113 protein-coding genes, 2 tRNA genes and 2 pseudogenes (2 of these 117 only partly in view) are annotated in these 110901 nt (G+C 64.0%); 72 read left to right on the top strand and 45 right to left on the bottom strand.

The window, feature by feature from the left end:
• The 3 genes in view from purH to rpe are tightly spaced (at most 12 nt apart) and all read right to left on the bottom strand, a layout consistent with a single transcriptional unit that may run on beyond the window.
• Window positions 1–423: the beginning of a bifunctional phosphoribosylaminoimidazolecarboxamide formyltransferase/IMP cyclohydrolase gene (gene purH, locus J3454_RS08845; RefSeq protein WP_349513403.1), read on the bottom strand. 1179 nt of this gene lie to the left of the window's left edge; only the first 423 of its 1602 coding nucleotides appear in the window; the start codon lies at window positions 421–423; its stop codon lies beyond the left edge, outside the window.
• A 12-nt stretch (window positions 424–435) separates the two neighbouring features.
• Entirely contained in the window at window positions 436–2325 is a 1890-nt protein-coding gene (locus J3454_RS08840) for a heparinase II/III family protein (RefSeq protein WP_349513402.1), read from the bottom strand.
• Window positions 2325–2987, bottom strand: coding sequence for a ribulose-phosphate 3-epimerase (rpe, locus tag J3454_RS08835; RefSeq protein WP_349513401.1), 663 nt, complete (start codon window positions 2985–2987; stop codon window positions 2325–2327). Before rpe ends, J3454_RS08840 begins: the two co-directional genes overlap by 1 nt.
• Window positions 2988–3007: 20 nt before the next feature.
• On the opposite strand from rpe, the gene J3454_RS08830 reads away from it, so the two are divergent.
• Entirely contained in the window at window positions 3008–3775 is a 768-nt protein-coding gene (locus J3454_RS08830; protein WP_349513400.1) for a DUF2141 domain-containing protein, read from the top strand.
• Window positions 3776–3782: 7 nt separating this feature from the next.
• Here J3454_RS08830 and J3454_RS08825 read toward each other — a convergent pair whose 3' ends face one another.
• Entirely contained in the window at window positions 3783–4697 is a 915-nt protein-coding gene (locus J3454_RS08825; protein WP_349513399.1) for a hypothetical protein, read from the bottom strand.
• Window positions 4694–5743: a diacylglycerol kinase family protein gene (locus J3454_RS08820; protein ID WP_349513398.1), complete on the bottom strand. Its 1050-nt coding sequence runs from the start codon at window positions 5741–5743 to the stop codon at window positions 4694–4696. Before J3454_RS08820 ends, J3454_RS08825 begins: the two co-directional genes overlap by 4 nt.
• A gap of 303 nt (window positions 5744–6046) precedes the next feature.
• Between J3454_RS08820 and J3454_RS08815 the strand changes: the two genes are divergently transcribed.
• The gene (locus J3454_RS08815) at window positions 6047–7048 is read left to right on the top strand and encodes a LacI family DNA-binding transcriptional regulator (RefSeq protein WP_349513397.1); all 1002 of its coding nucleotides are present in this window, start codon (window positions 6047–6049) and stop codon (window positions 7046–7048) included.
• A 50-nt stretch (window positions 7049–7098) separates the two neighbouring features.
• Here J3454_RS08815 and J3454_RS08810 read toward each other — a convergent pair whose 3' ends face one another.
• Window positions 7099–8277, bottom strand: coding sequence for a nucleotidyltransferase family protein (locus J3454_RS08810; protein ID WP_349513396.1), 1179 nt, complete (start codon window positions 8275–8277; stop codon window positions 7099–7101).
• Between the two features lie 207 nt (window positions 8278–8484).
• Here J3454_RS08810 and J3454_RS08805 point away from each other — a divergent pair, with 207 nt between their 5' ends.
• From J3454_RS08805 to J3454_RS08770, 8 genes are all read left to right on the top strand, one after another.
• A complete protein-coding gene (locus tag J3454_RS08805) occupies window positions 8485–8640 on the top strand; it encodes a lasso RiPP family leader peptide-containing protein (RefSeq protein WP_349513395.1) in 156 nt (51 codons plus the stop codon).
• A gap of 116 nt (window positions 8641–8756) precedes the next feature.
• Window positions 8757–9044, top strand: coding sequence for a PqqD family protein (locus J3454_RS08800; RefSeq protein ID WP_349513394.1), 288 nt, complete (start codon window positions 8757–8759; stop codon window positions 9042–9044).
• Entirely contained in the window at window positions 9041–9496 is a 456-nt protein-coding gene (locus J3454_RS08795) for a lasso peptide biosynthesis B2 protein (RefSeq protein WP_349513393.1), read from the top strand. Before J3454_RS08800 ends, J3454_RS08795 begins: the two co-directional genes overlap by 4 nt.
• Window positions 9496–10389, top strand: coding sequence for an asparagine synthase-related protein (locus J3454_RS08790; RefSeq protein WP_349513392.1), 894 nt, complete (start codon window positions 9496–9498; stop codon window positions 10387–10389). The genes J3454_RS08795 and J3454_RS08790 overlap by 1 nt, the downstream gene beginning before the upstream one ends.
• Window positions 10335–11411, top strand: a complete 1077-nt coding sequence (locus J3454_RS08785; RefSeq protein WP_349513919.1) for an asparagine synthase-related protein — start codon at window positions 10335–10337, stop codon at window positions 11409–11411. The genes J3454_RS08790 and J3454_RS08785 overlap by 55 nt, the downstream gene beginning before the upstream one ends.
• The gene (locus J3454_RS08780; RefSeq protein ID WP_349513391.1) at window positions 11408–12370 is read left to right on the top strand and encodes a serine kinase; all 963 of its coding nucleotides are present in this window, start codon (window positions 11408–11410) and stop codon (window positions 12368–12370) included. The genes J3454_RS08785 and J3454_RS08780 overlap by 4 nt, the downstream gene beginning before the upstream one ends.
• Window positions 12367–14196, top strand: coding sequence for an ABC transporter ATP-binding protein (locus tag J3454_RS08775; protein WP_349513390.1), 1830 nt, complete (start codon window positions 12367–12369; stop codon window positions 14194–14196). The genes J3454_RS08780 and J3454_RS08775 overlap by 4 nt, the downstream gene beginning before the upstream one ends.
• Before the next feature lie 70 nt (window positions 14197–14266).
• A complete protein-coding gene (locus J3454_RS08770; protein WP_349513389.1) occupies window positions 14267–15544 on the top strand; it encodes an outer membrane beta-barrel protein in 1278 nt (425 codons plus the stop codon).
• Window positions 15545–15565: 21 nt separating this feature from the next.
• Here the strand turns inward: J3454_RS08770 and J3454_RS08765 are convergent, their stop codons facing one another.
• A complete protein-coding gene (locus tag J3454_RS08765) occupies window positions 15566–17839 on the bottom strand; it encodes a GumC family protein (RefSeq protein ID WP_349513388.1) in 2274 nt (757 codons plus the stop codon).
• A gap of 168 nt (window positions 17840–18007) precedes the next feature.
• On the opposite strand from J3454_RS08765, the gene J3454_RS08760 reads away from it, so the two are divergent.
• Window positions 18008–19114: a glycosyltransferase family protein gene (locus tag J3454_RS08760; RefSeq protein ID WP_349513387.1), complete on the top strand. Its 1107-nt coding sequence runs from the start codon at window positions 18008–18010 to the stop codon at window positions 19112–19114.
• Entirely contained in the window at window positions 19111–20139 is a 1029-nt protein-coding gene (locus J3454_RS08755) for a glycosyltransferase family 2 protein (protein ID WP_349513386.1), read from the top strand. The genes J3454_RS08760 and J3454_RS08755 overlap by 4 nt, the downstream gene beginning before the upstream one ends.
• Here J3454_RS08755 and J3454_RS08750 read toward each other — a convergent pair.
• Together J3454_RS08750 and J3454_RS08745 are read right to left on the bottom strand one after the other, a co-directional pair.
• Window positions 20058–21359 carry a glycosyltransferase gene (locus J3454_RS08750; RefSeq protein ID WP_349513385.1) on the bottom strand — a complete coding sequence of 434 codons (1302 nt, stop codon included), beginning with the start codon at window positions 21357–21359 and terminating at the stop codon, window positions 20058–20060. The two genes, J3454_RS08755 and J3454_RS08750, sit on opposite strands and share 82 nt — an antisense overlap.
• Window positions 21356–22681, bottom strand: a complete 1326-nt coding sequence (locus tag J3454_RS08745; RefSeq protein ID WP_349513384.1) for a glycosyltransferase family 2 protein — start codon at window positions 22679–22681, stop codon at window positions 21356–21358. The genes J3454_RS08750 and J3454_RS08745 overlap by 4 nt, the downstream gene beginning before the upstream one ends.
• 173 nt (window positions 22682–22854) lie before the next feature.
• Between J3454_RS08745 and J3454_RS08740 the strand changes: the two genes are divergently transcribed.
• The 11 genes from J3454_RS08740 (at window position 22855) to J3454_RS08690 (ending at window position 35687) form a co-directional block, all read left to right on the top strand.
• The gene (locus J3454_RS08740; protein ID WP_349513383.1) at window positions 22855–23841 is read left to right on the top strand and encodes a glycosyltransferase family 2 protein; all 987 of its coding nucleotides are present in this window, start codon (window positions 22855–22857) and stop codon (window positions 23839–23841) included.
• Window positions 23838–24818: a glycosyltransferase family 2 protein gene (locus J3454_RS08735; protein WP_349513382.1), complete on the top strand. Its 981-nt coding sequence runs from the start codon at window positions 23838–23840 to the stop codon at window positions 24816–24818. The genes J3454_RS08740 and J3454_RS08735 overlap by 4 nt, the downstream gene beginning before the upstream one ends.
• 69 nt (window positions 24819–24887) lie before the next feature.
• On the top strand, window positions 24888–26198 hold the full coding sequence (locus tag J3454_RS08730) for an O-antigen ligase family protein (protein WP_349513381.1): 1311 nt from the start codon (window positions 24888–24890) through the stop codon (window positions 26196–26198).
• Entirely contained in the window at window positions 26195–26764 is a 570-nt protein-coding gene (locus J3454_RS08725; protein WP_349513380.1) for a polysaccharide biosynthesis/export family protein, read from the top strand. Before J3454_RS08730 ends, J3454_RS08725 begins: the two co-directional genes overlap by 4 nt.
• Window positions 26765–26774: 10 nt before the next feature.
• On the top strand, window positions 26775–27923 hold the full coding sequence (locus tag J3454_RS08720) for a glycosyltransferase family 4 protein (protein ID WP_349513379.1): 1149 nt from the start codon (window positions 26775–26777) through the stop codon (window positions 27921–27923).
• Window positions 27924–28043: 120 nt separating this feature from the next.
• Window positions 28044–29234, top strand: a complete 1191-nt coding sequence (locus J3454_RS08715) for a glycosyltransferase family protein (RefSeq protein WP_349513378.1) — start codon at window positions 28044–28046, stop codon at window positions 29232–29234.
• The gene (locus tag J3454_RS08710) at window positions 29231–31114 is read left to right on the top strand and encodes an ABC transporter ATP-binding protein (protein WP_349513377.1); all 1884 of its coding nucleotides are present in this window, start codon (window positions 29231–29233) and stop codon (window positions 31112–31114) included. The genes J3454_RS08715 and J3454_RS08710 overlap by 4 nt, the downstream gene beginning before the upstream one ends.
• 28 nt (window positions 31115–31142) lie before the next feature.
• Window positions 31143–32330 (top strand): glycosyltransferase family 61 protein, encoded by a 1188-nt coding sequence (locus J3454_RS08705; protein WP_349513376.1) that lies wholly within the window; start codon window positions 31143–31145, stop codon window positions 32328–32330.
• Window positions 32327–34192, top strand: coding sequence for a glycosyltransferase family 2 protein (locus tag J3454_RS08700; RefSeq protein ID WP_349513375.1), 1866 nt, complete (start codon window positions 32327–32329; stop codon window positions 34190–34192). The genes J3454_RS08705 and J3454_RS08700 overlap by 4 nt, the downstream gene beginning before the upstream one ends.
• Window positions 34193–34326: 134 nt before the next feature.
• Complete coding sequence (locus J3454_RS08695) at window positions 34327–35265, top strand: cell wall hydrolase (RefSeq protein ID WP_349513374.1); 939 nt, start codon at window positions 34327–34329, stop codon at window positions 35263–35265.
• A 59-nt stretch (window positions 35266–35324) separates the two neighbouring features.
• Window positions 35325–35687 carry a Rap1a/Tai family immunity protein gene (locus J3454_RS08690; RefSeq protein WP_349513373.1) on the top strand — a complete coding sequence of 121 codons (363 nt, stop codon included), beginning with the start codon at window positions 35325–35327 and terminating at the stop codon, window positions 35685–35687.
• Window positions 35688–35704: 17 nt separating this feature from the next.
• Here J3454_RS08690 and J3454_RS08685 read toward each other — a convergent pair whose 3' ends face one another.
• Window positions 35705–35878, bottom strand: a complete 174-nt coding sequence (locus J3454_RS08685; protein ID WP_349513372.1) for a hypothetical protein — start codon at window positions 35876–35878, stop codon at window positions 35705–35707.
• 311 nt (window positions 35879–36189) lie between these two features.
• Between J3454_RS08685 and J3454_RS08680 the strand changes: the two genes are divergently transcribed.
• Window positions 36190–36864 carry a sugar transferase gene (locus J3454_RS08680; protein WP_349513371.1) on the top strand — a complete coding sequence of 225 codons (675 nt, stop codon included), beginning with the start codon at window positions 36190–36192 and terminating at the stop codon, window positions 36862–36864.
• A gap of 12 nt (window positions 36865–36876) precedes the next feature.
• Here J3454_RS08680 and J3454_RS08675 read toward each other — a convergent pair whose 3' ends face one another.
• Window positions 36877–38043: a L,D-transpeptidase family protein gene (locus tag J3454_RS08675; protein WP_349513370.1), complete on the bottom strand. Its 1167-nt coding sequence runs from the start codon at window positions 38041–38043 to the stop codon at window positions 36877–36879.
• A gap of 361 nt (window positions 38044–38404) precedes the next feature.
• Between J3454_RS08675 and J3454_RS08670 the strand changes: the two genes are divergently transcribed.
• Both J3454_RS08670 and J3454_RS08665 read left to right on the top strand, forming a co-directional pair.
• The gene (locus J3454_RS08670; RefSeq protein ID WP_349513369.1) at window positions 38405–38725 is read left to right on the top strand and encodes a DUF6481 family protein; all 321 of its coding nucleotides are present in this window, start codon (window positions 38405–38407) and stop codon (window positions 38723–38725) included.
• A gap of 175 nt (window positions 38726–38900) precedes the next feature.
• A complete protein-coding gene (locus J3454_RS08665) occupies window positions 38901–39299 on the top strand; it encodes a hypothetical protein (protein WP_349513368.1) in 399 nt (132 codons plus the stop codon).
• On the opposite strand, the gene J3454_RS08660 is transcribed toward J3454_RS08665, so the two are convergent.
• The 4 genes from J3454_RS08660 to J3454_RS08645 all read right to left on the bottom strand — a co-directional run bounded on the left by J3454_RS08660 (window position 39296) and on the right by J3454_RS08645 (window position 44138).
• On the bottom strand, window positions 39296–40216 hold the full coding sequence (locus J3454_RS08660) for a hypothetical protein (RefSeq protein WP_349513367.1): 921 nt from the start codon (window positions 40214–40216) through the stop codon (window positions 39296–39298). The genes J3454_RS08665 and J3454_RS08660 overlap by 4 nt on opposite strands.
• Window positions 40213–42660, bottom strand: a complete 2448-nt coding sequence (locus J3454_RS08655) for a fimbria/pilus outer membrane usher protein (protein WP_349513366.1) — start codon at window positions 42658–42660, stop codon at window positions 40213–40215. Before J3454_RS08655 ends, J3454_RS08660 begins: the two co-directional genes overlap by 4 nt.
• The gene (locus tag J3454_RS08650; protein ID WP_349513365.1) at window positions 42647–43399 is read right to left on the bottom strand and encodes a fimbrial biogenesis chaperone; all 753 of its coding nucleotides are present in this window, start codon (window positions 43397–43399) and stop codon (window positions 42647–42649) included. The genes J3454_RS08655 and J3454_RS08650 overlap by 14 nt, the downstream gene beginning before the upstream one ends.
• Before the next feature lie 142 nt (window positions 43400–43541).
• On the bottom strand, window positions 43542–44138 hold the full coding sequence (locus J3454_RS08645; protein ID WP_349513364.1) for a hypothetical protein: 597 nt from the start codon (window positions 44136–44138) through the stop codon (window positions 43542–43544).
• 317 nt (window positions 44139–44455) lie between these two features.
• On the opposite strand from J3454_RS08645, the gene J3454_RS08640 reads away from it, so the two are divergent.
• On the top strand, window positions 44456–45004 hold the full coding sequence (locus J3454_RS08640; protein WP_349513363.1) for a pseudouridine synthase: 549 nt from the start codon (window positions 44456–44458) through the stop codon (window positions 45002–45004).
• Here the strand turns inward: J3454_RS08640 and J3454_RS08635 are convergent.
• Window positions 45001–46146 carry a JmjC domain-containing protein gene (locus J3454_RS08635; protein WP_349513918.1) on the bottom strand — a complete coding sequence of 382 codons (1146 nt, stop codon included), beginning with the start codon at window positions 46144–46146 and terminating at the stop codon, window positions 45001–45003. The two genes, J3454_RS08640 and J3454_RS08635, sit on opposite strands and share 4 nt — an antisense overlap.
• A 252-nt stretch (window positions 46147–46398) precedes the next feature.
• Here J3454_RS08635 and J3454_RS16190 point away from each other — a divergent pair.
• The 5 genes and pseudogenes from J3454_RS16190 to J3454_RS08615 form a co-directional block, all read left to right on the top strand.
• Window positions 46399–46881, top strand: a pseudogene (locus tag J3454_RS16190) (TolC family protein); the annotation flags it as partial.
• A gap of 22 nt (window positions 46882–46903) precedes the next feature.
• Window positions 46904–47401, top strand: coding sequence for a TolC family protein (locus tag J3454_RS08630; RefSeq protein ID WP_349513362.1), 498 nt, complete (start codon window positions 46904–46906; stop codon window positions 47399–47401).
• Between the two features lie 92 nt (window positions 47402–47493).
• Window positions 47494–48426 (top strand): TolC family protein, encoded by a 933-nt coding sequence (locus J3454_RS08625; protein ID WP_349513917.1) that lies wholly within the window; start codon window positions 47494–47496, stop codon window positions 48424–48426.
• Between the two features lie 6 nt (window positions 48427–48432).
• The gene (locus J3454_RS08620) at window positions 48433–49173 is read left to right on the top strand and encodes an efflux RND transporter periplasmic adaptor subunit (RefSeq protein WP_349513361.1); all 741 of its coding nucleotides are present in this window, start codon (window positions 48433–48435) and stop codon (window positions 49171–49173) included.
• A pseudogene (locus tag J3454_RS08615) lies at window positions 49166–51283 on the top strand (efflux RND transporter permease subunit). The gene J3454_RS08620 and the pseudogene J3454_RS08615 overlap by 8 nt, the downstream one beginning before the upstream one ends.
• On the opposite strand, the gene J3454_RS08610 reads toward J3454_RS08615, so the two are convergent.
• Window positions 51214–51756 (bottom strand): CC0125/CC1285 family lipoprotein, encoded by a 543-nt coding sequence (locus J3454_RS08610; RefSeq protein WP_349513360.1) that lies wholly within the window; start codon window positions 51754–51756, stop codon window positions 51214–51216. The pseudogene J3454_RS08615 and the gene J3454_RS08610 overlap by 70 nt on opposite strands.
• Window positions 51757–52021: 265 nt before the next feature.
• Between J3454_RS08610 and J3454_RS08605 the strand changes: the two genes are divergently transcribed.
• Entirely contained in the window at window positions 52022–52318 is a 297-nt protein-coding gene (locus J3454_RS08605; protein WP_349513359.1) for a hypothetical protein, read from the top strand.
• An 83-nt stretch (window positions 52319–52401) separates the two neighbouring features.
• On the opposite strand, the gene J3454_RS08600 is transcribed toward J3454_RS08605, so the two are convergent.
• The 9 genes from J3454_RS08600 to J3454_RS08560 form a co-directional block, all read right to left on the bottom strand.
• Window positions 52402–53046 (bottom strand): NrsF family protein, encoded by a 645-nt coding sequence (locus tag J3454_RS08600; RefSeq protein ID WP_349513358.1) that lies wholly within the window; start codon window positions 53044–53046, stop codon window positions 52402–52404.
• Window positions 53047–53049: 3 nt separating this feature from the next.
• Complete coding sequence (locus tag J3454_RS08595) at window positions 53050–53574, bottom strand: sigma-70 family RNA polymerase sigma factor (RefSeq protein WP_349513357.1); 525 nt, start codon at window positions 53572–53574, stop codon at window positions 53050–53052.
• Window positions 53571–54032 carry a DoxX family protein gene (locus J3454_RS08590; RefSeq protein WP_349513356.1) on the bottom strand — a complete coding sequence of 154 codons (462 nt, stop codon included), beginning with the start codon at window positions 54030–54032 and terminating at the stop codon, window positions 53571–53573. The genes J3454_RS08595 and J3454_RS08590 overlap by 4 nt, the downstream gene beginning before the upstream one ends.
• A gap of 31 nt (window positions 54033–54063) precedes the next feature.
• Window positions 54064–54807, bottom strand: a complete 744-nt coding sequence (locus tag J3454_RS08585) for an HvfC/BufC family peptide modification chaperone (RefSeq protein WP_349513355.1) — start codon at window positions 54805–54807, stop codon at window positions 54064–54066.
• Window positions 54794–55690, bottom strand: coding sequence for an MNIO family bufferin maturase (gene bufB / locus J3454_RS08580; protein WP_349513354.1), 897 nt, complete (start codon window positions 55688–55690; stop codon window positions 54794–54796). Before bufB ends, J3454_RS08585 begins: the two co-directional genes overlap by 14 nt.
• A gap of 30 nt (window positions 55691–55720) precedes the next feature.
• Window positions 55721–56008, bottom strand: a complete 288-nt coding sequence (locus J3454_RS08575; RefSeq protein WP_349513353.1) for a BufA1 family periplasmic bufferin-type metallophore — start codon at window positions 56006–56008, stop codon at window positions 55721–55723.
• A 148-nt stretch (window positions 56009–56156) separates the two neighbouring features.
• Window positions 56157–57287 carry a pyridoxal phosphate-dependent aminotransferase gene (locus J3454_RS08570; RefSeq protein WP_349513352.1) on the bottom strand — a complete coding sequence of 377 codons (1131 nt, stop codon included), beginning with the start codon at window positions 57285–57287 and terminating at the stop codon, window positions 56157–56159.
• A gap of 31 nt (window positions 57288–57318) precedes the next feature.
• Window positions 57319–58137: a sulfite exporter TauE/SafE family protein gene (locus J3454_RS08565; protein WP_349513351.1), complete on the bottom strand. Its 819-nt coding sequence runs from the start codon at window positions 58135–58137 to the stop codon at window positions 57319–57321.
• 177 nt (window positions 58138–58314) lie between these two features.
• Window positions 58315–59100, bottom strand: coding sequence for a citryl-CoA lyase (locus J3454_RS08560; protein ID WP_349513350.1), 786 nt, complete (start codon window positions 59098–59100; stop codon window positions 58315–58317).
• A gap of 93 nt (window positions 59101–59193) precedes the next feature.
• Between J3454_RS08560 and J3454_RS08555 the strand changes: the two genes are divergently transcribed.
• The 7 genes from J3454_RS08555 (at window position 59194) to J3454_RS08525 (ending at window position 66651) form a co-directional block, all read left to right on the top strand.
• On the top strand, window positions 59194–60354 hold the full coding sequence (locus J3454_RS08555) for a CaiB/BaiF CoA transferase family protein (RefSeq protein ID WP_349513349.1): 1161 nt from the start codon (window positions 59194–59196) through the stop codon (window positions 60352–60354).
• Window positions 60335–61165 carry an IclR family transcriptional regulator domain-containing protein gene (locus J3454_RS08550; RefSeq protein ID WP_349513348.1) on the top strand — a complete coding sequence of 277 codons (831 nt, stop codon included), beginning with the start codon at window positions 60335–60337 and terminating at the stop codon, window positions 61163–61165. The genes J3454_RS08555 and J3454_RS08550 overlap by 20 nt, the downstream gene beginning before the upstream one ends.
• A 107-nt stretch (window positions 61166–61272) precedes the next feature.
• Window positions 61273–63477 carry a TonB-dependent receptor gene (locus J3454_RS08545; RefSeq protein WP_349513347.1) on the top strand — a complete coding sequence of 735 codons (2205 nt, stop codon included), beginning with the start codon at window positions 61273–61275 and terminating at the stop codon, window positions 63475–63477.
• A 12-nt stretch (window positions 63478–63489) separates the two neighbouring features.
• Entirely contained in the window at window positions 63490–64092 is a 603-nt protein-coding gene (gene wrbA / locus J3454_RS08540; protein ID WP_349513346.1) for an NAD(P)H:quinone oxidoreductase, read from the top strand.
• Window positions 64093–64118: 26 nt separating this feature from the next.
• Window positions 64119–64667, top strand: coding sequence for a VOC family protein (locus J3454_RS08535; protein WP_349513345.1), 549 nt, complete (start codon window positions 64119–64121; stop codon window positions 64665–64667).
• 23 nt (window positions 64668–64690) lie between these two features.
• Window positions 64691–65530, top strand: coding sequence for an alpha/beta fold hydrolase (locus J3454_RS08530; RefSeq protein ID WP_349513344.1), 840 nt, complete (start codon window positions 64691–64693; stop codon window positions 65528–65530).
• Window positions 65527–66651: a cobalamin-independent methionine synthase II family protein gene (locus tag J3454_RS08525; RefSeq protein WP_349513343.1), complete on the top strand. Its 1125-nt coding sequence runs from the start codon at window positions 65527–65529 to the stop codon at window positions 66649–66651. The genes J3454_RS08530 and J3454_RS08525 overlap by 4 nt, the downstream gene beginning before the upstream one ends.
• 30 nt (window positions 66652–66681) lie before the next feature.
• Here J3454_RS08525 and J3454_RS08520 read toward each other — a convergent pair.
• A tRNA-Arg gene (locus tag J3454_RS08520) sits at window positions 66682–66758 on the bottom strand.
• A gap of 171 nt (window positions 66759–66929) precedes the next feature.
• Between J3454_RS08520 and J3454_RS08515 the strand changes: the two genes are divergently transcribed.
• From J3454_RS08515 to J3454_RS08455, 13 genes are all read left to right on the top strand, one after another.
• Complete coding sequence (locus J3454_RS08515) at window positions 66930–67310, top strand: hypothetical protein (RefSeq protein ID WP_349513342.1); 381 nt, start codon at window positions 66930–66932, stop codon at window positions 67308–67310.
• 61 nt (window positions 67311–67371) lie between these two features.
• Entirely contained in the window at window positions 67372–67875 is a 504-nt protein-coding gene (locus J3454_RS08510; protein WP_349513341.1) for an MmcB family DNA repair protein, read from the top strand.
• A gap of 56 nt (window positions 67876–67931) precedes the next feature.
• Window positions 67932–68705 carry a sterol desaturase family protein gene (locus tag J3454_RS08505; RefSeq protein ID WP_349513340.1) on the top strand — a complete coding sequence of 258 codons (774 nt, stop codon included), beginning with the start codon at window positions 67932–67934 and terminating at the stop codon, window positions 68703–68705.
• Window positions 68702–69136: a DUF2141 domain-containing protein gene (locus J3454_RS08500; RefSeq protein WP_349513339.1), complete on the top strand. Its 435-nt coding sequence runs from the start codon at window positions 68702–68704 to the stop codon at window positions 69134–69136. The genes J3454_RS08505 and J3454_RS08500 overlap by 4 nt, the downstream gene beginning before the upstream one ends.
• A gap of 111 nt (window positions 69137–69247) precedes the next feature.
• Complete coding sequence (locus tag J3454_RS08495) at window positions 69248–70912, top strand: PAS domain-containing protein (RefSeq protein WP_349513338.1); 1665 nt, start codon at window positions 69248–69250, stop codon at window positions 70910–70912.
• Window positions 70913–70967: 55 nt separating this feature from the next.
• On the top strand, window positions 70968–72335 hold the full coding sequence (locus J3454_RS08490) for a M48 family metalloprotease (protein ID WP_349513337.1): 1368 nt from the start codon (window positions 70968–70970) through the stop codon (window positions 72333–72335).
• Window positions 72336–72370: 35 nt separating this feature from the next.
• Window positions 72371–73063, top strand: a complete 693-nt coding sequence (locus J3454_RS08485) for a DsbA family protein (protein ID WP_349513336.1) — start codon at window positions 72371–72373, stop codon at window positions 73061–73063.
• Complete coding sequence (locus tag J3454_RS08480) at window positions 73060–74097, top strand: M48 family metalloprotease (protein ID WP_349513335.1); 1038 nt, start codon at window positions 73060–73062, stop codon at window positions 74095–74097. The genes J3454_RS08485 and J3454_RS08480 overlap by 4 nt, the downstream gene beginning before the upstream one ends.
• A gap of 85 nt (window positions 74098–74182) precedes the next feature.
• A complete protein-coding gene (locus tag J3454_RS08475; protein ID WP_349513334.1) occupies window positions 74183–75448 on the top strand; it encodes a sensor histidine kinase in 1266 nt (421 codons plus the stop codon).
• Window positions 75445–76251, top strand: a complete 807-nt coding sequence (locus J3454_RS08470) for a LytR/AlgR family response regulator transcription factor (RefSeq protein ID WP_349513333.1) — start codon at window positions 75445–75447, stop codon at window positions 76249–76251. The genes J3454_RS08475 and J3454_RS08470 overlap by 4 nt, the downstream gene beginning before the upstream one ends.
• Before the next feature lie 154 nt (window positions 76252–76405).
• Entirely contained in the window at window positions 76406–77281 is an 876-nt protein-coding gene (gene nadC / locus J3454_RS08465) for a carboxylating nicotinate-nucleotide diphosphorylase (protein WP_349513332.1), read from the top strand.
• The gene (locus J3454_RS08460) at window positions 77278–77724 is read left to right on the top strand and encodes a hypothetical protein (protein WP_349513331.1); all 447 of its coding nucleotides are present in this window, start codon (window positions 77278–77280) and stop codon (window positions 77722–77724) included. The genes nadC and J3454_RS08460 overlap by 4 nt, the downstream gene beginning before the upstream one ends.
• Window positions 77725–77806: 82 nt before the next feature.
• On the top strand, window positions 77807–78412 hold the full coding sequence (locus J3454_RS08455; RefSeq protein ID WP_349513330.1) for a ribonuclease T2 family protein: 606 nt from the start codon (window positions 77807–77809) through the stop codon (window positions 78410–78412).
• Window positions 78413–78418: 6 nt separating this feature from the next.
• On the opposite strand, the gene J3454_RS08450 is transcribed toward J3454_RS08455, so the two are convergent.
• Together J3454_RS08450 and J3454_RS08445 are read right to left on the bottom strand one after the other, a co-directional pair.
• Window positions 78419–78652, bottom strand: coding sequence for a ribbon-helix-helix domain-containing protein (locus J3454_RS08450; protein ID WP_349513329.1), 234 nt, complete (start codon window positions 78650–78652; stop codon window positions 78419–78421).
• Window positions 78653–78721: 69 nt separating this feature from the next.
• Complete coding sequence (locus J3454_RS08445) at window positions 78722–78892, bottom strand: hypothetical protein (RefSeq protein ID WP_349513328.1); 171 nt, start codon at window positions 78890–78892, stop codon at window positions 78722–78724.
• A 405-nt stretch (window positions 78893–79297) separates the two neighbouring features.
• Here J3454_RS08445 and dcd point away from each other — a divergent pair, with 405 nt between their 5' ends.
• From dcd to J3454_RS08430, 3 genes are all read left to right on the top strand, one after another.
• On the top strand, window positions 79298–79852 hold the full coding sequence (gene dcd, locus J3454_RS08440) for a dCTP deaminase (protein ID WP_349513327.1): 555 nt from the start codon (window positions 79298–79300) through the stop codon (window positions 79850–79852).
• 61 nt (window positions 79853–79913) lie between these two features.
• Window positions 79914–81089 carry a saccharopine dehydrogenase family protein gene (locus J3454_RS08435; protein WP_349513326.1) on the top strand — a complete coding sequence of 392 codons (1176 nt, stop codon included), beginning with the start codon at window positions 79914–79916 and terminating at the stop codon, window positions 81087–81089.
• A gap of 89 nt (window positions 81090–81178) precedes the next feature.
• Window positions 81179–81433, top strand: a complete 255-nt coding sequence (locus tag J3454_RS08430) for a hypothetical protein (RefSeq protein WP_349513325.1) — start codon at window positions 81179–81181, stop codon at window positions 81431–81433.
• A 78-nt stretch (window positions 81434–81511) separates the two neighbouring features.
• Here J3454_RS08430 and J3454_RS08425 read toward each other — a convergent pair whose 3' ends face one another.
• Entirely contained in the window at window positions 81512–83707 is a 2196-nt protein-coding gene (locus J3454_RS08425) for a TonB-dependent receptor (RefSeq protein ID WP_349513324.1), read from the bottom strand.
• A 290-nt stretch (window positions 83708–83997) separates the two neighbouring features.
• Between J3454_RS08425 and J3454_RS08420 the strand changes: the two genes are divergently transcribed.
• Together J3454_RS08420 and J3454_RS08415 are read left to right on the top strand one after the other, a co-directional pair.
• Complete coding sequence (locus J3454_RS08420) at window positions 83998–84180, top strand: DUF3008 family protein (protein ID WP_296719151.1); 183 nt, start codon at window positions 83998–84000, stop codon at window positions 84178–84180.
• Between the two features lie 64 nt (window positions 84181–84244).
• Window positions 84245–84697 (top strand): ferritin-like domain-containing protein, encoded by a 453-nt coding sequence (locus tag J3454_RS08415; protein WP_349513323.1) that lies wholly within the window; start codon window positions 84245–84247, stop codon window positions 84695–84697.
• A 2-nt stretch (window positions 84698–84699) separates the two neighbouring features.
• Here J3454_RS08415 and J3454_RS08410 read toward each other — a convergent pair whose 3' ends face one another.
• Window positions 84700–85191: a YidH family protein gene (locus J3454_RS08410; protein ID WP_349513322.1), complete on the bottom strand. Its 492-nt coding sequence runs from the start codon at window positions 85189–85191 to the stop codon at window positions 84700–84702.
• A gap of 120 nt (window positions 85192–85311) precedes the next feature.
• Between J3454_RS08410 and J3454_RS08405 the strand changes: the two genes are divergently transcribed.
• Entirely contained in the window at window positions 85312–85671 is a 360-nt protein-coding gene (locus tag J3454_RS08405; RefSeq protein ID WP_349513321.1) for a PRC-barrel domain-containing protein, read from the top strand.
• Window positions 85672–85737: 66 nt separating this feature from the next.
• On the opposite strand, the gene J3454_RS08400 is transcribed toward J3454_RS08405, so the two are convergent.
• Together J3454_RS08400 and J3454_RS08395 are read right to left on the bottom strand one after the other, a co-directional pair.
• The gene (locus J3454_RS08400) at window positions 85738–86829 is read right to left on the bottom strand and encodes a mechanosensitive ion channel family protein (protein ID WP_349513320.1); all 1092 of its coding nucleotides are present in this window, start codon (window positions 86827–86829) and stop codon (window positions 85738–85740) included.
• Window positions 86830–86871: 42 nt separating this feature from the next.
• Window positions 86872–87738 carry a glucose 1-dehydrogenase gene (locus J3454_RS08395; RefSeq protein ID WP_349513319.1) on the bottom strand — a complete coding sequence of 289 codons (867 nt, stop codon included), beginning with the start codon at window positions 87736–87738 and terminating at the stop codon, window positions 86872–86874.
• A gap of 257 nt (window positions 87739–87995) precedes the next feature.
• Between J3454_RS08395 and glf the strand changes: the two genes are divergently transcribed.
• Window positions 87996–90335, top strand: a complete 2340-nt coding sequence (gene glf, locus J3454_RS08390; protein ID WP_349513318.1) for a UDP-galactopyranose mutase — start codon at window positions 87996–87998, stop codon at window positions 90333–90335.
• Window positions 90332–91768 carry a glycoside hydrolase 5 family protein gene (locus J3454_RS08385; RefSeq protein WP_349513317.1) on the top strand — a complete coding sequence of 479 codons (1437 nt, stop codon included), beginning with the start codon at window positions 90332–90334 and terminating at the stop codon, window positions 91766–91768. The genes glf and J3454_RS08385 overlap by 4 nt, the downstream gene beginning before the upstream one ends.
• On the opposite strand, the gene J3454_RS08380 is transcribed toward J3454_RS08385, so the two are convergent.
• Window positions 91765–92310, bottom strand: coding sequence for a CinA family protein (locus J3454_RS08380; protein WP_349513316.1), 546 nt, complete (start codon window positions 92308–92310; stop codon window positions 91765–91767). The genes J3454_RS08385 and J3454_RS08380 overlap by 4 nt on opposite strands.
• Window positions 92311–92322: 12 nt before the next feature.
• On the bottom strand, window positions 92323–92829 hold the full coding sequence (locus tag J3454_RS08375; RefSeq protein ID WP_349513315.1) for a hemerythrin domain-containing protein: 507 nt from the start codon (window positions 92827–92829) through the stop codon (window positions 92323–92325).
• A 179-nt stretch (window positions 92830–93008) separates the two neighbouring features.
• Here J3454_RS08375 and ku point away from each other — a divergent pair, with 179 nt between their 5' ends.
• The 3 genes from ku to ligD are packed head-to-tail and all read left to right on the top strand — an operon-like array spanning window position 93009 to window position 96863.
• Window positions 93009–93872, top strand: coding sequence for a non-homologous end joining protein Ku (gene ku, locus J3454_RS08370; RefSeq protein WP_349513314.1), 864 nt, complete (start codon window positions 93009–93011; stop codon window positions 93870–93872).
• Complete coding sequence (locus J3454_RS08365; RefSeq protein WP_349513313.1) at window positions 93872–94360, top strand: MgtC/SapB family protein; 489 nt, start codon at window positions 93872–93874, stop codon at window positions 94358–94360. The genes ku and J3454_RS08365 overlap by 1 nt, the downstream gene beginning before the upstream one ends.
• Window positions 94344–96863, top strand: coding sequence for a DNA ligase D (gene ligD, locus J3454_RS08360; RefSeq protein WP_349513312.1), 2520 nt, complete (start codon window positions 94344–94346; stop codon window positions 96861–96863). Before J3454_RS08365 ends, ligD begins: the two co-directional genes overlap by 17 nt.
• 32 nt (window positions 96864–96895) lie before the next feature.
• Here ligD and J3454_RS08355 read toward each other — a convergent pair whose 3' ends face one another.
• Together J3454_RS08355 and J3454_RS08350 are read right to left on the bottom strand one after the other, a co-directional pair.
• Window positions 96896–97633 carry a Crp/Fnr family transcriptional regulator gene (locus J3454_RS08355; protein ID WP_349513311.1) on the bottom strand — a complete coding sequence of 246 codons (738 nt, stop codon included), beginning with the start codon at window positions 97631–97633 and terminating at the stop codon, window positions 96896–96898.
• A 144-nt stretch (window positions 97634–97777) separates the two neighbouring features.
• Window positions 97778–98008 carry a hypothetical protein gene (locus J3454_RS08350; RefSeq protein WP_349513310.1) on the bottom strand — a complete coding sequence of 77 codons (231 nt, stop codon included), beginning with the start codon at window positions 98006–98008 and terminating at the stop codon, window positions 97778–97780.
• Window positions 98009–98318: 310 nt separating this feature from the next.
• Here J3454_RS08350 and J3454_RS08345 point away from each other — a divergent pair, with 310 nt between their 5' ends.
• Together J3454_RS08345 and J3454_RS08340 are read left to right on the top strand one after the other, a co-directional pair.
• Window positions 98319–100493: a PAS domain-containing sensor histidine kinase gene (locus tag J3454_RS08345; protein ID WP_349513309.1), complete on the top strand. Its 2175-nt coding sequence runs from the start codon at window positions 98319–98321 to the stop codon at window positions 100491–100493.
• The gene (locus tag J3454_RS08340) at window positions 100490–100867 is read left to right on the top strand and encodes a response regulator (RefSeq protein WP_349513308.1); all 378 of its coding nucleotides are present in this window, start codon (window positions 100490–100492) and stop codon (window positions 100865–100867) included. Before J3454_RS08345 ends, J3454_RS08340 begins: the two co-directional genes overlap by 4 nt.
• Before the next feature lie 100 nt (window positions 100868–100967).
• Here J3454_RS08340 and J3454_RS08335 read toward each other — a convergent pair whose 3' ends face one another.
• Both J3454_RS08335 and J3454_RS08330 read right to left on the bottom strand, forming a co-directional pair.
• A complete protein-coding gene (locus tag J3454_RS08335) occupies window positions 100968–101720 on the bottom strand; it encodes a Crp/Fnr family transcriptional regulator (protein WP_349513307.1) in 753 nt (250 codons plus the stop codon).
• 289 nt (window positions 101721–102009) lie between these two features.
• Window positions 102010–102486 carry a hypothetical protein gene (locus tag J3454_RS08330; RefSeq protein ID WP_349513306.1) on the bottom strand — a complete coding sequence of 159 codons (477 nt, stop codon included), beginning with the start codon at window positions 102484–102486 and terminating at the stop codon, window positions 102010–102012.
• Between the two features lie 168 nt (window positions 102487–102654).
• Between J3454_RS08330 and J3454_RS08325 the strand changes: the two genes are divergently transcribed.
• Complete coding sequence (locus J3454_RS08325; protein WP_349513305.1) at window positions 102655–103332, top strand: SRPBCC family protein; 678 nt, start codon at window positions 102655–102657, stop codon at window positions 103330–103332.
• Complete coding sequence (locus J3454_RS08320) at window positions 103332–104534, top strand: zinc-dependent alcohol dehydrogenase (protein WP_349513304.1); 1203 nt, start codon at window positions 103332–103334, stop codon at window positions 104532–104534. Before J3454_RS08325 ends, J3454_RS08320 begins: the two co-directional genes overlap by 1 nt.
• Before the next feature lie 412 nt (window positions 104535–104946).
• Here J3454_RS08320 and J3454_RS08315 read toward each other — a convergent pair whose 3' ends face one another.
• Window positions 104947–105477: a hemerythrin domain-containing protein gene (locus tag J3454_RS08315; RefSeq protein WP_349513303.1), complete on the bottom strand. Its 531-nt coding sequence runs from the start codon at window positions 105475–105477 to the stop codon at window positions 104947–104949.
• Window positions 105478–105820: 343 nt separating this feature from the next.
• Between J3454_RS08315 and J3454_RS08310 the strand changes: the two genes are divergently transcribed.
• On the top strand, window positions 105821–107239 hold the full coding sequence (locus J3454_RS08310) for an alpha,alpha-trehalose-phosphate synthase (UDP-forming) (protein ID WP_349513302.1): 1419 nt from the start codon (window positions 105821–105823) through the stop codon (window positions 107237–107239).
• A gap of 85 nt (window positions 107240–107324) precedes the next feature.
• Here the strand turns inward: J3454_RS08310 and J3454_RS08305 are convergent, their stop codons facing one another.
• Together J3454_RS08305 and J3454_RS08300 are read right to left on the bottom strand one after the other, a co-directional pair.
• Window positions 107325–107966: a DUF4142 domain-containing protein gene (locus tag J3454_RS08305; protein WP_349513301.1), complete on the bottom strand. Its 642-nt coding sequence runs from the start codon at window positions 107964–107966 to the stop codon at window positions 107325–107327.
• Between the two features lie 50 nt (window positions 107967–108016).
• Window positions 108017–108322 (bottom strand): hypothetical protein, encoded by a 306-nt coding sequence (locus J3454_RS08300; RefSeq protein WP_349513300.1) that lies wholly within the window; start codon window positions 108320–108322, stop codon window positions 108017–108019.
• A 193-nt stretch (window positions 108323–108515) separates the two neighbouring features.
• Here J3454_RS08300 and J3454_RS08295 point away from each other — a divergent pair, with 193 nt between their 5' ends.
• Window positions 108516–108737, top strand: coding sequence for a hypothetical protein (locus J3454_RS08295; protein WP_349513299.1), 222 nt, complete (start codon window positions 108516–108518; stop codon window positions 108735–108737).
• Window positions 108694–109233 (top strand): sigma-70 family RNA polymerase sigma factor, encoded by a 540-nt coding sequence (locus tag J3454_RS08290; protein WP_349513298.1) that lies wholly within the window; start codon window positions 108694–108696, stop codon window positions 109231–109233. Before J3454_RS08295 ends, J3454_RS08290 begins: the two co-directional genes overlap by 44 nt.
• An 84-nt stretch (window positions 109234–109317) precedes the next feature.
• On the opposite strand, the gene J3454_RS08285 is transcribed toward J3454_RS08290, so the two are convergent.
• The 3 genes from J3454_RS08285 to J3454_RS08275 form a co-directional block, all read right to left on the bottom strand.
• Window positions 109318–109596, bottom strand: a complete 279-nt coding sequence (locus tag J3454_RS08285) for a hypothetical protein (protein ID WP_349513297.1) — start codon at window positions 109594–109596, stop codon at window positions 109318–109320.
• 15 nt (window positions 109597–109611) lie between these two features.
• On the bottom strand, window positions 109612–109881 hold the full coding sequence (locus tag J3454_RS08280; RefSeq protein ID WP_349513296.1) for a GlsB/YeaQ/YmgE family stress response membrane protein: 270 nt from the start codon (window positions 109879–109881) through the stop codon (window positions 109612–109614).
• Between the two features lie 225 nt (window positions 109882–110106).
• Window positions 110107–110181, bottom strand: a tRNA-Gly gene (locus J3454_RS08275).
• Window positions 110182–110399: 218 nt separating this feature from the next.
• On the opposite strand from J3454_RS08275, the gene J3454_RS08270 reads away from it, so the two are divergent.
• A protein-coding gene (locus J3454_RS08270; RefSeq protein WP_349513295.1) for a tetratricopeptide repeat protein crosses the window boundary here: on the top strand, window positions 110400–110901 show its 5' portion. Its footprint extends 434 nt past the window's final position; only the first 502 of its 936 coding nucleotides appear in the window; its start codon is at window positions 110400–110402; the stop codon falls past the right edge of the window.

The following is a 110901-nucleotide window of genomic DNA, read 5'->3' as shown; positions in this document are numbered from 1 at the left end:
GTGGTTCTTGGCTGCCGAACGCACCATCGAAGGCCCGCCGATGTCGATATTTTCGATCACCTCGGCGCGGTCGGCCCCCTTCGCCACCGTCGCTTCGAACGGGTAGAGATTGACCACCACCAGATCGATTGCGCCGATATCATGCGCTTCCATCGCCGCCACATGCTCGGGATTGTCTCGCAGCGCCAGCAGCCCGCCATGCACCTTGGGGTGGAGCGTCTTGACCCGCCCGTCCATCATCTCGGGAAAGCCGGTGAGGTCGGACACGTCGCGCACCTCCAGCCCAGCTTCGCGCAATGCCTTGGCGGTGCCCCCGGTGCTGACCAGTTCGACACCGCGCGCGGCGAGCGATGCGCCCAGATCAGCCAAACCGGTCTTGTCGGACACTGACAGCAGCGCCCGGGTGATTGCCTTGTCGCTCATTGCGAGGAACCTCTATCCTGTCTTTCTCAGCAGCCAGGAGAATTGCCCCCCGGCGCGCAATGCCAGTCCTTCGATCACCAGTTGCTCGGTTGCGTGCGGGCGGCCTTCACCGTCGACCCACAAGCTGTCCTCGGCAGACAAGGTGACTTCATCCGCGCCCGCCCTATCGCCGCGCAGGCGGAATTGCCAGAGCCGACCGTCGGGCAGCAGCAGGCTTGCGCCGCGTTTGTCGCCCGAAAGCTGCACCTCGACCCCGCGCCCCAGATGGAAGCGGATTGCAAAGCCGATCTTGCCGCGCTTGCCCTTCTTCGAGGTGGGCACCAGGATGTCCTCGCCCGCCAATTCGGTGCCGTCGCCGCTCAAGGTAAGGACGCGCTGATGAGTCAGGCCGAAGCGCTGGGCATAGCCATCATGCGCCGCCTCGATCCGCGTCGCATCGCGGCCGCGTGCAGCCACCATGCGGCGTTCGATCTCGACCGTTTCGACCCCTTTGCCGAGCTGGCCGTGGAGCATGACGGCGGTGGAATTGGCGTTGTCGAGCACCAGCGTCGAGAACGCCGCCGTGGCGCGCAGGCCCTGTCCGACACGCGCCGGCAGCTGCCCGCCGGTGAGGCCTGCGCCGCCGCAATTGACGATGACCCGCGCCGGACCGTCGGAAAGTTCGAACGCCAAAGTCGACGCGCAGCCGATCCGGGCATGGCGCGCGCGCGGCGGCGGAGCTGTGTCGAACTGCACCAGCGTGTCACCTGCCCGAATCCGCTGGTAGCCCCAGCCCTGCACTGCGCCAAGCGGTCGGGTGCGTACGCCCGATGCCTCGATCACTGCTGCCACCCGCTCGGCAGGAAGTGCGCCTTGGCCCTGCCAGTTGCCAAGCGCCCCATCGCCATGCCGCAGCGCCAGCAGCGGCGGCACCAGCAGTTCGCGCATCACGGGAAGCGCCGGAGGAGCAGGTGTGCCGACCGCATCGTAGCAGGCGATGAGATCGGTCAGCAGTCCGATCGCGTCCAATTGGGCGGCAGGGCAGCGTGACAGCACGCCGCCATCTTCGCCCACCATGTCGCCGAGCGCGCGGACCAGCCCTGCCTCGCCATACAGGCGGCGCGGTTTGCCGTTCGGCAGCAGCAGCCCGGCGGCGACTATGCCGGCCCAACCGGCGACTTGCCCCAGGCCGGCCCCTTCGCGTACCGCCCTGCGATCGAGCCAGCCTGCGGTTTCGGCGATCGCGGCAAGCAGCCGCGCCTTCAGCCCCTTGCCCTGTTCGGCGCCCTGCCCTGTCAGAACCAGCGGTGCATGCACCAGCCATGCTACCAGCCGCAGCCCGGCATGTTCGACGTCCCATGCGGGGCCTTTGCCCGGCTCGGGATGGGCGTGCAGCCACATCGTCGTGATTCGCTCGGCCACCGGAATGCAGTCGGCGCGCGGCGCGCTGGCAGCAAGGTCCGCGAGCCACGAGAACGAGTGCAGCACCCGCTCGACCACGGGGGCAGGCCGAGCCGACCCGGCGAAATCGAGGCTCGTAATCGGCAGGCGCGCGCCGTGGACGAGAAAATGCCCGGCACGCAGGGCGGTGCCCGCTGCCCGGTCGCCGCGATTGGGGCTTTCGACCGTCGCCAACACGCGCAGCGGTTGCGGACGGCGGAACGGCGCGGCAAGCGCATGGCCCGGCACCCCCAGCCGATAAGCCATCCGGATCAACGCCTCGCCCGGCCCCGCGGGCGCGGCAATTACATCGCTCAGCGCCAGCGCACGGCTCGGTTCCTCGGGCTTCGGGGCAAGCGGCGCATTGGTAACAGCGACATTTGGTTCGGCCCCATCAGCCAGCGCCAGCATCGGCCCGTCGCCCACCCGCTCCACCAGCGCATCGGCCCTGCGGCCAGCCGGGGTGCGCAGCAGGGTCGCCATCAGGCTTGACCCTTCAGGGCGGCGATATTGGCTGCGTATCGTTCAGGCCCGCCCTTGAAGGTGGCGGAACCCGCCACCAGGACATCGGCCCCCGCCTCCACACACAAGCGAGCCGTTTCGGCATTCACCCCGCCATCCACCTCAAGACGGATGTCCCGTCCGGTCCGGTCGATCATGGCACGGATGCGCGCGACCTTGTCGAGCTGCGAAGGGATGAAGCTTTGACCACCGAAGCCGGGATTGACACTCATCACCAGGATCAGGTCGACCATGTCCATGAGATTGTCGAGCACCTCGATCGGCGTGCCCGGATTGATCACCGCGCCCGCTTTCTTGCCGAGCGCGCGGATCGCCTGCAGCGTGCGGTGGATATGCGGCCCGGCTTCTGGGTGGACGGTAATGATATCGGCGCCGGCCGCAGCGAAGGCTTCGAGGTAGGAATCGACCGGGGAAATCATCAGGTGGACGTCGAACGGCTTGGCGCTATGCGGGCGCAGGGCCTTGATCACGTCCGGCCCCATGGTGATGTTGGGCACGAAATGCCCGTCCATCACGTCGATATGGATCCAGTCCGCGCCCGCCGCATCGATGGCGCGCACTTCCTCACCCAGCCGGGCGAAATCGGCAGAAAGGATCGAAGGCGAAATCAGCGGCGCGGGCATGGTGTGGCGCAAGGCCCCTTATGAAGCTGCATGATCGGCAATACGGGAGGCGCGAATCGGGCGACAAGCACCTGGCGCAGCGTTTTCCACTGTGGCGGGGCCGAAATCGGGCTAAACTGCGCCTTATTTACATGATTAAGCGCAAATTCAGCCCGAGCCTGTCATTGCGGTCCTTCAACTGCGGCACGCCATGCGTCGCAACCGGACCGATCCGGCATCTCTCCCTCTCCTTCCAACCACCAGGAACTTCGCCGATGACCTTCGACGCACCTGCCCGCCTGTCGCTTGCTGCGGTGCTTGCCGCGGTGCCCGCCGCTGCCGGGTTGGGCGCGCTCGGCCTGGCCGCGCCGGTTGCGGCGCAAACGCTGGGCGTGAAGATCGACAATGACATGAGCCGCTGCGCACCGGGTAAGGGGCCGGCGGTTCGGCTAGAGATCAGCGGGCTGAAATCGTCGAGCGGAAATCTGTTCGTGCGCACCTATCGCGCGCGGGAGAGCGATTGGCTCAAGAGCCGCCGCTATCTCCACCGGATCGACACCACGCCGCGCAAGGGCAATACAACGGTGTGTGTGCCGCTGCCTTCGGCAGGCGATTACGCCATCGTTGTCCAGCATGATGCCAATGGCAACCGCGACAAGGACTTCTCCACCGACGGCGCGGGCATGTCCAACAACCCGGCAATCAAGACCTTTCTCGGCATTCCCCGGCCGCCGGGGCTCGACAAGACGCGATTCCGCGCAGGTGACGGCGTGACCCGGATCGCGATTCAGGTGAAGTATCAGAGCTGATCGGTCATCACGCGCCGCGCCGGTGACGCCATAGCGCCCACATCACCTGCGGCGCCGCCAGCAGCGGGAAACGCTCGCGGAACGGGGTGACCGCGACCGGCATTCCGGTGTGCCGCTCGATCTTCCACGCGGCATAGCGCGCCGCCCCCTCGAACGTGGTGCTGGCCTTGACCAGCCGCAGCAGATTGAGCGGTTTGCCCATCCGGCGGCGGCGGTTCCACCACGACAGGGTTGTGCGACGCTCAGACCGGGAAATTTGCGGGCTGAGGTGTTCGCCATCCTGTCCGGGTGCAATCCCGGTGGCCGCTAGCGCCAGCGGTAACAACCCGGCGAAATGCGCGGCGTTGACGGAAAGGATGTCATTCTCCCGCCCGCTTTTTTCGACCCGGAATTCGGCCTTGTAGGTCGCGCGGAACAGTGCGCGCCAGTAATCCTCCGCAGTACCGCGCGCCGGCCCGAGCGCCGCTGCCAGCCGCGCTGCCGTGATGCACGCCGATCCGATTGCGGCGATCACCGCACCGCGCGCGCCCCTGTCGGCTGTCCACACCAGCGCGCTCGGCTGCACGAACCGCGCCCAGATCGTTGTGTCGGTAAGGTCACCCGCAGCTGCGCGGGCAAAGGTGGCAAGCCGCATGGTCGCGACCTTGGCGCGCAGCATCGTGCCGCCATGCGCGGCCTCGTGATAGCTGACCCTCGGCCAGATCGCGGCCTCCCGATCGCCGGGGAGCAGGATGTAGAAATCGAGCACGCCGTCGAGCGAGCCGGTGCGCAGATTGGAACCGTAGAACAACACCGCCCGCGCGCCCACCGCCGCGCCCAACACGCCGGCGAATTCGGCTACCGCAGGATCGACCGGTGCTGCAAGTTGGGCGTCGATCCGCGCGGATAGAGGGGCGGCCGGCCCTCTGCCTCCGCCGCTCATGGGCTGACGAAGGCGAGCTCCGGCCCCAGATCGACCCGGTAGTCGCCCGCCGGGAAGGCCTCGCCATCGAGAATGAACTGATCGTCGATAGACAGCGTGAAATGGCTCGCGGCGAGTTGGTGAATGCCGCGCTCCCGCAGATTTTTTGGCCCACTGCCAAGCAGCACAAGCGGGATGAGCGCGGTCGTACGGCGGGAGATCTGGTCGACCGCAACCAGCTTCAGCCCGCTGCGCAGCACCCCGAACGGGCGAATGCCGGCCGGCATGCGTTCCAGCGTCGAAGCGAACAGGACCTGCCGCATCTCGGGATCGCCGCGCCCGCTATGCGCCATCGGCACATCACCCGCACCCAACCCGATCCGCATCCGCGCACCCCGCCGCCAGTGGTTGGAGCGACCGGCGAACAAAGATTGCGTCAGCGCCCACAGCCCGGTGACAGCCACCGCGAGACTGTTGAAAGCGCCCAGCTTGTGCGCGCCTTGCCCCGCTCTGGTCGCGGTGGTGAACGCACCGGCACCCAGAATAAAGCCCGAGACGCCTGCAAGGCTGCTGCCGGGATTGCTATCGTCCTGCGGCGTAACCTCCATCGGTCGACGTCTCACGCGCCCGCCATGATCCAGCGCATGGATCGCATCCTGCAGCGTCCAGGCATCGGGAATGCCGAGGTCGACAGTCAGCGCGTTGGTCTTGCCCTTCGGCAAAACGGCGATCGCCGGCCAATCGTCTCCGAAGATCGGTCGCCCGCAGGTCAGGACGTCGCGCACGGTGCCATCACCGCCATTGATGACCAGCAGATCGATCCCGCGCGCCGCCAGTTCGGCCAGCGCGGCGGGCAGCTGCGCGCGCGCGCCGGGCTGTGCGATGTGGACATGGGGCGAAAGGCCGCAGTCGAAATCGGCCCCGAGATTGCGGTGGCTGCGCGGATTGTAGATCACACCGACCACTGGCGGTTGATCGCTTGCGCCGCGACGACCGGCACGGCCCCGGCCTGTCTCCGAAGCATCGCCCCTGCTTGTCTGCGCAAATTCGTAAATCGGCGTGGCCATTGCGATCCTATAGTTACCCACACGCCAACTTTCCACAGTCATATTTCGCAATGCTGTAACATCCGCTTTGGGACACCCGCGTTTTCGACCAGGCGGGTGCTGCGGAGGATGAACAGGCGCAGCGCAGCAACGCTTCCGGCGGTTTGACCCGGGGTGGCTGCAAAAATGACAGTTGCAAATTGACTTGCGTGATCGCTCACATTGACATCAATTGGCAATCGGACCGCGGCAGAATGGCGTTCCTGACACGCGGCAAGCAATCAGAGGCAGGAGGCGGCGGCGCGAGGCATCACCATCGAGGACGTGGCGAAGGCTGCCGCAGTGTCGCGGCAGACGGTGTCGCGTGTGATCAATTACAGCCCGCGGGTCAGTGCCGAAGCCAAGGAGCGGGTAGAGCAGGCGATCGCACAGCTCGGCTACGTTCCCAGCCTCGCCGCGCGCAGCATGGCCGGGGGCGGCAGCCGTATCCTGCTGGCCGTCTTTGCAGGCCCGGCGCCCGGTGAAAACCCAGCGTTGCCGCTGGATCAGCTGCTGCTGTCCGGTACGGCGGCGTGCGGCGCGCGCGGCTATCGCCTGCTGTTCGAGCCGACCGCGCCGGATATCGCCCCCGCCGAAGCCGCGGCCCAGCTTGCCGCCACGCTTGGCGCGGTGCAGCCGGACGGGGCGATCCTGCTTCCCCCATTGGACGGCGTCGCCGAACTGCGCGCCGTGCTTGAAATGCCGCGCCGTATCGCCCGCGAAACTTTACGCAGCGACGTTGAAGCCCCAGTCAATCCCGGAGAGGCGGCCGCCGAGACATTGCTCGGCCTCGGCCACCGGCAGGTGGGATTTATCACCGGACCGGGCGACCCGGATCGCTCCAGACATTGGCTGGGCGGATATCGCCGGGCACTGGCGCAGAAAGGCAGCCGCGCTCACCGGTATTTCGTTGCTGACAACCGGCCCGATCTCACAGCGGTGCTCGACCTTGCGCATTCCTGGTTGATGCCGACCATCCGCCCGACAGCGATCATTACCGAATGTGCCGATGCGGCGCTGGCGGTTCTGTATATTGCAGGCACGCTTAAACTGAGGGTGCCGCGCGACCTTTCGTTGATTACGCTTGAGGATCACCCGGCGCTGATCCGGAGTCAGCCGCCGATTGCCGCGTTGCACGAACCCACGGCAACGCAGTTTGTAGCCGCGTGCGAGCGCCTGATCGCCGCGCGGGGAGCCGGGACCGCGCATTCCGCTGCGCCCAGGACCCCGCCCGGCCTCGCGCTGATCGAACGATCCAGCCTCGCACGCGCCCCGCGCACGATATGAGGAACCAACCCGCCCCCTCCCTGCCTGAAATTTGCCAAAAATCTGCCCTGTCAGGAAACGGCATGCGCGGCGTCTTGCGGCGCGGCACTGCGGAGTACTTCGCCCAAAGCGATCCTGCCGGCCTGCGCGGCGAAATCGAACGAACAGCGCGCGCTCGGCTCGCCCCCGCAGAACTGCCATAGCAAGGCGCGCCGACGCGGCCAGCGCAGCCCCGGCGCATCGGGCGTGAAGACCAAGCGGGCAAATTGCCCGTGCTGCGCCCACTCCGCCGCAACAGATCTGCGTGCAGTATCTGCGTTCAGTCCGGGCAGCGGTCCGAACACGCGTTCGCAGGCCGCGATGGTGAAGTTCACCGGCCCTTCCAATCCCTGCTGCCGCACCAGCGCGGCAAAATCCCTCCGGCTATCCGACGACAGTCGCAATGCGCCCGCCGCGAAATCGAAAGCGTAACGGGCCGAAGGCTTGCGATGGAAAAGCTCCTTGCAGAAGTTGAGCGCCGAAATCAGCAATGCATGCTGAAGCGAGGGCACCGGGATTGCGGTTTCTCCCAATTGCTGGATTTCGGCTGCCTCGATGAAAGCTGCGGGATCGCGCGGCGATGGGCAGCCGGGCTGCTGCAGCCGGTGATGCAGATCGACGACCCCGCCGCCGGGATAGTCGCAATGAACCTCGCCGAGCGAGAACTTCCACCACTGCGAATTGCCGTGGCGTGTCCGGAATCCAACCGACTCGAGCGCAGAGAGTGCTTTTTCGAACAGCGGTTGCGGCACCAGAAGATCGAGATCGTTCGAGCTTCGGACGAACCAATCGCCGTAAAGTTGGCTCTGATGGAATGGCCCCTTGAAGGCGATCGCGGGGATGTGGTGCTGTTCGAGGCAGGGCAGGGCCACCCGCGCAAGGCCCATGGCGCGTCCATTGACCAGCATCGCCTGCGCCCGCGCCGTCCGTGCGCGCTCTGTCACGAAAGGCGGCGCAGGCACTTGCGCGCGCGCAAAACCCGCCTCGCATGCAGCCCAAAGGCGCGCATTATCGACCAGCGCTGCAAAGACCTCAGGCGACCCCACACGCTCGACCGCTTCGGCGAGGCCGTAGGAATCTCCGGTCAGCGCACAGCGGCACAGGGCGACTAACGCAGGCAACTCGCCGTTGCCGCCAAGCGTTTGGGTCTGCCCGACGCAGGCGCGATGCTGCGCTGCATCACTGTTTGTATCCTGTGTAAGTGCAGTCATGATTCCCCGAAGTCAGAAGGTGGCAGTCGCTGGACTCGTAAGTCTGCGATAGGGACAAAGAGGGGAATTTAAACAACGTATTTTATCATTATAGCCCTAGCTATAGCGTGGAATTCGTTTTGCTTTCCCAAATTGTTCGTAAAATGGCGATGCACAATTAACAGTCGTGTATTTGGGCGTCGCTGCACATCGAAAAGGAGAACATGCATGACCTCAAGATCCTATTCCACCCCGCTTCTGGAAGAGCTCGGAACCTTCGAGCGACTCACCCAGGCGGCTGGCTGCCCCGACAATCTGGACGCAACGTTTCCGGCCGATACGCCGTTTGGCGATCTGACCTGCGCAGCGGACGGACTGTCCTGATCCGACGGCGACGGGGAGCGCGGCTGACCCCACGTTTTGCGGGCAATCCGCTATGCGTCACCGTGTTTCCTGTCGCTCCTTTCGTGGCGGCCCTGTTTCCATAGGGGGAGATACGCATGGCCAAAGTTGATCCGGCAACGATGATCGCTGCCGACGAAGAAGTGGTGGGCTGCCAGTTGGGCGAAGGCTCGGCGCTGCTGAACCTAAAGTCGAACATCTATTACAGCCTCAACGAAGTGGGCGCCTTCGCCTGGCAAGAAATGTCCCGCCCCGTAAGCTTTGAACAATTGTGCTGCCGGACCGAAGCAGAATTCGACGCCCCTTCGGCGCGGGTGCGCGGGGATCTTGCCGATCTTGTCTGCCAGATGGACGCGGCGGGACTGGTTAAATGCTTCCACGCATGAACGACAGGCCGGTCGCGCCATCGGCACCCGCTGTCGCTGCCGGACGCCGCCCTGCGCTACGCGGGCTGCGCGCTGCGGCGTTCGATGCCCGTTGCCTTGCGGTGCTGGCGATCATGCGCATAGCGCTCAGTACGATCGGCTATACCGCAATCCGCCGCAAAATGCCGCGCGCCGAAGCGCGCACCGATTCGCAGTTCTGGGCGCGTCAGGTCGCCCGGCGGATCGAGCGACTGGCGCGGTTCGTGCCGGGTGCGACCTGTCTCACGCAGGCGCTCGCCCTGCAGTTCGTGCTGGCGCGCACGGGCCATGCCAGCCTCCTCCAGATCGGAGTGCGCAAGGGCGCTGACGAGGCGTTTTCAGCCCATGCTTGGGTGACCTGCAACGATCGGGTGGTGCTGGGCCAGCGCGGCACACAGCTCGCCGATTTCACGCGCATCGCCGAGCTTGGCTGATGGCGGTACGATCGATTTCCGGACTGGTCGGGGACATCGCCCCGCACAGCTTCCCGCAATGCGGGGCAGTGCATTCCGATAAGCGCGGATCAGGGCCCGGGTCAGCACAGGTTTTGGGCACCACCAGCGAATGGACAGGAGCGGGCGCGGCGCTGGCCAGCCGCGGCGGCGCGGCGGTTGAGATCGCCCCGGGCCTCGCCATCGTGGCCGATGCGCGGCTCGACAATGCTGCCGATCTGGGCCGCGAACTGGGTGTGGCGCCGGATATCTCCACCGAAATGCTAATCGCGGCCGCCTATCGGCGCTGGGGTGAGGATTGCCCATCCCATCTGGAAGGTGACTTCGCCTTCGCCATATGGGACGCGGACGAACACCGCCTGCTCTGCGCCCGTGATCCATTTGGCATCCGCCCGCTTTACTATACGCATAGCTGCGGCAGCCTTCGGTTTTCCCAATCGCCCGGCGATCTAGTGCGGGCGGCCGGCGGGGCACCGGGCTTACGCGATGCAGCGATTGCCGATTATCTCTATGGCCGGGTGATCGAGGCTGAGGGGACATTCTTCGACGGCGTGAGGCGGCTTCCGGCCGGCCATGTGCTGGTGCTGCGTGCGGGCGAACGGGCGCTGCGCCGCTATTTCGATCTTACCCCGGCAGTTCCCGATGGCAGGGATGTCCACGATCAATTCCGCTTCCTGCTCGACGAGGCGGTCCGCAAGCGCGCGACCGGAACCGGGCAGGTCGGTGCGCTGCTGAGCGGCGGGCTCGATTCCTCTGCCATCGCCTGCCTGCTGCGCGATCAGCAGCAGGCCGAGGGGGCGGCAATGTCCCGGTGTTCTCGATGGTTTTCCACGAACCCGAGCGCAGCAACGAGCGGCCTTTCGTCGACCACGTGATCGCCACCGGCGGATTTGCTTCGCGCGTGCTCGAACTCGACGGCTACCGCCCGCTGGCCGATCTCGAAGCGCTGCTGGAAGATTGCGACGGGCCGACCCACGCTCCCAATCTGGCATGCATGCGCCGTGCGGTCGGCGCGGCGAAGGAAAGCGGCATCGGCGTGCTGCTCGACGGGCATGGCGGTGACGAGGTGGTAAGTCACGGATATGGCCTGCTGGGTGAACTGGCGGCGCGCGGAAGTTGGCTGAGCCTTTGGCGCGAAGCACGCGCGGCCGCCGACAATTATGGGCGTTCGAGCCTGGTGCTGACCCGCCGGGTCGCCGCGCGCCAGAACAGGGTGGATGCGCAGATCCTTGCCCGGCTGCTGGCCCCGCTCGACCGTACGACAAGCAGAACCGACGGCGACCCCGCGCATTTGCTGTCCCGCGACCTGATCGATCGCAGCGGGTTCAAGGAGCGGCTGCGCAGCTTCGCTAAGCCCGAAGCGGCGGTTGGCGAACAGCAGCAGCATCACGCGGTGCTCACCAGCGCGCTGCAGCCCTATGCCTTCGAAGTCCATGCCGCCTTTTATCGCAGCATGGGGGTGGAGGCGCGCTATCCCTTCTGGGACCGCCGCCTGGTCGAATTTTGTCTCGGTCTGCCCGCGCACGAGAAACTGTCCGGCGGCTGGTCGCGGCTGGTGCTGCGCCGGGCGATGGCCGGGATCGTGCCCGCACCGGTACTGGCGCGGCGCGACAAGCTCGATTTTACTGTCCATCTGGCCCGCGGGCTGGCGGTTCACCACCGCGACCGGATCCATGCGCTGTTCGCTGACGATCCCGGCAACCGGCTGGCCGATTACTGCGATCTCGGCGCCGCCCGGTCGGCCTTTGCCGCGATCTGCGCCGATCCCGATGCCGCGCCGGGCAGGCAGGTGCAGATGGTATGGCGTGCAATCGCACTCGGCACGTGGCTGGCGATGCTTCGCGCAGCGGCCACGCAGTCGCAATCCCGTCCAGCGATCAGCGGAGTTGCTGCATGAATAACGCCACCCTTGCCGAGCCTGCCGCTATCGGCATTGTTCCGGCAACCCGCTACCGCGCTTTCGGGCTCGACATTGCGAGCGACGTCGAATTGCCCGAATTGGTGGAAGCCCAAGGCGCGCAGGCCGACGTGGAAATTCGGCTGGTCAATACCGGGCGCACCTTCCCTTCGCCCGAAGCCGAAGCCGAATTCCGGTTCGGCGACGACGAGTGCTTTCTCCTTTATCCTCAGATTGGGGCCTTTCGTGTGCTGCCGCCCGGCCTTATCGAGGTTGAACCGGTGCCCGGCGTCGACCCCGCGCTGCTGTGTTTCCCGTTGCTCGGCCCGGTCATCGCCCTGCTGTTGCAAGCGCGCGGGGCGTTTCTGCTGCATGGCAGTGCATTGAATGTGGGTGGCAGGGCGGTCTGCTTCCTCGGCGACAAGGGCGCGGGCAAATCGACCACGGCGGGCGCGTTCCTGCGGGCGGGGCATTCCCTGCTGACTGACGATATTGTCGCGATCGAGGGTCTCGAAGAAGGGGGCGGCAGCATCCTTCCCGCTTTTCCGCAGGTCAAACTGACGCGCGAGGCATCCATGAGCCTTGCCCTGCCCGAAGTGCGGGAGCGCCCGAAAGTGCCGATCGTGCTCTACAAGGAACGCTTTCTGCTGGGGCGGGGTTTCGCACAGGACAGGCTCCCGCCGGGATTGTTCCTGCTGCTGCGCCGTAGCGATCATCTCGGCATCCAGTGGCTCGACCCGAAGGAGCGGATGAAGGCATTCCTGCGCTTCTCCTACGGAACGCGGTTCGGGATGCGCGGCATCACTCCGGCCACCGCCGCCTGCCACGCGCGCCAATGCCCCGCATTGGCCCATCGCGCGCGGGCCGCGATCCTGTCTGTCCCGCACGACCTTGGCCGGCTGTCCGAAGTGGTTGCTCTTGTCGAGGCCGAGCTCAGCCGCTCCGATCCGGCCCCGTGACGAGCGCATCCGCACCAGCAAGCGGCGTACGCGGCTTTCTCGCGTTCCTCGTCAATCGCGGTCGGCACCGTTTCGCTTTCGCGCTCGGATTGCTGGTGCTGGGCGGGCTGACTGAAGGCGTTTCGATCCTGATGGTAATCCCGCTCCTGTCGATCATCGACGGAGAACGCGGTGGCAGTTTCATCTTGCCCGATTGGCTCCCCTTGGGCGGTGTCTCGATCAGTCTGGCGGCCGCTCTCGCCGCGCTCGTTGTCCTGATCGCGCTCCACGGGTTGTTCACCCGGGCCAAGAACATCTATCTGGCCGACCTGCTGTTCGATCTGCTCAACCAGATCAGGCTGGATCTGTTCGCCGCGATCGGTGCGCTGCGCTGGGAGCACATGGTGCGCCAGCGCCCGTCCGATCTCCACCACCTGCTGACCGGCGATGTCGAACGGGTCTATGCTGCGGCGATGGCGGTCATGATGCTGCTGCAGTCCGCGATCCTGCTGGCGGTCTACCTCGCTGTGGCATGGGTGATTTCACCGATGATGATGCTGCTGGCGAGCGGGCTAGGCCTCGCCATTCTCGCCATCCTTGCGCCGCTGCGCCGCCGGGCGACCCGGTTCGGAATGGAGCGGACGCAGAACAAGCGCGATCAATACCGGACGGTCTCGGAATATCTGAGCGGGCTTAAGACCGCGAAAATCCACAATGCCGAGGAGCCCTATCGCCATCGGCTCGCTGCCAATCTCGACAAGGTTCATGGCGAAGCGGTCGGCTATATGCGGCTGACGTCGCTTGGCACCATCGTTTCGCAGCTGGTCAGCGCGCTGGCGGTTGCGGTGCTGGTCTATACGGGCATCCGCGGTCTGGGTCTCGCTCTGCCGCAGCTGGTGGCGATGCTGGTGCTGCTGATGCGGATCGCGCCGCGCTTTACCGGGTTGCAGAACCACTTCCAGCAATTGCTGGCCAATGTCACCGTTTTTAATGACATCGAACGCTGCAAGGCCGAATGGGCCGATCAGGCTGAGCCGCCGCCCGCTCCCACCACCGCACTGCCGACATTGACCCTGGACCGCGCCATCGTGCTGGAACAGGTCAGCTTTGCCTATCAGGACGATGCGGATCGACCCGCTGTCGAGGAGGTCGATTGTACCATTCCCGCCGGCGCAATCACCGCGCTGATCGGCCCTTCGGGCAGCGGCAAAAGCACCATAGCCGACATCGTTTGCGGACTGTTATCCCCGTATGCCGGCAAGGTTACGATCGATGGCGTGCCGCTCACGGCCGAGACTGCGCGAGCTTGGCGTCAGCAGGTCGCATATGTCCCGCAGGACCCGTTCCTGCTCGACGAAAGCATCGCCGCCAACCTTCGCCTTGCGCGGCCACAGGCGAGCTTGCGCGAGATTGAGGATGCGCTGGAACGCGCGGGCGCGTTGGGGTTCGCATCCCGCCTGCCGCAGGGGATCGACACTCCGCTGGGGGATAATGGCGCGCAGCTTTCGGGCGGTCAGCGCCAACGCGTCGCGCTGGCCCGCGCATTGGTCATGAAGCCGCAAATGCTGGTGCTGGATGAGGCGACCAGCGCGCTCGACTGGGAAAGTCAGGCCGCTGTCGCCCGTTCGATCGCGGCGCTGAAGGGTCAGATTACAGTCCTTGCCATAGCGCACCGCCTGTCGATGGTGGCATCTGCCGACCACGTCATCGCGCTGAATTCGGGACGCGTGGTCGAAGTGGGCCGCTTTTCCGATCTCGCGGCAGGTGACGGCCCGCTGGCGCGGCTGGTGATGGCCGAACGCAACGTGGGGACACGCCAGCCTCTCCATTCCGCCCCGGAATCCTGATTTATGTAAGTGCCTTATGGCGCGCCTGCGACGAATCCCACATCGGAAAAAATAGAGAAAGGGGGGACAAATGCACCGACTGCGCCAGAAAAGGGGCTACGCAAGAGGAGGTGTCTTCTTCGCCGGGCTGCTGCTCGGGACGTGTTTTCATACAGCAGCGTATGCCCAAGGTGCACCGCCCACTCCCGGGCAGCGCGAACTCGACGATTACGAACCCGTCGGCGGACGCATAGGCAGCTTTCTGCTTTATCCGAGCGCCGAGGCGCGGATCGAATACGACGACAACATTCTTGCCCTGCCCGGTGGCGGCGAGGATGATGTCGAACTGACCCTCCGGGGCGCGGCGAGACTGGAATCCCAGTGGCAGCGCCACAGCCTCGAGGCCAACGCCTATATCCAGCAAAACTTCCATGCCCGACTGTCCAGCGAAGATGCGATGGAAGGCGGCGCCCGGATTGATGGCCGCCTCGACATCGATCGCGATACCTCCGCGCGGCTGGTTGCATCGATAGATTCCCTCGTGGAGAACCGCGCCAGCATCGCCATCGCGCGCGAAGCGCTCGAGCCCACACGCTTCCGGCGTGCCGATGCGCTTGCCAGCCTTTCGCACGATTTCGGCGCCCTCCAGATGACGGGCGATGCGCAGATCATACTTCTCGATTTTGACGATGTGCCTGCTCAGGGAGGAGGCGTGTTGGGACAGGATTTCCGGGACTCGGTCTATATGCGCGGCGCACTGACCGCTGCGGTGGAGATTTCGCCGCGCGTTTCGGGACTGCTGCGGGGACAGGTCGACCGGCTAACCTTCACCGCCGAGGAAGATCAGCCCGATCCGTTTGATCGGGACACGACGGGTTATACCCTGGAAGCCGGGGTCAGGCTCGAACTCGACAATCTGCTGTTCGGCGAGATCAGGGCAGGGGTGCTGCACCGCGAGGTCGACGATCCATCCGCCCAAGGCCTCACCGGCGTATCCTTCGGGGCCAATCTCACCTGGTCGGTGACGCCGCTCACCACGCTCCGCCTGTTTGCCGATCGGCAGGTGGAAGAAGGCGGCTCGCAGCTGGTCAGCGGCAATGTTCGCAGTCAGGCGCGGCTGGTGGCGGAACATGAACTGCTGCGCAATTTCGTGCTCGAAGGCGAGGCGTCGTTTGCCCAGATCGACACGATCGGTCAGGTCGACGTAAGCGCACAGGAATACAGCCTGATGGCGGAGGCCACCTGGCGGCTCAATCGCAACTTTCGCGTGTTCGCACGGGCGGATCGCTTCGAACGGTTCTCGGACGGGGATTTCTTCCGCGAGTTCACCCGCAACAGGCTGATGACAGGTGTCCGGGTGGTGTTCTAGTCCACCCGGCTGCCCGGTCGTTCAATCCACGTAATATCCGGCGAACTTGTTGTGGTAGGAATACACGTCCTGCTGGCCAGTGCTGCCGTACTTGCGCACGTCGACACGAGTCAGCGCCACCCCGGTCAGATTGGCATCGGCTGCCAGCAGCAAGTCGGCGGCTGTTTCTGCTGCCTTGATCGACGTGTCGCGCCAGCGGGCCAGCATCAGCACCTGCCCCACCTCCGCCGCGATCAGCCGCGTTTCGGCGACGCCCAGCACCGGCGCGGTGTCGAGCACCACGACCTCGAATCGCAATGCCAGTTCGTCGAGCAATTCGGTGAGCGGCACCTGCACGAATAATTCGCGTCCGTTGTGGTCGGCGTGGCGCGAACCGAGCACCGCCAGTCCGGTGCGCTCGTCCACCGCCAGCGCCTGCGCCAGAGGAACTTCGCGGCGCAGGTACTGGCCAAACCCGTCCCAACCTTCAGCCAAAAAGGCGTCGCTCACCTCGTGGCGGCGCGAATCGCAATCGACCAAAACGGTGCGCAGCCCTGAATCCGCCAGCAGACGGGCAAGGCAAATGGCGGTGGTCGACTTCCCCTCACGCGGGAGCGCGGAGGTAACGGCGATGCTGCGCCCTGCAGCGCTGCCCTGCCCCAGCAGCAAGGTGTTCTTGAGCGCGCGGATCGCCTCGGTGAACTTGGATTGCGGATGGTCGAGCATGTATTCGTACGGCACTTCGCCCCGCACGGAGCGCTTCACGGTGCTGTCCAGCTCGGGCACTGCGCCCGCATAAGCGAGACCTAGCCGTCGCTCCACATCGCTGCGGGTGCGGATGCGTGCATCGAGATATTCCGCGCCGCCGATTGCCATGAAACCGAGGATCAGCGCGATCGTCAGGCCGCCCACCGCTGCCAAGGGATAGCTGGGCGACGACGGCATGATCGGCACGCGCGCGAGGGATTCGATCGAGGCATCGGGGCGGATCAGCCCGGATTGCGCCTCCACATCCTGCGAACGGCGCAGGAAGGTCTCGTAAATCTGTCGCGCGGCTTCGGCATCGCGTTCGAGCTGGAGGAAGCCTGCCTGTGCAGAATTGTTCGAGGCCAGCAAGCCGCGAGCGCGCCGCTGGCTGGCTTCGAGCGAGGCAAGACGCGAGCGCGCAGCCTGCACGTCGGATTCGAGCGAGGACATCACCCGGTCGATCTGCTGCTGTATCTGGCTGCGGATATCGACCAGCTCGCCGCGTGCGCGGCGCAGTTCGGGGTGCTGATCGCCGAACCGGTTCTCCAGCCGAGCAACCTCGCCGGTCAGTTCCGCCTCGCGCGCACGCAACTGTGCGACAGTGCCCGATTGCAGCGCCGCCGGAACCTCTGCCCCGCCTCCCCCGCGCCCGATCCGATTGCGGGCGGCGGACAGCTGCCCTTCCTTTTCCGCCAGCGCGGCCCGGGCAGCAGAGATTTCCTGATTGAGGACAGACACTTCCTGTTCCGCCATCGTCGCGCCCTCGGCGCTCATCAGCCCGTTGCGGATCATGTAGTTCTGCAGCGCCGCATCGGCTTCAGCCACGTTCTGGCGCAATTCGACGAGGCGGGTCTGCAGAAACTCCTGCGCTTCCTCCGATGTGCCCGCCTTCCGATCTTGCTGCTGTGCAAGATATTGCTTGGCATATTCGTTGGCCAGAGCCGCGGCGAGTTCCGGGCTTTCGGCCTCACCCCTGATATCGACGAGATAGGTGAGGCCGGAGCGCCTGATGTCCATGCGCGCCAGCACCGCTCCGGCAAGCGGATGGGTGCCTGGTGCATCGGCCGCTGTCGGCGGAACCCTGGCCCCCGCGAATTGCGGCCACGTGTGCAACCTGAGCGCTTCCGCCACTCGCCCTGCGAGGCGACGCGAAGACAGGATTTCGACTTCGGTATCGATCACGTTTGTATCGCTGGCGAGTTCGGGCGAGACCGGGTCGGATTCGAGCACTTCGGGCTGACGGGGTTCGATCAGAATGCTTGCCGTGGCGGAATAGAGTTCCGGCCGGGTCAGGGTGTAAGCCGCGACCAGCGCCAGCACGCCCGCCACCACGCCTAGGAACAGCCACAAACGGCGTCGAAACACCAACCACAGAAAGCCCGGATCGGGCAGAAATGGCGCCCCTCCGCCGCCACCGCCCCCGCCAGAGCCGCCGCCGTTGCCGCTACCGCCGCCGGGGGGGCCACGCCGCTGGTCGTCGCGCATGGCCGACGCGCTGGCGGGCGGCTCGTTTGCCGATTCCTCCGCATGTGTCCTGTTACCGACGAGCCCGTATGCGGTAGCCGCCAAGCGCAATTCCCCTTTTTCTGACGTTTCCGCACCGGTTGCACGGCCGGCGAAGAGGTGCCCCGTTCAAGAGCCTGCGTCCCTAACCGATGTTGCCAACCCGCTTGAATTCACGCGCGGCAGGGGTGCGCCACATGCCTGCAGGCCGATCATGCAAGTCCAGGGGGGCAAGTGACAGCCGCAATCGCCTATCTCGTTCACGATCTTGGCGATGCCGCCGTTGCGCGGCGGACGGGGAGTCTTGCCGAAGGTGGCGGCGATGTCCGACTCGCGGGTTTCTACCGCAGAACACCTCCCCGCCAGATAGCGGGGACGCGTCCTCTAGCCTTGGGGCGGACTGAAGATGCCCGTCTTTTGCGACGGGCGTTGCTTGTGCTGCTCGTGCTGCTGGCACCCGGTCGGGTTGCCCCGCTGGTCCGGAGCGCAAGCGTTGTCATCGCGCGAAATCTCGAAATGCTGATCATCGCCGCCCGGCTACGCCAACCGCGTCAGCGGCTGATTTACGAATGCCTCGACATCCACCGCCTGATGCTCGGGCGCGGCGCGATGGCCAAGGCGATGCGCGCGATTGAGCGATGGCTGCTGCGCAAGGTGGATCTGGTGCTGGTCAGTTCGCCCGCTTTCGAAACCAACTACTTTCGGCAGCGGCAAGACTATCGCGGGCCGATTGAACTAATCGAGAACAAGGTCGCTGCAATGCCCGACGCGCTCGCGGGGAAAGTGCCAGAAGCGCCGTGGGTCATCGGCTGGTTCGGGATGCTGCGCTGCCGCCGCAGTCTCGTTCTCCTGGGCCGGATTGCCGCCGAATCACAGGGACGCATCAAGGTGCTGATCGCGGGCATCCCCTCACCCAGCGAATTCCCCGATTTCGAACGCCAGATCGCGGCGCTGGACGGCGTGGAGTTTGCCGGAGCTTACCGTCCGGAAGACCTGTCTAGCCTTTACGCCCGCGTGCACTTCGCGTGGTGCATCGACTATTTCGAAGAAGGGCTCAACTCGCGCTGGCTGCTGCCCAATCGGCTTTACGAAAGCATGGCGCACGGCGCTGTCCCGGTGGCGCTGGCGGGGGTCGAGACCGGCCGCTGGCTTACCGAAGCCGGGGTCGGTGTGACCCTGCAAGATGGTGCGGCGCTTGGCCCGCTGCTTAGCGCGATGGACACGGCAGAGTACCGCTCACTGCGCCGGAAGGTTGCGGCTCTGCCAGCAAACCGGATTGCCTTCGCCCCCGACGACCACCCGCGCCTGGTCGCCCGTCTCACAGGATCAGCCGCCGCATGACCGACACCATTAACTGCGGGAAGGACACGGTCCTCACCATCATTCCCTGCCTAAACGAAGCGGCACACATCGCACCGCTGCTGCGCGATCTGCTGGCCGATCCGGCCAACCGGCGCATTGTGGTGGCCGACGGCGGCAGCACCGATGGTTCGCGCGAAATTATCCGGCAGATGGCCGCGGAGTGCGAGCGAATCACGTTGCTGGACAACCCCGCCGGCATCCAGAGCGCCGGCATCAACCGCGCGGTGGCGCACTACGGCGCGGATGCCGCATGGATCGCGCGGATCGATGCGCATGGGGTCTATCCCGATCGCTATGTTTCGCGTCTGGTTGCGACCGCGCAGGCACAGGCCGTCGATGCTGTGGTGGTTCGGCTTGAAACCTTTGCCGAAAGCGGGTTCGCCCGAGGGGTGGCGGCAGCGCAGAACTCGCGGCTCGGTACCGGCGGCGCGGCGCACCGGATCGGCGGAGCGGGGGGGTTGGTCGACCATGGTCACCATGCGCTGATGCGCCGCGATGCGTTCGTGAAAGCGGGCGGCTATTGCGAGAACATGGCCTGTAACGAAGATGCCGAACTGGACTTGAGACTACTTGCCATTGGTGCGCGCATCTGGCTGGAGCCGGATCTGCCGGTGACCTATTTCCCGCGCCGGGGGCTACGCAGCCTGTTGCGACAATATTTCCGCTATGGCGCGGGCCGGGCAGCCACCTCGCGGCGTCACCGGCGCCCCTTGCGCGCACGTCAGGCCCTGCCGCTGGGGGTTGCCCCAGCCTGCGCACTGGCTTTGGGGGCGCCCATTGTCCCGGCGCTTGCGCTGCCGGCGCTGGGATGGGCGGGCGTGTGTCAGGCGTGGGGTATCGCGCTGGCTCTGCGTGAACGGCGCGCGGATGCCGCGTGGGCAGGCAGCGCGGCCATGATCATGCACCTTGGCTGGTCGGCGGGCTACTGGAAGCAGGAGATCGGCGCGCTCGCATCGGGCGGCAGGAGCCTGCCCGGCCCGTCGCTGCCGTTCGCCGCATCTTGAAGCCAGGCGCGAAAGTCCCGGTGTGCGCTGAGCGGCGCAAAGTGCTCTGTCACGACCCGCAACGCATCGATCGAAAGCCGCATCCGCAGCTCTTCGCTGCGCTGCAGGGCGACAATGCCCGCTACAAACCCTTCCGCACTCTCGGCTTCGATCACCGCCTGCCCGCACGTCTCGGCCACGCCCTGCAGCGTCACCGGGGTTGCCACCACCGGCCGCCCTTTCGCCAGAGCCTCGATCAGCTTGATCTTGAGCCCCGAACCGAACCGCAGCGGCGAGATCACGATTCCGGCGCAGGCGTAATGCGGGGCGAGTTCGGGGACAAGGCCCAGCAGGCGCACCCCATCGGGCACCCTTCTGGAGAAATCGGTGCAGACCGTGCCCGCCACATCGAGCCGGGTCGCGGGTGATGCGGCCTTGAGCATCGGCCAGCACCGTTCGAGAAACCAGCCGAGCCCGTGCGTATTGGGCGCGGTGCGGCTGCCGACGAACAGCAGGCGCAGCGGGTCGCCCGGCGTAGCGGGAGGATCGGGCTCGTGCGTGGCGGGGGCAATGATGATCCGGCTCATCGGCAGGGCTTCGCGCAGGAATGCGGCTTCTTCCTGCTGGATCGCGATCACTGTGCCCGCCTTGGCGAGCATTGCCAGCTCCTCATTGCGGGTGAGCAGCGCGACGCTGTCCTTCTCTCCGCCTTCGCCAGACGCGGGTCGGGCGTGGAACAGGTCGTGCATGATGATGGCGCTGCGGGCACGGGGTGTGCCAAGCACGGTGAAGGCTTCGCTCTGAAAGGCGTAGTCGGCGATCACCACATCCCAATCGCGTCCGCCCGCTTCGGTGCGCAGCCATTCGCGGTCAGCCTCGCTCCATTCTGCGGCAATGGCATAGGGGCGCGGTCTGTCGCGGCTCCAGTCTCCTTTGAAGCCAGCCCGCCTCGCCAACCCTCTGGCCGCGCCGACAGCCGCGTCGCGCCACACTGCCGGATCGCGGGAGACGAACCAGCGGCGCAAGCGGGCGACGCCGCGCACCTTGTGGCTGGCAAAGGCGCCGACATCCGTGTGCGTCCGAAAGAACGGTATCCGGCCCATGATGCCCGGTGACGGCTGCAACAGGTGCGGTTCCATCCCCGCCTCGCGGATCGCCCGCGCGAGGCCGATCAGATAGGCGGAACTGCCATTGGTCGCGCCGATCAGGCGCTGACGACTGATGATCAGCACGCGCTTCATGCCGCGACCTCCGCTTGTTTACGGCTCGGTGTTGCGGCGCCTTCGGGTGCGATGGCGAAGCGCAGCAACTCTGCGGGCCGGGCAGGAAGCACAGAATCGATCAGAGGGTGGCAGAAAGACCCGTCGCCGATCACCGGCGCATGGTCGGCGATCACGAAGGGCACGTTCTCGCATTGGCCTTCATCTGCAACCAGCACCAGCGAGACACCGCGCCCGGCCTGCGCCAGAACGACCGGATCGGCGCAGCGCGCATCCTCGACCCAGCGCAAGTCGCACCCTTGCCCCGTCAGCAGCCGCGCCGCCCGCTCGATCCGCGAGCCGGGCAGCGGTGCACCGCACAGCACCGCCGACCAGCGCCCGTTCGCCGGGTTCCGGAGAGGAAACCCCATGCGCCGGGTCAGCCCCTCGCGCGCGCTGCGGGCCATCAATCGCGCTGCCTCCAGATCACGCAGCAATCGTGCGCAACCCGATAGGATGCGTCCGGCCTTCAAATCATCGACTGCCTCGGCATGGGCCAGCGCCGCGGCCAGCGAACGCCGCCGCGCCGCATGGGCAGCGGCCAGTGCGCTGCCGTGCGAAGCGCAAGGGCGCTCGTCGTCGGCGGCGATCAGGGCACGCAGATCCTCGCAGCCCAGCCGGAACGAGGTCGAACCGGGATGACGGCGATAGAAATAGCTCGGCTGGGGCGAGAACGCATAGGTGAGCCCCTTTGACAGCGCGCGTTCGACGAGATCGTAATCCTCTCCGATTCGCAACCGCTGGTCATAGCGCAGCCCGTGCGCGGCTAGCGCATCGCGCCGGAACAGTGGCTTCAGGTAGCCGAGCGATGCTCCCTTCTGGTTGAGCCGCCCGGCGTCGATGAAGGCGTTCAGCCCGATCACACGCTCTCCCGACCATTCGCTGCCGGTTGCAAACAGCTCGGCATTGTCTGCGTCGAAAGCGATCATGTTCGCGGCGACCATCGACGCGCCGCGTCGTCTGGCGAGGTCCAGCAGATTGCGAGCGTGATGCGGGTGGAGAATGTCATCACTGTCGAGGATCGCCGCCCAAGGCGCCAGAGCAAGTTCGAGGCTGCGGTTGCGGACGGCGGCGAGCCCCTGTCGCGGGCCGGACTCCAGCCGCACGCGCGCATCTTCAGCGGCATGGCGGCGCACGATGGAGCAGGTCGCATCGGTCGAACCATCATCGACCACCAGAATTTCCAGTTCGGTAAGGCTCTGCCGCCGCGCCGAGGCAATCGCCGCATCGATATGCGCCGCCCCGTTGCGGACCACCATCAACAGCGAAAGCTGCGGGGGGCTGAGTGCCGAACCTGCGGGCATGGCTACGCTGCGATTCCTCCCTGATTGCGCCGCAACGAAGCGATAGGGCAGGCAGGTGGAGGACTGACCTTAACAGGGTTAGTTTCGCCGATCCGGTTGCCGCCTAAGGACAATGTTGGTGCGTCCAGTGGCGCAGTCAGCCGGTTACGCTGGATCGAAGGGCGACAGACACCATGAAGGACATCGCCGTCATAATCCCCGCGATGAACGCGCAGGACACGATCGGGCGCGCCGTCGCCTCGGCTCTCGGTCAGGATGAAGTCGTCGAAGTGGTCGTCGTGGACGATGCCTCGTGCGATCGGACTGCGCAGGCTGCACGCGATGCCGACGATGGGTCGGGGCGCTTGAAGATCATTTTCAGCGGCCGCAATCTGGGGCCAGCCGGTGCGCGCAATCTTGCCATCAAGCGGTCCTCAGCCCCGCATATCGCGATCCTCGACGCCGACGACTTCCTGCTCGCCGGGCGCTTCGCAGCATTGGCCGATCCGGACGCAGACTGGGATCTTTCGGCAGACAATATCGTCTTTGCCTCTGCCGAGAAGGCAAGGCAGTTTGCCGGTGGCAGCGTTTTCGACACCGGAGGCATGGCCCAGCGGCTTACGTTCGAACGGTTCGTCAGGGCCAACATGTCAAGGCCCGACCGTCCGCGCGGCGAACTGGGTTTCCTCAAACCGGTGATCCGGCGATCTTTCCTCGAACAGCACGGACTGGCGTATAACGAGCGCCTGAGGCTCGGCGAGGACTTTGAGCTGTATGCCAGGATGTTGCTGGCAGGCGCGCGGTTCCGCATCATCGCGGCCTGCGGGTATGTCGCGGTGGAGCGCGAGACCTCGCTTAGCGCAAACCACTCTGCGGCCGATCTCGCTGCGCTGGTCGCTGCCGATCAGCGGTTGCTCCGCCAGCCGCTTTCGCCCTTTGATCGCCGTGCGCTTGCCGCCCATCACGTTCAGTGCGCCGAGCGCTGGCACCACCGCCATTTCCTTGATGCCAAGCGCGAACGAGGGCTGGTGCGGGCGCTGGCGGAAAACGCCGCGCTACCGCGCTTGATCCTTGATGCCGCCAAGGGCGTGGCGCAGGACAAGTGGCGCGAACGCCAGCGCAGGCGCACGACCGGTGGCGCACAGCTTCCGCCCGAGCCGCGTTTTCTCGTCGGCCCATGACGGCATCAGGCGCCAATGCCATCGCCGCCGCACTTCCCGTCGCGGTCCCGCTAGCTAGCAAGGCTGACTTGCTGGTGGTGTTCGCCACGCATAACGGGGCAGACTGGATCGAGCAGGTGCTCGCCGCCTATGCCCAACAGGAAGGTGCGGATTTTCCTTGGGCGCTGGTGGCGGTCGACAATGCCAGCACGGATTCGACCCGCGCCATACTCGATCGCTGGCAGAGCCGACTGCCGCTGGTGGTTCTGGACGAACCGCGTGCAGGCAAGAACATCGCGCTCAATCGCGCGCTTGCCAGCATCGATAATCCTGCCTGCGATTTTGTGTTCACCGACGACGATGCCGTGCCCGCGCCTGATTTCATCCTTCGTTGGAAGGAAGTGTTGGACGCGCGTCCGGGCCATGGATTGTTCGGGGGAAGCGTGGCACCGGACTTCGACGCAGTCGATGACACCGTGCCGCGCCGATACCGACCATGGCACGCGGAAATCTATGCGCGCAACTGCCGCGCCAGCGGCCCGATCACGCCAGAAGCGATCTTCGGTCCGAACATGGCAGTCTGGGGTGAATTGATCCGGCGCGGCTTCCGCTTCGACGAGAATATCGGGCCCAGCAGCGCCGATGCGGCCTATCCGATGGGTAGCGAGACCGAGTTCTGTGTGCGGGTTGCGCGCGGGGCTGGTGCGAAAGCGTGGTTCGCCAGCGCTCCGCAGGTGCGCCATATCGTTCGTGCAAGCCAGACCCACGAGGCATTTATTCTGGCGCGCGCCTTCCGCCACGGACGCGGTTTTGCGCGGATGCATGGTCCGGTTCGCCGCGGCACAATGGCGAAGCTGAAAGCGCGTGCAAGGATCGCGGTGCTGTCGCTGCTGGCCCGGATCGGCCACGTCCCGTCGCGCTGGGACGCAGCCTGGCACCGCGGCTTTGAGGCCGGAATGCAGCAACGCTCCGGGCCGACAAGCGCCCTTCCAAGCTAACCTGTGTGATCAAATCCTCGCTGCGCTTCGGCCACCTTCCCGTCCGCAGCAAACAGGGAGCTGGCAAGCTTGGCGAATTCGAGCGGGATTGGGCGACAAGGATCGATCGGGGCGGAAGACGTTTTCGGCTTCGAACGCCTGCCTGTGTTCCCGTTCGCGGTAGTGATGATCTTCTGCCTGTGCGTGCCGGCCGTCGGTGTGGCGGCGCTGCTCCTGCAACTTGCTGCGTTCGGCGCGGTCCTTGCGATCAGCTGGCGGCGCTTGCCTGCGATCCTGTTCATGGCGCTGCCTTTCGCGCTGCTGCCCATCTTCGCCGCTATGTCGGCGCTGTGGTCGGACGTGCCGATGATCTCGCTGCGTTATGGCGTGCAACTGCTGATAACCGTGTTGATGGGGGTGGTGCTCGCCCGCGTTCTGGATCTTCGCCAACTGGTGCTGGCCGTGTTCATCGGTGTCTCGCTGGCCTGCATTCTGGGCCTTGCCTCTGGCCGCACCGGTGCCTCGGAAGGCGGAGTGGTGCTGATCGGGCTGGCGGGTTCCAAAAACCAGATCAGCTATTTCGCGCTGTTCTGGATCGGTTCTGCACTGTGCGTGCTGGCTTCGGCACGATACCGCCCGTTTACCCGGATAGCGGCTGCGCTGATGCTGCTGCCGGCCGCTTTCGTGCTGTGGCAGGGCAACTCCATGACTGCGATCGTGTCGGCGGCTCTGATGGCGGCGATGTTGGCGCTGCTGGCGCTGGCGCACTGGCTGGGGCGCGGCGGACGAATGTTTGCATTGGCCGCAGCGGGGCTGCTTGCTGCGCCGGTGCTGGTCGGGCTGCCACAGATCGAGGCCGAGGCGACACGTTTCCGGTCTGACGTGCTGGGCAAGGATTCGCGGCTGACGGGCCGTACCTTGTTGTGGGAGGCAGCCGACAGCCTGATCCGCCAGCAGCCGGTGATCGGCCATGGCTACAAGGCGATCTGGCTGGGGCCTCAAGGCAAGGGACTGCTCGCCCGCAACGATCAGGACGACGGGCGCGCCTTCCATTTCCACGACACGTTCCGCGAATTGCAGGCCGACCTTGGTCTGGTCGGATTGCTGCTGTTTCTGGTGCCGGTTGGCTTTGTCTTTCTTCGAAGTATCGCACTGCTGATCGCGCGCGTGGATGCGCCGCGCGCCTTTGCGGTGGTAACGCTACTGACGATTCTGCTGCGGGTGCGCACCGAACTCGTCATCGGTCCGTTTCTGACCGAAACCGTCGTGCTTTACGCCGTGCTCGCCGCGCTGCTCGCACTGCCGCTCGGTTCGTCCGAGCGCGAGGCCGAGCGAACCGATGTCCCCCGCCACCGAGCATCGCCCCGAACCCGTTCCCGACCCGAAAGGAAACCTGCATGATTTCCCGGCTGACCGCATTCCTCGCCGCTTGCCTGTCCTTGGCGCTTGTCGCCTGTTCCGGTGGAGGCGACCTGCCGCGTGCGACGCCGATCGCGGCCAATGCGCCCTATACGCTGGGCGCCGGCGACAAGCTGCGCATCATCGTGTTCGGCGAGGAAACCCTGACCGGCGAATACCGCGTGACGGGGGCGGGCGATGTCTCGTTCCCGCTGATCGGCAACATCAAGGTCGAGGGACGCACGGTCGAGGATTTGCAGAGCGATCTCACCACCCGGCTCGGCTCAGGTTATCTGGCCGACCCGCGCGTGAGCGCCGAGATCATCGACTATCGCCCCTATTACATTCTCGGCGAGGTCGCCCGACCGGGGCAGTATGATTTTTCGGTGGGGCTCACTATCGAACAGGCGATCGCAGCCGCAGGAGGCTTCACCTACCGCGCCAAGAGCGACCGGGTGTTCTTGAAGCGGGCGACCCAGACGCGCGAAAGCATCGTCGATCTCGATGAGAACCCCGCCTTTCTAGTGCGTCCCGGCGATACGATCAGAGTGGGTGAGCGCTTTTTCTAGGCGCTCTATCATGGCGTCCGCTTCCGATTCCGCCCGGCGGCTGCGCATCCTCGTCTATGCCAATGTCGAACGCGATGAAGCGGGCGGGGCACAGGCGGTCGTCCGCTCGCTGTGCGATCATCTTTGCGCACGTGGCCACCGGGTTTCGCTGGGCTGGAACAGCGCGACAGGAACCGGAAAGCGCGACACGGGAGAATGGGTCCAACACTTCCCCGTGCGTGCCGGGCAGAAGCGCTGGCTGCACCTTCCAACCGCCTTGCGTCTTCTGGCCCGCTTGCTGCGCGAACGGCCAGAGGTGGTCAACATCCATTTCGCCTCGGCAGCAGCGCGCTACTTCCAACTGTTTGCGCCATGGCTCAGGTTTCGCACCGTGCTGACCTGCCATGGCAGCGATGTGCTGCGTCCTCTTAGGCAGGACGAGCCGCATCTGCCCGCCATTCTTGCCGGAGCGGACGTGGTGACAGCGGTATCGCAGGACATCGCTGCGCGGATCGGTGCGGTGCGGAGGGGAGTGTCGGTGGCGGTGATCGCCAATGGCATCGATACCGACTTCTGGCATCCTGCCATGCAAACCCGACCGGCGAAAGGCTCCGTCACAGGGCGGATCGTCGCGGTCGGTCGCCTAGAACGGGTGAAGGGGTTCGACCTGCTGATCGACGCCCTTGCACGCCTTCGGACCGAGGGCATCGAAGCGCGGCTCACGTTGATCGGCGAGGGGGCAGAGCGGGCGGCGCTCGAACAGCAAGTGCGTGCGGCGCAGGTGGCAGATCGGGTGGAGTTCGCCGGACGGCTGCCGCGTGAAGCAGTGCGCGCCCGGCTGCAGTGCGCCGATCTGTTCGTATTATCGTCCCGCAGTGAAGGCACCCCGCTGGCTTTGCTCGAAGCGATGGCGACGGGGACGGCTTGCATCGCGACATCTGTCGGCGGCGTTCCGGCGAGCGCAGGCACTGCGGTGCGGTTGGTCGCGCCGGAGAATCCCGCAGCTCTTAGCGCTGCCATTGCAGAGCTGCTGGCTGACCGGCAGGCGCGCCATGCTGTTGCAAATGCTGCTCGCCAACGCGCGCTCGCTTTCGATGTGGGCGCAACCCACCGCGCCTACGAGGCGATTATGCTCGGCCTTCCGGCGATGCAGGGAACGGGCAGCAGCGCCCATGTCTAACCTGTTTTGTATCCGCACGGGCCGCGAGCCTGTCTTGTTGCACCGCACCAAGAGAGTCGCGCCGCCGGGGGATGTGATCTCCCCTGCACATCCTAATCACGAGGCCTTGGAGATTCGAACATGAACGTCCTGAGCACCAGCCGAAGCCCCGGCGCACCGACATCGAACAAGCCTCGCGTCCTGTTCCTGCTCAAGGAATATCCGCAGATCAGCCAGACCTATATCAAGAACGAGATCGAGGCGCTGGAACAGGATTACGAGGTCAGGATCGTCACCCGCAAGGGCCCCGACATCCCCTATGACAATCACCGCCCGCACAGCTTTGCCGAGGACATGGATGACTTTGTCGCCGCCGTGCGCGAATTCCGGCCCGACATTCTTCACACCCATTATCTGACCGAACTGCGCTTTATCGGCCAGCTTGCCGAGATCACCGGCATTCCTTTTACCGTGCGCACCCATTCGTTCGACACCATCGCGCTGCGCAAGAAGAGCCTGAAGGGGCGGATCAAGCAGATGATCAAGCGCCAGCCGCCGCTGGAACGCACGCCCTGGTTCATGGAAGGCATCCGGGCAATGGACAGCGATCTGTGCCTCGGCGTGCTGACCTTTCCCTGCTCGCGCCCGTGGCTGCGTCGGGCCGGGGTGAGTGAGGCCAAGCTGATCGATTGCTTCCCCGTCGTCCGCTTCGAGCATTTCCACGACCGTTCGCCCAACGGCGACGCCGTGATGAACACCGGGGTTGCCACCCCCAAGAAGGCGATGCCCGATTTTCTGCGGCTGGCGAAGAAGGTGCCCGAACGCGAGTTCAACCTTTATGCCATGGGCTACCACATCGACGGACTGAAGCGCGACGCGGCCGAGATGGGTGCGCGGGTCAATTTCATCGACCTGATCCAGCCCGAAGCCATGCCGGCCGAATACAAGAAGCACCGGTGGCTGGTCTACACTGGCGATTTCGACATCCCCACCGTCGGCTGGCCAATGGCAATTGCTGAAGCGCAGGCTGCGGGGGTCGGTGTGTGCATGCCCAACCTGCGTCCCGATCTTGCGCAATATGTCGGCGAGGGCGCCGGCGTGCTGTACGATTCAATCGATGAGCTGCCGGGGATCGTATCCGGCCCCGTGCCTGAGGAAATGCGCGAACGCGGTTTCGAACAGGCCAAGAAATCCGATATCGAACGGCATAAACACCTGCTCACCGACCTGTGGGACGAAGCACTTCAGGGGCGCACGCCCGATTACCACGCTATCGCTGTCGCCAGCGCTGAAACCGGCGCCGCACCTCTTGGCTTTGCCCGTACTGCATGAGTATTCAGGACAATCCGGGGGCGGCGCGTCCGGGCGATGATGGAATAACGAACGAAGGCCTGGAGTCCGACAGCGCGAGTGCATTTCTGCCTGCGCTGAGGAAGCTCTATTCGCTTCTATCGCGGCGGGATCGGTTGCGGGCGTTGCTGCTGTTCGGAATGATGCTGATCGGCGCGGTTCTGGAAATCGCCGGTCTCGCCGCAGTGCCTGCATTCGTCAGCGCCGTGGTGGACCGCGACGCGATGGCGACATTGCCAGTTGTCGGGCCAGTGCTTGGCGACCTTACCGGAACCCTGTCCGGCCGCGAGTTGGTATTGTGGGGCGCGGCCCTGCTGCTCGGCATCTTCGCGCTCAAGAACGGTTTTCTGGCGCTCAATTACTGGGCGCAGATCCGCTATGTGACCAACCGCAGACTCGCGATCGCCGGCCGCCTGATGCGCGCCTACATGAACGCGCCTTACGCTTTCTTCCTCGAACGCAACCGCTCGGAATTGCTGCGCAATGTCGACGGCGAAGTGATTGTGGTGTGTTACAATGTCATTCTGACGATCCTTGAATTCTGCACCCGCCTGATCATCCTCGTCGCAGTGCTGGGCTTCCTGCTGTTCGTCGAGCCGGTCATCACGCTCGCCTGGATCGCATTTCTGGGTTTGATCGCGGTGCTGGCGGTGCGCGGCGTATCAGGGCGGCTGCAACGTTTCGGCCTGATTCAGCAAAAGAACCGGCAGGTCTTCAATCAGAGCCTTTATCAGGCGTTCGGCGGGATCAAGGAGATCCGCACGCTGGGACGCGAGGAATTCTTCAGCGGCAGGGTGCTGAACGCGGTCGAGCGCATCACCCGGGTCAACCGCTTCAAAATGTTCATCACCCGCATCATCCCGCCCGCTTCGGAAATGGTGGCGATGACCGGATTGCTGGCGCTCGCCTGCGGGCTGGTGCTGCAAGGGCGCGAGACCGAAAGCATTCTTGTCACGCTCTCGCTGTTCGTGGTGGGCCTTGTCAGGCTGCGCGAAGCGTCGAGCGCGGCGATGAACCAGTTTGCCGATCTGCGCTACAGCCTCGTTTCGATCGAACCGATCTTCCGCGACCTTACGTTGCTCGGCGATGCCCAACTGCCTGGCGGGCGGGCGGAGGCGCCGACCGAGCGCAGCCAACCGGCCCGCAGTATCGGGCTCGAACAGGTCTGGCACCGCTACGAAGGCGCGGCCGATTTCGCGCTCAAGGGCGTCGATATCGATATCAAGGTGGGCGCTGCGGTCGGCCTGGTCGGCAGTACCGGAGCGGGCAAATCGACTGTGGTGGATGTCCTGCTCGGGCTGCTTGAACCTGAGCGCGGCGGGCTGGTGGTGGATGGCCACCCGTTGGGCCCAAGCGAATTGCGTCGCTGGCGCTCGCGCGTGGGATATGTCCCGCAGTCGATCTATCTGCTCGACGATACCATCCGCCGCAACATCGCGTTGGGGTTGGAGGATCACGAAGTTGACGAGCACGCGCTCACCTCCGCGATCCGCCTCGCCCAGCTTGACCGTTTCATCGACCGCCAGCCGCACGGATTGGAGACAACGGTGGGCGAAAGCGGCGTGCGCATATCGGGCGGCGAACGCCAGCGCATCGGCATCGCCCGCGCGCTGTACAATGATCCCGCCATCCTGATTCTCGATGAAGCCACCTCCGCCCTCGATAACACCACCGAACGCGCGGTGATCGACGCGGTCGAGGGTATGCGCGGGCAGCGGACAGTGGTGATGATCGCCCACCGCCTGTCGACGGTGAAGGGCTGCGAAATGCTCTACTATCTCAAGGACGGGCGGGTCGAAGGCGCGGGCGATTACGAAAGCCTCAGGCGCGGCCACCACGAATTCCGCGAGATGGCCGCATGAGCCAGACAGCGACATGAGGAGTGGAGCGATGCAGATGCCGTTGGCCGACCTGCCCTATTCAATGCTGTGGCACCTCAAGCGGATGCCCGAACGCGCGGTCGAACACGGTATCCCGCCTGCCTTGCTCGGGTGGCGCTGGCGGACGCGCGAAAGCCTGGACGAATATCTTGAGCGCACCGGCAGGTTGCACACCAAGCAGGTGCTTCGCCCCGCCTCGCGCAGCGCCTTTCCGCTGCCGCGCAACGTGACGCAACGCGACGCGCTTAGCCGCGACGGCGCGCTTTGGGGCTATTCGCAATATGATGTGCCGGAACGTGCGGTGTCCGAAAGCTGGATCGCGCGCATTCCCGATGTCCGCCTGCTGTTCTTCCACACGCCCGGCAAACGCGATTTCTTCCCCGCCATCATCACAGCCGACGATACGTCGCTGGAATGCCGCGAAATTTCGCACCGCGCAGGTCACGCCGCGCAGTCAGCGATGCAAAAGGGCGCGGCGCAGCATTTCGCCCGCGCCACGTGGGTTCTCGAGCGCGCCTATCACAACCATTCGCACTGGCTGACCGCGCACCTGCCCAAGCTGCTGCTGCTCAAGGAGCGCGGGATGCTGGGCGAGGTGCTGATGCCGCGCCAGCGCACGCGGGTGATGGACGCGAGCATGCGGATGCTGGGGATCGATCCCGAAGCGTTCCGCTCGTTCGACCCGGCGCGCCCGGTCGAAGTGGACGAATTGACGCTGGTGGGCACCGACCGCTTCGACCCGGCCCACATGCGCGCGGTGCGCGATGCCTTCGTCGAACCCGGCTCGAACGCCGCCGCACCCCATCGCCGCATCTTCATCAGCCGCGAGAAATCGCGCGGGCGGCGGATCACCAACGAGAGCGCACTATGGGCGATGCTGCACCGGCGCGGCTTCGAAAAGGTGTTGATGGAAGACCTCGCCTTTCCCGAACAGGTGCGGATGATGCAGCAGACCCGCGTGCTGCTGGCTCCGCACGGCGCGGGGCTGACCAATATGCTGTTCTGTCCCGAGGGCGGTCATGTGGTCGAAATGGCCGATCCCGGCTTTCCCAATCCCAATTTCTACGCGCTCGCGGCAAGCCTCGGGCTCGGATACTGGCTGCTGCACCAGCAGGCGGGGGAGGCCGACCACCCGCTCGACCGCGATCTTACCATCGACATCGCGCGGGTCGAGGAGGCGCTGGAGCGCATCGGGTGAAGGTCTCGGTCGTCATCCCATGCCTCGATGCGGAAGCCCACCTTGGCGCAGCGATCCGCTCGCTGCTCAACCAGACCCATCCTCCGCACGAAATCGTTGTCGCGGATAATGGCTCGACCGATAGCAGCCGCGATATCGCTCGCGGCTTCGGCGGTTCGGTGCGCATGATCGATGTACCGATACGCGGCGCCAGTCGGGCGCGGCTGGCGGGTGCGGCGGCAGTGCAGGGGGAGGCGCTGATGTTCTTCGACGCCGACGATCTTATCGCGCCTGAAACGATCGCCGCGATGGTGGAGGCGCTGACATCGGGCGCGGGCAACATCGCCGCCGCGCCGTGGTGTCGGCTCGAACAAAGCGGCCCGGCGTGGGTCTGGACGCCGCCATCCTGCGCGCCGCGCCGACCGGGGCAGGATGACCTCGCAGCGTGGCTCACCGGATGGTATCACCCGCCCTGCAGCGTGTTGTGGAGCCGGGAGGCCTATGATCGCAGCGGCGGCTGGGATCCCGACATTGGGGTCAATGATGATGGCGACATCATGATGCGCGGGCTTGTGCGGGGCAATGTTCTGGCGCGGACAGAGCAGGGCGCGGGCTTTTACCGCCGGACCGGCGCACACTCGCTTTCGGCGGGCGGCATGAGCCGCGAAGGGCTCGGATCGCGGCTCGCCGTGCTCGAACGGATTGCCCGTCTGCTGCAGATCGAGGGGCGGATCGAGGCCTATCGCCAACCGCTTGGCGAGGCTTTTAATATGCTGGCCGCCGATCTTGGCGCCGACGAAGCAGCGCTTGCGCGGCGCTGCACCGATGCCTTGGCGCGGCTGGGCAACCCGCCGCCGCCAGCAGGCCATTTTGCGGGCAGCTTGCCTCTAGGTTCCGGCCCGCCTGGACCGGCCCCCGCGCCGCCCCTGCCGTCCCCGAAAGCAGCGAGCAGCTCCTGTTCCGCGCCGCTCGCCATCCCTCCGCTCATCAGTGTCATCATTCCCGCCTATAATCGGGCTGCCACAGTCGCACGCGCCGTGAACAGTGTGCTGGCGCAGGATTACGAGCAGTTCGAGATCATCGTCGTCGACGACGGCTCGACCGATAGTACCGCCGCCGTGGTCGAAGCGATATCCGACCCGCGCTTGCGGCTAGTCACCCAGCCCAATGCCGGGGTCGCTGCCGCCCGCAACCGCGGGATCGCCGAAGCGCGGGGCGAGTTCGTTGCCTTGCTCGACTCCGATGACGAATGGCTCCCCGGAAAGCTGGCGGCGCAGGTCGAATGCTTTGCGCGAGGCTCGCCCCGACTCGGCCTCGTCTACACAGGCTTCGAAAGCTCCGGCGCGGACGGCGCGCGCCATGTGCACGAGGCGCTGCATCGCGGCTGGATCTATCGCGATCTGCTGGCCCGCAACGTGGTGACTGGTAGCGGTTCCACATCTATGTTCCGGCGCGCGGCGCTGGATATGGTCGGCGGTTTCGACACCGCGCTCTCCGCGAATGAGGATTATGATCTTGTGCTGCGCGTCGCGCGCTTTTTCGAGGCGGACTGCGTGCCTTCACCCGGTGCGCGCTACCACGACAGCGAGGACACAGCCCATCAGAGCGGCGCTACCCGCGTCTCGCGCAACCCGCACGCCAACCGCGAATCTCGCCGCATTCTGATGGCGCGCTATGGCGATGACATGAAGCGCGCTGGTGTCGCGCACCTGTTCTTCATCGCCTGCGCAGAGCGCGAACTGTTTCTGGCCGGGGGCCGAACCGCAAACGCCCTGGCGCACGCAGCACGAGCGATCCGGCACCGCCCGAGTCGGCCTTTCACGTGGCGCTGGGCGCTCACCCAGTTCCTGCCTCGCTGGTTCAGGGCTGCAGCGCGCGCCTAGGGCACCTCCCCGCACAAAGGGTGAGGATAGCAATCCATTTTAGGGCCGCGAAGCCGCCTTTGCGGCAGCGCCTTGCGCAACGCGATGCCCAATAGCCCCCCTCGCTCACTTTCACGAGGAGAACCGCGACGCCTATGTCCTCCGCACAGACTGCCAATGCCACCTTCGCCTACCGCGCGCCCTCCACCCGCTCAAGCCGGGCGGGGAGGCGCTACGCCTGGGGCTTACGCTTCATGGCTGCAGTGGCGGCGGCGGTATTGTTCATCGTGCCGGAGCAATCGGGTAATTCGGCCAGCTTCGAAGCCGCCTTGCCGGACCTGACAGCCGTTAGCGACGCCGCAGCGCGCAGCGGCGAAGCCGTGCCGACACCCGAGACGCCGCGCTTCGCGATCGATCCTGCGGTGCCTTTCGTTGCCTCCTATGGCGATGCCGCCAGTCCGGCCCGCGCCGAGGATTGCCTGACGCAGGCGATCTATTACGAAGGCGCGCTCGAACCGGCTGCCGGCCAGCGCGCCATCGCGCAGGTCGTGCTCAACCGTGTGCGGCACCCGGAATATCCGAACAGTGTGTGCGGCGTGGTGTTCGAAGGGCAGCATTTGTCGACTGGCTGCCAGTTCACCTTCACCTGCGATGGGTCGCGCGCCCGCGCCCCGATGCTCAACCTGTGGCGCAAGGCCAATCTGGTCGCAAAGGCTGCATTGGGCGGAACGGTGGCCAAGGAGGTGGGCCTGTCGACTCATTATCACGCCGACTACGTGCAGCCCTACTGGAGCCGGACGCTCGACTATACTGGCCAGATCGGACGTCATGTGTTCTATCGCTGGCGCGGAAATGCGGGGCGGCCTCAAGCGTTCTCGTCGGCCTATGCCGGGCGCGAGCCGCTGATTGCCGAATGGAGCGCGCGGGCCGCGGTAAGAGGCGAGGAACAGGCATTGATGACGGCTGGCGAGCCCGATGGCAGCGCGGCCGATGGCTTCGGCGGAATGCGCGCACTGGACGCCCGCCCAGCGGCACCCGTTCTGTTCAAGGCGCGTCCGCTACGCCTCGCAACCGAGGAAGACCGGACGCAATGAGGGCTGCCGTTCGGGGCTTGGCGCTTATGTGTCTGACGGTGATGGCGGCCCTGCCAGGAATGCCGCTCGCCGCCCAAAGCCGGGGTGCGGTCGCGAGCGATCCGGTCGATGGGTTCGAATCCGCCGGCGAACTGCTGCGAAAATGCCGCGAGAATTCCAGCTTCGGGCGGAGTTACTGCTTTGCTTATCTCGCCGCCACCGCGGATGCGGCGCGATCTTACCGGGAATGGCTGGGCGGTGGCGATCCGTGCCTTCCTCGAGACCTTACGCTTGGCCAGTTGGCCGATGTATTCGAGGCGCACTTGGTCGCGAATCCATCCCTCACCTCGGCGCAGGCCGCGTCGGTCGTCGTGTCGGCATTGCAGGAAAAGTTTCCGTGTGCGGTTGTAACCATGGCCCCGCCAACCGGCGCCGGCAGCTAATTGGGTCTTCGTCCCTTTCAGAACATTGCGCGCACCGCGACGAAGACAGCGGCCCACAGGATAATCGGCACCACCAGCATGATCGCCAACCGAACCGGACGGGCAAACCGCCGATCGCTGCGCCGCGCCTGCTTGACCTGCGCACGATCGGCGGGTCTCGAACCGCTTTGCACCCCAGAAATTTCCGCCATCGCCGCTCCCGCCAGATTGCTCGACGCGCTTGTTTGGCGCGTTTTTCCTGCATCGCCCTGTTCGCGCAATCTTCGGCGCTGTCCTAGCGTTTTTTGCCGCATCTTATCGAAACAGGTCGAACCGAGTTTTCTGCGGCACCGAATTGCAATAAGTAAGGTTGATATTAACCTGTCCTAAGGTCTCGCCCCTGCGATGTTTCTACACAGTTGCTCGCAATAGGACAGCGATTCTGGGGGCCAGCGCTCAATTCGAATCCTGTCTAATTTCGGTTCCATCGTAGGGATTGCAACCAGAACAACAGGCAGGAAACATGCACTATCGATCGAACACGCCGGCAGCGACAACCAGCCAGCCCGTTCCATTCTTCGTGTATAATCCGGGGGCGATCTCCAGAGGCATCGATATTCTGATCGCCAGCCTCGCGTTGCTGTTTTTTCTGCCATTATTCGCTCTGATCGCCCTCGCGACGAAGATCTGCGACCCTGGACCGGTGTTCTTCGGGCATCGGCGCATCGGCAAGGATGGGCGCTCGTTCCTGTGCTGGAAATTCCGCACGATGGTGATCGATGCCGAAGCGCGGCTCGAATCGCTGCTGCGGGCTGATCCGCGTGCGGCGCGCGAATGGGCGGAATCGCAGAAGCTCAGCAACGATCCGCGTGTCACGCCGCTGGGGAATTTTCTCCGTAAATCGAGTCTCGATGAACTGCCGCAGTTAATTAACGTCCTGCGGGGCGAAATGAGCATCGTTGGGCCTCGCCCGATCGTCGAGGCCGAAGCGGAGCGGTACGGCCAGCATTTCGCGCTCTACTGCCTCGTCCGGCCGGGACTGACAGGGCTGTGGCAGATTTCTGGCCGCAGCGACATCCGCTATTTCGAGCGGGTGCTGATCGATGCCAGATATGTCAGCAGCAAAAGCGTGCTGCGCGATCTCAGGATCATCGTGATGACGGTGCCCAGCGTGTTCGCAGCGCGCGGCTCGTACTAGAGCAGGCGGGCTCTACTTCCTGAACACCACTTGCGTTTCCGGACTGACCATCTGCGCCAGCCGTGCAGCTTCCCAGTTGGTCAATCTGACGCAGCCATGGCTTTGCGCGCGGCCGATGGTTTCGGGCGCAGGCGTGCCGTGGATTCCGTAATGCTCCTTGGTTAGATCGATCCAGACCACGCCCACCGGACCGTTCGGTCCCGGCGGGAGTTGTAGGTCCTCCGCACTGTCGGGCACGTCCCAGAACAGGTCGGGATCATAGGCAAAGGGCGGGTTGTACGCGACACCGGTCACCTTCCAGTCCCCCACGGGGAGCGGGTCGTTCCGCGAGCCGGTGGTGACGGTATACATCGCAACCAGCCGACCGTCACTGTCATAGGCCTTCAGCCAGCCTTCGGATTCGTCGACCAATATCCGGGTGACTTCGGGCTGGTCAGTGCCCACGCCCAGTGATCGCAGGGTTTCCAGCCAGTCCTTGTTGTCGATTTCGGATGCAACAATCCGGTCGGCGCCGACATTGGGGACGCGCAATTGCTGACCCGGTCTGTAAGGGGAGCCGGACGGGCTCGGCGAATCGGCATTTGTTGGAGAACCGGCTGGCCGCCCGCCGGGATTAAGTTCGGCGAGTACCTCGGGTGTCGTGTGAAAGCGCTCGGCCAGTTTCTCGGCCATGTTTTCATACCCTAAACGCTTCATCTGCGCCTGTTGCGCAGCGCTTTCGGGCACTTCGGCAAAGGCGACATTTCCCCAATCCTGCGGAATGGTCACCACGCGCGTGGCAGGAATATTATCCCATTGCGCAAGCGCCTGCTGGGTTGCCTCGTCGAATTCGCCTGTGACCGGAAGATCGCGCGATTCCTGGAATCCTGCGATTGCATTGCTCAACGACATGCCTCGCTTCCCGTCGATCACGCCCGGACCGAAGCCAAGCCGCTCCAGCACCACCTGGGCCTGCATGACGGGCCGAGCCTCCGGATCCGGAATGTTGTTAGCCTGCGCCATCCCCGAATCCGGCTCAGAACCGGGATCGCGCGAGGCCATCGCGTCTGCACCGTTGGTGTCTGCGCGCGCCGTAGGCCGGGGCGTTTCTCGGGCATCATCCGCGGCATCATTCGAGCCGCATGCCGCAAGCGTCAGGATCGAGAGGGTGGCGGCGGCGGTCAGCAGGGATGAACGCATGCAAAACCTCGGAGGATGAACCGACAGGCCCCTGAAAGAGGAAGCTCGGCGCTTCCGATGCGCAACTTTGCGCAATCGAAGCGGATGCGTGGGCCAGTGCCGGGATGGATGGGATATGGTGAATGTGGACGAGCGACCGTGTAGGATCGGGGATCCCGAATTTCCCTGATCGAAGTTGGCAAATGGTCTGTGCGCTGGTGTTACAGCAAAGGAATTGCGTCGGTCTGCAACCCTCCTTCAGCCCGGCGTTCGGGCCGCCGGATCGTGACCGCCCTTGCCCCCACGACCAGTTTCGACCACACGCGCCGTTAACAGACCCGGTCTTGCACTGCGGCACACATGATTTTGACGAGGAATGACGATGAAGGGCTACAAAGAACCGGGGTTTCAGGACCGCGCCGCAGCTTCGGCCCGGGCCAAGACCAGCGCTTTGAAGAAGCTGAAGGCCGCCCCCAAGCTTGATCCTGCCGAGGTCGCAGCCCGCGTTGCGCGGCAGCAGGAGCGCGATGCGAAGGCAGCTGCCAAGCGTGCGGAAAAGGAAGAAGCCCGCCTTCGTGAACGCGAAGCGCAGGCCGAGGCAAAGCGTGAGCGCGAAAAACCGGCGCCGCCGCCGAAGTCCGAAGCGGAACTGAAGGCTGCTCGTGATGCGCGCTATGCTGCGCGTAAGAAACGGAAATCCTGATACTCGCAAATGGTCAGGTCGCGCACGGCAAGACCCTTCCGTGAATCAGGGCGACCGACCCGGGACATCCATGGACCGACTGCGCAAAGCCCCCGTTAGGTGCCATTTCGCCGAGGCGCTAAACGGAAATTAACCTTCGACGCCTATCTCCTTGATCGCGCGTGGAGGAAAACAGATGTTCGGTGCAGCAAGCCTATCGATGGTGATCGTCGCACAGAGCATGGCGGCACCCATCGCCCAGAACGTCATCGAAATTCGAGGCAGCGTTCCCGTCGTCTGTGCGCTTTCGAGTGAGAGCTTCGCGCGCGCGCAGGGTATCTTGTCGGCGCGATTGTCGGTATTCTGCAACCAGCGAGAGGGGGCTTCGGTTACCGGAACTCTCCTGGACGGCGATCCCGCAGGCTACCTGATCAGCAACGGTCGCACGACGATTCACGTCGAACTCGGCAGCAGCTTCGAAATAGCGACTTATGCAAATGCCTATGCCGGGCAAGAAACGGTCACGGTCAGCCCTGTGTCGGGAACCAGCGATCAATCGCCCGTCCTCCTTTTTGATATCCGCGCGGAAGCTTAGTCCGGCTGGATCGAGACGGTAATCACGTCTTCGTACGTTCCAGCGCGGGCCAATCCCACTTCGCCGATCCTGACCGCTATTCTCGACTGGTTCCCGCCCGCGGGCGTCGGCTCGCGTCGCGCAGTTCCCGCCGGCGCAGGACCGAGCGGGATCGGCGCGCCATCGAGCGTGAGCTGGTACGGTATGACGTGCGCGTCGCCCAGAACCGAGTGCGCCAGGCGTCCGGCATGTTCCGAAAGGAAATCGACTGTGTAGGGATCGTTCGACACCACGAGCAGCGACAGCGACAATTGTTCGCCCGTTTCAAGCACGTCGAAATCGAGAACGGCCGAACGCCCGTCGCCTGCGCCCCGCGTGACGGAATTATCGAAAAGCATCAGGGTCATCGACGAACGGACCCGTGCGATGAATTCAAGCGATCTTTCGACCGGCAAACCGGCGTCATCCGTTTCGACGAACTCGATCACTGCAGACTGGCTGTACGTTCCGGCCGGGACGATCTGCTGCGCAGGCACGCGGAAGCGGAACGCGAGTTGCTGCGATTGGCCGGATGCGAGCTGAAGCAGCACCGCCTCGGTACGATCGATCGGATCGCCAGCAGGCGTGATGACGCTGTTGGTATTGGTGGGGCCGAGGATCTCGTAGGTGAGGCTGGCGCCCCCTGTATCAAGCAACCGGATCAGCGCGCCTGGAACGCGAAAAGACGCAAGCCCATCGCAAGGTTCGGCCCCGCGATTTTCCAGTATCACGATAAAATCGGTTTCGAACTGCAGCGCCGTGAAGCTGTCATACCCCTGTCCTGATTCACCTTCGAATTGCACCGAACCCGGCGCGGCTATCGAAATTTCGCATGCTGCTGCTCTCGCAGGAATCGCGACCCCGGCCACGAAAGCAAGAAGAAGGTGGAATCCGTTCATTGTTGATCCTCTACCATGATTGCGCCGAGGTCGACAAAGCCCTCGGCCTCCAAGGGTACGGTTACGATCACCGATTGTCCGGTTTCAGTGAACACCATCCTGTAGCTCTCGCCCGGAATCAGTCCGGTAAGCGCAAACCGCCCTTGCCGGTTGGTGAACACCTTCTGCTCGCCGAATTCCACGTCACCGCGCGAGCTTGCCGTGCCGACGGAAAAGCCCAGACGGTTTCCGAACTGATCAAGCAAGACCCCGATGAGCGATGCGCGCCGGTCACTCCCGATCTCGATGGCGTAGCCCGACCGCAGCGGCGGGAAGAATTCCACGATGCCCGTCCCGATGTCATAGCCCGCTGGCAGGTCGATGACGTCGATCGGCAGTCGGTTGAGCGAATAGGCGTTGAGCGTGGGTACCAGCGCAGGACCCAGGCTTCCCGAACGGGCGATGTCGCCCTGAAAATCGTTGCCGGGCGCAACCACGATCTGGCGTCCATCGAGTGTCTCGTGCCCGCCGACAATGGCAAATCCATCCCGCACGGGCCGCCCGATCGCCACTTCACCCCCGGCGAAGGCGATGCTGGTGGCAATATTGGCGCGCAGGCTCCCGATCTCGTCGGCGCGGCCCTCGCTGATGATGTGGGTATAGCCGCCGGTCGCTTCGAAGCGATTGCCGGTGTAGCTGGCGAAGCCATCGATCACCCTCTGCTGCGTATCGGCACCGCTGGTCGCGAGATTGGCGGTGACGGTTCCGATTCCGCCATACTGCGACCTGTAATCGATGTTGGCGTTGTAGCGATTACGGCGCGTATCATAATTGGCGACCGCGCGCGTCTGCCTGCCAAACTGCTTGGCAATGGATATCCGCACCGCGAAGGCTTCGTCGAACGCGGCTGCTTCACGGTAGTCCGCCGTCAGCCGGGCGACGAGGTTGTTTTCGAAGCGATACGCGAAACTTGCCGTCGTCTCAAACCCGCCCCGGCCAGAAAAGGTCGAATTGAAGCCTACATTGCCGGTGAAGTTCAGCCGATCGGGAATGAGAATTTCGGTAAACCTGACACCGGTGCGCAGTCCTCCGCCCCGGCGGGTGAAGACATTGTCGCCGAAACTTTCGGAAGTGTATTCCAGAAAGCCGTCGAGCGTCCTGCCGCGCGCTCTCCAGCCAGCCGGAAGCTGCGGTCGGACAGTGAGCGCGACCGCGCCGCCGGGTGTCGAACCGGTCAGGCTTGCCGCAGCATCCAGAGAGAAATTACCGAGGCCGGTCGCGGCGATGGCCTGCCCGCCCATGATGATCTGGTCATTCTCCAGCTTGAAATTGCCACCCAGCGTCAGGACATCGCTGACGCCCCGGCGATAGAACCCCGAAGCGACCGGCGTGTCGAATTCGTAATCGATCGTGAAAGCGAATCGCTGCGAGCGGAACCCTGCGGCGAACTCCCATTGCGAAATTCCTTCGGCCAGCAGCTGCGAATCGAAGAAGTTGGTGAAATCGAGACTCTGCTTTTCGCCGCGATCATTGACGATCTCGATCCGGACGTCGTTGGCACCCTCGATCAGCTGGAAATTGGCGAGGTCGTAATTGCCGGGCGGCAGCCGCTCCTGCCGCAGGAGCGATCCGTTGACATAGATGTCGACGTTGGCCGTCTCGTTCAGCACGAAGGACTGGCGGCCGGTGGGCCGGGTCGAACGGAACGGCTGAAACACCTCGACATTGCGGAACGCCGAGACGCCGAGCAGATCGACCGAGCCGATGAAGCCGACGGTCGGCGGGATGACATCACCGACCGATACCCGCATCAACTGGTCCGGAAAATCGCGCGTGATCCGGGTCGCAAGGCGCGAATGGAACCGGTCGTCACCGCCACCGGCACGCAGGATGCTGGTGTTCTCGATCACGAAATCGCCCATCCTTACAGCGCCGTCGAGGAACAGCTCTCCCCTTGTCCTGCCGACCAGCAGGCGCGGATCGTCGATCACGCCGAGGCTCACGTTGAGGTAACCCGAAAAATCTTCGGGCTCGCGGCGCGAGGCTGTGGGGGCGGGCTCTTCGCCAAGCGAATTGAACTGGAGTGTGGTCCGCCCGCGCGCGTCGGCGGGTATGGAGAGGACCAGCGCAACGCGGGACTGATCGAACCGCAGCGGCACGCCGAGCCGCTCGGCATCGGCGCGCGAGACGTGTTGCACGCCGGTGAGCTGCTCACTCAGCCGTGCGAACTGATCGGCATCGTAAATCCGCTGGAGGATCGGAAGCAGGCTTTCGGTCGGCACGCGAAAGTTTCCGTCCGTCGCGACCTCGGCCGAAACGGTTCCGAGCGGCGCGTCACCGTCATACACCGGCACCGTCAGCGGAATCGGGTTTACCAACGGTTCCTGCGAAAGCGCAGGTTCTACAAGTCCGCAGGCGAAACTGGCGCTCAGGAACAGTAGCAGCGGAAGGCTACAGTTTCTCACTCTTGTCCTGGCTCGCTGTTTCTGCAGCCTCAATCACGGCATCTTCAATCACGGCTGTGTCAGCCGCGACAGCGCCCGGTTCGTCGGCGATGAAATAGCGCTTCGTCTGGCCCGGGAGCATGAAGGCGGTGCCGATCGCTTCCTTAATTTCCTCTTTGTTCCACGTTGGTCCGCCGGGAATGGCAAGCCCTTCTTCGGACAGCCTTACGAAGCGGGAACCGGCATTCGCGACCGTTACGTCGTAGCCCTGTCGGCCCTTGTCGTCTGTGCCCCGCTCAAACGCGGCTACCTGCACGTCCGGCTTCACGCCCGAAGGGGTGACGTGGGCAGAGATGCCGAAACGGTAGTTCACCCGAATACCGCTCATGCCGGGCCGCAATTCGACCGGCACCTGCGTGACGTAAATGTAATAGCTTTCCGATTGCGTGAGTTCGGCAGCCGGCAGGAACTGCACCCGCAGCGTCTGGGTGGCGCCCGGCGCGATGATCATCTGCGGCGGGAAGATCACGAAATCATCATCCGCCGCGACGGGCACTTCGGCTCCGTCGACCACGGTGCGCTTGATCACGTTGACTTCGAAGGGAAGCTCGATGTCGGTCACGTTGGTGAGTTCGATGACCTGCGAGGAGCCGGTGCTGCTCGGCTGCAGGTAGATAATCAGCGGATTGACCCGCAGGCTCGCGATGGCAGGCTGCGCGGCAAGGCCGATCGCAGCGAGCAAAAATGCGAGAAGTTGCACCAGATATTTCATTTAGCCCCCCCCCGGCGCGCTTTCCATGCACCTGCCCGCCGCCGCCGTCGATAAGCGAAAACCCTGAGCGGATTCTTAAAAAGCAAACGGCGGCCGACATTTCTGTCGACCGCCGTCCTGTCGTCGTCGATCAGGCGTCGGCCTGGAAGGTCAAGGTAAGCGTTTCGACATAGTCGCCTGCAACCGGCGGGGTGCTGCTTGCTCCGACACTGATGTCGAGCTGCGAGGTCCCCTGGAACGCATCACTGGCGAAATCGATCGTCTGACCGGCCGCAAAGTTCTGGCCGTTGAGTTGCGGTGCTGCGCCCGTGCCCAGCTGCTTGATCGCCACGTTATAGTCCAGAATGCCGGTGAAGCCGGCGGGAGCCGAACCGTCACCATTGATCATGGCGCCGTTGGTGGCCTGCGTCGACCAGGTGAAGTTGTCGTTGCAGAAGGTGTTGAACCCGACGCTGAAGAAGCGCTGCGAGGTATCGCCGATGGTTGCCTGTGTCGGATCAAGGGTATTGTTGATCAGGAAGGTCCAGCTGGTGGTCACGTCGTCGCCCGACACCGAGTAAGGGGTGGTCGCACCGGCGTTGCCGCCTGCGAGGCCCGGATTCGGTACCACGGTGCAAATCTGCTGGACTGTGCCGGTGAGGTTGATGGTGGCGACATCGGACGATTCGGCCATGGCAGGCGCGGCCATTGCGGTCGACATCAGGGCGAAAAGAGCAATCTTCTTCATCTTGGTTCTCCAGATAACGCGTTAGCCTCTGCAAACTGCCGAGACTTAAGACCGGAATGGAGGACTGCTTAGATATGCGATGCTTTTCAGCAGGACCGGCATCCGATCCGCCCCCTCCAGCTAAACCTTTTGTTAACTAACTGCCGGTGCGAGTCCAGACGAATTGTCCGAATCGGTGTCTGTTCGTCAGGCTCGTCCCGGTTTCGGACAATCTCGGGAGCAATCGCGAATGCCTGTGCGGCTCGCTCCCGCCCGGCTAGTGAAAAGGCTCCGCTGGCCTGAAGACAGCGGGGCCATCCATCAATATGGACAGAGGGATGGCCCGACTGATCCTCTTCAACAAACCCTTCGGCGTTCTGTCGCAATTCACCGATCGCGGATCGCCGACAGTGCGGGCAACGCTCTCCGATTTCATCGATGTGAAGGGCGTTTATCCGGCCGGGCGGCTCGATCGCGACAGCGAGGGACTGTTGCTGCTGTGCGACGATGGCCGCCTGCAGGCGCGCATTGCCGATCCGCGGTTCAAGCTGCCGAAGACCTATTGGGTCCAAACCGAAGGAATCCCGCAGGAACAGGACCTGGAACGGCTGCGGGCAGGAGTCCGCCTGAAGGACGGCATGACCCTGCCGGCGGTGGTCGACCGCATGGAAGCGCCCGCGCTGTGGCCGCGCGATCCGCCGATCCGCGAGCGCAAATCCGTCCGCGACGGGTGGCTGCGCATAACGATCCGCGAAGGGCGCAACCGGCAGGTGCGCCGGATGACGGCGGCGGTCGGCTTGCCTACCTTGCGGCTGGTGCGCTGGTCGATCGGCGACTGGACCCTGGACGGGATCGCACCGGGGCAGATTAAGGAAACGCCCGCCTAGTCCGGACAATCGAAGGCGAGGCTGCCCTCGTTGAACAATGCGGCGACCAGCTCCAGCGTCGCCGGGGCGCAGTCCGGTGCGACCACGGTCTGCGCGTCGGCACAAACCCTCTGCGCAAGATCGGCTGCATCGTCGCGGCACGCAAAGCAATGCCCGTCCGCAAACAGCAGCACCGATGACGGCGTCTGGCGGATGAAGGCAAACCGGCTGGCGGGGTTGCGGACGAGCGGCGTGCCTGCTGCCAGCCAGCGCCGGATGTCGTCGGCGCTGGCGGGATGCTCCGGCCGCCAGTCGATCTCGGGATGTTTCGGGGCAGTGTTATATTGCCCGAACCACCGGGCAAAGCGCGGCTGGTCCAGCAATACTTCGGCAATCATGCCCTGCATCCGCTCGAGGGCATCCGCGCCGATTTCGCCGGGATTGTCTTGACGCGCCAGACGCGGATCTTCGTAGCGATCGCTGTCCGACAGATCGGGGACCATGTCATCGGCCCAGGCTTCGATCAGTTCGCTACGCGACGGGGCGCGAAAGCCGATAGAATAGGTCATGCAATCATCGCCGACGGCCGTGCCGCGGTGCGCCACACGCGGAGGGACGTAAAGAATATCCCCCGGTTCCAGGATCCACTCCTCGGTCGGCTGGAAATCGGCAAGCAGGCGCAGGCCGTCGTGCGGCATCAAAGCCGTGTCGTCATCGCACAGCGCGCCGATTTCCCAGCGGCGCCGGCCCAGACCCTGCACCAGAAAAACGTCATAATGGTCGAAATGTGCGCCCACACCGCCGCCGTCGACCGCATAGCTCACCATGACATCATCGACCCGCCAGTTCGGGACGAACCGGAACAGATCGAGCAGGGCGGCAACGCTTGCGACATGATGGTCGACTGATTGGACCAGCAACGTCCACGGCGCGCGCGCCTGCTGGGTGAAGCGGCTTTCGGGAAAAGGGCTATGCTCCAGTTCCCATGCCTGCTCCAGGCGGGTGATGATGCGGGACTGGACGCAATCTTCGCACGCAAGGCCGGCCAGTTCGTCCGGCTCGATCGGGTTTGACCAGTGATCGAAAGCATTGCGGATCACCAGCGGCGTTTGCTGCCAGTGATTGCGCAGGAACGCCCCAGCGTCGAAATCCCGCAATGTCATCGTTGCAATCGCCACTTGCTTCCCTTTGCGTGCGGCAAGTCGCGCATGGCCGCCTTCTGCCCGGCCGCGATGTCTGCGCGCCGGAGCCGGCCTTTAGGTGATCGCCGCAAGAATCAACAGGGCTGATCTCCCGCCAAGACCGCTCCTGCGCGATTGGCCTGCCCCAATTCCGAACCATGATAGTGCGGGGAGCTTCATCCGAACGGAAGGTGACGATCAAGCCCACCGGGTCATTCCCGGTGATGAGGACCAATGCCGCCCCGTTTGCTCCTTCTGCTCATCTCCCTGTTCCTGCTGGCCGGGTGCGCGGTTGCGAAACCCGCCGTGCCTGCGATGGGCGCGGTCGTGGCGGAGCCTCGTGACCGCTTCGCCGCAGCCGGGTCGGTTGAAAATGTGCGCATTGCCGATGCATGGTGGACCCGGTTCGACGATCCGCTGCTGACCACCTATGTCGAGCGCGCCGGTCTCTACAGCCCATCGATCCTGCAGGCGGTGGCGCGGACAGAGCAGGCGCGCGCGCAGGCGCGGATCGCCCGCGCCGACCTCTATCCGCAGATCAGCGCCCGCTTCGGCGCATCGCGCCAGCGCCAGAACCTTTCGGGGCTCGGCTTCGGCGAACTGCTGCCGACACCTCCGGGCGGCGGCGGTAGTGACGGGGGCGAAGCGGATGATGTCGCCGGCTTCGTCACAAACAGTCTCTCGGCCAGCGCGAATGTCAGTTGGGAACTCGACCTGTGGGGTAGGATCGGGACGCAAAATGACGCCGCACGCGCCGATTTCCTCGCCAGCCTGGAAAAATCTCCGGGCCGTGCGCCAGTCGATCGCGGAGCAGGTGGCTCGTTCCTATTTCGGGCTGATCGAAGCGCGCCGAAAGGTCGCGGTGTCGGCGGAGCGGGTCGCCGCGCTCGCAGAAATCGCGCAGCAGGTCGGCAACCGCGCCGACATCGGCATCGCGCCGCCGGGGGACAAGGTGCTCGCCTTTGCTAATCTCGATCAGGCGCGGGCCGGGCTGGCGCAGCGGGGTGAGGCGGCGGAGCGTGCGGCGCGCAGCTTCGACGCGCTGATCCGCGCCTGGCCCGATGGCGCGGTGGCCGTCGCCGAAGCCTTGCCGCAAGTCCCGCCGCCGCCGCCCGCGGGCCTTCCCGCCGGATTGCTGGCGCGGCGGCCCGATCTCCGCGCGGCCGGTTTAACCTGTTCGCCACCGGCTTTCGCCAAGAGGCGGCAGAACGCGCGCTGCTGCCTGCGATCAATCTGACCGTATCAGCGGGGACCAGCAGCAACGCGCTGTCTGACCTGCTCGGCGGGGACTTTTTCGTCTGGATCATTGCCAGCGCCATCCTCTAGCCGATCTTTCAGGGCGGGCGGCTGCGCGCGCAGGTGGAAGCGGCAGAGGCGCGGCAGGCCGAGGCCATCGCCGCCTATGTCGAAACGGCGCTGCAGGCGTTGACGGAAGTGGAAACGGCGTTGGCGGTGGACGACGAATTGGCGGCGCGCCAACTGGCACTCCGGTCTGCGGCGGCGGCTGCCGAAGATTCTGTGGCGATCGCCTTCAACCGCTACCGCGCCGGGCTCGAGCCGTTCATCACGGTGCTCCAAAAGCGAGCAGACCGCGCTCGACGCCCGCAGCGCCTATGTCGCGGCCAGCCGTGCGCGGCTCGAAAACCGGATCGATCTGCATCTGGCGCTGGGCGGCGGTTTCGCCGAGGCGGCGGCATCGCCACGAAACGGGCAATCCTGTGCGCAGCAATTTTGATCGTGGCCGGGTGTAGCGGCGGCGAGGAGGCCGAAGGGCAGCAGGCCGAGACCGCCAGAGTAAGCGTCCGCGTCGTGCCCGTAGCCGAAGCGCCGGTGCAATCATGGGTCTATGCGCAGGGGACCGCACGCGCCGCGCAACGCGAATTCCTCACCTTCCAGAACAGCGGCAGGGTCGCCTACGTCGCACCGGGTCTGGAAATCGGGTCGCGCGTGCGCCGGGGTCAAGTGATCGCCTATCTCCAGCGCGATCGCACCGCTGCGGAACTGACCGGTGCGCGCGTCGATCTGGCCAATGCGCGCGCGCAGGTCGACGTGACTCAGGCTGCGCTGATGGAGGCGGCGGCCAGCCTCAAACTGGCGCGGGAGACCTTCGCCCGCTTCGCTGCGCTGCTCGCGGTCGATTCCGCCTCCCAGCAGGAATATGGCGAGGCCGAGGCGCGGCTCGCCCAAGCCCGCGCCGCCTATGCGCGGGCGGAGGCGCAGCTTGCCGCCAACCGCGCGCTGGTGGATGCCGCGCAGGCATAGGTCGATGTGGCCGAGGTGACGGTTTCGGAATCGCGCATCATCGTGCCGATCTCCGGCGTGATCGCGCGGCTCAATATCGAGCAAGGCCGCTATTTCACCCCGCAGCTGGTGCAGACCCAGACCGAGCAGACCGCGCTCGATACCGTGCCGGTGGTGATCATCGATCCTGCCAGCTATGAAATCACTGTCGAGCTGCCCTCCTATACCCGGCGCGAGGTGGATAGCGGGGACGAGGCGCTGATCCGGCGGATCGAGGCACCGGCTCCGGCTCCGTGCGAAATATCGGCGCTGGCGGGCCGCACTGGCAACGCGCCGCCGATCCCGATCGAGCAATTCCGCATCTTCGGGCGCGTGTTCGCGGTCAGCCCGGCGCTCGATCTCGAAACCCGCACCTATGACGCGATAATCGGCATGACAGCCGGCGCGCAGCTGCTGCAGGACGGCGAGTTCGTGTCCACCTGGATACGCGGTGCGCGGGTCGACGGCTTGCCGGTGGTGCCGTTCGATGCGCTGCGGCTCCGGTCAGGCGAACCCTATGTCTTCGTGGTCGACCGCAAGACCGGGCGCGCCGAATTGCGGGACGTGGAGTTGGGCTTGGCCGGGAACGCGGTGCGCGCTGTCCTGAGCGGCGTCCCGGTCGGGGAACTGGTGGTCACCGACGGCAAGAGCGCGCTGTCCGACGGCGATGTGGTGCGCGTGATCGGGCGGGCCCGTTCGGAAGCGCGGGACGGGACGGCGGATGAATGATCGCGTCCCGCCCGGCGATACGCAGGAAACCGAAGAGGTGCGCGGCGCCTCCGGCCTAAAGCGCTTCTTCTTTCTCAAGACGACCTTCGTTATTCTGCTGACCATGCTGCTTACGGTCGGCGGGGCTCTGGCCTATACGCAGCTGGTCAAGGAGGCGCTGCCGGATCTCGAAATTCCGCAGGCGACGGTCATCACCCAGTGGCTGGGCGCCGATCCCGAAACGAGCGAGGAACAGATCACCTCCGAGATCGAGGACGAGATCATCACGCTTTCCGGCGTGAACGCGCCCAGCAGCGCATCCTTCGACAGCTATTCGATCATCATGGTGGAGTTCGAGGCGGATGCCGACGCCTCCGATGCCATGCAGCGCCTGCGGGCGGCGGTCGGCACCGCCGAGGCCGAGCTCCCCGCCGAAGCCGACGCGCCGGAGATCGAGCAGATCTCGGTCGATGACCGTCCAGTGCTCACCACCGTACTCAACGGCGGCGCCAGCACTGCGGTGCTCAGCCGCTTGGGCGAGGAGGTGCAGGAGCGGCTGGAGGCGGTGCAGGGCGTCAACGAAGCCGAACTGGGGGGCAATCGCGAGGAAATCATCCTGATCCTGCTGCAACCCGAACGGTTGCTGGCGCTCGGCCTGTCTTCCACCGAAGTGCAGGACGCGATCCGCACCGCCAATCTCGAACAGCCCTTCGGCGAAATCGACAGCGAGGAAATCGGCGCGATCGTGCGGCTGGAGGGCCAGTTCCGCAGCGTCGAGAATTTACGCTCCCTCCCGGTACGGCGCGCTGGCGGCGACCGTGCCGGCCCGCCGGTGCGCCTGGGCGAAGTCGCCGTGGTCTAGCGCACTCTGGAGGCGGAAGAATCCCGCACCTCCTACAGCGATGCCAGCGCGCCATTCCGCCCCTCGATCGAGGTGTCGGTGCGCAAAACTCCGGGGGCCGACACGGTCTAACTGATCGACGCCGTGCGCGACACGCTGACGGCGATGCAGGACAGCGCCGCCTGGGCGCAAGGCGTGCGCTACGACGTGGTGCAGGACGAAGCCGAGCAGATCCGCGAATTGCTTAGCGACGTGTTCGTCAACGGATTGCAGGCGATGGCGGCGGTGTTCCTGATCCTGTTTCTGGTCCTCACATGGCGCGAGGGGCTGATCGCCGGGCTCGCCATTCCGGTCACGTTCGCCGGCGCACTGATTGTGGTGCTGGTGCTGGGCTATTCGCTCAACGAGCTGGTGATCATCGGCATGGTGCTGGCGCTCGGACTGATCGTGGATGTCTACATCCTGATGATGGAAGGGCTGCACGAACAGATCTACGTGCAGAAGAAGACCTTTGGGCAAGCGGCGCTCGCCACGATTGGCAATTACGCGATGCCCGCCTTTGCGGGGCAACTGACCACGATCCTCGCGATGGCGCCGCTGATGGCGATCGGCGGGGTGGCGGGCAAGTTCATCCGGGTGCTGCCGATCACCGCCATCACTTGCCTCGTCATCGCCTATATCGTGGCGTTGCTGGCTGCGGTGCCACTGTCGCGCTATCTGCTCGGGCCGATTGCACGCCAGCGCGGCGAGCAGAAGACCAAACGCGCTGACGAGCTGACCGAGCAGGCAGCCGGTTGGCTGCACGGCTTCATCTGCACCCGCGCGGTGGACAGCCGCGGTCATGCATGGCGGTGGATCGGCGGCGCTGCGGCGGCGTTCGTCCTGTCGCTGGTCGCCTTCTCGCAAATCCCGACCGTGCTCTACCCCAAGACCGACGGCGAGAAGCTCGGCATCAATATCGAACTGCCCCCGGCAACACAGCTCGACCACACGAACGAGGTGGCCGACGCGGTCGGCGCGATCCTGCGCGACAAGGGCTATTTCGACAGCATCATCGCTGTGCTTCATGTTAATTTTCGGGCTGTTCTCGGCCACGATCATGCAGCTGTTCGTGATTCCTGCGCTGTATCGTCTGCTGACGCGCAAGGATGCGGGCGGTCCAGAAGGGCTCGATTAGCTCTTTGCCGCGCCGGGAAAAGCGATTGGGCTTCGCGTTCGGATCAGGCTTCGTCCGGCCGTTCGACGATCGGACGTAGATTCTGGATCACCCTGCTGGCATCGAAGGTTTGATCGCCAGTGCAATTGCCGCGCTTGAGCACGATTTCGGCGGTTGCCGTGTAGCTGTCGACGGTGTTGATGTCGTACCTGTCGGGAAAGAACGGTGATCCGATCCACGGGTCGTAGAAATGGGTGCCGAACGGCCCATAGAAGTCCCAGTACGGCGTCCACCCGCGATAGAAGCCGCCACCCGGCGCAAAGTCGCGGCGAACGCGATAATCGACCTGTCGTTCGGTATCGCGTGCGACCGGCGTAAAGCAGGTGTAACCTTCCTCTACGGTCAGTTGGGCTGCGCGAAACAGCAGGAAATTCTCGACCTGTTCGCGGTCGGTCACCGCGTTGCCGACAAAGCGGACGCGGTATCGGTTCTCATCGATCCGGGTGCTGGCATAGCCGCCATCATTACCTTGCAGCGGCTGATAGGGTGTGGCGGTGGCGCAGGCAGTAAGGGCCAGCGCACTCAACGCTGCGGCCAGGATTTTCATCCGTGGCGGCTTTGCTGCTGTTGTCGTTTCGTTGGCGGACGGCGATGCGAAATTCATCGGTGCGTGCTCCGGTTGAGGGCGATCAGGCCAGTATTTTCAGCGCAATGCAGCGATTAAATCCTCTTCCATATGCGACAGCCATAAATTGATTTATGAAACTGCATTGTTTCCGTGATTAATGAATTGAAATAGCATTTTACCACGCGAAGCATTCAGATAATCATGCTTTCAAGATACTGTGGAATAAGACAAGAAGGAGCCGGTTGTGAAATCGAGGATTATCATCTTTGCTATGGCGGGCCTTGCCCTCACTTCATGCGGAGAGCCTTACGACGAAGGAGCGGTCGCGACCAATACCGGAACGGTCGTGACGGAGGCCGAGGCTGACATATGGGAGAACCGCATGGACCAGATGGAGGCTCGGGTGGATCGCCTCGAGCGGGAAGCGGATCTCTACGGAACACCTCTTTCGGAGGTGCATGCGGATGCTGCCGAGGCGGCGGCCGATCGGGCGGAGGCTCGCGCCGATACGCTCGAAACGAACACGGACCTTGCGCAATGAGGCCGGAGACCGGGTTTGCCGGTCGAACAAGTCTTGCGATGTGGTGGGAGCGGGCCGACCCGGAGTTATGTGCCGAACACCGCCTACCAGCGCACGAGGCGTGGCACCAGAGTGCGGCCGATACCGGCCATCAGCAGCACGACGCCGCTGTGCCACAGGCCGATATGGACGATGTCGTTATCCGCGCAGTGCAGCGAGAAAGCGAAAATGCCGAGGCTTCCGGCGGCGACGCCGCTGACCAGCCCGGCGTGGTCCGGCGCAGTCGGTGCGCCCTTGCGCAGCCAGCCCACCAGTATGGCGAACACCAGCAGCGAAGAGCCGCCGCCGACCATCAGGCATTCGAGCCCGTGCGCCACGCTGTCCTGCGACAGCATCGCGTTCCCACCTCCGAGGCTGACGATCACCGCCGCGACCGGCAAAAGGGCGACCATCGCCGCCGCCCAGACCCAGCCACCATGCTCATTGCCGACTTGCGGGCGGCTCATCACGATCACGGTCACGGCAGCGGCAATCCCTAGCACCAGAAACAGGCCGGTCGCGATCAGGAAGATCGGATCGAACTGCCCCGCCATCAGATCGGCGCGCATGCCGAAGGCTGCGACAACCGCCAGCGCCGATATGGCAGCGGCGGCCAAGGCGTAGGTCAGCCCACGGGCAAAGCTGAGCGGCTTGACCGGCTGCAGTTCGCCCACGAGGCTGGCAATCAGGGTGTCTGAGGGGTGTGTCATAGCTCAGGCTTTCTCGACCATATGGGCCAGTTTCTTCAGGCCGCGGTGAATATTGACTTTAATGAGGGATTCGCTCTGCCCGGTCGCGTGGGATGCCTCGGCGATGCTCATTCCTTCGATTTTGACCAGTTCGATGGCGCGGGCCTGCGGGTCGGGCAACAGGCCCAGCAGCCGGTCAATGCTGATACGCGCCGCAATCGCAGGTTCCTCATCCTGCCCGGCAAAATCCGTCACCAGCTCGCATTCGTCGGCCCGGTAAAGCCGGCGAAGATGATCGACCCAGCGGTAGCGTGCAATTGCCGCCAGCCACGGCAGGAACGGGCGCGAGGAATCCCAAGTGGCGATCTTGTTGTGCAGCGCCATCAAGGTCTCCTGCACCAGATCATCAAGCTGCGCAGGCGCGATGCGGCGGCTGTAGTAACGGCTCAGCCAGCGCTGGCATTCGGTCAGCAGCGTGGCATAGGCCTGCCGGTCGCCCTTCTGCGACATCACCATCAGCCGGGCGAGCGTGGCTTCATCGGCTCTCATGTGGCGGCTCTCATCTTGAGCAGCGCAGCATCGAGGCTGAGCTTTCCACCGCCGCGAAGAATCAGGATCAGCGCCAGCGCCGTCCATACCGCGTGAACGCTCCACCACGCTTCGGGATAGACGAAGATCTGGATCACCATTGTCATCCCCAGCAAGGCGAGCGCCGAAAACCGCGTGAACAGGCCCAGTACCAGGAGGACCGGGAACACGTGCTCAGACACCGTGGCCGTCACCGCTGCAAAGTCGCTGGGTAGGGGAACGCCGGAATATTCCTCGGTGAACAGATAATATGTGGTGTCGCTGATCGAAAACCAGCTGCCTTCTTCCACCTTGGTGCGCGCCGAACGCCAGAATATCCCGGCCAGCACGATGCGTGTGAACAGCAGCAACAGGTTCTCGATTGCAGCGCCGCCGATCCATCTGGTGGCGCGATCATAGCTGGAAAGAATGGCGTTCACGTTGTTCCTCTACCTGATCGCGATCCGGCAATCACGCTGTGGTGAGCGCGCCGGCATTGATGAGAGCAGCCAGCGATTGCATGATTGCATCCAATTGCGCTGGTTCGTCAGCGGGTGTTTCGGCCATGGACGCGAGAAGGTTACCGATGGTGACCGGATTTTCCGCGGCAGTCAGCACGCCGGCCATCAATGCGCTGGCGGGGGAGATCAAAACATCGGCGTAAGGTCGGGCAATCAAGATCGCATCGGCGGCGGCAAGGCCGGGAACCTCTGCGCTAATCAGGTCGTGCACCAGCGGCGCAAACCGTCCGGCACTAGCCGCAGGGTGGCGGGCCAGCGTGTGTTCAAGCAATGCCTTGGGCGCCATACCGGTCAGTGCATCCAACGAAAGCGGCGCGGCATCGGCGGCGTGATAGGCATTTAGCCAGCACCACTCGAACCGGGCCAGATCGGCAACGCCTGCGCCTTCGCCAGCTTCGAGCAGAAATGCTGCAAATTTTCCGCCAATCTCCGCCAGCGCCGCCGCGGTCACCCCCGGCTGCTGAATGAACAGCCGGGAGTGTGCGTTGAACGGGTCATGGCCAATATGTTCGCGCGTGCGCGGGAACGTCTCTTCCAGCGCCACGAGCCGGGCATGCGAGATGGTGTTGGCGTGAACTGTCATCCCCGCCAGCACCCGATCGGGAGAGCCTGCAAATAGCCCCTCAGGCAAATAGGCCGGGCCGTGATCAATCGCCTGCATCATCGCGCTCTGCCCGCCTTCAAGCCAGCGCATGGGTTGGCTCCGGCACCGTGGCTGTAGCCTGCATGATCGCATCAGCCTTGGCAGCTTCGGCCAGCAACACGTCGAAGGCGGGCACGTCGGTATCCCACTCGATCAGGGTTGGACGCGCTCCGGCCCGCTGCACGAAGCGTTCGAACAGCCGCCATGTTGCGTCCGAGACGGGCGAGCCGTGATCATCGATCAGCAGCGGGCCATGCGCGTGGTCCTCGGAGGCGTGGCCGGCCAGATGCACCTCGCCCACTGGCGCGGGATCGATCGCATCGACCATCGCCTCGGCATCCAGCCCCAGATTGCTGGCGGACACTTCGATATTGTTGATGTCGAGCAGCAGCCCGCAACCGGCGCGGGCGCATAACGCGTGGAGGAACTCCGCCTCGGTCATCTCGTCCTCGGCGAAGGCGAGATAGCGCGAGGGGTTTTCGATCAGAATGGTGCGGCCCAACCGGTCCTGAACGCGGTCGACCTGCGCCGCGAAGTGATCGAGCGCCTCGCGGGTATACGGCACCGGAAGCAGATCGGGATAACGGTTGGACCCGCTGCCGCTCCAGCTCAGATGATCGGACACCATTGCGGGCGCATGGGACTCGCACAGCGCGGCAAGCGCTTCCAGTTCCTGAAAGTTCACGCCGTCGGCGCTGCCCAGCGACAGCCCAACCGAATGGAAACTCAACGGCACCTTTGTGGCAAACGCCGAAAGCCAGCGATGCGGCGGGCCGCCTGCGCCGAAATAGTTCTGCGGATGCACCTCGAACCAGACGGGACATCCGCCCGACAAAGGGGTGCTGGCCGACACTGCCTCAAGCGCCGGCACATAGTGCTGCGGCTTGAGACCCACTCCGACTCGGGGGGGAAGGGGGGAGGTCGGTGCATTCATGTCGGCCAGCATCCAGGTTGCCAGAGGGGGTTAGCCCTGCTGGGGAACCGGCTTGGTGTTGCCCTTCTTCGCGGTCAGCGAACCGCCCATTTTCGCGCATTCGCCCTTACCGACGTACTTCCAGGCATTGCCCTGATAATCGACGGTCGAGGTGCCCGCGCAGCTGGTGCCCGGCCCGGCAGCGCAATCATTCTTGCCCTTGAGTGCTACGCCGTAGCACTTCTCCTTGGCGCCCGCGCTTTGCGCGACAGCGGGCGAGGTTGCGAGCAACGAAGCCGCGGCAAGCGAAGCGGCCGCAAGTCCAATGGTGGTTTTCATGGGGTTATCCTTTCCAATCAGCGTGGGCCTGATCGGCTCACACTGACCTGTTCGGACCCGCTTCCCGTAAGGTTACACCACCATTCGCGCCTTCATGTGGCTGAGGCGGGCGATCGATCATGCCGCCACCGCAGTTTTGCGAAAGGCGTTACGCCCACAGTCGCTGCACCAGTTCGGGGAGCGCTGCCGTATAACGGGCCACGTCCTCCAGCTTGCCCGTGCTGACCCGGGAAAAGCCTTTCCACGGTCCGTAAGCTCCTCTGATGGCGATGCCGCGTGCAGCCATGGCTTCGCGCAGGGCATCGGCATCTGGCACTGCGACGAATACGAAATTGGTCTGCGATGGCAGCGCGGTCAGTCCGGCCTTGGCCACGGCATCGTTGATCATCGCGCGCCCTTCCAGCACCGCGGCGCGCGATTGATCGAGGAACGGCGTGTCGTCATAACTGGCGATCGCCGCGGCTAGCCCGGCAAGATTGCCGCCGAAGCTCATCAGGTGCGACCGGATGCGATCGGCATTGGCTTCGCTGGTGATGGCATAGCCGACTCTGAGGCCCGCCATGCCATAGATCTTCGAGAACGTGCGACACACGATCAGATCGGCCCCGGTGCGGACCAGATCGATCATCGAATTGTCTTCGGGCCGATCGGTCAGCTCATTATAGGCCTCGTCCACCAGCAGGGTCGCTTGCGGTGTCACCTGAGCGGCGAAGCTGCGCAGCGCCTCTGCCGGGATCAGCATTCCGGTGGGATTGTTGGGGTTGCAGATCTGCACCAGAGCCACACCATCTGCGGCCTTGCTCGCAATAGCGGGCAGATCGACGCTCATATCAGCAGTCAGCGGCACGCGGATGGACGTTACGCCCTGCCGCTCGCCATAGAGCACTGTGGTATCCCAAAACAGGTCGGGACACAGGATCGCGCCGTCGTGCCCCCAAGCGAGCGAGATGGCGCACAGGATTTCGGTCGACCCGGCGCCGACCACGACCTGCTCCGGGCTGACGTTGTGCCGTTCGGCGATCATCGCGGTCAATCGCATCAGGCCGCGATCGGCATAGTAGCAGCCCATCTTCGCGGTATCGGAAATCGCCCGCAGCGCGGAGGGTGCCGGGCCATAAGGATTTTCGTTGCGGCTCAGTAGCGCCTCACCGATCTTCGGTCCGAAATCGGGCTCGGCAGCGGCAGTACCAACCGATGCGCCCAGCGCAGACAATGGCATGGCACCAAGCCCGGAAGCCAGACCGGCTCCGGCAAGAAAAGATCGGCGACTGGTGGTCATGGGTAGTTCCTTTTGGCTTGTTGGCGAAAGGTCAGAACTTGGCGATCATCAGTACGCCGACGAAGGTGAGATAAAGGCCGAACACCCGGCGCAGGATGGCTGGCGAAAGCATGTGCGCCGCCGCCACGCCCAGCGGCGCGAACAGCACCGACATGGCGATCAGCACAGCGGCGGCGGGCAGGTGGACATAGCCCAGCGATCCCCAGCCAAGCCCGCTTTCGCCCAGCCCTATGATTACAAACCCGATGGTCGCCGGGATCGCGATCACCGCGCCCATCCCCGCAGCGGTGCCAATGGCGCGGTGGATCGGGGTGCCGCAAACTGTCATCGTGAGGGTCGTCAACGTGCCGCCGCCGATACCGAGCAAGGTCGAAAATGCGCCGAGCGCGCTCGCGATACCCGCGCGCGGCAAGCCTGAAGGCAGGGCGGCAAACAGCGGCTCCCCCTGCCGCGCAGGCAGCAGGAAATACACCGCGAAGGCCATGACCCCGGTGCCGAAGATCAAGGCGAGATGCGCGCCCGATACAAGATCGGCGAAAAGCGTGCCGATGGCAGTGCCCAGCACTACCCAGACCGCCCAGCCTTTCAGCAAGTCAAAATCGACCGATCCGCGCTGCGCATGGCTGCTGGTCGAACGCAGCGAGGTGAAGATGATCGAGGCGAGCGATGTGCCGACCGCAACATGGGCAATCTGATCGGGATCGACACCAAGCACCGGCAGCAGGAACATCAGCGCCGGAACAACCACGAACCCGCCGCCGATGCCGAACAGGCCGCCGGCAAAGCCAGCTGCCGCGCCAGCGATGACCAGCGCCGGGAGCGCAAACGCGAGTGGGGAGAGCAAACTCATCGCATGCGAGAATACGCTCGCGTCCCTGATCTCCAAGCGAATTATCGCACTGCAGGATGGGGTAAATGCCCCATGCAGCGAAGGAATTTTTCCAGGACAGCGTTGCGCCAACGGGTGCCTGAAAGGCCTGAAAGTGCCTCGACAGGCGCCGTTTCGCCAAATCCATGCACAGTTCGCCTAGCTATCGGACTGGAAGCCGATCCGTTCGGCAGCGGCGCCGCTCATGATGAAGCCGATGGGGTTTTCGGTTTCTTCCTGCAGGTGCGCGATCAGGCTGGCGGTGCGGGCGAGCAGCGAGATGCCCTTCAGCGCCGCGAGCGGGAAGCCCGCGTCGAGCATGACCGCAGGGATCGCGCCGTTGACGTTGATCGGCAGGCTGCGACCGATCGCGTCGGGCAGCACCGCCTCGATCGTGCGCAGCATGGCGATATGCTTGCGCTCCATGCCATGTTCTTTCGCCAGCGCCAGCAGGCGATGCGCGCGCGGATCGCCGCCCGAATGCTGGGGGTGGCCGAAGCCGGGGATCACCTTCTTCTCGGCACGCAGAGCCTTGATCGCGGCGGTTGCGGCGGCGGCAGGGTCGCTGCCGTCAGCCTCCACCTGAGCCACGACCTCGGCGTAGAACTTGCCCGCTACTTCCGCGCTGCCCAGCACCACCGATCCGCAGCCCAGCAGGCCGGCAGCGACCGCGCCATGGAACGCTTCGGGCGCGGCGGCATAGGTCATGCGTGTTGCGACCACGCTCGGGACCAGGCCATGTTCTGCAATTGCGCACAGCACGGCATCGGCCAACGCCTTTTGCGGCGCCGATGGCAGGGTGCCGGTCACCAGCAGCCAGAAATAGCTGGTGAAGTCGACCTTGCCGATTACCTCGTCGCACAGGTCCATCCCGCGCACGGTGATGCTGGTCGCATCCGAAGTGCAGATCGCAGTGACGGCGTTATCCTGCTTGCCGATACGCATGAGCATTCCTTTTTCGTTATTCGAAGTTGATTTCGTTATGCGAAGAATATAGTATCATCTCATCATCAAGGCAAGAAGGTGAGGATAAGGCGGATGGCGGTCAAACCGTTAGCAGGCGTTACCGTGCTCGAAATGGGCACCTTCATCACCGGCCCTGCCGCCGGAATGCTCCTTGCCGATCTGGGCGCGGACGTCATTAAGGTCGAACAGCCCGGCACCGGCGATCCTTTCCGTTCGTTCAAGGGCGGTCTCTATTCGCCGCATTTTCAGACCTATAACCGCAACAAACGGTCGATCACCATCGACCCCAAGCAGCCCGACGACCTTGCCCTTCTCGATCGACTGGTGTCCACTGCTGACGTCTTTATCCAGAACTTTCGTCCGGGCGTGGCAGACCGGCTCAATGTCGATGCAGCGCGGCTCCACGGCATCAATCCGGCATTGGTCTATGCCTCGATTTCGGGCTTCGGCAGCGAAGGGCCGGATCGCGACCGGCCCGCCTTCGACACCGTGGCGCAGGCGGCGAGCGGATTTCTGCGCCTGCTGGTGAACCCGGAGCATCCGCGCGTTGTCGGCCCCGCCATTGCGGACGCCATGACCGGCTTCTACACCGCTTTGGGAATTCTTGCGGCGCTCAACGAACGACACGCTACTGGCAATGGCCGGGTTGTCGAAACCTCGATGTTTGAAGCAATGTGCCACTTCAACCTCGATGATTTCACGCACCTGTTGTCTGCCGATCAGGTAATGGGGCCGTATAGCCGTCCGCACGTCTCGCAAAGTTACGTGTTTCAATGTGCCGACGGCAAGTGGCTGGCACTGCACATGTCTTCGCCGCCGAAGTTCTGGGAAAATCTCGCAACCGCCGTAGACCATCCGGACATGCTGACCCTACCTGCCTTTGAAAGCCGCGAGGCGCGGATCGCGCATTACGAGGACGTGGTGGCGTTCCTCGCCCCGATCTTCGCCACCCGTGCGCGCAGCGAATGGGCGGATGTGCTGACAGGTCTGGAAGTTCCCAATTCCCCCGTGCTCGACAGCGCCGAAGTGCTGGCGACCGAGCAGGCGAAGGTGCTCGGCATCGAAGTCACCGATCCCGATGGCCCGCACGGCGCGTTCCGCACGATCCGGTTCCCGCTCAGCTTCGATGGCGAGCGGATGGACAGCGTCACCGCACCCCCCGTATTGGGGGCTGACGACGCGGACATTCGCCGCAGCATCGAAAGGCCGGACCATGGGACACGAAGGGGCTGACGCCGAAAGCAGAGATCCGGGCGCCAAAAACCCCGAATTTCTCTCGACCCTCGAACGCGGGCTGCGCGTGCTGAAGGTCTTCGACGAGGATCATCCGGAAATGACCCTCAGCGAAGTCGCCGTCCGAACCGCGCTGCCGCCGGCGGTCGCGCGGCGGTGTCTGATCACGCTGGTCGAACTCGGCTATGTCGGGCAGCACGAACGCAAGTTCCTGCTGCGCCCGGCGGTGCTTACAATCGGCTCGGCGTTCCTTGCCTCGATGCAGATCGAACAGGTGGTTCTGCCGCCGCTGCAAGCCTTACGCGACCAGACCGGCGACAGCGCTTCGCTGGCGGTGCTGTCGGGCAGTGACATTCTCTATGTCGCCCATGTTTCCACCGACCGTCGGTTCCGGGTCGCGGCCAATGTCGGCACGCGGTTTCCGTTTCATGCGACCTCGCTCGGGAAGGCGGTAGCCGCGCAACTGCCCGAGTACGAGCGCACGGCGCTGCTGGCCGCAGCTCCGTTCCAGCGCTTCACCGAACGCACCGTGACCGAAGCCGCCGCGCTGGACGAGCGGCTGTCGCTGATCGCGGCGCGGGGCTACGATTCGGCGCTCGACGAGCTGGACTACGGCATCGTCTCGGTCGCGGTGCCGGTGTTCGGACGTGACAATCGGGTGATCGCTGCGATCAACTGCTCCACCTCCACCACCCGCATCTCGCAGGACGAACTGGTCCGCACGCGCCTGCCGCTGCTGCGCAATGCGTCTGGCGAGATCGAAGCGTCGCTGCGCCGCTGGCCCGCGCTGGAGACATCGCTCAGGCCCTGAGGCTATTTTTCGTATATCGAAGTTGACTTCGGAATGCGAAGATTGTATTCCGGGTTTCTCGGAGGGGACCGAAGCAGGCGCAAAATGCGCCCACAGGGGAGAGAATAATGCAGAATCGGGGCTCAAGGCTCGTCAGCGCAATTGCGCTTGCATCCGCCACGCTCGCCGCCGCGCCGCTTCAGGCGCAGGACGCCGGGGCACCCGCAGCGGACGAGGCCGAAGATCAGGGCATCATCGTCACCGGTCTGCGGCGCGAGGAAAACCTGCAGGACACTCCGGCCGCGGTCACAGCCTTCAATGCGCAGGCGATCGAGAACGCCGGGATCGAACGTCCGGCGGATTTCATCGCGCTGACCCCCAACGTCACGCTGGTCGAGACGCAGAACGCGGGCAACGCCTTCGTCATCATTCGCGGGATCACCCAGAACCGCAATTCCGAGCCTTCGGTCGCAGTGATTGTCGACGGGGTGCAACAAGTAAACCCCGCGCAATTCAACCAGGATCTGTTCGATATCGAGCAGATCGAAGTGCTCAAGGGGCCGCAGGGCGGTCTCTATGGTCGCAACGCCATCGGCGGCGCGATCATCATCACCACCAAGCAGCCGACCGACGAATTTTCGGGCAATGTCACCGCCGGGATCGACAATGGTTTCGGCTATTTCCTGCGCGGCGGGGTGAGCGGGCCGGTGGCGGAGAATGCGTTCTTCCGCGTGGCCGGTTCCTATTACAACACCGACGGATTCATCCCCAACACCTTCCTGGGTGAAGATGCCGACCCGGTCGAGGATTACTCCCTGCGCGCCAATCTGCTGGTGGAAGCGACCGACCGGCTGACCATCGATGTTCGCGGATCGATCAACCGGCTGCGCACCCAAGGCCTGTATTACAACATCGTTGCCGACGTGAACGATATCGCCCCGGTACGGGTCAACAATCCCGGTCAGAACGACCGCGACATCAACAATGTCTCGCTCAAGGTCGAATATGAAGGCGACAATGCCGTCTTCACCTCGATCTCGTCGTACGACACGCTTGAAGAAGTCCTCACTGGCGACGCGTTCGACTTCCTGCCGATCGAGAATAGCTTCTTCTTCAACCTGTTCGAGGGCATCTTCGGCCCCGGCAACGGGTTCGACCTCAACCAGAGCCAGTTCCTCGATGTCGAGGCCTTCAGTCAGGAAGTGCGGCTCGCCTCGCCCAGCGATGGTGGGCCCTTCAACTGGATGGTCGGCGGCTATCTGATCGATACGCAGCGCTTCATTTCCACCGGCAACATGATCGACACCGGCAACGGCGTCTTCCCGGTGTTCCGCACCCCGTCGACCAATCCGCTGAACCCGCAGTTCAGCTTTTTGTCCGACGGGCAGGACAATTTCGCCTGGGCGCTGTTCGCCAATGCCGGGTATGAATTGTCGCCCGAATTCCGCGTCGATGCCAGCTTGCGTTACGACCGTGACAAGCGCCGCCAGACCACGCTGACCCCGCAGGGCTTCCTGCCGGTGGTCCCGGGCGTGCCGACGGCGCAAAGCGGCGAAGTGCGCACAGCAATCTTCGACGACTGGCAGCCCAAGCTGACCCTGACCTACGAACCCAGCCCCGACCTGACCATCTATGGCGGATACAGCCGCGGCTTCCGTTCGGGCGGCTTCAATCAGACCGGCGTCGGCGCGGAATCGGTGAACGCCGGCATTGTCGGCGTGGGCGACATCTTCGAAGCGGAAACCGCCGACACCTTCGAAGTCGGTGCCAAGGCGCAGATCGGCCCCGTGCGGCTGGCAGGCGCGGCCTACACGACCCTTTCGAAGAACAGCTATTTCTTCGTTTTCCTGGCCCAGTCCTCGACCCAGAACCTCGGCAATATTCCCGAGACGCGGATCAACGGCTTCGAACTCGAAGCGAGCGCGGAAGTGCTGCCCGATTTCGATATCAACGCCGCAATCGGCGTGACCAATAGCGAGATCAAGGAATTCCCCGACCCGACGGTGATCGGGAACGAGGCGCCGCAGATTTCGCGCTATACCATCAACCTCGGCGCGCAATATGCCGGGGCGCTGACCGACACGCTCGATGGTCTGCTGCGGATCGATTACCGCCGCACCGGCAAGACCTGGTGGGAACCGTTCAACACCACCGTGCGTGAGCCCGTCGACATAGTCGATGCGCGCGCCGGGGTGACGTTCGACGGTGTGTCCGTCACCGCATTCGCCGCCAACCTGTTCGATGAAACCTACAACGCGGAATTTTCTCCGGGCGGATTCGTTTTCCGCGCGCGTCCGCGGCGTTATGGTGTCGAGGTCGGCTACAAGTTTTAAAGGATACGCGACATGACCAAGGTGCTGGTGCTCTACTATTCGAGCTATGGCCATATCGAAGCGATGGCCGCTGCGGTGGCCGAGGGTGCCGCCAGCGTCCCCGGCACCGAGGTTGTGGTGAAGCGCGTACCCGAACTGGTGCCGGAGGAGATTGCGCAAGCTTCAGGTGTGAAGCTCGATCAGTCGGCTCCGATTGCGACCCCGGATGAATTGGCGGATTACGACGCGATCATCTTCGGCACACCCACCCGCTTTGGCAACATGGCGGCGCAGATGCGGAACTTCCTCGATCAGACCGGCCCGTTGTGGTTCCAGAACAAGCTGGTCGGCAAGGTCGGTTCGGTGTTCGTCTCCACCGCCAGCCAGCATGGCGGGCAGGAGACCACCATCACCTCGTTCCACACCACCCTGCTGCATCACGGCATGGTGATCGTGGGGCTGCCCTATACCTTCAAGGGCAATTCCGAGATGGGCGAGATCAGCGGCGGCACGCCTTACGGGGCAAGCACGCTGGCGGGGAACGATGGCAGCCGGATGCCGAGCGACAACGAACTTGCCGGGGCGCATTTTCAGGGCGCGCATGTGGCAAGCATCGCAGGAAAACTGGCCGCCTGACAGACCTAGGGACTGATGGAGAGAGCATGATGACGAAAATTCTCGCAAACCGCCTGCACCACACAGCCTACGTGACCAAGGATCTGGAGGCGACCCGCGCGTTCTACGAAGACGTGCTCGGCTTCCCGTTGATGGCGACCTATTGCGAGAAGGACGAGCTGTTCGGCAAGGAGCGCGTCTATTGCCATGTATTCTTTGAACTGGCCGATGGCAGCGCGCTTGCGTTCTTCCAGTTCGCCGATCCTGAAGACCAAGCCGAATTCGGACCGGACATTCCCTCCAGCCCCTTCATTCATGTCGCGCTTCAGGTCGATGCTGATGCGCAGGACGAACTCGAGCGCCGAATCAAGGCCGCCGGAATTACCGAGCCTCAGACCTACACGCTTGAACATGGCTATTGCCGTTCGGTCTATGTCACCGACCCCAATGGCATGATCATCGAATTAACCCATGACGATCCGCGCGCTGCGCCGCTCGATGCCGAGCGTCGCGCTGCGGCGCATGGCGAACTGGCTCGCTGGTTGTCGGGGCAACACCACAACAATAACCCTTTCCGCGCCGACGAAGCGGCCTGATCGCTGTTGGCGGCGCGCTTTCGATGATGGCTGCCCCCGCGCCCAGTGATCCGATTGCCTGCGACGCAGTCCCGGTAGATGGAGGGACGCTGCCGATCGCGCTGGCAGGGATGGGGACCGGTCGCGCGCCGATCATCTTGCTGCACGGCTGGACGTTGGACGGGCGAATTTGGGCCCCACAGATCGATGGGCTGGCGGCAGAGCACTTTCTCGTCATGCCGGACCGGCGTGGCTGCGGTCGCGCCACCGCACCGCCTGATTTGAGGCGCGAAGCGGAGGATGTGATCGCGATTGCCGATTTCCTCGGCTTTGACCGATTTGCGGTACTGGGCCTGTCGCAGGGTGCGACCATCGCGCTCGACGTGGCACGCAAGTTCGCCTCACGTCTGACCGGGGTGGTGGTTTCGGGCGCGCCGCTGCCCACGTTGGAGCCGCGCGAGGAGGTGATCGAGCTCGATACCTACCGCACGTGGGCGGCGGCAGGCGATCTGGCGGCGCTGCGCCGCGACTGGGCGCTGCATCCGCTGATGCAGGCGCACTCGCAAGCGGCGCACGCGCTGCTCGCCGCGATGCTCGCCGATTACGATGGGCGCGATCTTGCCGCCTTGTCAGAACCGCCCGCCCTGCCGCGCGATGTGCTGCGCACGCTGGCCGTGCCGGTTCTGGCGTTGACGGGGGAGCACGATACGCCTTGGCGCCGGGCCTGCGCGAAGGCGCTGGCCGAAATCGCGCCGCGAGCCATTCATGCGACAGTGCCTTTAGCAGGCCACCTCGCCAATGCGGATAACCCCGCTCGCTTTAATGCGCTGGTAGCTGCATTCATGCGCAATCTGACCGCCTCCCAGCCAAGGCCATACCCATGACCCGGACCCGCTTCCTTACCACCCACGTCGGCAGCCTGCCGCGCCCCGAAGCCCTGCTCGATCTGGTGTTCGCCCGCGAAGGCGGCGAGCCGGTGTCCGAGGCCGATTTCGATGCGGCGGTGGAAGAAGCCACGGCCTATGTCATCAAGCGCCAGATCGAGGCGGGCATATCGATCGTCAACGACGGCGAACAGTCCAAGCCCAGCTACGCCACCTATATCAAGCACCGCCTGTCGGGCTTTGGCGGGGAGGCCGGACAGTACGAATTCGCCGATTTGGAAGCCTTTCCCGGTGCCAAGGCGCAGGTGTTCGGCAACAAGGGCCGGGCCAAGCGTTCGGCGCCCGCCTGCACCGCGCCTATCGAAGTGATCGACATGGAAGCGCCGCGCATCGATGCCGAGCGCCTGGTGCGTCTCTCCAATGGCCACGCCACCTTCATGTCGGCAGCATCGCCCGGCGTGACCGCGCTGTTCTTCCCCAATCAGTTCTATGCCAGCGACGAGGAATATGTCTTCGCCCTGGCCGAAGGGCTGCGCCACGAATATGAGACCATCGCGGCAGCAGGCATTATCTTGCAGGTTGATTGCCCCGATCTGGCGATGGGCCGCCATGTACAGTTCACGGATTTGAGCCTTGAGGACTTCCGCAAGCGGATCGGCATGAACATTGCCGCGCTCAATCATGCGGTGAAGAATATCCCCGCAGAACAACTGCGGATGCATCTGTGCTGGGGCAACTATCCCGGCCCGCATCACTGCGACGTGGCCTTGGCGGAAATCGCCGATATCGTCTGGACGGCCAAGCCGCAGACCGTGCTGATCGAAGGAGCCAACCCGCGCCACGCGCATGAATTCGCGTTTTTTGAGGCGAATCCGCTGCCGGACGACAAGATCCTGTGCCCCGGCATGGTCGAGCCGCAGTCACCCTATATTGAACACCCCGAACTGATCGCCCAGCGCATCGGACGCTATGCGAATCTGTTGGGCGCGGAACGGGTGATGGCCGGGGTCGACTGCGGATTTTCGGTGCATGCGGGCAGCAACGCGCTGGATCCGGAAATCGTCTGGGCCAAGCTTGCCGCGCTGGCCGAAGGCGCCGAAATCGCAAGCCGCAGATATTGAGATTGCGCAACGCCAATGCCCACAAAGACCTGGCGCACCCGACAGGATTCGAACCTGTGACCTCTGCCTTCGGAGGGCAGCGCTCTATCCAGCTGAGCTACGGGTGCCTGGGGCTTGAGCCCGCGTATCGTTGCGTACGGCGCGGCGCTTAGCAAGAGCGCGACCGCTGCGCCAGAAAATTGTCGCCTTGTGTATGGGCTGTCTTGATATTGCAGAGACGGACGGTTCGCGAAGCTTGCTTAACCAATCGGCAAGGAGCCGACCCTAGCCTCGTCTCTATGGCCAGTCTTCCGCCCGAACCGATTCTCTCCGAATCCGCCGCCCCGCCCGCAGCGCGGCGTGGTCCCGCGTCGCTGGTGCAGAAGTGGGAGGCGCTGCATCTGCAGGCGGCCCAGCTCGCCATTCTGGCGGGGATCGCGGCCGAGACTGAGATGACGAGCTTCGCCCAGTTCGCCGAGCAGGCGCGGGGGTGGCAACTGAAGCTGGCGGCGCAAGGACTCGAGGATATCGCGGCGATGTTGCAGCTCGGGCTGGCGGCGCTCGCGACGCTCACCGCACGCGGGCAGGACGCCGCTGCACCGGCGCTGGTGCTATGGCGTGAATTTCACGCGGCCCGCGCCAGCGTGCTAGCGTCTTTGCAGGCGACCGAAGCGGCCTGAAAAACCGCGCGACGCAACGCCAACACTTGACTGCGTTCCTCCTTCGTTCCAACTTCCCGCGATGTCCGCACCAGCCACTTCTGCAATCGATTCGCACGCTATTCCGGCGTCATGTGCTGGCGATGTTGCGCGGGGGATCGCACGGTTGTTTGCGCGCAACGACATCTGGTGCCTTGCCGAAGTGCCGCTTCGCAATGGCCGCCGCGCCGATCTGATGGGGATTGATGCAAAGGGGCTGGTGGTGATTGTCGAGATCAAGGTGGCCCGCTCTGATCTGCTCGGCGATGCCAAGTGGCCCGATTATCTGGAATTCTGCGACCGTTTCTATTGGGGCCTGCCTCCGGGACTTGATCGAGCGCCGCTGGAAAGCGAAGCTTTTCGGCCCGAGATCTGCGGGGTGATCGTGGCCGATGGCTATGACGCGGAAATCCTGCGCCCGGCCGCATTCGCTCCGCTTGCTGCCGCACGGCGTAAGGTCGAGGTCGAACGACTGGCGCGGATCGCGATGCGGCGTTACACCGGACTGATCGATCCGCTCTGCGCTGCGCTGGATTCGCTGCCCTGAACCGCGAGCGGATTGAGACTGTCGCCCTGCCGCGATTTACGCCATAGTCATCGGCGATGCTTTCGTCCGATCTGCCCACACCGCTCGCCCTGCTGATCGTCAGCCTTTCGGTCACCGCCATCGTCGCGCTGCGCTATATCCTGTCGAGTGGGCTGTTCGCATTGGCGACGGAACGGATGCGACCGGGGCTTTATGCCGGGCGCGGTGCCCAGATTTCGCGGGAAATTCGCTGGTCGCTGCTCTCGACGGTGATCTACGGCGTGCCTGCGGGGATCGTTCTGTGGGGCTGGCAGCATCGTGGCTGGACGCTGATCACGGCGGATTTCGCAGCGTTGCCCTTGTGGTACCACCCGCTTTCGGTGCTGATCTACCTGTTCGTGCAGGATACCTGCTTTTACTGGAGTCACCGCTGGATGCACTATCCGCGATTGTTCCGGATCGCCCATGCCGTCCACCACGAAAGCCGTCCGCCGACTGCGTGGACCGCGATGAGCTTTCATCCGATCGAGGCGGTGACGGGCGCGATCGTGGTGCCGGTGCTGGTATTTTTCGTGCCGATCAACATCGCCATGCTTGGCGCGGTTCTGACTATCGCCACCGTGATGGGCGTGACCAATCACATGGGCTGGGAAGTTTTTCCACGCTGGCTCGTTCACTCGCGGTTGGGAGACTGGCTGATAACCGCCAGCCATCACGAACGGCACCACGAGGAGTATAAATGCAATTTCGGCCTCTATTTTCGCCTTTGGGATCGGGTTTGCGGCACGGACAAGGGCCTGTCGCGGCGGATTGTCGCCGAGGCCGGACATCTCAAGGCGGCCGCATCGTGAGGCTGATCGCGCTCGCCCTGGCCGTCGTTGCGGGCACGCTCGGCGCGGCTCCGGCTCTGGCGGACGAAGTCGTAATCACTGTTATCGATCTGCGATCTTCGAAAGGTGTGGTGCGGGCCTGCATGACCACGCGTGAGGATATCTTCCCCAAATGCATCAAGGACCCCGGCGCGCATCGCACGGTGGTTCCGGCCGGCGAGAAGGTGGTGATCCGCTTTGGCAACGTTAAGCCCGGTAATTACGCCATCGCACTGCTGCATGACGAGAACGAAAATGGCAAGGCGGACCGATCGCTGGGGATGCCCCGTGAAGGCTACGGCTTCTCACGCGATGCTCCGGTAAAGATGGCACCGCCCAAGTTCAGGGACGCGGTGTTTGCGCAGGGGGAAGGCACCAACCGTATGACAATCAGAATGCGGTATTTCCTGTAACGCCGGACGGCAGCGACGTCGCTGCCGCAATCGCTCTTCTATTTAACGTGATGTTTACCACACCGCGCCAGAACAGCCTCGATAACTGTTCACGAAGGGGCGAAAAAAGCCATGGATACTTTGCGTGGCCCATTCGATTCCGGCGAGGCTGCCGATCCGGCCGGGCTGTCATCGGATAACGGTTGGGATGTCACCGAGGTCGACAGCCCCAAACCCGCGAATTCGCACGATCTGCCGCCTGAGGCCATCGGTCAGGACGAACGCCGGATGCAAGTGCGCGCCTATAATCACTGGGCGAGCCTGCTGGGCGATCGGATGTTTCCGCTGATCGACGACCTCGACCCCGCCAACCTCCCTGACTTTGGCCCCTTCGGCGTGCTGCTCGATTTCAGCACCGGCATCGAAGATCCCGCCGTACGGTTCCTTGGCGACAAGCTGGCACAGGAATGCGGCGGCAGCGGCACGATCAACCGCCTATCCGACGTGCCGCCACGCTCGCTGCTGAGCCGTATCACCGATCACTACATGCAGATCCTCGCCAATCAGGCGCCGATTGGGTTCGAGGCCGAATTCTTCAACCAGCGAGGCGTGGAAATCCTCTATCGCGGTATCCTGCTGCCCTATTCCAGCGACGATGAAACCATCGACTTCATCTATGGCGTCATCAACTGGAAGGAAATGGCCGACCAGCTGACAGCGGACGAACTGCTGCTCGAAATCGATCAGGCACTGGAACTCGGGGCTGATCTGGAAATGGCCGACGAACCACGCCGCCGGGCAGCGGATCCGGTTACCGAATGGGCGGATTCGCCGGCGCATGAAGCTGACGATGCTTTCACTGTTTCAAGCGATAGCGCCGACGATGGATCCGGATATCCCGACGATCCCCTGTCGCTGCCCGATTTCGCCGCCTATTCACTCGATGGCGATGAGGAATATGACGAGGACGAGGACGAGGACGAGGACGCCAGCGCCGGTTACAGCTTTGCCTCGCTTGCCGATTATGTCGAAGCACCCGCCAAGAAGGCGATCGATCCGACCGTGCTGCCTTATGATCCGGCAGCCGATGCCGGTTTCGATGCCCCTTACACGGTAGAATATGGTGAAGGTTTCACGGCTGGCGAACCCGCTGCCCCCGAACCGATGATCCCCGCGGCGGAGCTGCCCGAAGGCGCGGGTCTTCACGAATGGCTCGCCGCCGCGCGCCAACTCGCGGATACCGCCAGCACCACCGAAGATCGCAGCCGCGGCGCACTTTATGAAGCGGTCAGCCGCGCATATGACTTCTCGCTCGCGGCACAGGCTGCGCCTGAGGATTACGCTGAACTGATCGCGGAGAGCGGCCTTGCGGTGCAGGACCGTGCGCCGATGACCCCGGTGGTCAAGCTCGTGTTCGGGCCCGATTACGACAAGACCCGCCTGACCGAATATGCCGCTGTCCTGACCCATGCCCACCGCCTGCAGCTGGAGCGCGGCAGCCTGTCACGCTATCTCGGCGAGGCCGAGGGCGGGCTGAAGGGCGTGGTCAAGGCCGAACGCCGTCTGCGCCGCGAGGAACAGGGCAAGGCACTTGAGGAAGAACAGGGCGTCCGCGCCGCGCTGGCGAAACAACTGCGCGCGCTCGAAGCACTGACGCTGGAAGCGCTCGCCACCGACGGACCGGAATTCGCCCTCGTGATGGTGCGCCGCAATGCCGCAGGCAACGTGGTGGTGCTGGGCGAGCTGCCCGAGGACGTGCCGCAGATCGAACGCGCCGCGAAGAAGCTGGTGGGCTGACTGCCGGCACTTGCTTCAGTTTGAGTTCAGGCGGAAACGCGGTAGGGTAGCAGCAATGCGCGCCCTACGCTCCATCTTCGCCAAAGCTCTGGCGCTGCTCGCTTGCGTTTCGATCGCGGCGCAACCTGTGGCGGCGCAATCGATCCTTCGCGATGCCGAGACCGAAGCGCTGCTCAACGACATGGCCGCGCCGCTTATCGAGGCGAGCGAACTGGAACCCGGCAATGTGGAACTGGTGCTGATCAACGACGGGTCTATCAACGCCTTCGTTGCCGGCGGTCAGGCGGTGTATGTTCATGCGGGCCTGCTCAATGCCGCGGACACTGCCAATGAAGTGCAGGGGGTGATCGCCCACGAACTCGGCCATATCACGGCAGGCCACGTGGTGCGCTTCGAGGAGCGCACCAAGGCTGCCAACGGCATCACCATCCTGTCGCTGCTGCTCGGCGTGGGCGCGGCATTGGCGGGGGCGGGCGATGCGGCCATGGCGGCGATGATGGCGGGCCAGCAGGCCGCGCTGGGCAGCTTTCTCTCCTTCAATCGCAATCAGGAGGCCGCCACCGACCTTGCGGGCGCGCGTTATCTTTCGGGCGCGGGGATTTCCGGACGGGGGATGATCAGCTTTTTCGAAAAGCTGCGCAATTTCGAAATTCGACGCGGCTACAGTCAGGCTGATGATGCCGCCTACATGCGCACGCACCCGCTGTCGGGCGACCGTGTGCAGACGCTGCGCGTGTTGCTGGAAGAAGACGCGGCGTGGGATGTCCCCGATGATGCCGCTTTGCAGGAACGGTTCCTGCGCGCCAAGGCCAAGCTGTATGGCTACCTGGCAGAGCCGCGCCGCACGCTGACCTATTTTCCCCCCAGCGACACCAGTGTGCCGGCGCGTTATGCCCGCGCCTATGCCTATCACAAGGATGCGCGGGTCGATCTGGCGCTGGCGGAGGCTGATGCGCTGCTCGCGCTGGAGCCCGAAAACCCTTATTTCCTCGAACTCAAGGGTCAGGTGCTGCTCGAATCCGGGCGCCCGATGGAGGCGCTCGAACCTCTGCGGCGTGCGACCGAACTCAGCCGTGCCCACCCGCTGATCGCAGGCATTTTCGGCCACGCGCTGATCGCCACCGAGGACGAAGCCAATTTCGCCGAGGCCGAGCGCGTGCTGCGTGCGGCGGTTGCACGTGATCGTTACAATCCCTTTGCGTGGTATCAGCTCGGCGTGGTCTATGCCGCGCGCGGCGACATTCCCCGTGCGCGCCTCGCCAGCGCCGAGCAGCTGGTGATGAACCGCCGCTATCCCGAAGCGCTGCAGAATGCGCAGGCGGCTGAGGCGAGCCTGCCCTATGGCTCGCCCGACTGGATTCGCGCACAGGATGTTGCGCTCGAAGCCCGCGCTGAACTGGAACGTCTGCGCGACCGGCGCTAGGCTGTCACCCTGCCTTTGCTCTTGACGGAAACTCCATGCCAACATCATCCTTGCGCAACACGCTGCTGACCGCGCTGGTCGCGCTGGCGTTCGGCTTTCTCGGTGCTGCGATCTGGTCCTATGCCGGGCTCGCCGATAACCGCACCCGAGCCTATCTCCTCGCCAATCCCGATATGCTGCCGCAGATGGTCGAGGCCTATGAGGCGCAGGAAGCGCAAAAGCGGTTGGCCAACATGGGCGATTCGGTGTTCGATCCGTTCCCCGGCGTGGTGCTTGGCAACCCGCAAGGCTCGAAGGTGCTGGTCGAGTTCACCGACTATAATTGCCCCTATTGCGAAGCGAGCCTGAAGGACGTCACCCGGCTGGTGGCCGAGGATCCCGACCTGAAAGTGGTGGTCCGCGAATGGCCGATTTTCGAAGGCAGCGATACCGCTTCGCGGATGGCGCTCGCTGCGGGCCTGCAGGGCAAATATGATGCCTTTCACAAGGCGATGTTCCGGCTCGGCGACGTGCGCGCCGCGGCCGCCGAGGCGGGGCTGGACATGGCGCGGGCCGAGGCCGATGCGGCGTCGGACGCGGTCTCGACCGAGATTGCCAGGAACCTCGAACTGGCGCGGTCGCTCGGCTTCAGCGGCACTCCGGCATGGATCGCCGGAGGCACGCCGTTCGGCGGCGCAGTGGGCTACGACAAGTTGAAGGCGGCCATCGACGCGGATAGCGCGGGATGACGCAGCGGGACCGGTGGCGGCGCAGTCTTCTGGCAGGGGGCGCAGCGCTGCTGACCTTGCCCTTGGCCGCACCGCTGGCCGCAAATCCCGATCCGCTCCCCGTCGACACCGATGCCGAAAGCGCTGCGATCGGCCGCTATCAGGATGCCGACCAGCGTCTGCAGGACATCGGCTGGAAGCTTGCTCAGGGGAATGTCGGCTTCTGCCCGCGGGTGATCCCGTCGATCGGGCTGCAATTGCAGGACATGGCGAGTTATGGTGCGCCAGCCATCGCCCGCAGCGCATTGGGCCTGACGCGCGATTTTGCGGTGCAGACCGCCGCGCGCGGCTCTCCCGCGGCGCTTTCGGGCGCATTTGCACGCAATCGCGAGATCGTGATGCTGGAGCGCTTCGATCCCAACCAGTGGCCTACCACCACCCCGGTAATGAACTGGCACCGGCTGGTATGGGCGCATGACCACATCGAAGCGATGCTGAGCGAACACGGCGGCATCGCGGTCGGCTTTGCCGATGGTGAGGAGGCGCGGGTGGCCCCGGTCGAGGTTTGCGCCACCCGCTTCGAACTGATGGGCGAAGGCAAGAAGGCCGTCGCCGATGGCAAGCGTGTGGTCATTGGCATCGAATTTCCCGCCTTTGCCTACCCCGAAGAGGATGTGTTTGCGGCGGTGATCGCGCATGAACTGGCGCATAATTTCCTCGAGCACGACGCCTGGCTGGATCGCAATCGGCGCACCCGCCGCCACGTACGCCGCACCGAACGCGAGGCCGACCGGCTGATGCCGTGGCTGCTCGCCAATGCCGGGTATGATCCGCAAGCGGCGGTGACCTTCATGACCCGCTGGGGATCGCGCCACGATGCCGGGATCCTGATGATCCGCGACCACGATGGCTGGGACGAGCGGGCCGAATTCATCGCCGCCGAACTGCCGCTGATCGCCTCAGTGCTAGCGCGTGAGGGCCGGGCCGATTGGCGCACGCACTTTGTACGCGAGATCGATCCGGCCAAAGGGCTCGAAGCCGCGCAAAGCGAGTGATCCCTGCGCCGAGCCGTGCCGGGCCAGCGACCATCCATCCGAATTGCGGTGCGGAAAAGGCAGAAATGGGCTAGATGGACAGGCTATGGCAGTGCTCCAGATCCAGCCGGCGCCGTTCTTCGCCAGCAAGAACCGGGCGTTCTGGAACCTCCAGCTGGCGGGGTGGGGCGGTGCGTTCGTCTTCCGCGCGGTGGTCGCTGTCGCCAATGATCAGCCGCTCGATCTTCTCGCGCTGGTCTTGGTTACCACCATTACCGGCTTTTCAATCAGTCTCATTCTGTCGGTCATCTATCGCAAGCTGATCCAGCAGCGGCCGCTGGTGACGTGGGGGCTGACGGCGCTGGTGCTGATGCTGGCGGTGATCCTGCACGCCTCGATCGACGCCTGGGTGCACGGCGTCTATTACGCCGGTAGCCGCGAGACGACCTTTGCCCAGCGCTTTATCGGCCTTTCCTTCATCCCGCTGGCGCTGCTCGCGGGATGGAGCGCGCTGTATTACGCGATCAATTTCTTCCTCACGGTGGAACGGCAGGCCGACCGGCTCGAACGGCTGGAGGCGCAGGCCACTGCCGCGCAGCTCGCCATGCTGCGTTACCAGCTCAATCCGCACTTCTTGTTCAATACGCTCAATTCGATCAGCACACTGGTGCTGCTGAAGCAGACCGAGCCTGCAAATGCGATGCTGACCCGCCTGTCGGGCTTCTTGCGCCACACGCTGATCGGCGAGCCGGGCAGTCAGGTCAGCCTCGCGCAGGAGATCGAGACGCTGCAGCTTTATCTCGATATCGAGCGGATGCGGTTCGAGGAACGGCTGCGCACCCATTTCGAGATCGATGACGCGGCGCTGGGCGCGCAATTGCCCTCGATGTTGCTGCAACCGCTGGTCGAGAACGCGATCAAATATGCCGTCAGCCCGCAGGAAGAAGGCGCGCGCATATCGCTCACTGCACGCGTGATCGGCGACCGACTGCGGCTGACGGTCGAGGATACCGGGCCGGGCATGGACGAGCCGCTCTTGTTCGACCGGATGGACGCGGCCGGTCTGCGGGCTGAAATGCGCGCCGGCCATGCGCCCGGACAGCCGGTCTCGACCGGGGTCGGCCTTGCCAATATCCGCAACCGGCTGATGCAGGCTTACGGCGACAGCCAGCTGTTCGAGACCCGCTCCGAACCGGGCGGCGGCTTCACCGTGCTAATCGAAATTCCCTACACCCGCGCAAGCGAAGTCGAATTGCAGGCACCCCCGGCTTCGGCCCCCAAGCCTGCTTCCGAGGACAAGACCGGATCCGCGAAGGTCATCCCCCTCAACCCACCGCAACCCCCGCAACGAAACTTCGGAACCCCCGCATGACAATCAGAACGATCCTCGTCGACGACGAGAAACTCGCCATTCAGGGCCTGCAATTGCGTCTTCAGCCCCATGAGGATGTCGAAATTATCGACACCTGCGCCAATGGGCGCGAGGCGATCCGCAAGATCAAGACCGAAAAGCCCGATCTCGTCTTTCTCGACATCCAGATGCCCGGTTTCGACGGGTTCTCGGTGGTCAAGGGCGTTATGGACATCGAACCACCCTTGTTCGTGTTCGTCACCGCTTATGAGGAGCACGCGATCCGCGCGTTCGAAGCGAACGCCGTCAATTATCTGATGAAACCGGTCGACGAACAGAAGCTGGCCGACACGATCGAGCGCGTGCGCCAGCGTCTTGCCGAGAAGAAATCGGCCGAAGATGCCGAACAGCTGCTCGATGTGCTGAGCGAAATCGCACCTGAGCGTGCCGCCGATTTCGTCGAAACCACCGCGACGACGCCTGAAAGTGCCGACCGGTTCGAAAAGCTGATCAACATCAAGGATCGCGGCCAGATTTTCCGCGTCGAAGTGGATTCGATCGAGCATATCGAGGCCGCGGGCGATTACATGATCATCTCCACCGGCGACAATTCGCTGGTGCTGCGCGAGACGATGAAGGATCTCGAACGCCGGCTCGACCCGCGCAAGTTCCAGCGAGTTCACCGCTCCACCATCGTCAATCTCGATCTGGTGCGGCAGGTGAAGCCGCACACGAATGGCGAATGCTTCCTGGTGCTGGAAAGCGGCGCCGAGGTGAAGGTTTCGCGGTCTTACAGGGATGTCGTTGCGCGCTTTGTGCATTGATTTGTGAGTGAGCGCGCCTCCGCGCGCTTATCCTCGGTGCCGTTCCTTCGCTGCGCTCCGGGCACCTGCGGGCGCGCTTCTGGTGCGCTACCGCTTTGCTGCTTGAGCGCACGGTCGTGCTTGCGGAGCCTGCGGCTCCGATTATGGTGCCAGCATGAGCACCTTTGATTTGCCAGGCTTCGACCTTGCCAAGTTCGTCCGCGAAACGCTTGCCGAAGACCTCGGTGAAGGGCTTCAGGGCGGCGGGCGCGATGTCACTTCGGACAGCGTGATCCCTGCCGAGGCGCGGTTTTCCGGCGTGATGGACAGCCGCAATGCGATTGTCGTCGCGGGGCTGCCGCTGGCGGAGGCCTTCTTCCGCGCGCTTGATCCGGATTGCACCATCGAAGTTCTTGCGCATGACGGCGACAGAGTCGGGGCGGGCACCGATCTGATGCGGATCGCAGGCCGTGCGCGGGCGCTGCTCACCGCCGAGCGCAGCGCCTTGAACATCGTCCAGCACCTATCGGGCATCGCCACGCTGACGCACGCCTATGTCACCGCGATGCGGGGGCCGGGCGGCAACCCCGCCTGCACCTTGCTCGATACCCGCAAGACCATTCCCGGCCTGCGCTTCCTCGAGAAATACGCCACCCGCATGGGCGGCGCGCAGAACCACCGGATGGGGCTGTGGGACGCGGCGATGATCAAGGACAATCACGTGGCGGTTGCGGGCAATGTCGGCGAAGCGGTGCGGCGCGCGCGCGATGCGGGGGTGGCAAAAATCATCTGCGAGGTCGACCGGCTCGACCAGATCGAACCCGCGCTGGCGGCGGGCGCGCATCACCTGCTGCTCGACAACATGGAAGCAGGCACCCTCGCTGAAGCCGTGGCGCTGGTCGCAGGACGCGTGCCGACCGAGGCGAGCGGCGGCGTGAACCTCGACACCATCGCAGCGAAGGCGGCAAGCGGGGTCGATTACATCTCGGTCGGGCGGCTGACCCAGAGCGCGCCAGCCGCGGATATCGGGCTGGATTTCAAGCCGGTATGATCCCGCTTTCGCGTGCCCGTCCGCTCAGCATTAACGCCTTTGCAGCCGCCTTCCTTGCGGCAGCGGTGATCGCCTTTCTGGATGGGCTGTGGGACATACCTGCGCAGCAGGCGATGTTAAGTGCGAACGTGCCTGACTTTGTGTGGTCGCGTGATGCGGTCATCGTGTTGCTCAGCGCAAGGTTGTCAATCGCGCTGATTCCAATTGCGATGGTCTGGCTCGGGGCCGTCAATTTTGCGCGCTGGATGGTGGCAGTGTTGGCGCTTGGCAAGCTGATCAACGTGCCAGAAGCAGTTCGTCTGTTCGCTAACGGAGAGCGAATCGATCCGGCATGGATAGCATCGATAACGTTGGGAGTGCTGGCGGTAACGATGCTCTTCACCCCCGCCAGCAACCGCTGGTTCGCGCGGCGGGAGGAGATAAACCCTGCGGTATTCGAATAGCCTGCTCGCCGCACTGGCGCTCGCATTCCCCGCCGCCGCCAATGCGCAGGCTTACCAATGCCGCGCGCCGCAGGTCACGAGCGTGCCGAGGATCACGCCCGACAGCCCGCGCCGCGTGTCGCCGGTAACGGGCTACACCCTTGCGCTGAGCTGGAGCCCGGAGTTCTGCAAGCCGCGCGCCGATGACCGCGCCCATGCGGTGCAATGTTCGGGCAAGAACGGCAGCTTCGGCCTTGTCGTTCACGGCTTATGGCCCGAAAGCGGGTCAAGCTGGCCGCAATGGTGCGGGAGCAACGCGGCGCTCACCCCGGGGGACATTCGCGGTGCGATGTGCATGATGCCATCGCAGCGCCTCGTCGCGCGGCAATGGGCCAAGCATGGCAGCTGCATGGTCAAACGCCCCGCCAGCTATCTCAAGGTCACACGCATCCTGTGGGACAGCTTGCGCATCCCCGATTACGATCGGATCAGCCGCGAGGAAGCCTTAACCGCAGGCCGCATCCGCGCCGCCTTCGCCGATGCCAATCCGGGCATTCCCGAAAGCGCGATCGGGGTGAAGCTGAACACGCGCGGATGGCTGGAGGAAATCCGCCTGTGCTATGCCAAGACCTTCCGTCCGGCCCGGTGCACGGCATCACGATACGGCGCGAAGGATGCTGTTCCGGCAAAGGTCTGGCGCGGCCTGTAGCACCGCTCAGCGGTTCGTCACCAACCACACCCGGATCGCGCTGGCGAGGCCTGGCGGGGTGGGCGACTTGATCCGCTCGGCATCGATCCTGCCCACCAGCGCGGCCACTGCGATGCCCTCGGCCTCGGCGGCAGCGCACAGCATCTCCCAGAACAGCGGTTCGAGGCTGATCGAGGTCTTGTGCCCGGCAATTGCGACCGAGCGTTTGACTGGGGGATGATAATGGGAGGGCGGCTGCATCGCGCTGCCTTAGCAGGCTTGGCGCAGCCTGTCCGCAGTGTCGCAATCGCGGATCATGGCCGGAACCTTTTACGCCAGAGCATCCGCTTGCGCTTCGGTGGCGAACCACGGGTAGCTCAGCCATGCGGTGATGTTGACGATCAGTACGCCGAGCAGCGGAAAGCCGCGCAGGACGTCCAGTTCACCGATACGCGCGCCGGATGTGACCGGCGCAGCCGCAGCGCTTTGCGCAATATTCATCTCTGCCCCCAAACCGCTGCGTTACCCCGGCACCCGGATCGCCGCGTTGCGCAAGCAGAAGTCGCAGCGCGCCGCAGCACGGTCAATTGCCGCGACCGTCAATAATGCGTCAATTCCGCAAGGCGGCGGCTGTTGCGCGGTGCGCTAAGTCCGCCAAGTGGCCTGATATCCATCCCTGCCGCGGCGGGAGGCGCAAAAAAAGCCCCTGCCGCGGAGGCAGGGGCATGGAGTCTGGGGCAGAATGCCCCTCGGGTCGCGATTGCCCTTTTACCTTAGCGCCTGAGAATTTCTCGTGACAAACGCTGTTAGGTCACGCGGAGGCGTGCCTTTTCGTGCCCACCGGGAAGGGGGATATGTCCGCCGCGCACCTTGCCCTGCGGCGCGGCATCGGGAATCCCTTCGTTCATGGCGATTCTTTCCGACAAATGGATCCGCGCACAGGCGCAGGCACATGCGATGATCGAACCCTTCGTCGAGGCCCAACGGCGCGACGGAGTGATTTCCTATGGCCTGTCTTCGTACGGTTATGATGCGCGGGTGGCGGACGAGTTCAAGATCTTCACCAATGTCGACAGCGCGGTGGTCGATCCCAAGAATTTCGCAGCCAACAGCTTTGTCGACCGCAAGACCGATGTGTGCGTGATCCCGCCCAATTCCTTCGCGCTGGCCCGCACGGTCGAATATTTCCGCGTGCCGGAAGATGTGCTGGTGATCTGCCTTGGCAAAAGCACCTATGCGCGCTGCGGGATCATCGTGAACGTCACTCCGCTGGAGCCGGGCTGGGAAGGGCACGTGACGCTGGAGTTTTCGAACACCACGCCGCTGCCCGCCAAAATCTACGCCAATGAAGGCGCGTGCCAGTTCCTGTTCCTGCAGGGTAACGAGCGCTGCGAGGTCAGTTACAAGGATCGTGCGGGCAAATATATGGGCCAGCGCGGGGTAACGTTGCCGAAGCTTTAGGCCCGTAACGCTAGACTTGGCCCGCTCCCTCGCGCATCATCTTGCGCAAAGGAGACTGTCCATGAGCACCCGCGAATTCGACATCATCATCTTCGGCGCGACCGGCTACACCGGACGACTTGTGGCCGAACATCTCGCCCAGCATTACGGTACGCGCGAGGATGGTCCCAAATGGGCGATGGCGGGGCGCAGCCTGGCCAAGCTTGAGGAAGTGCGCGGATTGATTGCGGCGCCCGACACCACGCCGCTGGTGGTGGCGGATGCCGACGACAGTGCCGATCTGGAAGCGATGTGCCAGCGCACCAAGGTGGTGCTGACCACCGTCGGCCCGTACCAGCTTTACGGCGACAAGCTGCTGGCCGCCTGCGTGAAGACCGGCACCGATTACGCCGATCTGTGCGGGGAGCCTGCATGGATGGCCGAAAAAATCGCCGAGCATCAGAACGCGGCTGCCGCCAGCGGCGCGCGCATCTGTTTTTCGAGCGGGTTCGATTCGATCCCGTTCGATCTCGGCGTGATGATGACCCAGAAGGCCTGCGTCGAACGCTTCGGCAAACCTGCGCCGCGCATTCGCGGGCGGGTGCGGGCGATGCAGGGCACGTTCTCGGGCGGCACTGCGGCCAGCCTCGGCGCAACGATGAAGGCGGCGGCGAAAAGCCCCTCGCTCATCAACGTGCTGCGCAACCCTTTTGCGCTCACCCCCGGTTTCGAAGGGCCGGATCAGCCCTCGGGGATGATCCCCAGCCACGAGGAAGACCTCGGCAAGTGGTCCGCACCCTTCGTGATGGCACCGATCAACACCAAGAACGTGCACCGCACCAACTTCTTGCTCGGCCACCCCTATGGCACCGATTTCAAATATGACGAGATGATGCTGACCAGCCCCGGCGATGCGGGCAAGGCGGCGGCCAATGCGGCGCTGGAATTCATGAAGAACCCGTTCGGCAACAAGCCGCCCAAACCGGGTGAGGGGCCGACCAAGGACGAGCGCGAGAACGGCTTCTACGATGTCGTGTTCGTCGCCGACATGGCCGATGGGCAGCGGCTGCAATTCGGGGTCAAGGGCCGGTATGATCCGGGTTACGGTTCAACCTGCCGGATGTTGAGCGAAACCGGCATCGGATTGCTTTCGTGCGACAAGCTTGGCGGCATCGGCACGCCGGGCAGCTTCCTCGGCGAAGATCTGGTCAAGCGGCTGGAGGAGCACGCCGAACTGACTTTCGCGGTCGAAGCCTAAGCCGCGCTGATGCCCGCTGCGCAATGGAACACGCGGCGGGCGGGCGCGTTCGTCAGGGAAAGGGGCATCGTTGTGACGAAAGGCGTCCCATGCCCGTTTCTTCCCTGTCCCTCACCCAGCTTCAGGTGCTTCTTCCGCTGCTAAGCGCGCTTTCGCTGCTGTCGGCGGCGTGGCTGGTGCTGCATGCGCGCGACGTGGTGCTGTTGCTGCGGCAGGCCTTCCCGCTCGAGCCGGGGCGAGGACGCAGGCTCGCGAGCTTCAAGGCGGTAAGCGCAGTACTGACGCTGTTCGGCTTCAGCCTTGCGGGCGAAATGTTGATTATTGCTCGGGTAGCGCCGAGCTAGCAGCCCATAGAAAGGGGGCAGCCGGTTACCCGACTGCCCCCCTGCGACCCTGTGCCGGGTAAGATGCGAAAAGGTGCCTTAGAAGCTCATCCGCACGCTAGCGCGGAAGTTGCGGCCCACCAGCGGGACGAAGTCCTTGGTGAAGCTCGCATGGCGGCGGCCGTTGACGTCGAAGATGTTGTCGGCCGCGACCAGGACGGTGACGTTCCGGTTGTTCGCCAGCGGCCGCCAGGCGACCAGCGCGTTGACCAGTGTGAAACCTTCCGTTGCGGTCTCGAAGGCAGTGACGCGGTCCTGATCGTCGAACCACTGCACCTCGCCGCGCACATCGAAGGCATCGGTTTGCGCTTCCAACGCGCCGAGCAGGCTGAGTGGCGGGATGCGCGGGACGGCGGTGCCATCGGCCAGCTCCGCCTCGACATAGGAGGCGCGCAGGTCTGTCAGCAGCCGGAAGCTGCCGGTGTCGATGACCGGATAGGACACGTCCGCTTCGATCCCGACAAAATCGGCATCCTGCTGAAGGTACTGGAACACCGGCAGTTCATCCTCTTCCTCGCCGGTTTCGTTGAGGAAGATGTAGTTGCCGAACCATTGCCGGAACGCGGTAAGACTGAATGTACCCGCGCCGATGCTGCCGCGGGCGAAGGCTTCCACACCCCACGCGTTCTCGGTGTCGAGATCGGGATCGCCGATTTCGAACGCCTGCGTAGCGATGTGCGGGCCGTTGGAGAACAGCTCCTCGGCGCTCGGTGCGCGCTCGGCGCGTGACCCGTTGATGCCGACGCGGATGCCTTCAACACCCTCATACACAAGGCCGAGCGCACCGGAGAACGTCTCGTAATCGCGCTCTACACCAAGGGTCTGCGCCTCGACATTCGTGAATTCGGCGCGGGCGGCGGCTTCGATCTGGAACGGGCCGGTGCCGAATTCCTGTAGCGTAAAGACGGCGATCTGATCGGTCAGGTTCGGCGGCACATAGGCTTCTGCGCCCTCAGCGAAGAAATCGCGGTGGGTGTATTGCAGGCCAGTCGATCCGCGCAAGGCACCTTGAGTGCTCTGCACCAGTTCGGCGCGCGCTTCGATGCTGGCGCTGTCGAACACGGTGCCCACTTCGGCACCTTCGAATTCGGTGTGGGTGTAATCCGAATAGCCCACCCGCAGCTTCAGCCGTTCGAACGCGCCATCGCCGAGATAGACGTCGCCCTTGAAGTCGGCCCGGATCTGTTCAAGACCGATGGTGATGATTTCCTCACCTTCTTCCTCTGTGCCCTCTTCCTCTTCGCCTTCCTCGCCGTGGTGGTGGCCTGCACCGGGACGCGTGGGGACGCCGTAGCTGGAATCGTAATAGCCGAGCGATGCGCCGAAGGTGCTTTCGCCGAGGATCAGCCCGAACCCGGCATTGACGGTCCAGCTTTCGGCGCCGGTGTTGGGCACGGTGCCGCGCTGGCCGGCGGCTTCGCGCAGTTCTTCGGCTTCCTCGAATTCGCCTTCTTCCTCCTCTTCGGCGGCATCCGCGAGCAAGTCGGCGCGCAGCGCGTCGGAGACCTGGAATCCGCCGATGTCGATGTCGCCGCTCTCGCGCCATGACCCATCGACATGCAGCACGAGGTTCGATCCGACGCCGACATCGAGCGAGGCCGCCCCGGTGCGCATGTTGGTCGCGCTGTCGACGCCGCCGAACGCATCGAGGTGGAACGCTTCGTCGGGCATCCGGGTGGGGATGCGCTTGTCGATCACGTTGACCGCGCCGCCGATCGCCTGACTGCCATAGAGCAGCGCGGCGGGGCCGCGCAGCACCTCGATCCGCTCGACCGTAATCGGATCGATGGTGGTGGCATGATCGACCGAGGTGTTAGAAACATCCGCTGTGCCGACTCCGTCGATCAGTACGCGCACGCGCTCACCCTGTTGGCCGCGCAGCACCGGGCGAGATGCGCCCGGTGCAAAGCTGGTGGAGGACACGCCGGGAATCTTGGTGAGCAGGTCCCCGATCTGGCCGGTCACGATGTCGCGCTGGATGTCGCGCGCTTCGAGCACGGTGGTGCCGGCAAGAACGTCAAGCTCGCGCAGGCCCGAGGCGCTGACGATAATGTTGCCCGGCCCTTCGGTCTGGCGATTGTGGAGATCGTCGTCGACCTGCGGTTCGCCGTTGGCAGGCTGATCCTGCGCTTCGGCAGCCTCGTCGGCGAAGGCAGGACTGCTGGTGATGGAGAGGGCCAGAACGGCGGCGAGGGCGAAGTGCGAGGGCGCGAGACGAGTCTTGCGAGTGGTCATGGAGTTTCCCGGCGTTTGTATGAGATAACGTATCATGCAATTATCAGTGTCGACGGCGGATGCAAGCGGAAAACCAGCGTCCGACCGCTTGCAACCCATCAGGTGCGGCATTTATGCGACAATGGCGCGCGCCGCTTACCCCTGCGACCGGTTGCTCGCCTAATTTTGCTTCCGAGACTGCAAACGCTCATCACTGACATTGGTGTCTTGGGATAAGGCCAACCCGTGCAGGCGCGGACATCCTGACAATTCGCCCCGTCCCACTGGAGGGTCCCATCGGAGGATTCCACATGCCCGCCAAATCAAAAGCCCAGCAAAAGGCAGCCGGAGCCGCTCTCGCCGCCAAGCGCGGCGATCAGCCCAAGAATAGCTTGAAAGGTGCATCGAAAGACATGGAAAGCTCAATGTCGGAAGACGAACTGGAAGAGCTTGCCAGCACCGACCGCAAATCCCTGCCCGAACGCAAGAACTGAGCGGCCGCCAATGTTGCCCATAACCAGCACCGCCTTAGGCTTTGCGGATTCGAGGAGGAACCCCGTGTCCCACGAAGATCATGAAGTATCGCTACTCAATTCGCTAATCGAAGCCACGATGGACAGTGTCGAGGGCTACCGCGAATCCGCCGACAAAGCTGCGAATCACGAACTCAAAGGCCAGCTTGCCGAGCGGGCGATGGAGCGCCTGCAGGTGGTGGGGCTGCTTCGCGACCAAGTGCTGCTTCTGGGCGGCCAGCCGCGCGAAACGGGCGGTATCCTTGGCGGGGCCCACCGGATGTTCGTCAATCTCAAGTCGGTCGTCGCCGCTCGCGACGAAGACGCGCTGCTCGAAGAAATTCGGCGCGGAGAGACGCATCTGATCAACCGTTTCGATGAGGCGCTGGCAGATCGCAACGCATCGCCCGACACGCGGGAGGTGATCGCAGCGGCTCATGGCCGTATCTCTGCCGGATACGGCAAGATGCTGGCGCAGGTTTCGCAGCGGATTTCATAGCGTCAGGCGGCCGAAGGTCGCGTGCCGGGGCGCCGCTCCTCCTTCTTCTGCTGTTGATGCGGCTGCTGCTGCTGCTCTGCCCCACCTCTCGGAGAATAGCCGGGGGTTTCAGGAATCAGCAACCAGATTGCTGCCGCCAGCGCGACCGACAGCAGCGTCAGGAACCACGACAATATCCGGATGCGAACCGGTGTGAGCGTGCTCACCGCGTGGGTGTCGAGCCGGCCTAAAACCCGCCGCGCGCGTTGCTCCGCAGACAGGAAGATATAGGCAGACACGATAAGGAATGCGGTCGCAATCGCCTTGGGCACCCACACCGGGTCAATCGACCCAAACAGCGCATTGAAACCCAGCCCGATCCCGATCGCCGCCATGCCGGTGCGCACCCATCCCGCAAAACTGCGTTCATGTGCAAGGATGGTACGATCTTCGGCAAGATCGGTACGATCCTCGGCCAGATCCTCTCGGTCTTCGGATCCCTTGTTTCTCTCCATCGCGCCACAAAGGCAGTTCAGGCGAATGGCCGCCGCAACATAGGCTAGGCTGATTTATGTGAGTGTCGCCGCTGGCCCTCAGCCGCAGCCTCAGTGCGTTCAGAAATGGAGGAACGCACAATGGCAAATTCGGTCAACACCAACGAAACCGGGCAGCTCATCGCTTCCGACAAGGTCGAGGGAACCGCAGTCTACGACCGTTCGGGCGAACGGCTCGGCACGATCAACAACTTTATGGTCGATAAGCGGTCGGGTCAGGCAAAATATGCCGTCATGCAGTTCGGCGGATTTCTCGGGATCGGCAGCGATTATTACCCGATCCCGTGGGACATGCTCGACTATGACGTCAATCAGGGCGGCTATGTGGTCGATCTCGATCAGGACAAGCTCAACGACGCACCGCGTTACCAGAGCCAGGAGCCGGACTATAACGAAGCATATGACCGGCAGGTCTACAGCCACTATGGCGTGACCTACTGACGCGAAGCCGGAGGCCGGTTGCCCGGGCCACAGGGTCCGGGCAGTCGGTCACCGGCGCGGCGATGTTCAGCTTTGCTCCGGCGGCTCCAATGCCACGCGACTGCGGTTGAGGCTGCCGGACAGTTCCCTCGCGATGAACCCGGTGACGGCCTCCCTTACGTCGCAGCGCAATTCGAACAATTCGCTGCCGTTGCGCCCGCTCATCAACACGCGCACTTCGAGCGCCTGCGCGGTCATGTCGGTCACCTGCACTTTGGCCACGCGCCCATCCCACAGCTGGTGCCGCTCCACCGCTTCAAGCGCGATCTCGCGTAGCCGATCGACATCGGCGGCATGATCGACATAGACCATGACAGTGCCCAGCAGATGACTCGTCTCGCGGGTCCAGTTCTCGATCGGCTCTTCCATCAGATTGGCGACCGGAACCACCAGTCTGCGATCGTCCCAGATCTTTAGAACGACATAGGTCAGCGTGATGCTCTCCACCCGCGCCCATTCGCCGCGGAAGACAATCACGTCATCGATCCGCAGTGGCTCGGTAAAGGCGAGCTGCATGCCTGCAACCAGGTTCTTGAGCAGCGGCTGCGCGGCCACGCCCACCGCCAGACCGGCAAGCCCTGCGGAAGCCACCAACGCCATGCCCACTTCGCGCACTGCGGGGATCTTCAGCAGCATCAGGCCCACGGCGATCACCGCCACCACCACGGTCGCGACCCGAGCGAGGATGTCGGCCCGCGTGCGCTTGCGCCGGGCTTCCAGATTGTCGACCGCGCTCAGATCGGCCTGCATACGAATATAGCGATGGACAAGCCGGATCGCGGCAATCGCCAGCCAGCCCCACAGCAGCGGCATCGCCGTGCCGGCGATGGTTACCACCAGCTCTGCGGTTTCCTCGCTGCGCATCGCGATATCGTCGGTCCAAAGCAAGACCAGCGCCACGATGATCCAGCGCAGAGGCCGGGACAGAAGCGGTAGCAGCGCCTCATCCTGCGTCGAGCGCGTGCGCCTGACGATGCGGCGAACGGCGAACACCAGCGCGGCATGGACGGCAAGCCCCGCCAGCGCCAGCATTGCGGCGGCGCCCAATGCCGCAGCCGCATCGACCAGATCGACCCGGGCCACAGGGATCCGCGCGGCTAGGTCCTGCAACAGATTCATGGCGGAAGGGTTCGGGAATTGCGTCATCTTGTCAGCGGCGGTTCAGCTGCCGACGACGATCCCGCCGTTGGGATGCAGAATCTGCCCGCTCATGTAGCTGGAATCCTCGCACGCCAGAAACAGGAACGCGGGCGCGACCTCGTTGGGTTGTCCCGGACGGCCCATCGGGGTGGATTCGCCGAAACCTTCCAGCTTCTCCTTACTCGCGCCGCCGAACGGATTGAGCGGGGTCCAGATCGGCCCCGGCGCCACGCCGTTGACCCGGATGCCCTTGCCGACGAGGTTTTCCGACAGGCTGCGGGTGAAGGCCGTGATGGCGCCCTTGGTGGCGGAATAATCCAGCAGCTCGTCCGCGCCCTTGTACATCGTCACCGATGTGCAGTTGATGATCGCCGCGCCTTCCTTCAGATGCCTCATCGCGGCCTGTACCATGTAGAACATGCCATAGACGTTGGTCTGGAAGGTGCGCTGCAACTGCTTTTCGGAGATTTGCGTCACGTCCTTGTCGGGATGCTGCTCGCCCGCATTGTTCACGAGGATGTCGATCCGGCCGAACGATCGGACCGCAAGGTCGACGATTTCGCGGCAATGGTCGCGCTCGCCGATATTGCCCGCGATGGTTACGGCCCTGCCGCCCTCTGCCTCGACCAGTTCAGCGGTTTTCTGGGCGTCTTTATCCTCTTCGAGATAGGCGATCACGACGTTCGCACCCTCGCGCGCGAACAGCACGGCGACAGCGCGGCCGATGCCGGAATCGCCCCCGGTAACGATCGCGACCTTCCGATCGAGCCGGCCGGAACCAGGATAGCGCGGCTCCCATTCGGGTTTGGGTTCAAGCTCGGACTCGCTGCCCGGCAGCTTGCCTTCCTGCAACTTCGACACGGTCTTTTTCGATACGGTCTTCGCCATTGGTGGGTATCCTTCAAAGCAACGCAGGGGAAGGTCGCGCGGCGCCAGAACGCATGTCTGGCAGCCCGCGCGAAGACTGCGGGCGCGGCTGCGCCATCCCAACAACATGGGTTCGGAAAACGGGAGAATTCGGGCGAAAACCTGCAGCTTCACCTATGTAAGACAGCGGGCGATTGCGGCGGGCTAGGGATTGATTCGACCAGCCGCGACTCGCCGGCCCATTCCGGCAGGTGGCTGGCACCCCGGAGCCTTACGCGATGCACCGCATACCCCAGCACAACCCTACGCCTGCCGCATCAGAGCGCCCGGTCATCATCTGCTTTTCGCATCTTCGCTGGAACCTGGTATTCCAGCGGCCGCAGCACATCATGACCCGGCTGCTCGATCAGTTCGATGTCATCTACTGGGAGGAGCCGCGCCGCGATCCGGCGTGCCGCACGCCGCATCTCGACTGCGTCACGTTGAGCGACGGGCCTATGCGCGTGGTGCCGGTCCTGCCCGACGGCCTCGATGCCGAGGCAAGCGAGCACGCGCTGCGCCAGCTGCTCGATGCCGAACTGGCGGGCCAGACGTGCCCTGTCATATTCTGGTACTACACGCCTATGATGCTGGCGTTCAGCGCTTCGTCAACGGCGGACCTGGTGGTCTATGACTGCATGGACGAGCTGGCGAACTTCGCCTTCGCGCCGGAAGATATCGCCGCACGCGAGAACGAACTGCTGCGACGCGCGGACATGGTCCTGTGCGGCGGACGCAGCCTGTACGAAGCGCGGCGCGGGCAGCATCACAACATCCATTGCTTTCCTTCGGGCGTCGATATCGCGCATTTTGCCCGCGATGCGGCAGACGTGCTCGACCCGCAGGATCAGGCGCAGCTGGCGCATCCACGGCTCGGCTTCTACGGCGTGATCGATGAGCGGATGGATCTTGAACTGCTGAGCGAAATGGCGCGCCTGCGCCCGGACTGGTCGTTCGTGATGGTCGGCCCGGTGGTGAAGATCAGCCCCGATGACCTGCCGCGCCCGGCCAATATTCACTGGCTCGGCCGCAAGGAATATGGCGAGCTGCCCGCCTACGCCGCGCACTGGGACGCGGCGCTGATGCCGTTCGCGCGCAATGCCTCGACCGAGTTCATCAGTCCGACCAAGACCCCGGAATACATGGCCAGTGGCCTGCCGGTGGTCTCCACCCCGATCACGGACGTGGTGGAAAGCTACGGTGCGTGTCCCAGTATCCGGATCGCCGAGGACGCATCCGGCTTCGTCGCGGCGTGCGAAGATCTGCTATCCGCCGGGGCGGCGACGCGCGGGGACTGGCGTGCGCAGGCAGAGCAGTATCTGGCGGACAAGAGCTGGGACCGCATCGTCGGGGCCATTGCCCGCAAGGTGCAGAACGCGCTGATCACACGGCAGGTTACCAAGATCATCGGCACCGGTCCGAGGCGGGAACGGCGGCATTACGATGTGCTGGTGGTCGGCGCGCGCTTTGCAGGCGCTGTCATGGCCGAACGGATTGCGGCAGGTTCCGACCGTTCGGTGCTGGTGATCGACAAGCGCGACCATGTCGGCGGCAATGCCCATGATTTCCATGATGCGGCGGGCATTCTGGTGCACAAATACGGCCCGCACATCTTCCACACCAACAGCCGCGACATCTTCGAATACCTCTCGCGTTTCACGGCGTGGCGGCCTTACGAACACCGCGTGCAGGCACAGGTGGACGGCAAGCTGGTGCCGATGCCGATCAACCGCACCACGCTGAACCGGCTTTACGGGCTGAACCTTTCGACCGAGGAGGAGGCGGCCGCATATCTGCAATCGGTCGCGGTCGATCCGGGCGAAATCCGCAATTCGCGCGACACGGTCGTGGCGCAGGTGGGCGAGGATCTCTACGCCAAGTTCTTCGAAGGCTACACTCGCAAGCAGTGGGGCATGGACCCGCGCGATCTCGACAAGAGCGTGGCTGCGCGGGTTCCGGCGCGCACCAGCACCGATGACCGCTATTTCACCGATGACTACCAGTACATGCCGGCGCTGGGCTACACGGCACTGTTTCAGAACATGCTGGCGCATCCCGATATCGACGTGATGACCAGCCAGTCCTTTGCCGGGCTTCCCGCCGGGATCACGTGGGATCATCTGGTCTGGACGGGGCCGGTCGACGAATATTTCGGATATCGGCTGGGCCGGCTGCCCTATCGCTCGCTGCGGTTCGAGCATGAGACGCTGCCGCTCGCACAGGCGCAGCCGGTGGCGGTGGTCAATTACCCCGATCCCGCGAGGCCCTATACCCGCGTCACCGAATACAAACACCTGACCGGGCAGAACGCGCCGGTCACCAGCATCACCCGCGAATACCCGGCAGAGATGGGCGATCCCTACTATCCCATTCCCAATCCTGAAGCGCAGGAGTTGTACCGCCGTTATGCCGCGCTTGCCCGCACCTGCGATGGTGTGACCTTCGTCGGCCGGCTGGCGACCTACCGATACTACAACATGGACCAGATCGTCGGGCAGGCACTGGCGACGTGGCGGCGGCTGGATGCCGCATGGCGACAGGAGGAGGCTGCGCTCATCGAGATGGTGGCGGCGGAATGAGACACGCCGAAGCTCTGCGCGAACGCGTCATCAGCCGTTCCGATGCGCCGCCAATTGCGCGAAATTGGGTGCGCTGCGCCAGTAAGGCGCCCTATTTCGAAACCGAATCCGGCGCTGTCTGGACTCCTGTTGGCGTCAACGAGGCTGTCACCTGGCCCAACATCGCCCCGCTTTACCGCAGGCGTGATCCCGCAGCGGTCGAACGGTACTTCGCGATGCTTGCCGCCAGCGGCGTCAACTGCGTCAGGATGATGCTCGATTATAGCCAGGTTTCGCACCGCCATCTTGAAACCCGCTGCGGCCGGTTCAGCCCGGCGATGGTGCAGCTGTGGGACGATCTCATCGCCTTGGGCGAGCGGCATGGCATCCGGTTCCTGATCACGCCCTTCGATACCTTCTTCATGGCCCGGCGCTGGCGCAGCCATCCTTACTCGCGCGCGGCCGGTGGGCCGTGCCGATCGGTCAGACAAATGTTCACCTGCGCCCGCACGTGCGCCGCCATCATCAATCGCCTCCGGTTTGCTACCCGGCGCTGGGGCCACAGTCCGGCGATCTTCGGCTGGGACCTGTGGAACGAGATCGACAGCTTCTATTCCGGCGGCGACATGGCCGCTGTTGAAACCTTCGTCGCCGAGGTTTCGGACGCGCTCCGCACCGAGGAACTGCGGCTGCATGGGCGCGCGCACCTGCAGACGGCATCGGTCTATCTGCCGGTGCTTGAGAAACGCCCGGAACTCGCGGACATCGCGTTCCGCCATCCGTCGCTCGATTTCGCCAGTGTCCATCTTTACGATCGCGGCACGATCGATCACCCGCGCTGTTCGCTGGACCCGGCCAAGGCCACCGTACGGCTGATGACGAAGGCGCTGGAGCAATGCCCGCCGAACCGTCCGCTGCTCGATACGGAGCATGGGCCGATCCATGCCTTCACGGACCACCACATCAGCCTGCCTGATGATTTCGATACGGATTGCTTCCGCCGCACACAGTGGGCGCATATCGCAAGCGGAGGCGCAGGTGGCGGGATGCGCTGGCCTTATCGTAAGCCGCATGTGCTGCTGCCCGAAATGCATCGGGCGCAGACGGTGCTGGCGCAGTTCCTGCCGCTGGTCGACTGGCACCGCCTGCAGCGCCGACCGCTGGGAACGCGGCTCATGGCGCATGACTTCATCGGGCTGGCCTGCGGCTGCGGCGACGAAACTCAGGCGGTCGTCTGCCTGATGGCGGCGCCCGAGCAGGGCGGCAAGCCCGCAGCGCTGGAGGTTTCGGGCCTCGAACCGGGCAGCTACAAGGTCACTCATGTGAACACCGTGACCGGCGAACGGGAAAGCAGCCAGGTTCACACACGCCAGGATGGCACGCTGATGGTGCTGGCTGGTGCTGCCGGACAGGACGTGGCGTTGGCGCTGGTGCGCGACACAACCGAAGATTAGTCGGCAGTGCGTCCGGTCACTGTGCGGATGCCGATCGTCAGGGCTGCGAAAGCGGCGAGGTTACGCACCTCGCTGCGTGGTCGCTGGCCGTAATCGACGCGGTAAACCCATGATTGGCTAGGGATGGCAGCACCGACATAGACGACACCGGGGCCTTCTGACTCCTCCATATCCGGCGTTCCCGCAAGGCCGGTGATCGCCAGGGAGAGATCGCAGCCCGCACGCGACAGGCTGTTTTCCGCCATGGCGCGGGCCACCGGCTCGCTGACTGCGCCATGCCGATCGATCAGGTCAGGGCCGATGCCCAGCATCTGCTGCTTGGCCGCCTTGGAGTAGGTGACGAAGCCCCGGTCCAGACAATGGCTCAAACCCTCGATATCGGTCAGTAGCGAGGCAAGAAAGCCGCCAGTGCAGCTTTCCGCGGTCGCCAAGATCATGCCTGCCCGATCAGCCTGAACCAGCAGGCTTCGCGCCGAGGCCCGCAGTTGCGCCATGTCCGGCACGCTGCCCTGCGCCCAGTCCTGTCCTGCCGCCTGTGCCATTTGACGCCGATATCAGGCCTGAAGCGCGACCTGCTTGGGCTGCGGCAGGTCACCATCCTTGGCCTGCTGCTGCAACTGCGCTTTCAGCTCGGCCATTTTCTCGCCGAGCGCATTGAGATCGAACTCGGTCTTGCGCACTTTTGCAAACATGCTGCCGCGCTGGCGTTCCTCCTCGTAGACGTGGTGTTCGACCTGCTCCTTGAGCACGCTCACCTTGGCATCATAATATTCGTCCGATGGTTCGGCATTCTGCAACGAGACGATCAGCGCCTTTGCGCTGTCGTGTTCGACCTGCGCTTCGTTCATCATGTCGGCTTCCACCGCGTCGCGTATCGCGGGGTAGAACACCTGCTCTTCCACCATCGTGTGGATGATCAGTTCTTCGCAAATCTGGTGCACGATTTTTTGCTGGGCGGATGCGCCGCGCGCGCTTTCATATTTCTCGAACAGCGATTCCACCTTGCGGTGATCGTCGGCCAGCATCTGCAGCGCGTCGCGCTTGTTGTTCTTGTCGGTCATGGTTGGGTTTTCCTGTGTTCGAGTCGGCAGACGACCATGATCCCTGTGTCGTCCCGCCCGCGCCCGGAGGCATACGCCTATGTTAGTGTGGCAGCCCCGAACCTGTTTCAGACCGCAAGCTGGGCACGCATCCTCGCAATCTGATGCCCGCAAGACAAGGTTGAAAGAAAACACCGCAAATGGCTGCACGTGCATATTGGTCTGGGCAGATACGGCTGGCGCTGGTCTCGATCCCGGTCGAGATTTTCTCCGCCACGCAATCGGGTGCGAAGATCCGTTTCAACCAGATCCACCGTCCGAGCGGCAAACGCATCGCCTATGAAAAGGTGGTCCCCGGCATCGGACCGGTCGACCGCGACGACATCATCAAGGGCTACGAGATCAGCAAGGGCAGCTATGTCCTGCTGGAGGAGCGCGAGATCGAAGCGGTTCGGATCGAAAGCAAGCGCACGCTTGAACTGGTGCAGTTCGTGGACAACGGCGAGATCGATCCGCTCTATTTCGAAAAGCCCTATTACGTCGCGCCCAAAGATCAACTCGCCGAAGAAGCTTTCGTGGTGCTGCGCGACGCGATGCGGAAGGCGGGCAAGGTGGGACTGGGGCAATTGTCCGTGCGCGGGAGCGAGAAGCTGGTCGCGCTCAAGCCCTGCGGCAAGGGCCTGCTGCTGGAAACCCTGCGTTACGCCGACGAGGTGCGGCAGGGGCGCGCGTTCTTTGACGATATCGACGATATCAAGCCGGGTGCGGAACTGCTCGACCTTGCGACCACGCTGATCGACAAGCGCACGGCGCCGTTCGATGCAGGCGAGTTCGAGGATCGCTATGTCGAAGCGCTACGCTCGATGATCGAGAAAAAGGCGAAGTCGAAGTCCGGCAAGGCGATCATCGATGATGTCGAAGCGCCGGTCGCTACAGGCGGCAACGTGATCGACCTGATGGCCGCGCTCAAGAAATCCGTCGGCGGGGCCACGGGTGGCAGCAAGGGCGCCAAGAAGGCACCTGCGAAGAAGAAGGCTTCAGCCAGCACCCGCAAGAGCGCCTGATGGAACTGAACGCTGCCGTTCCCCTGGCTGGGGCCGATGCTGACCTCGTGCTGCGGCTGGGCCTTGCGGCCGTGCTCGGCCTGCTGCTCGGGCTCGACCGCGAATTGCGCGGTCACGCCGCCGGGTTGCGCACCCACGGCCTGATCTGCCTTGCCGCTGCAACGATCACGGTTTCGGTCATCGGGCTTTATGGCGCGATGGATATGCCCAACGCCGATCCGCTGCGCCTGTACGAAGCGGCAGGGGCGTTCATCGGCATCATCGGCGCAGGGCTTATCGTGTTCAACAAGGGCGAGGTGCAGAACATCACCACCGCCGCGCACCTGTTCCTGACGGCGGTGATCGGAATCGCCTGCGGCGCGGCGCAGTGGCCGCTGGTGGCGATTGCCACGCCGGTCGGGCTGCTGATGCTGTCCGTTCTGGGGTTGCTCGAACGCAAAGCCGACAAACTTCGCGGTAAGAGTGCGGACGATGCCCGCAAAACGTGATCCCCTCGCCCAATACAATGCGAAGCGCGACTTTGCCAAGACGCCGGAGCCTGCGGGCAAGGCGCAGGCGGGCACTTCCGGCCACCGCTTTATCGTGCAGAAGCACGACGCCACGCGGCTGCATTGGGACCTGCGGCTGGAAATCGGCGGTGTGCTAAAAAGCTGGGCGGTGACGAAGGGGCCAAGCCCCGATCCTTCGATCAAGCGGCTTGCTGTGCGCACCGAGGATCACCCGATGTCCTATGCCGATTTCGAAGGCACGATCCCCAAGGCCGAATACGGCGGCGGTACAGTGATGCTGTGGGATCGCGGGACGTGGGTACCGGTTCCCGGCAAGAGCGCGAAGGATCTGGACAAGGGCCACCTGCACTTCACTCTGGATGGGGAGCGGATGAAGGGTGAATGGCTGCTGATCCGGCTCAAGCCCAAGCCGGGCGAAAAGCGCGAGAACTGGCTGCTGCGCAAGCTCGACGATGCTCATTCAGGCGCAGGCGACACGCTGGTGGAACAGGGGCTGACCAGTGTCCTCACCGGTCGATCGATGGCTGAGATCGCGTCGGGGAAGGCGGGTAAGGCAAAGCCGCAGGAAGACCGGGGCACCGTTCCCGCCCGCATGAAGCAGGCAGCCAAGGCTTCTGGAGCGGCAAGGAAAACATCGCGCAGGTCCGCCGCCGCACCCCTGCCCCGGTATCGCCCGCCGCAGCTGGCGACGCTGGTCGACGACGTGCCGACCGGGAATGGCTGGATGCATGAGATCAAGTTCGACGGTTACCGCGCGCTGGCGGCGGTCAAGGGCCGTGAGGTTCGCGTCTATACCCGCTCAGGTCAGGACTGGACGGACAAGTTCGGCCCCCTGGTCGAAGCCTTGGCCGGGCTCGACTTGCCTTCGGCGCTGCTCGACGGCGAAATCGTCGCGCATGATGCGGCTGGGAACCCCGATTTTGCTACCTTGCAGAAGGTGCTGAAACGTGGCCACGGCGCGCAAGGGGCAGGCGATGCGCTCGCCTTCCACGCCTTCGACTTGCTCGAACTCGGCGGCGAGGATTTGGCCGGGCTGCCCAATATCGAGCGCAAGGAGCAGCTCGAAGCGCTGCTCGCCGGGGCAGCACCGCCGATCCATGTGGCCGATCATGTCATCGGAGCGGGCGAGCGCCTGCTGCGCGGAATGTGCGATGCCGGGCAGGAGGGGATTATCTCCAAGGCGATCGCCGCGCCATACGCCTCGCGCCGCAGCCGCGACTGGGTCAAGGTCAAGTGCACGCGGCGGCAGGAATTCGTGATCGTCGGATGGAAGGCGTCTGCATCGCGCGGTCGCCCGTTCGCCTCGCTGCTGCTGGCCCAGCACGAGGGTGATACGCTGGTCTACAGGGGTAATGTCGGCACCGGTTTCGACAGCGAGACCCTTGCCAATCTCGCCGCCAAAATGAAGCGGATCGAACGCAAGACGCCCCCGCTGGAAATGGATCGCGCCGCCGCGCGCGGGGTCACATGGGTCACACCCAAGCTGGTGGCCGAGATCGCGTTTGCCGAGTTCACCGCCGAGGGCCGTGTGCGCCATGCCAGCTTCCTCGGTCTGCGGGGCGACAAGCCTGCGGGCGAGGTGCGCCCCGAACAACCCGAACCCGCGCCTGACAACACCGCGGCCAAAGTCGCTATATCCAACCGCGACCGTGTGATCTTCCCCGATAGCGGCCAGACCAAGGGCGAATTGGCCGATTACTATGCCGCCATCGCGCCGCTGATGCTGCCGTTTGCCGCCAATCGCCCGGTCAGTCTGGTGCGGTGTCCGCAGGGCCGGGCGCGCAAGTGCTTTTTCCAGAAGCACGACAGCGGCAGCTTCGGCGAAGGAGTGCACCACATCCCCATCCGCGAAAAGGACGGCGGGCACGAGGATTACCTGTTCATCAAGGACGCGCGCGGCATCCTGCAATGCGTGCAGATGGGCACGATCGAATTCCACGGCTGGGGCGCGCGTGCCGATGCGGTCGAAGCGCCAGATCGCATGGTGTTCGATCTCGATCCCGACGAGGGGCTGCAATTCCGCACCATCACCCGCGCTGCGAGCGACATTCGCGCCCAGCTCGCTGATCTCGGGCTGGTGAGCTTTGCCATGCTGTCGGGCGGCAAGGGCGTGCACGTGGTGGTGCCGTTGACGTCCGGGCATTCATGGGACGAGCACAAGGATTTCGCGCGCCGGTTTTCGGAGGCGCTGGCGCTGGCCGAACCCGAACGCTTCACCGCGACCATGTCCAAGGCCAAACGCAAGGGGAAGATCTTCATCGACTGGCTGCGCAACCAACGCGGAGCGACGGCGGTCCTGCCCTACTCCGCCCGCGCCCGCAGTCATGCTCCGGTGGCGGTACCAATCCCCTGGTGCGATCTGGAGCAGGCGGACAATGCCCAGCCTTTCGGGATCGGCGATGCTGCCGCGCTGATCCGGCGCGCCCGCTCGGCTGCCCTGGCAGGCTGGGGCTTTGCCGCGCAGACGCTGCCGGCGGTCTAGGCTCGGTAGCCTGGGCCCAGCTCGCCTTCAGCCTATTCGCGGTTGAAATGCAGGTAGTTGTCGTTGAACATCGCCACTTGTTTGAGCTTGTCCAAGTCCAGAATTGTCAGCTGGCGTTCCGCCAGTTCGATCAGCCCTTCGCGCCGCATCTCCTGCAAGGTCCGATTGACATGGACCAGGCTGAGCCCGTTGGCCTCGGCCAAGGTGTGCTGGGTGATGGGAAAATCGAAGCTGTGCCCCTGCACTAGTCCGACCGCCTTGAGCCGTTGATACAGCTCGACGAACAGATGCGATAGCCGCTCCACCGGTGTGCGCTGCCCGATCGACAGCAGCCATTCGCGCTGGATGCCCGAAGCCACCATTTCGTGCCACAGCAGCACTCGCAGCAGGTGCGGACGCGCATCCAGCACCTGCTGGAACTGCTGCGGCAAAATCTCGTAATATCGCACCGATGTGAGCGCGCCGATCGAATGGTCGAGCTCGCTCAGTATATAGACGCTCAGGTCGCAGAAATCGCCCGGCAGGAAGAAGCCGACGAGCTGCCGCCGCCCGTCGGGCAAATCCTTGTAACGGCAAGCCCAGCCAGACACCAGCAGGCGGATGACCGTGGGGTTCTCCCCTTCGCGGGCCAGATCGGCGCGTGCGTCCTTGGTGCAGATCGGCCCGACTTCGAGCATGGACAGTGCCGCGCGGTCATCGTCATCGAGCACCATGTAGCGGCTGAGCAGGCGAAACAACGGCTCGATCCCCGCAGAGGCCAATTCTGTCATTTGTCACCCCCCTTGATTCGCCGAGGCCCACATCCCCGACGTACTAGAATCTAATCATTTTTATCAGAAGATGCCGGGATGATGCGACTGGTTGCACCAAACGCAAGCTATGGCGAGCCGGATGATCGGCGCGTTGCCAGCCTGTCAGTAGGTGGACGGTGGATCGCTGGCGGGAAAGCTCTGGTCGGCGGCCTGATCCACGGCCGACCAATGGGCGTCCGGCTTGTCGCGCATAGCCTCCGGCCCCGCATCACGGACCGCATTGGCGGTGTCGTAACGCTGATCATCGTCGAATGCGGCATGATGCTTGCGGCGGCTCTTGGCGAACTGGTTGGCTGCGAAATAGCCGACAGCCCCCAGGCCCAGAAGTTTCACAATGGCAGACAATTTCGTTTCCTCTCGGCTATGGCGAAAGATTGGCAATGTGCTGCCGGCGCCGGTTCGTCCCTCAACTGAGTTAATCTGCTCCGTGCCTGACGGATGGATGGGCGGCGCTATAGGCTAGATCGAAGAGGAGTGATTCTAATCTGGATTAGGATGGGTTACGATTAGTGCGCGTATGGTCATTTGGCTTTGTCTTGCGCTCTCAACCAAATCCGTCGTTTCAGCCCCGCACATGCAGGCGCCGCCAACCTGCGAATTCGCACTCGGCTATGCAGCCCGCTGCTGCACAAGGGCGATGTCCATGTGGGGTGATCCAAGCGCGCAGGGTGACGGCAAAGCACTGGGCGAAAACATCTTTCGCGCCGCCTTTCAGGCGTTCCCGGCCGCGGCCTGCATTCTCGAACCGATCGGAGACGCGGGAGAATCGAACCGCGACTGGCGGTGCGTGGCGATCAGCGATGCCATGCAAAAAATGTTCGAAGGCGATGAACTGACAGGTCAGACGCTGCAAGGACGGTTTCCCGTATGGGCCGACGGATGGTGCGCCGGTTGCGAGCAAGTGCTGGCGAGCGGTGACGAGCACGTCAGCCTGTCCGCAGGATCGCGGGATTCGCAGCTGTTCGAGATCGTCCTGTCCCGGCTGCCATGCGAAGGGCGCGACGCCATCATCGCGAAAGTGCGCGATGTCAGCAGCGAATATGCAGCCCTTGAAAGCCAGCGCCAGATCGACGCGCGCTACAAGACTCTGTTCAACGCCATCGACGAAGGCTTCTGCATCGCCGAGGTGCTGTTTTCCGAAGCGGGCGAGCCAGAAGACTACTGCTTTCTCGAAGCCAACTGCGCTTTTGTCGAGCATACCGGCCTCGAAGACCCCGTCGGCAAACGCATCCGCGACATGCAGCCCGATATCGAGGATCACTGGATCGAGATCTATGGCCGGACCGCGCAAACCGGCGTTGCCGAACGCTTCGAAAGCGAATCGTCCGCCATGGGCCGGTGGTTCGACGTGTTCGCTTTTCCGATCGGCGACACGGCGCCATTTCTGGTTGGCATTCTGTTCGAGGATGTCCGGGAACGCAAGGAAATGGAGCTGGCGCTGCGCCACAGCGAAAGCCGGCTGCATTCGCTGATCGATTCCACCTCGGACCTGATTTTCCGGATGAACCCGGATGGCACCGATATCCAGCAGCTCGACGGGCGCGGACCGCTCGGCTCCGAAAGGAAGATCGCCAACCTGCTGACGGAACATATCCCTGCAGGCGACCACGATGCGGTGCAGCAAGCCCTCCAGGCCGCCATTCGGCAGCGCACGCCGCTGCATATAGAGCACCGTATCATCAATCCCGAAGGGGCCGTCAGATGGCTCAATTCGCGCGCCGTGCCGGTTCTGGACGAGTGCGGAAAGATAACCGAATGGTTCGGCATGGCGACCGACATCACCGGTCGCAGGAAGGCGGAGGAGCAACTCGCCCACGGCGCCGAGATGTTGCGGGTGGCGAGCGAGATCGGCAAGGTCGGGCTGTGGGACTGGAATGTCGAGACCGGCGAAATAACTTGGTCGGCCGAACATTTCCGCCAGCAGGGCTACGAAGTCGGTGAAGTCAGCCCGACCTACGAAATCTGGACGCAAGGGGTCCATCCCGACGATATCGGGCAGGCCGAGGCGAAGATTGACCACGCCATGAAAACGGGCGAGGAATACGTGAGCGAATACCGCGTGTGCCAACGCGATGGCCAGGTTCGCTGGCTGTCCGGACGCGGACGGTTCCTCTATGATCCCAAAGGAAAGCCGGTCCGGATGCTGGGTGCAATGGTCGACACGACCGAGCGCCGCCGTCAGGAGGAATGGCACAAGCTGCTGGTCGCCGAACTGCAGCACCGGGTCCGCAATCTTATCGGCATGGTGCGTTCGGTGGCGCGCCTATCGGCCCCCAGCCACCGCAATGTTGATGAATATGTCGATCACCTGATCGGCCGCTTGCAGGCCATGGGCCGCACGCAAGGCACGCTGACCCGGTCGCCGGGCACACGGGTCGACCTTGGCGAACTGGTGCGCGAGGAGCTGCTGGTGCACGCCGCGCGGCCCGATCAATGCATGGTGGAAGGCCCGGATGTGGCCCTTTCCCCGCACGCGGCAGAGATTGTAACCTTGGCGATTCACGAACTGGCGACGAATTCGATCAAGTATGGGGCGCTGGGCGACAAGGGGCATATCCGGATCATCTGGACCCTCAGCGACAAGGATGCCGAAAGGTGGGTTTCGCTGCGGTGGCAGGAAACCTCGCCGCACGGTAACTCGAAAAAACCGCGCAAGGGCTTCGGCCGCCGCCTGATCGAGGAACGGGTGCCGTATGAACTGCGCGGCACGGGCCGGCTCGACGTGCACGACACCGGAGTTCTGGCGCAACTGGAGTTCCCGTTGGTGGAAGGTCCGAGCATTCTAGAGACACACAGCCACAGATTGGGCCGTATATGAATTCCGAGCCTCTTGCTGGCCGCCGAATTGTAATTGTCGAGGATGACTACTTCCAGGCGGAGGACTCCCGGCGGTTGCTTGAACGCGCCGGTGCGCAGATCGTGGCGATTGCCGCGACCACGCCGGACCTGGCGGAATTGCTGGCGCTGGGGTCGGTCGACGCAGGTCTGATCGACATCAATCTGGGGCGGACCCACTCGCTGGATTTCGCACGCGCGCTGCGCGATCACGCAATCCCGTTCGTGTTTCTGACCGGATATGATGCGGCGATGTTGCCTGAAGATCTGGCGGACGGCCCGTGCATCAGCAAGCCGGCGGACAGCGAACGGATTGTCGCCGAATTGTGCAACCTCATGCTTGCCCGCGAAGGGTAATCCGCGCACGCACCCCTACAGACGCCCTGCCCGCCGAACTGCCCGCGCCCGCGCCGATAATGGCGCGGGAAGGGGCCCGGTCAGTCGGGGCAGGCGGGGGTCAGGCGGCAATCGCCTTGTAGTGGCCGAGCGTGTCCTTGTTGTCGGTGCGCGGCGCAAGATAGGCGCTGTCGAACCCGGCGACCTGCTGCAGTTCGCGCAGGTCGAGAATGGACATCTGCTTGGATCGCAGGGCGATCAGCCGTTCGTGCCGCAATTGCTGGAGCTTGCGGTTGATATGCACCGGCGTAAGCCCCAGCACATCAGCCAGATCATCCTGCGTAAGGGGGAAGAAGAACTGGTTGCCTTGCGCCGCGTCGACCAGGGTGAGCCGGAAATGGGCCTCGCAGATCAGATGAGCCATCCGCTCGAGCGCGTCGCGGCGCCCCACGTTGACGACCCAGGATGCGAGAATGGCATTTTCCATGCAGCCGTAATTGCGCATGGCTTCACCGATTGCGGGGTAGCGTTCGATCGCCCGGTTCATGTCGGCATGCGGAATGTTGACGATCTGGCAGGGGCTCAGCGTGATGACCTCTTCGATCGCCACTGCATCGGGTGAGGAATCAAAATAGAACGCATCGCCCGGCAGCAGCAGACGGGTGATCTGGCGCGCGCCGTTGCGGAGGATTTGATAGCGGGCCGCCCAGCCGCTCAGGATGACAGGGAATGTGACGATTTCGTCGCCGTCACGTGAAAGGTACTTCTTCGCCGGGATTTCCCGCGGATTGCGACACAGTTCCTCGAGGACGCCGATCTCACTCGGGGTGAGTGCTGCTGCGTGCGACAAACGTTGCAGGAAAGCGTTGGTCATCGAAGTCCTCCTCATATCAAGCGTAAGGCGGTAGTGTCGTAGGAGTCGCCCCTGCACTCCTGCTCAAATGTTAAGTCCCGTGTTGATTCTAGTGCAACTCACCGTGGAAACAGGGCGAGCCATCGGCTCGCGGTGCGAAGATGATGTAATACGAGGACAATTATCTAGGATGATATCATCAGCCGAATCGGTCTGCGCCTTTTTTGGCGGGGCGCCGGTATAATCTGCCGAGCCTCCGACGGCCTTTTATCGGGTATCGCGCCGACCGGCAGTCTCCGGCCTGTGGACTTCACCATCGACCAATCGGGTGCACCTGACGATAGGGCGCGGCGGGTGGGTAATGCAGGATAAGTGCCCCCCCGAACGGCCATGCCAGTCTCATGCAGAATCGAGGTGGCGGCGCTGCTGCCGCTCCGGTTCTCACATGGGAAAGGAACCAGACATGGCAAACGAGCGCAATCAGAATCGCGAGGGCCAGAACGAAAGCGGCCGCAATCAGAACCGGCAGGGTCAGCAGAACCAGTCCGGCCAGATGGAGCAGCAGGATCGCCAGCGCGACCGCGATCAGGATGAAAACGGCCAGCGCGGACAGGACCAGCGCGGACAGGACCAGCGCGGACAGGGCGGGCAGGCCGAGCAGCGCGGCTATGGCGGGCAGGGTGGCGTAACCGGCGGATACCAGCCGGGCCAGCAGGACTCTCAGGGTCACGGCCAGGACCAGCAGCGCCAGGGCCAACAAGAACAGGGCCAACAAGAGCAGGGCCAACAGCGTCAGAGCGAAGGGCGCTCGTCTTCCTCCACAGGTTCGAGCGGTTCGGGCGGTTCCGGCAAGTCCGGCTCCTCCTCGAACTGATCGACGTGGCGGCGGGCAAGCGCCCCTGCCCGCCGTCACACCTCATTTTCCAGCAACTATCGCTAGACCGGGAGAAGCCCGATGTCCCTTCGACCCCACCGTTCGTGGTCGAACCTTGCCGTTCTCGGAATCGGCCTCGCGGCGATTCCTGCCGTGGCATTCGGAGTGGCGAACGCCCGCCGCCGTTCGGATATCCGTTCGGACAATGCCCCCGGCTTCACGGCACGGCGATCCTTCGGCAGCTTCGATGTGGTGGGGCGCAGCGTGACGATCCGCAGGCCGCGAGCCGAACTGTTCCGGTTCTGGAGAGATTTCTCCAACCTTTCCGAATTCATGGAGAATCTGGAGAAGGTGGAGCCCGACGCGACAGAGGCCGGGCGCAACACTTGGTTCATCCGTGCGCCAGCGGGCAAGACCTTCGCGGTCGAAACGCGGGTCGTGCGCGAAATCGATAATGAACTGATCGCCTGGCGTTCAACCCCGGAGTCGGAAATCGAGACCGAGGGCCGCGTCACTTTCGAGGATGCCCCCGGCGAGCGTGGCACACGTGTCGGCCTAATTATCGCCTACAAGCCGGTCGGCGGGGCGGCCGGCAAGATGCTGGCCAAGCTGATGCGACGATCGCCCGAACTTCAGGCCCGCCATGATCTCAAACGTTTCAAGATGCTCATGGAAACCGGCGAAATTTCCACGTCCGCGCGGTGCCGGGCAGACCGCAGCGACCAGCAGCAGGCAGGCAGCAAAAAGGAGCATGCATAATGCGCGCGCTGACATGGCAGGGCACACAGGATGTGCAGGTGGACAATGTTGCCGATCCCGAAATCGTCAACCCGCGCGATGCGATCATCAAGGTCACGTCGACCGCGATTTGCGGCAGCGACCTGCATCTTTACGACGGGGTCATCCCGATGGTGAAGCCCGGCGACATCCTCGGGCATGAATTCATGGGTGAGGTGGTCGATACCGGCACCTCCAGCACCCTGCGCAAGGGGCAGCGCGTCGTCGTCCCCTTCACCATCAGCTGTGGGGGTTGCTTTCACTGCAAGATCAGCCAGTTCAGCGCCTGCGAGAACTCCAACCCGGTCGAGAAGCAGGACGCATCCGAAATGCTCTACGGCCATCCGATGGCGGGCATTTTCGGCTATTCGCACCTCACCGGCGGCTATTCCGGCGGGCAGGCGGAATATGTCCGCGTGCCGTTTTCCGACGTCGGCCCGATCGCGGTGCCCGACCATCTCGATGACGATCAGGTACTGTTCCTGTCGGACATCCTGCCCACCGGCTGGATGGCGGCGGAAAACGCGGAAATCCAGCCTGACGACACCGTGGCGGTATGGGGTTGCGGCCCGGTCGGGCTGTTCGCCGTGCAATCGGCATTGGCGATGGGCGCAGCGCGGGTGATCGCGATCGATCACTATCCGCACCGCCTCGCACTGGCGCGGATGCTTGGCGCAGACACCGTCGATTTCCGGCACTCGAACGTGCGGGAGGCGCTGATGGAGATGTCTGGCGGGATCGGCGTGGATGCGGTGATCGATGCAGTCGGTATGGAGGCGCATGGCTTTGCGATCGACAACATGATCGACATCGCCAAGCAGAAGGTTGGCGTCGGCGCTGACCGTGCAAGCGCGCTGAAGCAGGCGATCCTTGCAGTGCGTCCCGGCGGGCGGGTATCGATCCCCGGCGTTTATGGCGGCATGACCGACAAGTTTCCGCTGGGCGCGCTGATGGAAAAGGGCCTGCAGATCCGCACCGGGCAGACCCATGTGCAGCGTTACCTTCACGATCTGCTCGCCAAGATCGAAGAGGGGGCGATCGACACGACCTTTCTGATCAGTCACCGACTACCGCTGGAAGAAGCCGCTCGCGGCTACAAATCCTTCAAGGAAGAGCAGAACAACTGGATCAAGGTGGTTCTGAAGCCGGGCATGGTTACGTCGGGACCGACACTGCGGGGCTGACGAGCTGGTGCGGTAACACGATAGTTACCGTGAATTCACCAATTCGGGTGAAAGGCAATTCAGGTTAGAGCCAGTTTTGGCCCCGGGTTGCAAAGCCGAAGGCACCAGGAGGCCCCGATTCTTTCTGGCAAAGCTCTTGCCGGATGATGTGCGCTGTGACGCCCGTCCGGTGATTGCCCCATACTCCCCCGCCCAGCGATGGGCGGGGGTTTTTTGGTTTGCACCGATGGACGGGATAGAGCTGATCCGTGCGGGATTACGCGCGCAGTGCTGACGTAAAAGCGCCCGCAAGGAGGGAAGGGGTGAGCCGAGGGGGCTCAGGGGGCACCTTCTCCTGCTTGCGGGCGCTACCCCGATCCGGGCCAGGCGGGTCGCAACCCGGCGGGGACGGGGATGGGGTGTCAGGCAGCCATCAGCCGCGGTCGAACCGATCGAAGTAGTTGCGGTATTCGACGCTCATGCGCTGGCGGATCTCCAGCGGCGCGTTGCGGATCACGTCGGGCAGCCAGCTGCCTTCTTCCTGGTGGATGTGCTGCTGAACGGCGCTTTCGATATGATCGAGCTTCTCGATCCATTCCTCGCTGCCCGGTTCGAGCTTCTGCAACTTTGCCAGTTGCACCTTGGTCATGACGTGTTCCTCATAGGCCATCCCGGCATGGGTCTTGCCGCTGTTCTCGGACACTTCGGGATAGATCACCGCCTCTTCCGCCATGGCATGGGCGTTAAGCAGCAGGCTCAGTTCGGTCACGGCTGCCTGCGCCGCCGGGCCCGACGCGCTGCGCGCCTGCGCGAACAGTTGTTCGATCTGTTTGTGCTGGCGAAGAATGTCCTCGGCGAACAATTGGCCTTCCGCGATTTTCTCGAAGCCGAGCCGGGTTTCCCTCCGCTCCTCGTCGGAAGCGGCCGGAGTGAGCGTGGCGGCCAGGCGATCTAAAAGGGACATCGAAAAACTCCTGATCCGGATTGAAACAGCGCGAAGAATTGCGTTGCAGGCTAGCAGGCAGGCGAGGACCCTCCATCTCCTAGCTTGCTATCTCGCGTTAGTGCGCCGTGCTGTTCGGCAGCGGGCACCTGCGCGCGGGAATTGCGCAACACGCAAGGCCCGGCAAACGACTAGCGAACCGCCAGCAAACGCGGCGGAAATCTGGTGCTGGCCGTGAGCTTCCATCACATGGGCTATATCTTTGCACCTTATGGTGCGCGATCCGACGACCTGAGGGGGAATGACCGCACGCGGACGGAATTTGTTTTCGGCGATGTGCCTTTGCCAGACGGAGGGCAATCCAATGCGTCGCCTGATCGCCATATCGAACCGCGTGCAGGTCGATCACGAGGGAGAAACCGCCAATCGCGGCGGGCTGGCGGTCGCTCTTGCCGTGGCCTTGCGCGAAAGCAACGGCATCTGGTTCGGCTGGTCGGGCGAATTGACCGAGGAATTCACCGGGCAGATCACCTTCCGCCGAGCGGAAGGGGTGGCGACCGCCACCATCGATCTCGAAGCGCAGGATATCGACGAATATTACAACGGTTTCGCCAACCGCACCTTGTGGCCGCTGTTCCACTACCGGCTCGACCTGACCGAGATCGCCCGCGATTATGCCGGCGGCTATGCGCGGGTGAACAGCCGGTTCGCCGACACCGTCGGCCCGCTGATCGAAACGGACGATCTCATCTGGGTGCATGATTATCACCTGATGCCGCTGGGCCGGCTGTTGCGCGAACGCGGGTTCGACAATCGCATCGGCTTTTTCCTGCACACCCCGTGGCCGCCGCCAAGCCTGTTGGTGTCGCTGCCCGATCATCGGCAACTGGTGGAAAGCCTGCTCAGCTACGATGTCATCGGCTTTCATTCGTACGAGTGGCGGCAGGCCTTCATGGACTATGTCGCGGCGCATCTGGATGCGCGGCTGGAGGGCGATAGAGTGATCTTCGGCGCTCGGACATCACTGCTGCTGATCTGTCCGATCGGTCTCGACACGGCTGAATTCTGCGCTGCGGAAGGCACGCCTGCGGCGGTTGAGGCCGAAACGCGGCTGATCGACAGCGCGGTGGGCAAGGACATCATCGTCGGCGTCGACCGACTGGATTATTCGAAGGGGCTGCAGGAACGCTTCTCGGCCTATGAACTGCTGCTCACCTCTCGGCCGGACCTGTGCGAAAAGGTGTTCCTGTTGCAGATCGCACCGCCTTCGCGCGGGGATGTCCCCAGCTATCAGCAGATTCGCGCCGATCTCAACAGTCTGTCGGGCAGCATCAACGGGGAGTTCGCGGGCATCGACTGGGTGCCGGTCCGTTACGTCAACAAGGGTTATTCGCGTGACCAGCTGTTCGGCATCTACCGGGCAGCGCGGGTCGGGCTGATCACGCCGCTGCGCGACGGCATGAACCTTGTCGCCAAGGAATATGTCGCCGCCCAGGACCCCGCTGACCCGGGCGTCCTGGTGCTGTCGTGCTTTGCCGGAGCCGCAGCGCAGCTTGATTCCGCAGTGATCGTCAATCCGCACAGCACCGAAGACATGGCCGACGGCATCGCGCGCGCTCTGGCGATGCCGCTGTCCGAGCGGCGCGCCCGGCACAAGGCGATGCTGGAAAGCGTGGAGACGCAAGACGTGCGGTGGTGGTCGCAGCGCTTCATGGCGGCGCTGATCGCCCCTGACGATGCACCGGAACCCGGCAGAGTTCCGGCAGACGCCGCGCAAAAGTGAATCCGGCCGGGGTGGGGCAGTTGCACGCATGATGCAAGCGGGCGACCGCAAGGCCGCCCGCTTGCCGCTTCGCTTTGCCTGCGTCCTATCGGGTCGGGGCCATCCGGTTGTCCGCGCCCGCACCGGCCATAGCGTTGTTCGCCGTGCCGCCATAGGCAGACGTATTGCGTTCGAGCCGACCATAGTGACCGCGGATCACTGGCACGACGTTTTGGGCGAACTGCCGCAGCTCAGCATTATCGCCGCGTTCGGCGTAAGCCTCGTGCATGGCCAGCGCCTTGCGATGTGCCGCCATCTGCTGGGTCATGTATTCGTTATCGAAGTTCTCCCCGTCGAGATTTTCGAGCCTATCGATCATCGCCCGATGCTCGCTGTCGAGCTGTGTCGGCATGCTGGCCGGTCCGCCCGACTGGCCGGCAGCCGCCATCAGATCGCGCGTCGATGCGGTGTGATCGTCGATCATCATCCTGCCAAAAGCGCGCACCTCGTCCGAGCTGCCGTTCTCGACTGCCAGCTGGCCAGCCTGGATCTCGTACATGTCCGAGATCGCGGTCCTTTGCACATAATCTTCTGCAGTGGTCGGCATATCGGCCGCCATGGCGTTGTCGCCCATTTGCCCCGCCATCTGCCCCATGTTGTCGGCAGGCAGGACGGCCGTATCATCGGCCTCGCGGTTATCGCAGGCAGTCGCAAGCAAGCCGGAAGCGATTATCAAAGCAATGCGCATATTCGATCCTTTCGAGACAGCCGTTCGATGAAAACGACCCATCCGGCCGGTTAATGCGCATCGGGGTTTGCCGAACTTACATAAGGCACTGTCTCTGGTTTCGCTGATGGGCGCGGCGTGCCTTCGTGTCCCTGCTCGCCCGCTCTGCCCGTGCCGTGCCCGGTTCCGTCGCGGTGCTTGCGGTAGTAATTGAACGCAAGCGCACCCGCTCCGATCATCGCCAGTCCGGGCAGGGCCACGCGGGACAGCACGAAGGGTACCGCAGTGGCGATCACCGTTCCGGCCGCTCCGCCCACGGCGGGCGATGACTTGGCGAGTTTCGCGCCGAGGGCAGCGCCAATGACTTTTCTGAGCATGCTTGGTCTCCTTCCGGGCGTGGGTGGAGGCAAACCGCGCCGCACCGAACTTGTTCCGCCGCGCCTGCGCAGGATCGGTGCATGTCGGGCGATACGGAACATTTTGCCTCCGGTATCGCTCTACCCGCCTCTTTCCCCTGCGCCGTCCCGCCTTCCGATTGTCGGGACGCGCAGCAGCAAGACGGACGAACCGATGATCGAACCCCCCTATCGAACCGGCATGATTTGCCGCTTCCCGACCGGAATCGACCCCCTCGATGCCGCGATCAGGCGGATTTTCGACCGCATCGCTGCCGAGCAAATACCTGCAGAGTTTAGTGTGCTGACCGCCAGGCTCGGCGATGAACGGGAGAAAATGAGGGAAGAAACGAATGTCCGAGACAGCATCAGTCGCACTTGCCGGGGAGGATCTTGAATCCTTCAAGGATCACATGGTCACCTTGATCCCGTCGCTCCGCGCCTTCGCTCGCGGGCTGTGCCGGCACCGCGAAGCGGCCGACGATCTGGTGCAGGAAGCGATGATGCGGGCGTGGTCGTCGCGTGACAGTTTCACGCCGGGCAGCAATTTGCGCGCATGGATGTTCACGATCCTGCGCAATCATTTTTACACCACCATCCGCAAGGATGGCCGATCCGTCACCTGGGATCCGGAAGCGGCCGAACGTATCCTGATCCAGGAGCCCGAACAGGAATTGCCGCTTCATCTCGAAGACGTGGAGCGGGCGCTGCTGGAATTGCCCGACAAGCAGCGCGAGATGCTGTTGCTGGTGGCGGGCAGCGGGCTGACCTACGAAGAGGCCGCGCAGATCGCGGAATGCAACATCGGAACGGTCAAGAGCCGGTTGAACCGCGGCCGTGCAGCGATCCGTGCCGTGATCGATGGCGCCCAGGCAACCACCCTGGCGCGCTAACGCTATCGCCGCGCCGCCGGAGGATCACAGCGCCCAGGAAATCACGGGCGGGCCTGTTCTGACTGCAGGCCCGCCCGCGATCGATCATTCGGGAACCTGATCGGCCCGATCCTCGAGCATTTCGGCGACCCGTTCACCTTGGTCGCGGGTCTCCTCGGCACGCTCTTCCATGCGGTCCTCGGTCAGGCCGCCCATCTCGTCAGCGCGCTCCTCCATCGTGTCGGCGGTGGCATCCGCCGTTTCGCGTGCCGCTTCGGCCTGCCTTTCAAGAATATCCTCGCGGCCCGTTTCCGGTTGCTGTTCGCACCCGGCCAGACCGGCGGCGGCGAGGGCGATCATGCCTGCGGCGATGAGTTTCTGCATAATTCGCGCACCGGCTCAGCGCACCGAGCCGCGACGGAACAGATTGACGATCGCCAGCAGGACCAATGCGCCGATGAAGGACGCGATCAACGACATGATATCAAAGGAGCCCGAGGTGATCGGCGCTCCGCCGATCAGCGGCGTGATGAGAAAGCCCGCCAGCAGCGCGCCGACAATGCCGACGACGATGTTCAGAAATATTCCCTGGCTGGCATCCGTCCGCATGACGATGCTCGCCAGCCACCCGAGAATGCCGCCTACGATTATGATTAGTACGAAAGTCATTTATCCCGTCTCCTATCTGAGAGGGATGGCTGAACCGGGGCGGTCGCGGATTGTTCCATTACGATGCGACCACATGCCGGGGCAGCGCGCTCTTCGGGATCGCGGCGGCGCAGAGGTTTTCTCCGGCCCGCGCAGGGCACCCGCCAATAGTCAACCTTTGCCTCCGTCGACGCCAACGGCGCCTGCTCCGCTGACGCGGAAAATCTCGACACGGATCGGAAAGACTGGAGCGGGCGAAGGGATTCGAACCCTCGACCCCAACCTTGGCAAGGTTGTGCTCTACCCCTGAGCTACGCCCGCTCACTGGCGCTGGCAGCTATCGTCACGAAGGCGGTAGCTGCCGGAGAGGCGGCGCGATTAGCAGTGCCTTGCGAAGCCTGCAAGCGCAAAATGGGCGCTTTGCGCGGCGCCATCGGCATGCGCTTGACCGGTAGTGCAAATGCGCGCTTCACATTGGGCAAAGATGCCCCACATTGGGCGGCAGAATCCTTACCGACGCGCAACGACAGGAGCATACCTTGGCCAGCACGGGACTGAGCATTGACGAACAGAAGGCAGTCGAACGCTTCCGCCAGGCGGTGGTTGACCCTTCGCAGACGAAGCTCGTCATTCTCGATTTCTGGGCCGAGTGGTGCGGGCCGTGCAAGGCGCTCACCCCGGTGCTGGAGAAGATCGCGGCCGAATATGCCGACAAGGGCGTGGTGCTGGCCAAGATCAATGTCGACGAGGAACAGTTCATCGCCGCGCAGTTCCAGGTGCGTTCGATCCCCACGGTCTATGCGATGTTTCAGGGTCAGCCGGTCGCCGATCTGACCAGTGCGCGCAGCGAATCGCAGCTGAAGGCGGCGCTCGATCAGCTGATTGCACAATTGCCGCTGCAGGACGGGGCAACCGAAACTGCGCCGAAAGGTCCCTCGCCCGAGGAACTCGCGCAATATGTGAAGATGGGCGAGGATGCGTTGGCGGGCGGCGATCCGCAGCGGGCTGCGGGGATTTTCGCCCAGATCACCGAATTCGCGC

The organism is Erythrobacter sp. NFXS35 (assembly GCF_040148725.1).
GTDB lineage: Bacteria > Pseudomonadota > Alphaproteobacteria > Sphingomonadales > Sphingomonadaceae > Erythrobacter.
The sequence above is the reverse complement of the archived record's forward strand: the minus strand, read 5'-3'. Positions and strand labels throughout refer to the sequence as shown.

What these genes read in the sequence shown, in the direction of transcription:
- J3454_RS08405 (WP_349513321.1), top strand. Translation starts at nt 85,312, where the DNA reads ATGGCAAATTCGGTCAACACCAACGAAACCGGGCAGCTCATCGCTTCC.
- J3454_RS08710 (WP_349513377.1), top strand. Translation starts at nt 29,231, where the DNA reads ATGAGTATTCAGGACAATCCGGGGGCGGCGCGTCCGGGCGATGATGGA.
- J3454_RS08695 (WP_349513374.1), top strand. Translation starts at nt 34,327, where the DNA reads ATGTCCTCCGCACAGACTGCCAATGCCACCTTCGCCTACCGCGCGCCC.
- J3454_RS08280 (WP_349513296.1), bottom strand. Translation starts at nt 109,881, where the DNA reads ATGACTTTCGTACTAATCATAATCGTAGGCGGCATTCTCGGGTGGCTG.
- J3454_RS08770 (WP_349513389.1), top strand. Translation starts at nt 14,267, where the DNA reads ATGCACCGACTGCGCCAGAAAAGGGGCTACGCAAGAGGAGGTGTCTTC.
- J3454_RS08690 (WP_349513373.1), top strand. Translation starts at nt 35,325, where the DNA reads ATGCCGCTCGCCGCCCAAAGCCGGGGTGCGGTCGCGAGCGATCCGGTC.
- J3454_RS08685 (WP_349513372.1), bottom strand. Translation starts at nt 35,878, where the DNA reads ATGGCGGAAATTTCTGGGGTGCAAAGCGGTTCGAGACCCGCCGATCGT.
- J3454_RS08805 (WP_349513395.1), top strand. Translation starts at nt 8,485, where the DNA reads ATGACCTCAAGATCCTATTCCACCCCGCTTCTGGAAGAGCTCGGAACC.
- J3454_RS08545 (WP_349513347.1), top strand. Translation starts at nt 61,273, where the DNA reads ATGCAGAATCGGGGCTCAAGGCTCGTCAGCGCAATTGCGCTTGCATCC.
- J3454_RS08745 (WP_349513384.1), bottom strand. Translation starts at nt 22,681, where the DNA reads ATGCCCGCAGGTTCGGCACTCAGCCCCCCGCAGCTTTCGCTGTTGATG.
- J3454_RS08325 (WP_349513305.1), top strand. Translation starts at nt 102,655, where the DNA reads ATGTCCCTTCGACCCCACCGTTCGTGGTCGAACCTTGCCGTTCTCGGA.
- J3454_RS08300 (WP_349513300.1), bottom strand. Translation starts at nt 108,322, where the DNA reads ATGCTCAGAAAAGTCATTGGCGCTGCCCTCGGCGCGAAACTCGCCAAG.
- J3454_RS08490 (WP_349513337.1), top strand. Translation starts at nt 70,968, where the DNA reads ATGCGCGCCCTACGCTCCATCTTCGCCAAAGCTCTGGCGCTGCTCGCT.
- J3454_RS08585 (WP_349513355.1), bottom strand. Translation starts at nt 54,807, where the DNA reads ATGCGCTGGCTTGAAGGCGGGCAGAGCGCGATGATGCAGGCGATTGAT.
- J3454_RS08295 (WP_349513299.1), top strand. Translation starts at nt 108,516, where the DNA reads ATGATCGAACCCCCCTATCGAACCGGCATGATTTGCCGCTTCCCGACC.
- J3454_RS08780 (WP_349513391.1), top strand. Translation starts at nt 11,408, where the DNA reads ATGAATAACGCCACCCTTGCCGAGCCTGCCGCTATCGGCATTGTTCCG.
- J3454_RS08575 (WP_349513353.1), bottom strand. Translation starts at nt 56,008, where the DNA reads ATGAAAACCACCATTGGACTTGCGGCCGCTTCGCTTGCCGCGGCTTCG.
- J3454_RS08355 (WP_349513311.1), bottom strand. Translation starts at nt 97,633, where the DNA reads ATGACAGAATTGGCCTCTGCGGGGATCGAGCCGTTGTTTCGCCTGCTC.
- J3454_RS08460 (WP_349513331.1), top strand. Translation starts at nt 77,278, where the DNA reads ATGATCCCGCTTTCGCGTGCCCGTCCGCTCAGCATTAACGCCTTTGCA.
- J3454_RS08790 (WP_349513392.1), top strand. Translation starts at nt 9,496, where the DNA reads ATGGCGGTACGATCGATTTCCGGACTGGTCGGGGACATCGCCCCGCAC.
- J3454_RS08530 (WP_349513344.1), top strand. Translation starts at nt 64,691, where the DNA reads ATGATGGCTGCCCCCGCGCCCAGTGATCCGATTGCCTGCGACGCAGTC.
- J3454_RS08555 (WP_349513349.1), top strand. Translation starts at nt 59,194, where the DNA reads ATGGCGGTCAAACCGTTAGCAGGCGTTACCGTGCTCGAAATGGGCACC.
- J3454_RS08340 (WP_349513308.1), top strand. Translation starts at nt 100,490, where the DNA reads ATGAATTCCGAGCCTCTTGCTGGCCGCCGAATTGTAATTGTCGAGGAT.
- J3454_RS08750 (WP_349513385.1), bottom strand. Translation starts at nt 21,359, where the DNA reads ATGAAGCGCGTGCTGATCATCAGTCGTCAGCGCCTGATCGGCGCGACC.
- J3454_RS08600 (WP_349513358.1), bottom strand. Translation starts at nt 53,046, where the DNA reads ATGACACACCCCTCAGACACCCTGATTGCCAGCCTCGTGGGCGAACTG.
- J3454_RS08310 (WP_349513302.1), top strand. Translation starts at nt 105,821, where the DNA reads ATGCGTCGCCTGATCGCCATATCGAACCGCGTGCAGGTCGATCACGAG.
- J3454_RS08345 (WP_349513309.1), top strand. Translation starts at nt 98,319, where the DNA reads ATGTGGGGTGATCCAAGCGCGCAGGGTGACGGCAAAGCACTGGGCGAA.
- bufB (WP_349513354.1), bottom strand. Translation starts at nt 55,690, where the DNA reads ATGAATGCACCGACCTCCCCCCTTCCCCCCCGAGTCGGAGTGGGTCTC.
- J3454_RS08820 (WP_349513398.1), bottom strand. Translation starts at nt 5,743, where the DNA reads ATGGCCACGCCGATTTACGAATTTGCGCAGACAAGCAGGGGCGATGCT.
- J3454_RS08375 (WP_349513315.1), bottom strand. Translation starts at nt 92,829, where the DNA reads ATGACCGACAAGAACAACAAGCGCGACGCGCTGCAGATGCTGGCCGAC.
- J3454_RS08475 (WP_349513334.1), top strand. Translation starts at nt 74,183, where the DNA reads ATGGCAGTGCTCCAGATCCAGCCGGCGCCGTTCTTCGCCAGCAAGAAC.
- J3454_RS08515 (WP_349513342.1), top strand. Translation starts at nt 66,930, where the DNA reads ATGGCCAGTCTTCCGCCCGAACCGATTCTCTCCGAATCCGCCGCCCCG.
- J3454_RS08285 (WP_349513297.1), bottom strand. Translation starts at nt 109,596, where the DNA reads ATGCAGAAACTCATCGCCGCAGGCATGATCGCCCTCGCCGCCGCCGGT.
- wrbA (WP_349513346.1), top strand. Translation starts at nt 63,490, where the DNA reads ATGACCAAGGTGCTGGTGCTCTACTATTCGAGCTATGGCCATATCGAA.
- J3454_RS08680 (WP_349513371.1), top strand. Translation starts at nt 36,190, where the DNA reads ATGCACTATCGATCGAACACGCCGGCAGCGACAACCAGCCAGCCCGTT.
- J3454_RS08810 (WP_349513396.1), bottom strand. Translation starts at nt 8,277, where the DNA reads ATGACTGCACTTACACAGGATACAAACAGTGATGCAGCGCAGCATCGC.
- J3454_RS08525 (WP_349513343.1), top strand. Translation starts at nt 65,527, where the DNA reads ATGACCCGGACCCGCTTCCTTACCACCCACGTCGGCAGCCTGCCGCGC.
- J3454_RS08660 (WP_349513367.1), bottom strand. Translation starts at nt 40,216, where the DNA reads ATGAACGGATTCCACCTTCTTCTTGCTTTCGTGGCCGGGGTCGCGATT.
- dcd (WP_349513327.1), top strand. Translation starts at nt 79,298, where the DNA reads ATGGCGATTCTTTCCGACAAATGGATCCGCGCACAGGCGCAGGCACAT.
- J3454_RS08800 (WP_349513394.1), top strand. Translation starts at nt 8,757, where the DNA reads ATGGCCAAAGTTGATCCGGCAACGATGATCGCTGCCGACGAAGAAGTG.
- ku (WP_349513314.1), top strand. Translation starts at nt 93,009, where the DNA reads ATGGCTGCACGTGCATATTGGTCTGGGCAGATACGGCTGGCGCTGGTC.
- J3454_RS08735 (WP_349513382.1), top strand. Translation starts at nt 23,838, where the DNA reads ATGACGGCATCAGGCGCCAATGCCATCGCCGCCGCACTTCCCGTCGCG.
- J3454_RS08505 (WP_349513340.1), top strand. Translation starts at nt 67,932, where the DNA reads ATGCTTTCGTCCGATCTGCCCACACCGCTCGCCCTGCTGATCGTCAGC.
- J3454_RS08425 (WP_349513324.1), bottom strand. Translation starts at nt 83,707, where the DNA reads ATGACCACTCGCAAGACTCGTCTCGCGCCCTCGCACTTCGCCCTCGCC.
- J3454_RS08560 (WP_349513350.1), bottom strand. Translation starts at nt 59,100, where the DNA reads ATGCGTATCGGCAAGCAGGATAACGCCGTCACTGCGATCTGCACTTCG.
- J3454_RS08305 (WP_349513301.1), bottom strand. Translation starts at nt 107,966, where the DNA reads ATGCGCATTGCTTTGATAATCGCTTCCGGCTTGCTTGCGACTGCCTGC.
- glf (WP_349513318.1), top strand. Translation starts at nt 87,996, where the DNA reads ATGCACCGCATACCCCAGCACAACCCTACGCCTGCCGCATCAGAGCGC.
- J3454_RS08290 (WP_349513298.1), top strand. Translation starts at nt 108,694, where the DNA reads ATGTCCGAGACAGCATCAGTCGCACTTGCCGGGGAGGATCTTGAATCC.
- J3454_RS08420 (WP_296719151.1), top strand. Translation starts at nt 83,998, where the DNA reads ATGCCCGCCAAATCAAAAGCCCAGCAAAAGGCAGCCGGAGCCGCTCTC.
- J3454_RS08715 (WP_349513378.1), top strand. Translation starts at nt 28,044, where the DNA reads ATGAACGTCCTGAGCACCAGCCGAAGCCCCGGCGCACCGACATCGAAC.
- J3454_RS08410 (WP_349513322.1), bottom strand. Translation starts at nt 85,191, where the DNA reads ATGGAGAGAAACAAGGGATCCGAAGACCGAGAGGATCTGGCCGAGGAT.
- J3454_RS08510 (WP_349513341.1), top strand. Translation starts at nt 67,372, where the DNA reads ATGTCCGCACCAGCCACTTCTGCAATCGATTCGCACGCTATTCCGGCG.
- J3454_RS08670 (WP_349513369.1), top strand. Translation starts at nt 38,405, where the DNA reads ATGAAGGGCTACAAAGAACCGGGGTTTCAGGACCGCGCCGCAGCTTCG.
- J3454_RS08570 (WP_349513352.1), bottom strand. Translation starts at nt 57,287, where the DNA reads ATGACCACCAGTCGCCGATCTTTTCTTGCCGGAGCCGGTCTGGCTTCC.
- J3454_RS08610 (WP_349513360.1), bottom strand. Translation starts at nt 51,756, where the DNA reads ATGAAAATCCTGGCCGCAGCGTTGAGTGCGCTGGCCCTTACTGCCTGC.
- J3454_RS08755 (WP_349513386.1), top strand. Translation starts at nt 19,111, where the DNA reads ATGACCGACACCATTAACTGCGGGAAGGACACGGTCCTCACCATCATT.
- J3454_RS08705 (WP_349513376.1), top strand. Translation starts at nt 31,143, where the DNA reads ATGCAGATGCCGTTGGCCGACCTGCCCTATTCAATGCTGTGGCACCTC.
- ligD (WP_349513312.1), top strand. Translation starts at nt 94,344, where the DNA reads ATGCCCGCAAAACGTGATCCCCTCGCCCAATACAATGCGAAGCGCGAC.
- J3454_RS08550 (WP_349513348.1), top strand. Translation starts at nt 60,335, where the DNA reads ATGGGACACGAAGGGGCTGACGCCGAAAGCAGAGATCCGGGCGCCAAA.
- J3454_RS08435 (WP_349513326.1), top strand. Translation starts at nt 79,914, where the DNA reads ATGAGCACCCGCGAATTCGACATCATCATCTTCGGCGCGACCGGCTAC.
- J3454_RS08825 (WP_349513399.1), bottom strand. Translation starts at nt 4,697, where the DNA reads ATGAGCGGCGGAGGCAGAGGGCCGGCCGCCCCTCTATCCGCGCGGATC.
- J3454_RS08335 (WP_349513307.1), bottom strand. Translation starts at nt 101,720, where the DNA reads ATGACCAACGCTTTCCTGCAACGTTTGTCGCACGCAGCAGCACTCACC.
- J3454_RS08380 (WP_349513316.1), bottom strand. Translation starts at nt 92,310, where the DNA reads ATGGCACAGGCGGCAGGACAGGACTGGGCGCAGGGCAGCGTGCCGGAC.
- J3454_RS08595 (WP_349513357.1), bottom strand. Translation starts at nt 53,574, where the DNA reads ATGAGAGCCGATGAAGCCACGCTCGCCCGGCTGATGGTGATGTCGCAG.
- J3454_RS08635 (WP_349513918.1), bottom strand. Translation starts at nt 46,146, where the DNA reads ATGACATTGCGGGATTTCGACGCTGGGGCGTTCCTGCGCAATCACTGG.
- J3454_RS08485 (WP_349513336.1), top strand. Translation starts at nt 72,371, where the DNA reads ATGCCAACATCATCCTTGCGCAACACGCTGCTGACCGCGCTGGTCGCG.
- J3454_RS08725 (WP_349513380.1), top strand. Translation starts at nt 26,195, where the DNA reads ATGATTTCCCGGCTGACCGCATTCCTCGCCGCTTGCCTGTCCTTGGCG.
- rpe (WP_349513401.1), bottom strand. Translation starts at nt 2,987, where the DNA reads ATGCCCGCGCCGCTGATTTCGCCTTCGATCCTTTCTGCCGATTTCGCC.
- J3454_RS08640 (WP_349513363.1), top strand. Translation starts at nt 44,456, where the DNA reads ATGGCCCGACTGATCCTCTTCAACAAACCCTTCGGCGTTCTGTCGCAA.
- J3454_RS08830 (WP_349513400.1), top strand. Translation starts at nt 3,008, where the DNA reads ATGAAGCTGCATGATCGGCAATACGGGAGGCGCGAATCGGGCGACAAG.
- J3454_RS08840 (WP_349513402.1), bottom strand. Translation starts at nt 2,325, where the DNA reads ATGGCGACCCTGCTGCGCACCCCGGCTGGCCGCAGGGCCGATGCGCTG.
- J3454_RS08645 (WP_349513364.1), bottom strand. Translation starts at nt 44,138, where the DNA reads ATGAAGAAGATTGCTCTTTTCGCCCTGATGTCGACCGCAATGGCCGCG.
- J3454_RS08630 (WP_349513362.1), top strand. Translation starts at nt 46,904, where the DNA reads ATGACGCCGCACGCGCCGATTTCCTCGCCAGCCTGGAAAAATCTCCGG.
- J3454_RS08565 (WP_349513351.1), bottom strand. Translation starts at nt 58,137, where the DNA reads ATGAGTTTGCTCTCCCCACTCGCGTTTGCGCTCCCGGCGCTGGTCATC.
- J3454_RS08785 (WP_349513919.1), top strand. Translation starts at nt 10,335, where the DNA reads ATGGTTTTCCACGAACCCGAGCGCAGCAACGAGCGGCCTTTCGTCGAC.
- J3454_RS08450 (WP_349513329.1), bottom strand. Translation starts at nt 78,652, where the DNA reads ATGCAGCCGCCCTCCCATTATCATCCCCCAGTCAAACGCTCGGTCGCA.
- J3454_RS08740 (WP_349513383.1), top strand. Translation starts at nt 22,855, where the DNA reads ATGAAGGACATCGCCGTCATAATCCCCGCGATGAACGCGCAGGACACG.
- nadC (WP_349513332.1), top strand. Translation starts at nt 76,406, where the DNA reads ATGAGCACCTTTGATTTGCCAGGCTTCGACCTTGCCAAGTTCGTCCGC.
- J3454_RS08665 (WP_349513368.1), top strand. Translation starts at nt 38,901, where the DNA reads ATGTTCGGTGCAGCAAGCCTATCGATGGTGATCGTCGCACAGAGCATG.
- J3454_RS08720 (WP_349513379.1), top strand. Translation starts at nt 26,775, where the DNA reads ATGGCGTCCGCTTCCGATTCCGCCCGGCGGCTGCGCATCCTCGTCTAT.
- J3454_RS08395 (WP_349513319.1), bottom strand. Translation starts at nt 87,738, where the DNA reads ATGGCGAAGACCGTATCGAAAAAGACCGTGTCGAAGTTGCAGGAAGGC.
- J3454_RS08495 (WP_349513338.1), top strand. Translation starts at nt 69,248, where the DNA reads ATGGATACTTTGCGTGGCCCATTCGATTCCGGCGAGGCTGCCGATCCG.
- J3454_RS08675 (WP_349513370.1), bottom strand. Translation starts at nt 38,043, where the DNA reads ATGCGTTCATCCCTGCTGACCGCCGCCGCCACCCTCTCGATCCTGACG.
- J3454_RS08430 (WP_349513325.1), top strand. Translation starts at nt 81,179, where the DNA reads ATGCCCGTTTCTTCCCTGTCCCTCACCCAGCTTCAGGTGCTTCTTCCG.
- J3454_RS08385 (WP_349513317.1), top strand. Translation starts at nt 90,332, where the DNA reads ATGAGACACGCCGAAGCTCTGCGCGAACGCGTCATCAGCCGTTCCGAT.
- J3454_RS08535 (WP_349513345.1), top strand. Translation starts at nt 64,119, where the DNA reads ATGATGACGAAAATTCTCGCAAACCGCCTGCACCACACAGCCTACGTG.
- J3454_RS08795 (WP_349513393.1), top strand. Translation starts at nt 9,041, where the DNA reads ATGAACGACAGGCCGGTCGCGCCATCGGCACCCGCTGTCGCTGCCGGA.
- J3454_RS08365 (WP_349513313.1), top strand. Translation starts at nt 93,872, where the DNA reads ATGGAACTGAACGCTGCCGTTCCCCTGGCTGGGGCCGATGCTGACCTC.
- J3454_RS08320 (WP_349513304.1), top strand. Translation starts at nt 103,332, where the DNA reads ATGCGCGCGCTGACATGGCAGGGCACACAGGATGTGCAGGTGGACAAT.
- J3454_RS08470 (WP_349513333.1), top strand. Translation starts at nt 75,445, where the DNA reads ATGACAATCAGAACGATCCTCGTCGACGACGAGAAACTCGCCATTCAG.
- J3454_RS08315 (WP_349513303.1), bottom strand. Translation starts at nt 105,477, where the DNA reads ATGTCCCTTTTAGATCGCCTGGCCGCCACGCTCACTCCGGCCGCTTCC.
- J3454_RS08400 (WP_349513320.1), bottom strand. Translation starts at nt 86,829, where the DNA reads ATGAATCTGTTGCAGGACCTAGCCGCGCGGATCCCTGTGGCCCGGGTC.
- J3454_RS08445 (WP_349513328.1), bottom strand. Translation starts at nt 78,892, where the DNA reads ATGAATATTGCGCAAAGCGCTGCGGCTGCGCCGGTCACATCCGGCGCG.
- J3454_RS08480 (WP_349513335.1), top strand. Translation starts at nt 73,060, where the DNA reads ATGACGCAGCGGGACCGGTGGCGGCGCAGTCTTCTGGCAGGGGGCGCA.